Origin of the sequence: Streptomyces sp. NPDC050439, assembly GCF_040655335.1 — a bacterium.
GTDB lineage: Bacteria > Actinomycetota > Actinomycetes > Streptomycetales > Streptomycetaceae > Streptomyces.
Genome location: NZ_JBFAJT010000005.1, coordinates 639,827 through 754,030, shown reverse-complemented (window position 1 = coordinate 754,030; position 114,204 = coordinate 639,827). Strand labels below are relative to the sequence as shown.

88 protein-coding genes, 1 tRNA gene, 1 rRNA gene and 1 pseudogene (1 of these 91 running past the window's edge) are annotated in these 114,204 nt (G+C 70.1%); 60 read left to right on the top strand and 31 right to left on the bottom strand.

Translation table 11 applies throughout. The features are described 5' to 3' along the window. Nucleotides 1-164 precede the first annotated feature (164 nt). Together rrf and AB0I66_RS24365 are read left to right on the top strand one after the other, a co-directional pair. Nucleotides 165-281: ribosomal RNA gene (gene rrf, locus AB0I66_RS24370) — 5S ribosomal RNA — on the top strand. Nucleotides 282-396: 115 nt separating this feature from the next. Beyond that, a complete protein-coding gene (locus AB0I66_RS24365) occupies nt 397-1,059 on the top strand; it encodes a DegT/DnrJ/EryC1/StrS family aminotransferase (protein ID WP_363210030.1) in 663 nt (220 codons plus the stop codon). Between the two features lie 12 nt (nt 1,060-1,071). On the opposite strand, the gene AB0I66_RS24360 is transcribed toward AB0I66_RS24365, so the two are convergent. Next, nucleotides 1,072-1,965 carry a PHB depolymerase family esterase gene (locus AB0I66_RS24360; protein ID WP_363210029.1) on the bottom strand — a complete coding sequence of 298 codons (894 nt, stop codon included), beginning with the start codon at nt 1,963-1,965 and terminating at the stop codon, nt 1,072-1,074. Nucleotides 1,966-2,105: 140 nt separating this feature from the next. Between AB0I66_RS24360 and AB0I66_RS24355 the strand changes: the two genes are divergently transcribed. Next, nucleotides 2,106-2,178, top strand: a tRNA-Thr gene (locus tag AB0I66_RS24355). An 86-nt stretch (nt 2,179-2,264) separates the two neighbouring features. On the opposite strand, the gene AB0I66_RS24350 is transcribed toward AB0I66_RS24355, so the two are convergent. After that, on the bottom strand, nt 2,265-4,928 hold the full coding sequence (locus AB0I66_RS24350) for a SpoIIE family protein phosphatase (protein ID WP_363210028.1): 2,664 nt from the start codon (nt 4,926-4,928) through the stop codon (nt 2,265-2,267). 273 nt (nt 4,929-5,201) lie between these two features. Here AB0I66_RS24350 and AB0I66_RS24345 point away from each other — a divergent pair, with 273 nt between their 5' ends. The 10 genes and pseudogenes from AB0I66_RS24345 to AB0I66_RS24300 form a co-directional block, all read left to right on the top strand. Continuing rightward, nucleotides 5,202-10,718 carry a HAMP domain-containing protein gene (locus AB0I66_RS24345; RefSeq protein WP_363210027.1) on the top strand — a complete coding sequence of 1,839 codons (5,517 nt, stop codon included), beginning with the start codon at nt 5,202-5,204 and terminating at the stop codon, nt 10,716-10,718. A gap of 244 nt (nt 10,719-10,962) precedes the next feature. Continuing rightward, the gene (locus tag AB0I66_RS24340; RefSeq protein ID WP_160507566.1) at nt 10,963-11,646 is read left to right on the top strand and encodes a response regulator; all 684 of its coding nucleotides are present in this window, start codon (nt 10,963-10,965) and stop codon (nt 11,644-11,646) included. 114 nt (nt 11,647-11,760) lie between these two features. Beyond that, nucleotides 11,761-14,535: a DNA translocase FtsK gene (locus tag AB0I66_RS24335; RefSeq protein ID WP_363210026.1), complete on the top strand. Its 2,775-nt coding sequence runs from the start codon at nt 11,761-11,763 to the stop codon at nt 14,533-14,535. Nucleotides 14,536-14,723: 188 nt separating this feature from the next. Continuing rightward, nucleotides 14,724-15,611, top strand: coding sequence for a helix-turn-helix domain-containing protein (locus AB0I66_RS24330; protein ID WP_363210025.1), 888 nt, complete (start codon nt 14,724-14,726; stop codon nt 15,609-15,611). 76 nt (nt 15,612-15,687) lie between these two features. Beyond that, nucleotides 15,688-17,181 (top strand): 30S ribosomal protein S12 methylthiotransferase RimO, encoded by a 1,494-nt coding sequence (gene rimO, locus AB0I66_RS24325; protein WP_363210024.1) that lies wholly within the window; start codon nt 15,688-15,690, stop codon nt 17,179-17,181. Next, entirely contained in the window at nt 17,178-17,933 is a 756-nt protein-coding gene (pgsA, locus tag AB0I66_RS24320; RefSeq protein WP_363210023.1) for a CDP-diacylglycerol--glycerol-3-phosphate 3-phosphatidyltransferase, read from the top strand. Before rimO ends, pgsA begins: the two co-directional genes overlap by 4 nt. Continuing rightward, nucleotides 17,933-18,493, top strand: coding sequence for a CinA family protein (locus AB0I66_RS24315; RefSeq protein ID WP_363210022.1), 561 nt, complete (start codon nt 17,933-17,935; stop codon nt 18,491-18,493). Before pgsA ends, AB0I66_RS24315 begins: the two co-directional genes overlap by 1 nt. Before the next feature lie 109 nt (nt 18,494-18,602). Continuing rightward, entirely contained in the window at nt 18,603-18,977 is a 375-nt protein-coding gene (locus AB0I66_RS24310; RefSeq protein ID WP_160507571.1) for a helix-turn-helix transcriptional regulator, read from the top strand. Nucleotides 18,978-19,194: 217 nt separating this feature from the next. Continuing rightward, nucleotides 19,195-19,665, top strand: a complete 471-nt coding sequence (locus tag AB0I66_RS24305) for a DNA starvation/stationary phase protection protein (RefSeq protein WP_363210021.1) — start codon at nt 19,195-19,197, stop codon at nt 19,663-19,665. 162 nt (nt 19,666-19,827) lie between these two features. Further along, nucleotides 19,828-20,010: pseudogene (locus AB0I66_RS24300) on the top strand (hypothetical protein); the annotation flags it as partial. 259 nt (nt 20,011-20,269) lie between these two features. On the opposite strand, the gene AB0I66_RS24295 reads toward AB0I66_RS24300, so the two are convergent. From AB0I66_RS24295 to AB0I66_RS24285, 3 genes are all read right to left on the bottom strand, one after another. Then, complete coding sequence (locus AB0I66_RS24295) at nt 20,270-21,046, bottom strand: SDR family NAD(P)-dependent oxidoreductase (RefSeq protein WP_363210020.1); 777 nt, start codon at nt 21,044-21,046, stop codon at nt 20,270-20,272. A gap of 87 nt (nt 21,047-21,133) precedes the next feature. Further along, nucleotides 21,134-21,934 (bottom strand): DNA-formamidopyrimidine glycosylase family protein, encoded by an 801-nt coding sequence (locus AB0I66_RS24290; RefSeq protein WP_363210019.1) that lies wholly within the window; start codon nt 21,932-21,934, stop codon nt 21,134-21,136. A 438-nt stretch (nt 21,935-22,372) separates the two neighbouring features. Continuing rightward, nucleotides 22,373-27,067: an ATP-dependent helicase gene (locus tag AB0I66_RS24285; protein ID WP_363210018.1), complete on the bottom strand. Its 4,695-nt coding sequence runs from the start codon at nt 27,065-27,067 to the stop codon at nt 22,373-22,375. Nucleotides 27,068-27,147: 80 nt separating this feature from the next. On the opposite strand from AB0I66_RS24285, the gene AB0I66_RS24280 reads away from it, so the two are divergent. The 4 genes from AB0I66_RS24280 to AB0I66_RS24265 are packed head-to-tail and all read left to right on the top strand — an operon-like array spanning nt 27,148 to nt 30,407. Further along, entirely contained in the window at nt 27,148-28,089 is a 942-nt protein-coding gene (locus AB0I66_RS24280) for an AraC family transcriptional regulator (RefSeq protein WP_363210017.1), read from the top strand. A gap of 26 nt (nt 28,090-28,115) precedes the next feature. Then, the gene (locus tag AB0I66_RS24275) at nt 28,116-28,850 is read left to right on the top strand and encodes an AzlC family ABC transporter permease (RefSeq protein WP_363210016.1); all 735 of its coding nucleotides are present in this window, start codon (nt 28,116-28,118) and stop codon (nt 28,848-28,850) included. Next, nucleotides 28,847-29,155, top strand: a complete 309-nt coding sequence (locus AB0I66_RS24270) for an AzlD domain-containing protein (RefSeq protein WP_363210015.1) — start codon at nt 28,847-28,849, stop codon at nt 29,153-29,155. The genes AB0I66_RS24275 and AB0I66_RS24270 overlap by 4 nt, the downstream gene beginning before the upstream one ends. A gap of 52 nt (nt 29,156-29,207) precedes the next feature. Then, nucleotides 29,208-30,407 (top strand): helix-turn-helix domain-containing protein, encoded by a 1,200-nt coding sequence (locus AB0I66_RS24265; protein ID WP_363210014.1) that lies wholly within the window; start codon nt 29,208-29,210, stop codon nt 30,405-30,407. On the opposite strand, the gene AB0I66_RS24260 is transcribed toward AB0I66_RS24265, so the two are convergent. Continuing rightward, on the bottom strand, nt 30,378-31,334 hold the full coding sequence (locus AB0I66_RS24260; RefSeq protein ID WP_363210013.1) for a hypothetical protein: 957 nt from the start codon (nt 31,332-31,334) through the stop codon (nt 30,378-30,380). The genes AB0I66_RS24265 and AB0I66_RS24260 overlap by 30 nt on opposite strands. 79 nt (nt 31,335-31,413) lie before the next feature. Here AB0I66_RS24260 and AB0I66_RS24255 point away from each other — a divergent pair, with 79 nt between their 5' ends. The 6 genes from AB0I66_RS24255 to AB0I66_RS24230 all read left to right on the top strand — a co-directional run bounded on the left by AB0I66_RS24255 (nt 31,414) and on the right by AB0I66_RS24230 (nt 38,642). Beyond that, nucleotides 31,414-31,608 (top strand): DUF3046 domain-containing protein, encoded by a 195-nt coding sequence (locus AB0I66_RS24255; protein ID WP_363210012.1) that lies wholly within the window; start codon nt 31,414-31,416, stop codon nt 31,606-31,608. 213 nt (nt 31,609-31,821) lie between these two features. Further along, a complete protein-coding gene (locus AB0I66_RS24250; protein WP_363210066.1) occupies nt 31,822-33,042 on the top strand; it encodes an AI-2E family transporter in 1,221 nt (406 codons plus the stop codon). A gap of 292 nt (nt 33,043-33,334) precedes the next feature. Next, the gene (gene recA / locus AB0I66_RS24245; RefSeq protein ID WP_363210011.1) at nt 33,335-34,462 is read left to right on the top strand and encodes a recombinase RecA; all 1,128 of its coding nucleotides are present in this window, start codon (nt 33,335-33,337) and stop codon (nt 34,460-34,462) included. Between the two features lie 3 nt (nt 34,463-34,465). Next, nucleotides 34,466-35,215, top strand: a complete 750-nt coding sequence (gene recX / locus AB0I66_RS24240) for a recombination regulator RecX (protein WP_363210010.1) — start codon at nt 34,466-34,468, stop codon at nt 35,213-35,215. 239 nt (nt 35,216-35,454) lie between these two features. Beyond that, a complete protein-coding gene (locus AB0I66_RS24235) occupies nt 35,455-36,102 on the top strand; it encodes a helix-turn-helix domain-containing protein (RefSeq protein ID WP_363210009.1) in 648 nt (215 codons plus the stop codon). Next, on the top strand, nt 36,099-38,642 hold the full coding sequence (locus AB0I66_RS24230; protein ID WP_363210008.1) for an FtsX-like permease family protein: 2,544 nt from the start codon (nt 36,099-36,101) through the stop codon (nt 38,640-38,642). The genes AB0I66_RS24235 and AB0I66_RS24230 overlap by 4 nt, the downstream gene beginning before the upstream one ends. 6 nt (nt 38,643-38,648) lie before the next feature. Here AB0I66_RS24230 and AB0I66_RS24225 read toward each other — a convergent pair whose 3' ends face one another. From AB0I66_RS24225 to AB0I66_RS24190, 8 genes are all read right to left on the bottom strand, one after another. Beyond that, a complete protein-coding gene (locus AB0I66_RS24225) occupies nt 38,649-39,095 on the bottom strand; it encodes a rhodanese-like domain-containing protein (protein WP_363210065.1) in 447 nt (148 codons plus the stop codon). Between the two features lie 26 nt (nt 39,096-39,121). Continuing rightward, a complete protein-coding gene (locus AB0I66_RS24220) occupies nt 39,122-39,709 on the bottom strand; it encodes a cysteine dioxygenase (protein ID WP_363210007.1) in 588 nt (195 codons plus the stop codon). Between the two features lie 69 nt (nt 39,710-39,778). Further along, nucleotides 39,779-39,850, bottom strand: coding sequence for a putative leader peptide (locus tag AB0I66_RS24215; protein WP_309544753.1), 72 nt, complete (start codon nt 39,848-39,850; stop codon nt 39,779-39,781). A gap of 58 nt (nt 39,851-39,908) precedes the next feature. Next, complete coding sequence (locus AB0I66_RS24210) at nt 39,909-41,552, bottom strand: FAD-dependent monooxygenase (RefSeq protein ID WP_363210006.1); 1,644 nt, start codon at nt 41,550-41,552, stop codon at nt 39,909-39,911. A gap of 309 nt (nt 41,553-41,861) precedes the next feature. Then, nucleotides 41,862-42,812, bottom strand: a complete 951-nt coding sequence (locus AB0I66_RS24205; RefSeq protein WP_363210005.1) for an amino acid ABC transporter permease — start codon at nt 42,810-42,812, stop codon at nt 41,862-41,864. After that, nucleotides 42,809-43,477, bottom strand: a complete 669-nt coding sequence (locus AB0I66_RS24200; RefSeq protein ID WP_363210004.1) for an amino acid ABC transporter permease — start codon at nt 43,475-43,477, stop codon at nt 42,809-42,811. The genes AB0I66_RS24205 and AB0I66_RS24200 overlap by 4 nt, the downstream gene beginning before the upstream one ends. A gap of 113 nt (nt 43,478-43,590) precedes the next feature. Beyond that, nucleotides 43,591-44,424, bottom strand: a complete 834-nt coding sequence (locus tag AB0I66_RS24195; protein WP_363210002.1) for a glutamate ABC transporter substrate-binding protein — start codon at nt 44,422-44,424, stop codon at nt 43,591-43,593. Between the two features lie 56 nt (nt 44,425-44,480). After that, the gene (locus tag AB0I66_RS24190) at nt 44,481-45,260 is read right to left on the bottom strand and encodes an amino acid ABC transporter ATP-binding protein (RefSeq protein ID WP_361843160.1); all 780 of its coding nucleotides are present in this window, start codon (nt 45,258-45,260) and stop codon (nt 44,481-44,483) included. 288 nt (nt 45,261-45,548) lie between these two features. Between AB0I66_RS24190 and AB0I66_RS24185 the strand changes: the two genes are divergently transcribed. After that, nucleotides 45,549-46,238, top strand: a complete 690-nt coding sequence (locus AB0I66_RS24185) for a response regulator transcription factor (RefSeq protein ID WP_363210001.1) — start codon at nt 45,549-45,551, stop codon at nt 46,236-46,238. A gap of 16 nt (nt 46,239-46,254) precedes the next feature. Then, complete coding sequence (locus AB0I66_RS24180; protein ID WP_363210000.1) at nt 46,255-47,670, top strand: HAMP domain-containing sensor histidine kinase; 1,416 nt, start codon at nt 46,255-46,257, stop codon at nt 47,668-47,670. 27 nt (nt 47,671-47,697) lie between these two features. Here AB0I66_RS24180 and AB0I66_RS24175 read toward each other — a convergent pair whose 3' ends face one another. Continuing rightward, nucleotides 47,698-48,693 carry a TAXI family TRAP transporter solute-binding subunit gene (locus AB0I66_RS24175; protein WP_363209999.1) on the bottom strand — a complete coding sequence of 332 codons (996 nt, stop codon included), beginning with the start codon at nt 48,691-48,693 and terminating at the stop codon, nt 47,698-47,700. Nucleotides 48,694-48,779: 86 nt separating this feature from the next. Here AB0I66_RS24175 and miaB point away from each other — a divergent pair, with 86 nt between their 5' ends. Both miaB and AB0I66_RS24165 read left to right on the top strand, forming a co-directional pair. Further along, on the top strand, nt 48,780-50,300 hold the full coding sequence (gene miaB, locus AB0I66_RS24170; RefSeq protein ID WP_363209998.1) for a tRNA (N6-isopentenyl adenosine(37)-C2)-methylthiotransferase MiaB: 1,521 nt from the start codon (nt 48,780-48,782) through the stop codon (nt 50,298-50,300). A gap of 48 nt (nt 50,301-50,348) precedes the next feature. Continuing rightward, nucleotides 50,349-51,080 (top strand): class III extradiol dioxygenase subunit B-like domain-containing protein, encoded by a 732-nt coding sequence (locus AB0I66_RS24165; protein WP_363209997.1) that lies wholly within the window; start codon nt 50,349-50,351, stop codon nt 51,078-51,080. A 203-nt stretch (nt 51,081-51,283) separates the two neighbouring features. On the opposite strand, the gene AB0I66_RS24160 is transcribed toward AB0I66_RS24165, so the two are convergent. Together AB0I66_RS24160 and AB0I66_RS24155 are read right to left on the bottom strand one after the other, a co-directional pair. Continuing rightward, complete coding sequence (locus AB0I66_RS24160; RefSeq protein ID WP_363209996.1) at nt 51,284-51,553, bottom strand: antitoxin; 270 nt, start codon at nt 51,551-51,553, stop codon at nt 51,284-51,286. A 25-nt stretch (nt 51,554-51,578) separates the two neighbouring features. Continuing rightward, on the bottom strand, nt 51,579-52,010 hold the full coding sequence (locus AB0I66_RS24155; RefSeq protein WP_363209995.1) for a hypothetical protein: 432 nt from the start codon (nt 52,008-52,010) through the stop codon (nt 51,579-51,581). A 182-nt stretch (nt 52,011-52,192) separates the two neighbouring features. Here AB0I66_RS24155 and miaA point away from each other — a divergent pair, with 182 nt between their 5' ends. The 6 genes from miaA (at nt 52,193) to hflX (ending at nt 60,215) form a co-directional block, all read left to right on the top strand. Continuing rightward, complete coding sequence (miaA, locus tag AB0I66_RS24150) at nt 52,193-53,131, top strand: tRNA (adenosine(37)-N6)-dimethylallyltransferase MiaA (protein ID WP_363209994.1); 939 nt, start codon at nt 52,193-52,195, stop codon at nt 53,129-53,131. 101 nt (nt 53,132-53,232) lie between these two features. Continuing rightward, complete coding sequence (locus AB0I66_RS24145; protein ID WP_363209993.1) at nt 53,233-53,694, top strand: hypothetical protein; 462 nt, start codon at nt 53,233-53,235, stop codon at nt 53,692-53,694. A 75-nt stretch (nt 53,695-53,769) separates the two neighbouring features. Continuing rightward, the gene (dapF, locus tag AB0I66_RS24140; RefSeq protein WP_363209992.1) at nt 53,770-54,651 is read left to right on the top strand and encodes a diaminopimelate epimerase; all 882 of its coding nucleotides are present in this window, start codon (nt 53,770-53,772) and stop codon (nt 54,649-54,651) included. A 142-nt stretch (nt 54,652-54,793) separates the two neighbouring features. Continuing rightward, on the top strand, nt 54,794-56,947 hold the full coding sequence (locus AB0I66_RS24135) for an HD domain-containing protein (RefSeq protein WP_363209991.1): 2,154 nt from the start codon (nt 54,794-54,796) through the stop codon (nt 56,945-56,947). A gap of 110 nt (nt 56,948-57,057) precedes the next feature. Beyond that, a complete protein-coding gene (locus AB0I66_RS24130) occupies nt 57,058-58,545 on the top strand; it encodes a M1 family metallopeptidase (RefSeq protein WP_363209990.1) in 1,488 nt (495 codons plus the stop codon). Nucleotides 58,546-58,715: 170 nt separating this feature from the next. Continuing rightward, the gene (gene hflX / locus AB0I66_RS24125; RefSeq protein WP_363209989.1) at nt 58,716-60,215 is read left to right on the top strand and encodes a GTPase HflX; all 1,500 of its coding nucleotides are present in this window, start codon (nt 58,716-58,718) and stop codon (nt 60,213-60,215) included. A 120-nt stretch (nt 60,216-60,335) separates the two neighbouring features. Here hflX and AB0I66_RS24120 read toward each other — a convergent pair whose 3' ends face one another. Both AB0I66_RS24120 and AB0I66_RS24115 read right to left on the bottom strand, forming a co-directional pair. Next, complete coding sequence (locus AB0I66_RS24120; protein WP_363209988.1) at nt 60,336-61,556, bottom strand: hypothetical protein; 1,221 nt, start codon at nt 61,554-61,556, stop codon at nt 60,336-60,338. A gap of 209 nt (nt 61,557-61,765) precedes the next feature. Continuing rightward, a complete protein-coding gene (locus AB0I66_RS24115; RefSeq protein WP_363209987.1) occupies nt 61,766-63,001 on the bottom strand; it encodes a hypothetical protein in 1,236 nt (411 codons plus the stop codon). 392 nt (nt 63,002-63,393) lie between these two features. On the opposite strand from AB0I66_RS24115, the gene AB0I66_RS24110 reads away from it, so the two are divergent. The 5 genes from AB0I66_RS24110 (at nt 63,394) to AB0I66_RS24090 (ending at nt 71,875) form a co-directional block, all read left to right on the top strand. Next, nucleotides 63,394-64,800, top strand: a complete 1,407-nt coding sequence (locus tag AB0I66_RS24110; RefSeq protein WP_363209986.1) for a diaminobutyrate--2-oxoglutarate transaminase family protein — start codon at nt 63,394-63,396, stop codon at nt 64,798-64,800. A 212-nt stretch (nt 64,801-65,012) separates the two neighbouring features. Continuing rightward, entirely contained in the window at nt 65,013-66,941 is a 1,929-nt protein-coding gene (locus tag AB0I66_RS24105; RefSeq protein ID WP_363210064.1) for an IucA/IucC family protein, read from the top strand. Nucleotides 66,942-66,977: 36 nt separating this feature from the next. Next, nucleotides 66,978-67,817, top strand: coding sequence for a GNAT family N-acetyltransferase (locus AB0I66_RS24100; RefSeq protein WP_363209985.1), 840 nt, complete (start codon nt 66,978-66,980; stop codon nt 67,815-67,817). Nucleotides 67,818-67,875: 58 nt separating this feature from the next. Beyond that, nucleotides 67,876-69,792, top strand: a complete 1,917-nt coding sequence (locus tag AB0I66_RS24095) for an IucA/IucC family siderophore biosynthesis protein (protein ID WP_363209984.1) — start codon at nt 67,876-67,878, stop codon at nt 69,790-69,792. Nucleotides 69,793-69,832: 40 nt separating this feature from the next. Next, nucleotides 69,833-71,875 carry an ATP-dependent DNA helicase gene (locus tag AB0I66_RS24090; protein ID WP_363209983.1) on the top strand — a complete coding sequence of 681 codons (2,043 nt, stop codon included), beginning with the start codon at nt 69,833-69,835 and terminating at the stop codon, nt 71,873-71,875. A gap of 104 nt (nt 71,876-71,979) precedes the next feature. Here the strand turns inward: AB0I66_RS24090 and lexA are convergent, their stop codons facing one another. Continuing rightward, complete coding sequence (lexA, locus tag AB0I66_RS24085; RefSeq protein ID WP_363209982.1) at nt 71,980-72,762, bottom strand: transcriptional repressor LexA; 783 nt, start codon at nt 72,760-72,762, stop codon at nt 71,980-71,982. A 494-nt stretch (nt 72,763-73,256) separates the two neighbouring features. Here lexA and nrdR point away from each other — a divergent pair, with 494 nt between their 5' ends. Continuing rightward, nucleotides 73,257-73,811: a transcriptional regulator NrdR gene (nrdR, locus tag AB0I66_RS24080; protein WP_363209981.1), complete on the top strand. Its 555-nt coding sequence runs from the start codon at nt 73,257-73,259 to the stop codon at nt 73,809-73,811. Between the two features lie 134 nt (nt 73,812-73,945). After that, complete coding sequence (locus AB0I66_RS24075) at nt 73,946-76,846, top strand: vitamin B12-dependent ribonucleotide reductase (RefSeq protein WP_363209980.1); 2,901 nt, start codon at nt 73,946-73,948, stop codon at nt 76,844-76,846. 111 nt (nt 76,847-76,957) lie between these two features. Here the strand turns inward: AB0I66_RS24075 and AB0I66_RS24070 are convergent, their stop codons facing one another. After that, nucleotides 76,958-77,485 (bottom strand): TerD family protein, encoded by a 528-nt coding sequence (locus AB0I66_RS24070; RefSeq protein ID WP_363209979.1) that lies wholly within the window; start codon nt 77,483-77,485, stop codon nt 76,958-76,960. A 193-nt stretch (nt 77,486-77,678) separates the two neighbouring features. Between AB0I66_RS24070 and AB0I66_RS24065 the strand changes: the two genes are divergently transcribed. From AB0I66_RS24065 to AB0I66_RS24045, 5 genes are all read left to right on the top strand, one after another. Continuing rightward, nucleotides 77,679-78,512, top strand: a complete 834-nt coding sequence (locus tag AB0I66_RS24065) for an arylamine N-acetyltransferase (RefSeq protein WP_363209978.1) — start codon at nt 77,679-77,681, stop codon at nt 78,510-78,512. 33 nt (nt 78,513-78,545) lie between these two features. After that, nucleotides 78,546-79,151: a YdbC family protein gene (locus AB0I66_RS24060; protein WP_363209977.1), complete on the top strand. Its 606-nt coding sequence runs from the start codon at nt 78,546-78,548 to the stop codon at nt 79,149-79,151. A 130-nt stretch (nt 79,152-79,281) separates the two neighbouring features. Next, entirely contained in the window at nt 79,282-79,941 is a 660-nt protein-coding gene (locus AB0I66_RS24055; RefSeq protein ID WP_363209976.1) for a histidine phosphatase family protein, read from the top strand. Between the two features lie 12 nt (nt 79,942-79,953). Beyond that, a complete protein-coding gene (locus tag AB0I66_RS24050; RefSeq protein WP_363209975.1) occupies nt 79,954-80,862 on the top strand; it encodes an ADP-ribosylglycohydrolase family protein in 909 nt (302 codons plus the stop codon). Between the two features lie 469 nt (nt 80,863-81,331). Further along, nucleotides 81,332-82,792, top strand: coding sequence for a DUF4173 domain-containing protein (locus AB0I66_RS24045; protein ID WP_363210063.1), 1,461 nt, complete (start codon nt 81,332-81,334; stop codon nt 82,790-82,792). A gap of 163 nt (nt 82,793-82,955) precedes the next feature. Here the strand turns inward: AB0I66_RS24045 and AB0I66_RS24040 are convergent, their stop codons facing one another. After that, entirely contained in the window at nt 82,956-84,512 is a 1,557-nt protein-coding gene (locus tag AB0I66_RS24040; RefSeq protein WP_363209974.1) for an MFS transporter, read from the bottom strand. Between the two features lie 124 nt (nt 84,513-84,636). Between AB0I66_RS24040 and AB0I66_RS24035 the strand changes: the two genes are divergently transcribed. The 3 genes from AB0I66_RS24035 to AB0I66_RS24025 all read left to right on the top strand — a co-directional run bounded on the left by AB0I66_RS24035 (nt 84,637) and on the right by AB0I66_RS24025 (nt 86,753). After that, nucleotides 84,637-85,251, top strand: coding sequence for a TetR/AcrR family transcriptional regulator (locus AB0I66_RS24035; RefSeq protein WP_363209973.1), 615 nt, complete (start codon nt 84,637-84,639; stop codon nt 85,249-85,251). A gap of 47 nt (nt 85,252-85,298) precedes the next feature. Continuing rightward, a complete protein-coding gene (locus AB0I66_RS24030; protein WP_363209972.1) occupies nt 85,299-86,000 on the top strand; it encodes a ribonuclease HII in 702 nt (233 codons plus the stop codon). 78 nt (nt 86,001-86,078) lie between these two features. Next, the gene (locus AB0I66_RS24025; protein ID WP_363209971.1) at nt 86,079-86,753 is read left to right on the top strand and encodes a hypothetical protein; all 675 of its coding nucleotides are present in this window, start codon (nt 86,079-86,081) and stop codon (nt 86,751-86,753) included. A 205-nt stretch (nt 86,754-86,958) separates the two neighbouring features. Here the strand turns inward: AB0I66_RS24025 and AB0I66_RS24020 are convergent, their stop codons facing one another. Together AB0I66_RS24020 and AB0I66_RS24015 are read right to left on the bottom strand one after the other, a co-directional pair. Beyond that, complete coding sequence (locus tag AB0I66_RS24020) at nt 86,959-87,597, bottom strand: hypothetical protein (RefSeq protein ID WP_363209970.1); 639 nt, start codon at nt 87,595-87,597, stop codon at nt 86,959-86,961. Between the two features lie 214 nt (nt 87,598-87,811). Continuing rightward, nucleotides 87,812-90,001: a RecQ family ATP-dependent DNA helicase gene (locus AB0I66_RS24015; RefSeq protein WP_363209969.1), complete on the bottom strand. Its 2,190-nt coding sequence runs from the start codon at nt 89,999-90,001 to the stop codon at nt 87,812-87,814. 133 nt (nt 90,002-90,134) lie between these two features. Between AB0I66_RS24015 and AB0I66_RS24010 the strand changes: the two genes are divergently transcribed. The 7 genes from AB0I66_RS24010 (at nt 90,135) to AB0I66_RS23980 (ending at nt 100,974) form a co-directional block, all read left to right on the top strand. Further along, nucleotides 90,135-91,598: a DUF4192 domain-containing protein gene (locus tag AB0I66_RS24010; RefSeq protein ID WP_363209968.1), complete on the top strand. Its 1,464-nt coding sequence runs from the start codon at nt 90,135-90,137 to the stop codon at nt 91,596-91,598. A 216-nt stretch (nt 91,599-91,814) separates the two neighbouring features. Beyond that, nucleotides 91,815-93,875, top strand: a complete 2,061-nt coding sequence (locus tag AB0I66_RS24005) for a glycogen debranching N-terminal domain-containing protein (protein ID WP_363209967.1) — start codon at nt 91,815-91,817, stop codon at nt 93,873-93,875. Nucleotides 93,876-94,031: 156 nt separating this feature from the next. Next, nucleotides 94,032-94,793 carry an NUDIX hydrolase gene (locus AB0I66_RS24000; protein WP_363209966.1) on the top strand — a complete coding sequence of 254 codons (762 nt, stop codon included), beginning with the start codon at nt 94,032-94,034 and terminating at the stop codon, nt 94,791-94,793. 224 nt (nt 94,794-95,017) lie between these two features. Next, entirely contained in the window at nt 95,018-96,952 is a 1,935-nt protein-coding gene (locus AB0I66_RS23995; protein WP_363209965.1) for an ATP-binding cassette domain-containing protein, read from the top strand. A gap of 162 nt (nt 96,953-97,114) precedes the next feature. Further along, entirely contained in the window at nt 97,115-98,002 is an 888-nt protein-coding gene (locus AB0I66_RS23990; protein WP_363209964.1) for a FadR/GntR family transcriptional regulator, read from the top strand. Nucleotides 98,003-98,421: 419 nt separating this feature from the next. Continuing rightward, nucleotides 98,422-99,966 (top strand): RNA polymerase sigma factor, encoded by a 1,545-nt coding sequence (locus tag AB0I66_RS23985; protein ID WP_363209963.1) that lies wholly within the window; start codon nt 98,422-98,424, stop codon nt 99,964-99,966. Nucleotides 99,967-100,143: 177 nt separating this feature from the next. Then, entirely contained in the window at nt 100,144-100,974 is an 831-nt protein-coding gene (locus AB0I66_RS23980) for a serine protease (protein WP_363209962.1), read from the top strand. A gap of 169 nt (nt 100,975-101,143) precedes the next feature. Here the strand turns inward: AB0I66_RS23980 and AB0I66_RS23975 are convergent, their stop codons facing one another. Continuing rightward, nucleotides 101,144-101,371: a hypothetical protein gene (locus AB0I66_RS23975; protein WP_160507629.1), complete on the bottom strand. Its 228-nt coding sequence runs from the start codon at nt 101,369-101,371 to the stop codon at nt 101,144-101,146. Between the two features lie 440 nt (nt 101,372-101,811). On the opposite strand from AB0I66_RS23975, the gene AB0I66_RS23970 reads away from it, so the two are divergent. The 3 genes from AB0I66_RS23970 (at nt 101,812) to AB0I66_RS23960 (ending at nt 106,259) form a co-directional block, all read left to right on the top strand. Then, the gene (locus tag AB0I66_RS23970) at nt 101,812-103,935 is read left to right on the top strand and encodes a DNA topoisomerase IV subunit B (protein WP_363209961.1); all 2,124 of its coding nucleotides are present in this window, start codon (nt 101,812-101,814) and stop codon (nt 103,933-103,935) included. Between the two features lie 213 nt (nt 103,936-104,148). Further along, complete coding sequence (locus AB0I66_RS23965; protein ID WP_363209960.1) at nt 104,149-104,670, top strand: DUF485 domain-containing protein; 522 nt, start codon at nt 104,149-104,151, stop codon at nt 104,668-104,670. Then, on the top strand, nt 104,667-106,259 hold the full coding sequence (locus AB0I66_RS23960) for a cation acetate symporter (protein ID WP_363209959.1): 1,593 nt from the start codon (nt 104,667-104,669) through the stop codon (nt 106,257-106,259). Before AB0I66_RS23965 ends, AB0I66_RS23960 begins: the two co-directional genes overlap by 4 nt. Before the next feature lie 38 nt (nt 106,260-106,297). Here AB0I66_RS23960 and AB0I66_RS23955 read toward each other — a convergent pair whose 3' ends face one another. The 4 genes from AB0I66_RS23955 to AB0I66_RS23940 are packed head-to-tail and all read right to left on the bottom strand — an operon-like array spanning nt 106,298 to nt 110,908. Beyond that, nucleotides 106,298-106,978, bottom strand: coding sequence for a response regulator (locus AB0I66_RS23955; RefSeq protein WP_363209958.1), 681 nt, complete (start codon nt 106,976-106,978; stop codon nt 106,298-106,300). Further along, entirely contained in the window at nt 106,975-108,633 is a 1,659-nt protein-coding gene (locus tag AB0I66_RS23950) for a sensor histidine kinase (RefSeq protein ID WP_363209957.1), read from the bottom strand. The genes AB0I66_RS23955 and AB0I66_RS23950 overlap by 4 nt, the downstream gene beginning before the upstream one ends. 28 nt (nt 108,634-108,661) lie before the next feature. Then, the gene (locus AB0I66_RS23945) at nt 108,662-109,609 is read right to left on the bottom strand and encodes a sucrase ferredoxin (RefSeq protein WP_363209956.1); all 948 of its coding nucleotides are present in this window, start codon (nt 109,607-109,609) and stop codon (nt 108,662-108,664) included. Nucleotides 109,610-109,645: 36 nt separating this feature from the next. Beyond that, the gene (locus AB0I66_RS23940; RefSeq protein ID WP_363209955.1) at nt 109,646-110,908 is read right to left on the bottom strand and encodes a citrate synthase family protein; all 1,263 of its coding nucleotides are present in this window, start codon (nt 110,906-110,908) and stop codon (nt 109,646-109,648) included. Between the two features lie 109 nt (nt 110,909-111,017). Between AB0I66_RS23940 and AB0I66_RS23935 the strand changes: the two genes are divergently transcribed. Then, nucleotides 111,018-112,202 carry a citrate synthase/methylcitrate synthase gene (locus tag AB0I66_RS23935; protein ID WP_363209954.1) on the top strand — a complete coding sequence of 395 codons (1,185 nt, stop codon included), beginning with the start codon at nt 111,018-111,020 and terminating at the stop codon, nt 112,200-112,202. 239 nt (nt 112,203-112,441) lie between these two features. On the opposite strand, the gene AB0I66_RS23930 is transcribed toward AB0I66_RS23935, so the two are convergent. Together AB0I66_RS23930 and AB0I66_RS23925 are read right to left on the bottom strand one after the other, a co-directional pair. After that, entirely contained in the window at nt 112,442-112,678 is a 237-nt protein-coding gene (locus tag AB0I66_RS23930; RefSeq protein WP_363209953.1) for a hypothetical protein, read from the bottom strand. Between the two features lie 130 nt (nt 112,679-112,808). Then, nucleotides 112,809-113,291: a DUF6082 family protein gene (locus AB0I66_RS23925; RefSeq protein WP_363209952.1), complete on the bottom strand. Its 483-nt coding sequence runs from the start codon at nt 113,289-113,291 to the stop codon at nt 112,809-112,811. Nucleotides 113,292-113,647: 356 nt separating this feature from the next. Here AB0I66_RS23925 and AB0I66_RS23920 point away from each other — a divergent pair, with 356 nt between their 5' ends. Continuing rightward, nucleotides 113,648-114,204, top strand: the 5' portion of a protein-coding gene (locus AB0I66_RS23920; RefSeq protein WP_363209951.1) for a GTP-binding protein. It continues 529 nt past the right edge of the window; the window shows 557 of its 1,086 coding nt (coding positions 1-557); its start codon is at nt 113,648-113,650; the stop codon falls past the right edge of the window.

Genomic DNA, 114,204 nt, shown 5'->3' with positions numbered 1-114,204 from the left:
GTTGATAGGCCAGATCTGGAAGCCCGGCAACGGGTGGAGGTGACTGGTACTAATAGGCCGAGGGCTTGTCCTCAGTTGCTCGCGTCCACTGTGTTGGTTCTGAAACCACGAACAACCCCGTATGTCGGGCCACGACTACGGTGCGGTTGACAGTTTCATAGTGTTTCGGTGGTCATAGCGTGAGGGAAACGCCCGGTTACATTCCGAACCCGGAAGCTAAGCCTCACAGCGCCGATGGTACTGCAGGGGGGACCCTGTGGGAGAGTAGGACGCCGCCGAACTATTATTAATAGAGCTGGTCCCTGAACTTCGGTTCAGGGACCAGCTCTTTTTTGTTTTGCGTCACTTGCCGTTCACGTTCCGCAGCCAACATCCAGAGATATGGAGCCAGTTGGCATGTTGCGAGCCGCAGGTGTCGGTGCCGGTGACGAGGTCATCGTGCCGGCGTACGGAAACGTCGAGATCGCCGAGGCCGTGGTCCTGGCAGGGGCCGTGCCCGTGTTCGCGGACATAGATCGGGCGACGTACTGCCTCGATCCCGGAGCGGTGGCCGCCGCCGTGACCTCCCGTACGGCCGCGGTGGCCGTCGTGCACCGCTTCGGGCACCCGGCCGACGTGAGGCGCCTGCGGGACGTCGGGACGCGGCACGGCATTCTCGTGCTGGAACAGGGAGAGTCGGACGCACCGTTCGACGAGCGGGCGCAGCGGCGGGCCCACGCGGCCTACCTCAGCGGGCGGCTCGGCGGTGTGATCACCCCGGACGGCGTCGAGGGTCACAGTTATCAGCAGTACGTCGTGCGGGTGCCCGGAAATGGGCGGCCGGACCGCGACGCGTTCGCACGTGCCGTGCGGGCCAAGGGAATTGACTGCCGGGTGCCCGTGAAGACGCCCGTTCACCGCACGCCCAAGTTCTGGCGGGACGTCTATCTGCCGGAGACCGAGCGTGCCGCGGACGACACCTTGGCGCTGCCGGTCGACGCGTCCATGTCGCGGCGCGAGCTGCAGCGTGTGGTGTCCGCCTGCAATGCGCTCGGCGGGCTTCTCCAGCCGGCGTTCTGAGGGCCGCGTTCGCTAAGACGCCTCCTTGGTGTGGGACTTGAAGAACTCCCACATCAGGTCTGTCGCGTTGATTCCCGCGGTGGGGTCGGACATGCTGCCGCCCGCACCACCCGGCCAGGAGTGGCCCATGTCGGGCAGCCGGTAGACGATCACGTCCGAGCCGTCGCGGCACTTGGCTGTTGTTTTTTTGATCTTCTTCTTGAGCTTCTCGGGTTGGCTCGTCTTGCACGACAGGCGTTTCTGCCAGGCCGTGATGCCCTCGTCCATCCCGGCGTAGTGCTCGTCGAGGCCGCCGATGAAGGTGATCACGGAGACCGGGGTTTTCGGCATGTACGAGTCCTTCGCCGAGTCGGGGCCGAGATAGCCGCCGCTGACCGGGGCGATGGCCGCGAAGGTGTCGGGGAGTTCGACCGCCAGCTTGTAGGACATGTCGCCGCCGTTGGAGATGCCGGTCGCGTAGACGCGGTCCGGGTCGGCGTTCCAGGTGGTGGTCAGCCTCTTCGTGATCGTACGGATGAAGCCCACGTCGTCCTCGGTGCCGCAGCAGATCAACGCGTTGAAGGCTTGGTTGAGGCCGTCGGGATAGGCGACGAGGAAGTTCTCCTTGTCGGCTTTGGCGCTGAGGCCGCTGATCGTGGCCGCTGCCGCGCCGTCGGCCGGATAGGGGTGCATGGCGATGACCAGCGGGAGCTTTTCCGAGCGGTTGTAACCGGGTGGGGCGTGCACCGTGTAGACACGCTTCTTGCCTTTCCAGGTGAGCGTGACCTTTTGATCGCCCGGGCGCGGGGTCTCCGCTGCAGGCGGCCTCTTGGTGGGCTTCTGGTCCGCGGTCTTGTCGTCGTCTGACCCACAGGCTGCGAGCGGCAGGAGCAGGGCGGCCAGAGCCACGGGTAAGGAGTTCCGCATGGATGTACCACGTCGGGTCGGCATGGGCGCAGAGTGGCAGCGGCGGTGCGGGCGGTCCAGAGGAACGGTCGGTTCGAGGCACCTTCGATTTCAGGTATGATCTATTCCGTTGCCGAGCGGGAAACCGCGAAGCGCAACAGGCCCCTATAGCTCAGTCGGTAGAGCGTCTCCATGGTAAGGAGAAGGTCTGCGGTTCGATTCCGCATGGGGGCTCAGCGAGCAAGACGGGAAAGTCCCCGCCCAGTTGGGCGGGGACTTTTTTGTTTCCCGGGGGCCCAGGGCCCCCCGGTGCGAGATCGTCAGTCTTTCTGGATGTCGGGGACGCGCATCGCCAGGATGGCCATGTCGTCCGACGGGGCGTCCGTCGCGAAGCGCTCGACCGCGCGCATGATGCGGGCGGCTACCGCGCCCGCGGTGAGGCCCGTGCACGTGGTGAGGACGTCCGCGAGACCGTCGTCGCCGAGCATGCGGGTGCCTTCGCGGCGCTCGGTGACTCCGTCCGTCACGCAGAGCAGGACGTCGCCCGGGTCGAGCGTCATCGTCTGTTCGTAGAGCTCGAGGTCGTCCATGACGCCGAGGAGCGGCTGCGGCTCCGCGTACGGCTCGACCGTTCCGTCCTGGCGCAGGCGGAGGGGGAGCGGGTGGCCGGCGCAGACGATCTTCAGGACGGCCGATCCGTCCTCCTGCGGCCACAACTCCCCGTAGAGGAGGGTGAGGAAGCGGCTGCGGGCGCCTTCGTCGAGGATCGCGGCGTTCAGGCGTTCCAGGACGGCGGGGCCGCCGAAGCCCTCGCGGGCGAGGAGGCGCAGGGCGTGGCGGGCCAGGCCGGTGACCGCGGCTGCTTCCGGGCCCGTGCCGCAGACGTCGCCGATGGCGAAGCCGTACGCGCCGTCGCGGATGGGGAAGAGGTCGTAGAAGTCGCCGCCGACTTCGTTCCCCTCGCCGGCCGCGCGGTAGATGACGTCGACCTCGACGCCCGGGATCTGCGGGAGCCCCGGCGGCAGCAGGCTGCGCTGGAGGGACTGGCTGATGGCCATGCGCTCCGAGTACAGGCGGGCGTTGTCCAGGGCGAGGGCCGCTCGGCGGGAGAGGTCTTCGGCCAGTTCCAGGATCTCTTGGCGGAAGTGTTCGTCGGATGGCTTGCCCAGGGTCAACATGCCGATGACGCGGTTGCGGGCGACCAGGGGCAGGACGACCGTCTCGCCGCCCACCGCCGATGCCGTGGAGAGCGTCGTGCCGATGCCCGAGCCCAGGCTCAGGGGCTCGCCGAGGCCGAGGCTGCGCATGGAGGTGCGCAGGGCGGCCTGGTGGGCGGCCTCCGAGGGGGCGGCCCAGACACGGGCTCCCGGGGTCGGCACTGGGTCGGGAGGGGCGATCTTGGAGAGGAGTGCCTTCAGGCCGTCGATGCGCTCCTCGTCCTCGTGGAGGACGTACGAGAGATAGGGCTCGGACGACTGGTCGGCGATCGTGTAGACCGCGCACCAGGTGGCGAGCGTCGGGACCGTCATCTGGGCCATGAGCGCCAGGGTCTGGTCGCGGTCCAGGGTGCCCGCGAGGAGGTCCGATGCCTCGACCAGGAAGGAGAGCGAGCCACGGCGCAGGCGTTCGAGCTCGCCGAGGCGCGCGGACTCGACGGCGAGGGCGATGCGGTCGGCGGCGAACTGGAGGCGCAGGGCTTCTTCGTTGGAGTAGCGGTCGGGGGCCTCGGCGGCGACGCCCAGGGAGCCCGTGAGGCGTCCCTCGACCTTCAGCGGGACCGTGACGACGGAGCGCATGCCCGTGCCGCTGAGGAGCGGTACGGCACCGGGGACGACCGTGAGGTCCTCGTGTACGGCCGGCATGCGGGCGGAGCCGTAGCGACCGGGTCCTGCCTCCACGGGGACGCGGGCGAAGCGCTGGCGGGCCGAGGGGAGGCCTGTGGAGGCGCGTACCTCCAGCTCGGTCTCGTCGTCCGTGGCGAGGAGCAGGAAGGCGGCGTCGCCGTCGAGCATGTCGCGGGCGCGCTCGACCGTGCGCTGGAGCAGACCGTCGAGGTCGTCCGGCGCCGGGGAGCCGATGAAGACCTCGAAGGGGTCGGCGGTGTGCGACTCGGTGAGCGCCCCGGGCTCGGGGGCGGGGCCGCGCAGCGGGGTCTGCAGGACGGCGCGCTCGTCGTCGCGGACGAGCAGGCAGACCGTGGAGGGTTCGCCGTCGGCATCGCGCACGCGCAGATGTGAGGCGTAGACGGGGGTCACGCGGCCGTCGGAGCCGCGGATGCCGTAACTGCCCTCCCAGCGGGAGAGTTGGAGCGCTTCCACGATGCCCGTGCTGGTGCCCGGGGTGTGCGGCCAGGCGGCGAAGTCGGTGAGCGGTTTGCCGGTGACCTGTTCGGCGACGTACCCGAAGAGCTCTTCGGCGTCTTCGTTCCAGGCGGAGATCGCGCCCACGCGGTCGATCTGGACGACGGCCACGCGGACTCGGCCGTCGGTGAGGGGGAGCAGTTCGGCGGGGAGGGCGGGTCCTGCGGCCCGGGTGCCCACCGAGCGGTCGGGGAGGTCGAGTTGGAACCAGACCTGCTTCTGCGTGGGGGTGTAGTCGACGCCCCAGCGGGTGGCGAGCGCCGCGCACAGCTGGAGGCCGCGGCCGCCCTCGCGGTCAGGGTTGCCCATGTTCACGGCGGCTTGCTGGAGCGGGATCTCGCGTTCCGGATAATGGTCGGAGACCTCGATGCGTACGGCGTCCTCGCTGCGCAGGCACAGGACGTCGGCGGCGGTTCCGGCGTGCACCACGGCATTGGTGACGAGCTCGCTGGTGAGGACGACGGCGTCGTCGACGATGTCCGTGAACCCCCACCCCTGGAGGGTGTCGCGGACAAAGGAGCGGGCCGTCGCGACGGAACGCCCGACGGGGTCGAAAGTCGCAGCCGCGCGCGCGGTGATCACAGAACTCCTCGTACGAGCATCGACGCCCAAGTCTCCCACCATGGTGCGGCCGCCCCTCCGATGCCCGCTTGTACGTGTGCCACCGCCCAGGCCGGGCAGGACCGGGGTGGTTGGACAGCCGGATGCCAGGTTACTTACCTTCGCCGTCCATGCTGATGCCGGTCGTCAGTGTTTCCGCCCGGAGGGTGTGCGGACGGTGTGCGAAGCTGCCGAACTGTTATGGCCTGGTTCAGCCATGGTGAAACACTGGGCAAGCTTCTTGAAGAGAGCCCAGGTAACCCGAGCAGTACGGTCGACCCTTGCGGGAGGGACATAGTGGAGTCTGGCGCAGCGACGCGGGGCACTAAAACGCGTGCGAAAGACGGACAGTCCCAGAGCAAACAGCGCAAACCGCGCCACGGGACGACCACGTCGGTGGACGCAGCGGCCCTGAACAGGTTGCTCGCGGCGCTGGTGGCGATGCGGGACGGAAACTTCCGCAAGCGGCTCACGGTGTCCGGTGACGACGTCATGTCCGAGATCGCCGCCGTCTTCAATGAGGTCGCCGACCGCAATCTGCACCTGACCGGAGAGATCTCCCGGGTCCGGCGGATGGTCGGACGTGAGGGCAAACTCACGGAGCGCCTGGAGACCGGCGCGAGCGAGGGCTCGTGGGCGGCGGCGATCGACGCGTCGAACGCGCTGGTCGACGATCTCGTGCGCCCCGTCTCCGAGGTCGGGCGGGTGCTCTCCGCGGTCGCCGAGGGCGACCTGGAGCAGAGGATGGAGCTGCGGGCGCAGGCCGACGAGGGCAGCGGGCATCCGCTGCGGGGGGAGTTCCTGAAGGTCGGCCGTACGGTCAACAACCTCGTCGACCAGCTCTCGACGTTCACCGACGAGGTCACGCGGGTGGCCAGTGAGGTGGGCACCGAGGGCAAGCTGGGTGGCCAGGCGCGGGTACGCGGAATGTCCGGTTCGTGGAAGGATCTCACGGATTCGGTGAACACCATGGCGTACCGGCTCACCGCGCAGGTGCGTGACATTGCTCTCGTCACGACGGCGGTCGCCAAGGGTGACTTGTCCCGGAAGGTGACGGTTCACGTCGCCGGCGAGATGCTGGAGCTGAAGAACACCGTCAACACGATGGTCGACCAGCTCTCGTCCTTCTCCTCCGAGGTGACCCGCGTCGCGCGCGAGGTCGGCACGGAGGGCGAGCTCGGCGGCCAGGCGCAGGTGCCGGGTGTGGCGGGCGTGTGGAAGGACCTCACCGATTCGGTGAATCTTATGGCCGGCAATCTCACCGCCCAGGTGCGTGGGATCGCCCAGGTCACGACGGCTGTCGCGAACGGCGATCTGTCCCAGAAGGTGACGGTGAGCGCGCGCGGCGAGGTCGCCCAACTCGCCGAGACCATCAACCAGATGACCGAGACGCTGCGTACGTTCGCGGACGAGGTCACCCGTGTGGCGAACGAGGTCGGCGCCGAGGGGCAGCTCGGCGGTCAGGCGAACGTGCCGGGCGCGGCGGGGACGTGGAAGGACCTCACCGACTCGGTGAACACGGTCTTCCGCAACCTCACCACGCAGGTGCGCGACATCGCGACGGTGACGACGGCGGTCGCCAACGGCGACCTGTCGCAGAAGGTCACCGTCGATGTCGCGGGCGAGATGCTCGAACTGAAGAACACCGTGAACACGATGGTGGACCAGCTGTCCGCTTTCGGTGCCGAAGTGACGCGCGTGGCGCGGGAGATCGGTGTCGAGGGTGAGCTCGGCGGCCAGGCGCAGGTGCAGGGCGCGGCCGGCACGTGGAAGGACCTGACGGACTCGGTCAACACGGCCTTCCGTAACCTCACGGGCCAGGTCCGCAACATCGCGCAGGTCACGACGGCGGTCGCCAACGGTGACCTGTCGCAGAAGGTCACCGTCGACGTCTCCGGCGAGATGCTTCAACTGAAGAACACCGTCAACACGATGGTGGACCAGCTGTCGTCCTTCGCCGATCAGGTCACGCGGATGGCGCGCGACGTGGGTACGGAGGGCCGCCTCGGCGGCCAGGCGCGCGTGGACGGTGTCAGCGGCACCTGGAAGGAACTCACCGACTCCGTCAACTTCATGGCGGGGAACCTGACGTCGCAGGTGCGTCAGATCGCCCAGGTCACGACGGCAGTGGCCCGCGGTGACCTGTCGCAGAAGATCGACGTGGACGCGCGCGGCGAGATCCTGGAGCTGAAGAACACCATCAACACGATGGTCGACCAGCTCTCCGCCTTTGCCGACCAGGTGACCCGGGTGGCCCGCGAGGTGGGCACGGAGGGCCGCCTCGGCGGTCAGGCGCAGGTGCCCGGCGTGGCCGGTGTGTGGCGCGATCTGACCGACTCCGTGAACGGCATGGCCGGCAACCTCACCGCCCAGGTGCGCAACATCGCGCAGGTCGCTACCGCGGTGGCCCGCGGTGACCTGTCGCAGAAGATCGACGTGGACGCGCGCGGCGAGATTTTGGAGCTGAAGAACACCCTCAACACGATGGTGGACCAGCTCTCCGCGTTCGCCGAGCAGGTGACGCGGGTGGCCCGTGAGGTGGGCACCGACGGCATCCTGGGCGGTCAGGCCGAGGTGCAGGGTGTCTCCGGCACCTGGAAGGACCTCACGCAGTCCGTGAACGGCATGGCGAACAACCTGACGCTTCAGGTCCGCAACATCGCCGAGGTCACCACGGCCGTCGCCATGGGCGACCTCTCCAAGAAGATCACCGTCGACGCGAAGGGCGAGATCCTCGAGCTCGTCACCACCGTGAACACGATGGTCGACCAGCTCTCCAACTTCGCCGAGCAGGTGAACCGCGTGGCCCGCGAGGTGGGCACCGAGGGCAACCTGGGTGGTCAGGCGCGGGTTCCGGGCGTCACCGGTACCTGGAAGGACCTGAGCGACAACGTCAACCTGATGGCGAACAACCTGACCGGTCAGGTGCGCAACATCTCCCAGGTCGCGGCGGCGGTCGCCAACGGAGACCTGACCAAGAAGGTCACCGTCGAGGCGCGAGGCGAGGTCGCGCAGCTCGCCGACACCGTCAACACGATGGTGAAGACGCTGAGTTCGTTCGCGGACGAGGTGACCCGGGTGGCCCGCGAGGTGGGCACGGACGGCATCCTCGGCGGTCAGGCCCGGGTGCCCGGAGTCTCGGGCACGTGGAAGGACCTGACGGAGTCCGTGAACGGCATGGCCTCCAACCTCACCGGCCAGGTCCGCAACATCGCGATGGTCACCACCGCGATCGCCAAGGGCGACCTGACCAAGAAGATCGACATCGACGCCCGGGGCGAGATCCTCGAACTCAAGACCACCATCAACACGATGGTGGACCAGCTGTCGTCCTTCGCCGAGCAGGTCACGCGCGTGGCCCGCGAGGTGGGCACGGAAGGCCAGTTGGGCGGTCAGGCGCGGGTGCGGGACGTCGACGGCACGTGGCGTGACCTCACCGAGTCCGTGAACGAGATGGCCGGAAACCTGACGCGTCAGGTGCGTGCCATCGCCGAGGTCGCCACCGCGGTGACGCGCGGCGACCTGAACCTGAAGATCGACGTGGACGCCGCGGGCGAGATCCAGGTCCTTCAGGACAACATCAACTCGATGATCGCCAACCTCCGCGACACCACCCTCGCCAACAAGGAACAGGACTGGCTCAAGGGCAACCTCGCCCGTATCTCCGGCCTGATGCAGGGCCGCAGGGACCTGGCGGACGTCGCCTCGCTGATCATGAGCGAGCTGACGCCCGTGGTCTCCGCGCAGCACGGCGCGTTCTTCCTGGCGCTGCCCACGGAGGACGCCCCGGAGCCGGGCGCCGAGCAGGGTGACGCGTACGAGCTGCGCATGATGGGCAGTTACGGCTACTCCATGGGCTCCATGCCGACGTCCTTCAGGCCCGGCGAGACGCTGATCGGCACGGCGGCGCAGGAGCGGCGCACGATCCTCGTGGAGAACGCGCCGTCCGGCTACCTGCGGATCGCGTCCGGCCTCGGTGAGGCGCCGCCCGCGCAGGTGATCGTCCTTCCGGTGCTCTTCGAGGGAACCGTCCTCGGCGTGATCGAGCTGGCCGCTTTCCAGCCATTCACGCAGATCCAGAAGGACTTCCTCAGCCAGATCGCCGAGATGATCGCGACGAGCGTCAACACCATCAGCGTCAACACGAAGACCGAGGTACTGCTCAAGCAGTCGCAGGAGCTCACCGAGCAACTGCGCGAGCGCTCCGCGGAGTTGGAGAACCGGCAGAAGGCACTGCAGGACTCCAACGCCGAACTGGAGGAGAAGGCCGAGCTGCTCGCCCAGCAGAACCGCGACATCGAGGTCAAGAACACCGAGATCGAAGAGGCCAGGCAGGTCCTCGAGGAGCGCGCCGAGCAGCTCGCGGTCTCCATGCGGTACAAGTCCGAGTTCCTGGCGAACATGTCGCACGAGCTGCGTACGCCGCTCAACTCCCTGCTGATCCTGGCCAAGTTGCTCGCCGACAACGCCGACGCCAACCTCACCCCCAAGCAGGTGGAGTTCGCCGAGACGATCCACGGAGCGGGCTCGGACCTGCTGCAGCTCATCAACGACATCCTCGACCTGTCGAAGGTCGAGGCGGGCAAGATGGACGTCTCCCCGACACGCATCGCCCTGGTGCAACTGGTGGACTACGTAGAGGCCACTTTCCGGCCGCTGACCGCAGAGAAGGGACTCGACTTCTCCGTACGGGTGTCTCCGGAGCTGCCCGCCACGCTGCACACGGACGAGCAGCGGCTCCTCCAGGTGCTGCGCAACCTCCTGTCCAACGCGGTGAAGTTCACCGACTCCGGAGCGGTCGAGCTGGTGATCCGGCACGCGAACGCCGATGTGCCCAACGCCATCCGCGAACAGCTCCTGGAGGCCGGTTCGCTGCGTGACGCGGACGCGGATCTGATCGCGTTCTCGGTGAGCGACACCGGCATCGGCATCGCGGGCAGCAAGATGCGGGTCATCTTCGAGGCGTTCAAGCAGGCCGACGGAACGACGAGCAGGAAGTACGGCGGCACGGGTCTCGGGCTCTCCATCAGCCGGGAGATCGCGCGACTCCTCGGCGGCGAGATCCACGCGGCGAGCGAACCGGGCCGCGGCTCGACGTTCACGCTCTATTTGCCGCTGCACCCGAGCGAACTGCCGCCCCAGGGTTACTCGCAGCTGTCGCCCCTGCCGGGCACGGTCGCGAGGCCCGCCCTGGAGGAGGGCCCGTCCACGGCCGAGCAGCCCGCGCAGAGCGAGGGCGTCACACCGCCGCGGCCGGACGCGACGCCGGACTCCGGCACGCTCTTCAGGCGCCGGCGTCGTGCCGCTCACGCCTCTTCGGAGCAGCCGCCGGTGCTGCCCGGGCAGGGCGTCGCGGAGCCTCAGGAGGAGCGCTCGCGGGAGCAGTGGCCGACGGCGGGGCAGCAGGAGGCGGCTCAGGCGCGGCCGGGCTACCAGTTCGGCGGCGAGAAGGTCCTCATCGTCGACGACGACATCCGCAACGTGTTCGCGCTCACCAGTGTCCTGGAGCAGCACGGGCTCTCGGTGCTGTACGCGGAGAACGGCCGGGAGGGCATCGAAGTCCTGGAACAGCACGACGACGTGACGGTCGTCCTGATGGACATCATGATGCCGGAGATGGACGGGTACGCGACGACGACGGCGATCCGCAGGATGCCGCAGTTCGCCGGGCTGCCGATCATCGCGCTCACCGCGAAGGCCATGAAGGGTGATCGCGAGAAGGCCATCGACTCCGGGGCGTCCGATTACGTTACGAAGCCGGTCGACCCGGATCATCTGCTCTCGGTGATGGAGCAGTGGATGCGCGGGGAGTGACCGAGAAGAGGCTCCATCACGCGGAGTTGCTGACAGAGTGTGGCCGAGGCCGTGTAGAAGCGCGGTATTCGGGGAACCTTCTGGTCTCCCACTGCGTTTCTGCTACGTGCACAGTGACATCGCGGTGACAGGGTGTGGCGACAGGCGGGGTGCGGCTACCATGACCGGCACAAGGACGGACGGCGTAAGGGAGTCGTCCCCTGGGGCGGCGCCCGGTGTACCGCCGGGGCGAGGAGGGCGGGCCATGGTGCAGAAGGCCAAGATCCTCCTGGTCGATGACCGGCCGGAGAATCTGCTGGCGCTGGAGGCCATCCTCTCTGCGCTCGATCAGACCCTGGTACGGGCATCGTCCGGGGAGGAAGCGCTCAAAGCACTACTCACGGACGACTTCGCGGTCATTCTGCTGGACGTCCAGATGCCAGGCATGGACGGTTTCGAAACCGCCGCGCACATCAAGCGGCGAGAACGGACCCGGGACATCCCGATCATCTTCCTCACCGCCATCAACCACGGCCCGCATCACACGTTCCGCGGGTACGCGGCCGGTGCGGTGGACTACATCTCCAAGCCGTTCGATCCGTGGGTGCTGCGCGCGAAGGTCTCGGTGTTCGTAGAGCTGTACATGAAGAACTGCCAACTGCGGGAGCAGGCAGCGCTGCTGCGTCTCCAGCTGGAGGGCGGCGGCAAGTCCGCGGCGGGTGACGCGAAGGAGCCCGCGGGGCTGCTCGCCGAGCTTTCCGCGCGCCTGGCGGCCGTCGAGGAACAGGCCGAGGCGCTCTCGAAGCAGCTGGACGACGACTCGGCGGATGCCGCCGCGGTCGCCACCGCGGCCCATCTCGAACGCAAACTGACCGGCCTTCGGCGGGCTCTTGACGCCCTGGAGCCGGGCACCGGAAGCGGTGCGCCTTCGGTGTCCTCGCAGAGTTGACCGACGCGGAGGCGGTGAACATCCGTCAGTTCACCGCCCCCGCAAGGGCGACACAAACGGGTGAAGCAGTAGGCACACGTGTCCGCAGTGGCCTCCACCGGTAACCTCACACCCATGGCCTCACGTCCGTCCGCAGCCAAGAAGACGCCCGCGAAGAAGGCGGCCGCGCCCACAAAGGCTCCGGCGAAGAAGGCCGTCGCCAAGAAGCCGCCCGCCAAGAAGGCTCCGGCGAAGAAGGCGCCCGCCAGGAAAGCCGTGGCGAAGAAGCCCGTGCCCAAGCCGGCGCCCAGCCCCACGGGCGGCGTGTACCGCCTTGCGCGCGCCCTGTGGCTCGGTCTCGCGCACAGCGTCGGCGCGCTGTTCCGCGGCATAGGGCGCGGCGCCAAGGGACTCGACCCGGCCCATCGCAAGGACGGCGTCGCGCTGCTGCTGCTCGGCATCGCGCTGATCGTCGCCGCGGGCACCTGGTCGAATCTGCGCGGCCCCGTCGGGGATCTCGTCGAGATGCTGGTGACCGGCGCGTTCGGCCGCCTCGACCTGCTCCTTCCGATACTGCTCGCGGTCATCGGCGTACGCCTCATCCGGCACCCCGAGAAGCCCGAGGCGAACGGGCGCATCGTGATCGGCCTGTCCGCGCTCGTGATCGGCGTGCTCGGCCAGGTGCACATCGCCTGCGGCTCGCCCGCCCGCGCGGACGGCATGGCGGCCATAAGGGACGCCGGCGGGCTCATCGGCTGGGCCACGTCGACCCCGCTGATCTTCACCATGGGCGAGGTCCTCGCCGTACCGCTGCTCGTCCTGCTCACCGTCTTCGGGCTGCTCGTGGTCACGGCGACGCCGGTCAACGCCATTCCGCAGCGGCTGCGGCTGCTCGGCATCAAGCTCGGCATCGTCCAGCCGGCACCCGAAGAGGTGCAGGGTGACCACGAGGACGACGAGCGCTACGAGGAGCAGTGGCGCGAGGCGCTGCCCGCTCGCTCACGCAGGCGCGCCGAGGCCCCTGAGGCGTACTCACCGGACCAGGCGGAGGAAGAGGCGCTCACCCGGCGCCGCAGGCCCCGCAGGGCCGCACAGCCCTCTCTGGACCGCCCGATGGACGCGGTGGACGTGGCGGCCGCCGCGGCTGCCGCGCTGGACGGTGCCGTGCTGCACGGCATGCCGCCCTCGCCGCTGGTCGCCGACCTGACGCAGGGCGTCTCCGGGGAGCGCGACGAAAAGCCCGAACCGCTCGAGAAGCCCGCGGAGAGCTCCGCGCCGGTGCCGACCGCGCGCGCCACGGACAGTCCGCCGCCCGGCGTGCGGCGGAAGAAGCCCGGCGAGTCCGACGACTCCGGAGTGCCGGACCTGACCAAGTCCGCCCCGGAGAGGCAGCGGGACCTGCCGCCGCGGGCCGAGCAGCTGCAGCTGGCCGGCGACATCACGTACTCGCTGCCGGCGCTCGACCTGCTGGAGCGCGGTGGCCCCGGCAAGACCCGCAGCGCCGCGAACGACGCGGTCGTCGCCTCGCTCAGCAACGTCTTCAGCGAGTTCAAGGTCGACGCGGACGTCACCGGCTTCACGCGCGGCCCGACGGTCACGCGCTACGAGATCGAGCTCGGCCCGGCCGTGAAGGTCGAGAAGATCACGGCGCTGGCCAAGAACATCGCGTACGCCGTCGCCAGCCCCGACGTCCGCATCATCAGCCCCATCCCCGGCAAGTCCGCCGTCGGCATCGAGATCCCGAACAGCGACCGCGAGATGGTCAACGTCGGCGACGTGCTGCGGCTCGCGGACGCCGCCGAGGACGATCACCCGATGCTGGTGGCGCTCGGCAAGGACGTCGAGGGCGGCTTCGTCATGGCCAACATGGCGAAGATGCCGCACATCCTGGTCGCCGGAGCCACCGGCTCCGGAAAGTCGTCCTGCATCAACTGTCTGATCACCTCGATCATGATGCGGGCGACCCCCGAGGACGTACGGATGGTCCTCGTCGACCCCAAGCGCGTCGAGCTCACCGCGTACGAGGGCATCCCGCACCTGATCACGCCCATCATCACTAACCCCAAGCGGGCCGCCGAGGCCCTCCAGTGGGTCGTCCGCGAGATGGACCTGCGCTACGACGACCTGGCGGCGTTCGGCTACCGGCACATCGACGACTTCAATCAGGCCGTCCGCGAGGGCAAGCTCAAGACGCCCGAGGGCAGTGAGCGTGAGCTCACCCCCTACCCGTACCTCCTTGTGATCGTCGACGAGCTCGCCGACCTCATGATGGTCGCCCCGCGCGACGTCGAGGATTCGATCGTGCGCATCACGCAGCTCGCCCGGGCGGCGGGCATCCATCTGGTGCTCGCCACCCAGCGGCCGTCCGTGGACGTCGTGACCGGTCTGATCAAGGCGAACGTGCCCTCGCGGCTCGCCTTCGCCACCTCGTCGCTCGCCGACAGCCGCGTCATCCTCGACCAACCGGGTGCAGAGAAGCTGATCGGAAAGGGTGACGGGCTCTTCCTGCCGATGGGCGCCAACAAGCCCACCCGAATGCAGGGCGCTTTCGTCACCGAGGACGAGATCCACGCGGTCGTCCAGCACTGCAAGGACCAGATGGCGCCCGTCTTCCGGGAGGACGTCACCGTCTCGACCAAGCAGAAGAAGGAGATCGACGAGGACATCGGCGACGATCTCGATCTGCTCTGCCAGGCCGCTGAGCTGGTCGTTTCCACCCAGTTCGGCTCCACGTCGATGCTCCAGCGCAAGCTGCGCGTCGGCTTCGCGAAGGCCGGACGGCTCATGGACCTCATGGAGTCGCGCGGCATCGTGGGTCCCAGCGAAGGCTCAAAGGCTCGTGACGTTCTTGTGAAACCCGATGAGCTGGATGGCGTGCTGGCCGTGATCCGCGGGGAGGCTCACCCATAAGGGAGCGGCAGGCAACCGTTTCCCTTCGGCATACGTCAAGTTGAGCGGAGGGAAAGCACCATGCCCCACCATCAGGATGTCCCGCCATTCCGATGGCGTACAAAGTCCGTCGCCCAGTTGCCCCACCCTTCGGGAACCCCCCTAGACTGAACATCCGGCAGGTGGCTACACGCTCGAAAGGCGCCCCCGTGTCCATCGGCAACTCCCCTGAAGACGACCGCCCTTCAGACCACCGACCCACTGACGACCGGCCCGAGGCCGAGAGTCCGGCAGCCGAGAGTCCGGCTGACGACCGGCCCTCCATCGGGCGCACGCTGCAGCAGGCACGCATCGACGCGGGCCTGACCGTCGACGAGATCAGTACGTCCACTCGGGTGCGCATTCCGATCGTGCACGCGATCGAACAGGACGACTTCTCCCGATGTGGCGGAGATGTGTACGCCCGCGGGCACATCCGTACCCTCGCGCGTGCCGTGGGGGTCGACCCCGCCCTTCTGCTGGCTCAGTACGACGAGGCGCACGGCGGTCGCCCGCCCGCGCCCACCCCCGCGGCACCGCTCTTCGAGGCCGAGCGGATCAGGTCCGATCCGCGCCGCCCCAACTGGACCGCGGCCATGGTCGCCGCGATCGTCGCCGTCATCGGCTTCGTCGGCTTCACCGCGTTCAGCGGCGGCGGCGAGGAGGACGGATCGAAGTCGCAGGTCGCCGAGGGCGCCACGCCGGCCACCAGCAAGCCCGCCAGCAAGCCCGCGCCGAACAAGCCCGCCGACCCCAAGCCCGACCCGTCGGACAGCGCGATCGCCGGCGCACCCCAGGACAAGGTCACGGTCAAGGTCAACGCCGCGGACGGCCGCAGCTGGATCTCGGCCAAGGACCACAACGGCCGCACGCTCTTCGACGGCGTCCTGGAGCAGGGCAAGTCGAAGACCTTCCAGGACAAGCAGAAGATCGACCTGGTCCTCGGTGACGCGGGCGCGATCCACCTGTTCGTGAACGGCAAGACGGTCGACAACGAATTCGAGCCCGGCCAGGTCGAGCGGCTCACGTACACCAAGGGCGACCCCGAGGTCGGCTGACCCTTGTGACGGCGGGTGACGGCGGCCCGGACCCTCGCGGCGGGGGCCCGGGCAGGGACGAAGTAGTCTTGAGAGCATGCCCGAACGCCGTACCGTCGCCCTTGTCACTCTTGGCTGCGCCCGTAATGAGGTGGACTCGGAGGAGCTCGCAGGCCGCTTGGAGGCGGACGGCTGGCAGCTCGTCGAGGCCGCCGAAGACGCGGATGTAGCCGTCGTCAACACCTGTGGATTCGTCGAAGCCGCCAAGAAGGACTCCGTCGACGCCCTTCTGGAAGCCAATGACCTCAAGGGCCATGGCAAGACCCAGGCCGTCGTCGCGGTCGGCTGCATGGCCGAGCGGTACGGCAAGGAGCTCGCCGACGCCCTCCCCGAAGCCGATGGAGTCCTCGGCTTCGACGACTACTCCGACATCTCCACCCGCCTGAACACCATCCTCAGCGGCGGCAGTGTCGAGGCTCACACCCCGCGCGACCGGCGCAAGCTCCTCCCGATCAGCCCCGCGGAGCGGCAGGAGGCGGGCTCTGACGTCGCGCTGCCCGGTCACGCGCCCGTGGACCTGCCCGACGGCCTCGCGCCCGCCTCGGGGCCGCGTGCCCCGCTGCGGCGCCGCCTGGGCACCAACCCCGTCGCCTCGGTGAAGCTGGCCTCCGGCTGCGACCGGCGTTGCTCCTTCTGCGCCATCCCCTCCTTCCGCGGGTCCTTCATCTCGCGGCGCCCGTCGGACGTGCTCGGCGAGACGCGCTGGCTGGCCGAGCAGGGCGTCAAGGAGGTCATGCTCGTCTCCGAGAACAACACCTCGTACGGCAAGGACCTCGGTGACATCCGTCTCCTGGAGACGCTGCTGCCCGAGCTGGCCGCCGTCGACGGGATCGAGCGGGTGCGCGTCAGCTACCTCCAGCCCGCCGAGATGCGCCCCGGGCTCATCGACGTACTGACCTCCACGGAGAAGGTCGCCCCCTACTTCGACCTGTCGTTCCAGCACTCCGCCCCCGGTGTGCTGCGGGCGATGCGGCGCTTCGGGGACACCGACCGCTTCCTGGAGCTCCTCGACACCATCCGTACGAAGGCGCCGCAGGCCGGCGTGCGGTCCAACTTCATCGTGGGCTTCCCCGGCGAGACCGAGGCCGACGTGGACGAGCTCGAGCGGTTCCTCACGGGTGCGCGACTGGACGCCATCGGCGTCTTCGGGTACTCCGACGAGGAGGGCACCGAAGCGGCGACGTACGAGCACAAGCTGGACCAGGACGTCGTCGACGAGCGGCTCGCGCGCATCTCGCGGCTCGCCGAGGAGCTGACCTCACAGCGCGCCGACGACCGTCTCGGTGAGACCGTCGAGGTGCTCGTGGAGTCCGTGGACGAGGAGGACGGCGCGATCGGCCGGGCGGCTCACCAGGCGCCCGAGACGGACGGCCAGATCCGCTTCGCGGGGGCCACCGGTGGGGATGACCTGCAGGTCGGTCGTATGGTCGTGGCAAAGGTGGTAGGCACGGAAGGCGTGGACCTGGTGGCTGAGTACAGCGAAATTCTGGGGGTCACGCCCCGGATCCCGGCCGAGGAGGCACGCAGATGACCGGAGTCCCGGCATCCGCGGCGGGCGGCTCCGGCGCGCAGGGCGCCAAGCCGGTGCGCGGCGGAAAGTTGGGCGCTGCGGCCGTCAATCAGGCCAGCGTGTGGAACGTCGCCAACTTGTTGACGGTGATCCGGCTGCTGCTCGTGCCCGGCTTCGTGATGCTCCTGCTCGCCGACGGCGGGTACGACCCGGCCTGGCGCGCGTGGGCCTGGGCGGCGTTCGCCGTCGCCATGATCACGGACCTGTTCGACGGGCACCTCGCACGTACGTACAACCTGGTCACGGACTTCGGGAAGATCGCCGACCCCATCGCCGACAAGGCGATCATGGGCGCCGCGCTGATCTGTCTCTCGTACCTCGGCGATCTGCCGTGGTGGGTGACGGGCGTCATTCTCGGGCGCGAGCTCGGGATCACGCTGCTGCGCTTCTGGGTGATCCGCTTCGGTGTCATTCCGGCCAGCCGCGGCGGCAAGATGAAGACCCTCTGGCAGGGCACGGCCGCCGGGATGTACGTCCTCGCGCTGACCGGGCCGCTCGCCACGCTGCGGTTCTGGGTGATGGCGGTCGCCGTCGTCCTGACCGTCCTGACCGGCCTCGACTACGTGCGCCAGGCGATCCTGCTGCGGCGTACGGGCCTTGCGGAGGCACAGGCGGCGTCGCTGGCCTCCGCCGCCGCCGCGGAGGCTGCGGCGGCGGCCGCCGAGGCTTCGGCCTCCGCTTCCGGCGAAGGGACCCGGGAGTCGGCCCCGTGATGTCTCTGGGTCCGGCCGCGCAGGTGCTGCGGCTGCTTCAGGCGCGTGGCGAGACGCTCGCCGTCGCCGAATCGCTCACCGGGGGCCTGGTGGCCGCCGAGGTGACGGCGGTGCCCGGGGCCTCGCACGTCTTCCGGGGGTCCGTGACGGCGTACGCGACCGAGCTGAAGCGCGAGGTGCTCGGGGTCGACGGCACTCTGCTGGCCGAGCGCGGTGCCGTGGACGCCGAGGTGGCGCTGCAGATGGCGGCGGGTGTGCGCAAGGTCATGGGCGCCGACTGGGGGATCGCGACCACGGGCGTCGCGGGGCCGGAGCCGCAGGACGGGCAGGCGGTCGGGACGGTCTTCGTGGCGGTCGTGGGGCCTGAGGCCGCGGTCGGCGGCGTGGATTCCGCTCTTCGCTCTGAGGGGAAAGTCGCCGCTCTGCGGTTGAACGGTGAGCGTTCGGACATCCGTATGGAGAGTGTACGGAGCGTGCTCACGCTGCTGGTCGAGCGGCTGTCCGGCGAACGTGCCGGGAACGGGCGGGCACAGGATACGGAACAGAACGGGGGGACTTGATGTTTGCAGCCCTGAGTGAACACGACATCGCTCCCCGCACGGCCGCCGCGCAAGGCGGTACGGTGGGGCGTGAAGGATGCGGCTACGCGGTCCGAGGAGGGAGCCACCGATGATTCTGCTCCGTCGCCTGCTGGGTGACGTGCTGCGTCGGCAGCGCCAGCGCCAGGGCCGTACTCTGCGCGAAGTCTCCTCGTCCGCCCGAGTCTCGCTCGGCTATCTTTCCGAGGTGGAGCGGGGGCAGAAGGAGGCATCCTCCGAGCTGCTTTCCGCGATCTGCGACGCGCTTGACGTACGGATGTCCGAGCTCATGCGCGAGGTGAGCGATGAGCTCTCCCTCGCCGAACTGGCTGCGTCGGCAGCGGCTACGGAACCGGTGCGCGCACCGGTTCGCCCGATGCTCAATTCCGTCTCGGTGAGCGGTGTGCCGCCGGAACGGGTGACGATCAAGGCGCCTGCGGAGGCGGTGGACGTCGTCGCCGCGTGATGCTGCGTTGACTGCGCACGCTGTTTGAGCGCTCATATGTGTACGAAGCCCTGGCTGGGTTACCGGCTGGGGCTTTTGTGCGTTTCGGGGCTGGGGCTGGGGCTGGGGCTGGGGTGGGTGACGTTGTGCGCACTCTGCGCAATGTCCCTATTGGTGCATTTGTGCCATGGTTGGTGGGGGTTTTCGCTTACGCGTTCCCATGATCCTTGGAGGCTGGATGTACGTCGTGAAGAGCCCTCTGTCCGAAGCGGACCTGAAGACGGTCTCGGAGGCGCTGCAAGGGGCGCTCGTGGACCTGGTCGATCTCTCCCTGGTGGCCAAGCAGATCCACTGGAACGTGGTGGGCCCGCGCTTCCGGTCCGTCCATCTGCAGCTCGACGAGGTCGTGGACACGGCGCGCACGCACTCCGACACGGTGGCGGAGCGGGCGTCCACGCTCGGAGTCTCGCCCGACGGTCGCGCGTCGACCGTGGCGCAGAGCAGCGGCATCGGCGATGTCGCCGCCGGCTGGGTCAAGGACGCGGACGCGGTGGGAACGCTGGTGGACGCGCTCGGTGCGGTGATCACGCGGATGCGGGAGCGGGTCGAGGCGACCGGCGAGGCGGATCCGGTGAGCCAGGACATCTTCATCGGCATCACGGCCGACCTGGAGAAGCATCACTGGATGTTCCAGGCCGAGAACGGTTGATCGTTGATCGGGGAGGGGGCCGGGGCCTGGGGGTGGGGTGCGGTGATCGTGCCTCGTGTGCCCTGTGGTGCGCCCTCCCGTCCTGTGGGGCCGGGCATTTAGCGTCGGACGCCAGGTTCGGCTCAGGATTCGAGCGTCGGGCCTCGTGCGGAGGTGGTGGCCGTGGCATGGAGAGTCGTGCGGTGGGCGCCGGCTCTGGCGCTCGGTGCGCTCTGGTGGTGGGGCGTGCTGCGGCTGGCCCTGGTCCCTGAGGCGGGTGTCCTGGAGGGGGCCGTCGCCGCCGGGGGGTGGGGGCTGAGTCTGCTGCCGGTGCACTGTGTGCCGCAGTCCCGGGCTGTGGGGGCGTCGCGCGCTGCCGCACGGGCTGCTCGGGCTGCTGCGGCTGCTGAGGAGGCTGAGGCTGCTCGGAACGCCTCGCAGGCGGTCCCGTCCGGGGGGCGTGGCCGGGGCGTGGATGGCGCCGGGGATGGCGCCGGGGGTGGTGGTGTCGGGGGTGGTGGTGTGGCGGGGTGGTTCGGGAAGCGTGCGGGTGGGGGTGGTGCGCGGTCTGCCGAGGGTATTGGCCGGTCCGCTTCGGGTGTTGCCCGGTCTGCCGGTGAGGCTGTTACCAGGGCATGGCGACGCCGCCGTTCGGGCGGAGGATCTGACCCGTCGTGAAGGCGGACGCGTCGGACGCCAGGTGCAGGACGGCGTGCGCGATGTCCTCCGGCTCGCCCACGCGGCCCAACGGGGACATGCGGATCATGAGCCCCTCGGTGTGGGCCTGGGCGTCGGCGTCGTGGCGGTCGGTCATGGGGGTGCGGATCCAGCCGGGGGCCACCGCGTTGACGCGGATCCCGTGCTTGCCCACTTCGGTGGCGAGAGTCTTCGTGAGCTGGACGACGGCGGCCTTCGCCGCGCCGTAACAGAGGAGGCCGGGGCCGCCGGTGTCGACGGCGCCCGAGGCCATGGTGATGATGCTGCCGGGGTGGTTCGCCGCGATCATCGTCCGGGCCGCGGCCTGGCAGGCGTACAGGACGCCCTTGAAGTTGATGCTCAGAACGCGGTCGAGGTCCTCGTCGCGTGTCTCCAGGACTGGGCTGTTGTGCATGATCCCGGCGATGGCGGCCATCACGTCCAGGTGGCCGGTGGACGTCGCGGCGGCCGCTACGGCCTGGTCGACCTGGGCCCTGTCCGAGACGTCTACGGAGTAGGTGTGCGCGGTGCCGCCGGCGGCCTTGATGAGCGTGGCCGTTTCGTGGAGTCCCTGGGTGTCGCGGTCGGCGCAGTGGACGGTGGCGCCCGCTTCCGCGAGCAGTACGGCCGACGCGCGGCCGATGCCGCTTGCCGCGCCGGTGACGAATGCGGTGCGTCCGCTGAGGTCGTACGCCGTGAGGGGCATGACGGGACGGTACGGCGGGATCTGACGGGGCGTCAACTGGTGGGTGAGGGTGGGTTGGTGGCGCCGGGCCGGGGGTGGAGGTGGGGCTCAGGGCGTCGGGCCCTGTTGGCAGGACGGGCACCAGTACGTGGGGCGGCTGCGGGAGCCGTCGCCCTGCTCTCCCAGGCGGATGGGGGTGCCGCAGCGCAGGCAGGGGCGGGGTGCGCGGCCGTAGACGTAAAGGCGCTGGCCCGCGCGGTCGTGGCCGGTGGTGGTGCGCGACGGGCGGTTGCGATTGGCTTCCAGGAGCTTCTTGGCGAGGGCGGGGACGCGGGAGGCCGTCTCGGCGGGGAGCTCGCCCACGGGCAGCCAGGGCGTGACGCCCAGGAGGAAGCCCATCTCGCTCTTGTAGACGTTGCCGATGCCGGCGAGATTGCGCTGGTCGAGCAAGGCTTCGCCGAGGGCGCGTTCGGGTGTCGCGAGGAGGTTGGCGAGGGCCTTCTCCGGGTCCCAGTCGGGGCCAAGGAGGTCGGGACCGAGATGGCCCACGGCCTTGTCCTCGTCGGCGGTGCGGAGGAGTTCGAGCACGGGGAGGCGGTATCCGACGGCCGTGCGCTCGGCGTTGCCCAGGATCGCTCTGATCTGGTGGTTGGGTCCGCCCCGCCAGCGCTCACCGGGGGCGTACACCTTCCAGGAACCGTCCATGCGGAGGTGCGAGTGCAGGGTGAGCCCACCCTCGAAGCGGGTGAGGAGGTGCTTGCCGCGCGGCGTGACGTCCAGGACGGTGCGCCCCGTGAGGTCGACGGTCGCGAGCTTCGGGACGCGGAGGTCGGAGCGCGTGACGGTGTGCCCGGCGAGGGCGGTGTGCAGTCGCCGGGCTGCCTGGTGGACGGTGTCGCCTTCGGGCATGAGATCCAGGGTTGCATGTCGGGGGCGGGGTGGGGGTGCGGTGAGGGCCAGGCGGGGGGCGTGCGGGGTGAGGGGTTGAGGCGGAGGGGGCTTGGGCGTGCGGCGTGAGAGAGCGAGGCGGAGGGCTGGGGCGTGGTGGTGCGGTTGGCCTGGTGACGTGGTGTGGCGTGACGCGATGTGGTGTTACGCGACGTGGCGTGGCCTGAGTGGGCGGGAGGTGGCGGGTGGGTGGCTGTGTTGTGGGGTGGCGTTTCGGGTGACAGTGGGGGCTGAGTGCCGCGGTGGGGGCAGTGGCCGCCGTGAGTGGCTGGGTGGCTCGGTGAGGGCTGCGCCCGCCGCGGGTGGGCGGCGTTACGGTGGCGTTGAACCCGCGGCAGGTGGCCGTTGCTGCGGTGGGGGTGCGCCCTCGATGAACGGCCGTGGAGTTGACGCAGTGCCCTACGCGCGCAGTCGAAGGCCCCGTGGGGTGGCGTGGAAGCCTGCTCCCTCCAGGAGGGGGGCGAAGGGGGAGGTCAGGGAGGAGCCGCCGTTGATGCGCTCGACCGTGACGGTGCCGAGTGAGCCCGCGCGGGCCGCGGTGGCCAGTGCTTCGGCTGCCGCGTGCAGCCGGGCGTCCTCGGTGGCCGGGGCGTCGTCCTCCGTGGTCGCGGGCCAAGCCAGCAGGGTCTTGCCGCCGCGTTCCATGTAGAGGGTCAGTTCGCCGTCGACGAGCACGACCAGGGAGCCTGCCTTCCGGCCCGGTTTATGCCCTGCGTCGGTGGGTGGATCGGGCCAGGGGAGTGCGGCTCCGTAGGCGTTGGCCGGGTCGGCGGCCGCCAGGACGAGGGCCTGGGTACCCGAGGGGCGAGGGGAGTAGTTCATGGCGCCCGGGGAACTGTCCGTGCGCTCGAGGGCGTTCGCCGCCGCGCGCAGCCGGTCCACCGCGCCGTCCATGGCGAACTGGGCGGCGCCGAGCCCCTCGACCACATAGCCGCGCCGTGCCTGGCCGCTGTCCTCGAAGGCGGACAGGACGCGGTATGTCGCCGAGAAGCCGCCCTCGACACCCTCGGCCGCGACCGCCCCACGGGTGACCACGCCGTGCCGGTCCAGGAGGGTGCGGGCCAGGGCGTGAGCCCGCAGGGTGGGGTCGGGTTCGTGGGCGGGGAGCAGGGACCAGCGGCCCGCCACGGTCGGCGGGCCCGTACGCGACGACGTGGGGCGGGCGGCGCCTGTCAGCGAGCCGTAGCGTCCGCGCGGCATGGTGCGCTTGGCGCGGTGTGCCGTGGAGCCCGCGGTGCGGCCCGAGCCGAGGAGCGAGCGCATCGGGGTGAGTGTGTCGTTCGTGAGCCGTCCGGACCAGGCCAGATCCCAGATCACGTCGGCCAGTTGCAGCTCGGAGGCCTCGGGGTGGGTCGTGGCCCGGATCTGGTCGGCGATCTGCCGGAAGAAGAGGCCGTACCCCCCGGAGAGTGTGTCGAGCACCGACTGGTGCAGTGCGGTGAGCTCCAGCGGGTGGGCCGGCGGCAGGAGCAGAGGCGCGGTGTCGGCCAGGTAGAGGGAGACCCAGCCGTCCTTGCCGGGAAGGGATCCGGCCCCGGCCCACACGACCTCTCCGGCGGCGGTGAGTTCGTCGAGCATCGCCGGTGCGTACCCGGAGACGCGGGAGGGCAGGACGAGCTTCTCGAGCGCCGACGCGGGCACGGTCGCGCCCTGCAACTGCTCGATGGCGCGCACCAGTCCGTCCACGCCCCGCAGTCCGTGACCGCTCAGGTGCTGCCACTGGGGCAGGAACTGGGCGAGCGCGGTGGGCGGCACCGGCTCCAGCTCGTGCCGCAGGGCCGCGAGAGAGCGGCGGCGCAGGCGGCGCAGGACGGCCGCGTCGCACCACTCCTGGCCGATGCCGGCCGGGTGGAACTCTCCTTGTACGACACGTTGGTTGGCGGCAAGGCGCTGCAGCGCGCCCTCGGTCACGGCGACGCCGAGGCCGAAGCGGGACGCCGCCGTCGCCGAGGTGAACGGGCCGTGCGTGCGTGCGTACCGCGCGACGAGGTCGCCGAGGGGGTCCTTGACGGGTTCGGTGAACGCCTCCGGGACGCCGACCGGCAGCGCGGTGCCCAAGGCGTCGCGCAGCCGGCCCGCGTCCTCGATCGCCGCCCAGTGGTCGGCCCCGGCGATGCGGACGCTGATCGCCCGGCGGGCGGAGGCCAGCTCCTGCGCCCACTCCGGCTCGGCGCCGCGCTCGGCGAGCTCGGCGGTGGTGAGCGGCCCGAGGAGGCGCAGCAGGTCGGCGACGCCTTCGGCGTCCTTGACGCGGCGGTCCTCCGTGCGCCACTGGAGCTCCTGCTCCAGCTCCGCGAGGACGTCCGCGTCGAGCAGCTCGCGCAGCTCGGCCTGGCCCAGGAGCTCCGAGAGGAGCCGGGAGTCCAAGGAGAGGGCCGCCGCTCGCCGCTCGGCGAGCGGCGAGTCACCCTCGTACAGGAACTGCGCCACGTAGCCGAACAGGAGCGAGCGGGCGAATGGGGACGGTTCGGGGGTGGTGACCTCGACGAGCCGGACCTTGCGGGACTCGATGTCGCCCATCAGTTCCGTGAGACCGGGGACGTCGAAGACGTCCTGGAGGCACTCCCTGACCGCTTCCAGGACGATGGGGAACGAGCCGAACTCGCTGGCCACCTGGAGCAGTTGTGCCGCACGCTGGCGCTGCTGCCACAGAGGCGTGCGCTTTCCGGGGCTACGGCGCGGCAGCAGCAGCGCGCGGGCGGCGCACTCGCGGAAGCGCGAGGCGAACAGGGCCGAGCCGCCCACCTGGTCGGTGACGATCTGATTGACCTCGCCCTTGTCGAAGGCGACGTCCCCGGCCCCTACGGGGGGCTGCTCGCTGTCATACCCCAGGGGCTGGTCGGTTGGCTCCTGGTCGAGTAGGTCCAGGCTCATCAGGTCGGCGTCCGGGAGGCGCAGCACGATGCCGTCGTCGGCGTGCATGACCTGGGCGTCCATGCCGTACCGCTCGGTCAGCCGGGAGGCGAGGGCCAGGGCCCAGGGCGCGTGCACCTGAGCGCCGAACGGGGAGTGCACCACCACGCGCCAGTCGCCCAGCTCGTCGCGGAACCGCTCGACCACGATCGTGCGGTCGTCCGGGATGTGGCCGCAGGCCTCGCGCTGCTCGGTGAGGTACGTCAGGACGTTGTCGGCCGCCCAGTCGTCGAGGCCCGCGGCCTGCAGGCGCACGCGCGCGTCGTCGCGTGGCAGGGAGCCGACCTCCCGGAGGAAGGCGCCCAGCGCGCGGCCCAGTTCGAGCGGGCGGCCCAGTTGGTCGCCCTTCCAGAACGGGAGACGGCCCGGGACGCCGGGAGCGGGGGAGACGAGTACGCGGTCGCGGGTGATGTCCTCGATGCGCCAGGAGCTCGTGCCGAGCGTGAAGACGTCGCCCACCCGGGACTCGTAGACCATCTCCTCGTCGAGCTCTCCTACGCGGCCTCCGCCCTTCTTGGGGTCGGCGCCGGCCAGGAAGACCCCGAAGAGGCCGCGGTCGGGGATCGTGCCCCCGGAGGTGACCGCGAGGCGCTGCGCCCCGGGGCGGCCGGTGACGGTGCCGGCGACGCGGTCCCAGACCACGCGGGGACGCAACTCCGCGAAGGCGTCCGACGGATAGCGGCCCGCGAGCATGTCCAGGACGGCCGTGAACGCCGACTCCGGAAGTGAGGCGAAGGAGGCGGCCCGGCGAACCAGGGCAAGCAGGTCGTCGACCTGCCAGGTGTCGAGGGAGACCGTCGCGACGAGCTGCTGGGCGAGCACGTCCAGCGGGTTGGCCGGGATGCGCAGCGACTCGATGGAGCCGGTCCTCATCCGCTCGGTGACCACGGCGGCCTGCACCAGGTCCCCTCGGTACTTGGGGAAGACGACGCCGGTGGAGACCGCTCCCACCTGGTGTCCCGCCCGGCCGACGCGCTGCAGGCCGGAGGCCACGGAGGGCGGTGACTCGACCTGGATCACCAGGTCGACCGCTCCCATGTCGATGCCGAGCTCCAGGCTGGAGGTGGCGACGACGGCCGGCAGACGGCCGGCCTTGAGGTCCTCCTCGACGAGCGCGCGCTGCTCCTTGGAGACCGAGCCGTGGTGGGCGCGGGCGAGGAGCGGCGGTGCGCCCTTGGCCGCCCCCGACTCGGCCATCAGCTCCGCGGGGGAGTGGTCTTCGGGGAGGGGCTCTCCCGTCGCGCGTTCGTACGCGATCTCGTTCAGCCTGTTGCACAGGCGCTCAGCGAGGCGGCGGGAGTTGGCGAAGACGATGGTGGAGCGGTGCGCCTGGACGAGGTCGGTGATGCGCTCCTCGACATGCGGCCAGATGGAGGGACGCTCCGCACCCTTGTCGGAGTCGGCGACCGGGGAACCGCCCAGCTCCGCGAGGTCCTCGACCGGCACGACCACGGAAAGGTCGAACTCCTTGCCGGACGGCGGCTGGACGATCTCCACCCTGCGCTGCGGCGACAGATAGCGCGCCACCTCGTCCACCGGACGGACGGTCGCCGACAGGCCGATGCGCCGGGCGGGCCGGGGCAGCAACTCGTCGAGCCGCTCCAGGGAGAGGGCGAGATGGGCGCCGCGCTTGGTGCCCGCGACGGCGTGCACCTCGTCCAGGATCACCGTCTCGATGCCCGCCAGCGCGTCGCGCGCGGCGGAGGTGAGCATCAGGAAGAGCGACTCGGGGGTGGTGATCAGGATGTCCGGCGGGCGCGTGGCCAGCGAGCGGCGCTCGGCGGGCGGGGTGTCGCCCGAGCGGATGCCGACCCGGACCTCGGGCTCGGGGAGCCCGAGGCGCACGGACTCCTGGCGGATGCCGGTCAGGGGGCTGCGCAGGTTGCGCTCCACGTCGACCGCGAGCGCCTTCAGCGGAGACACGTACAACACGCGGCAGCGCTTCTTGGGGTCGGCGGGCGGCGGCGTCGAGGCCAATTGGTCCAGGGCGGCGAGGAACGCGGCCAGGGTCTTGCCCGAGCCGGTGGGCGCGACGACCAGCACGTCCGAACCCTCGCCGATGGCTTTCCACGCCCCGGCCTGCGCGGACGTGGGCGCGGAGAAGGCCCCCGTGAACCAACTGCGGGTCGCGGGGGAGAACCCATCGAGGGCGCCGGGGGCACTGGATGCGGACCTGACCATGACCCCATCGTGCACCCCGCCACTGACAACGGCGCCGACCTGCGGAAAAGGGTTTGCGTGGCTGTCGCAGAATTGGAGGTATGGCGGGTTCGGCGGAGCAGGCACGGCACTGGCGGTACGCGGAGCTGCCCGGGGTCGACCTGCTGCGTGCCCACTACATCGACAAGACGTTCGTGCGGCACACCCACGAGCACTACGTGATCGCCGCGATCGCCGAGGGCGTCGACGTCTTTCACCACGGTGGTGCCGACCAGTACGCGGGCCCGGGGACCCTGGCCCTGATCAACCCCGACACGACGCACACGGGCCGGGCCGGGGCGCCCGAGGGATGGCGGTACGCGGCGGTCTATCCGTCGCCGGACCTGGTCGCCGCCATTGCCGCGGAGACCACCGCCATTCGGGGGACCCCCGGCTTCATCCGCCCGGTGCTCGAGGACCCGTACGCCGTGACGCTCGTCCACCGGGTGCTGCGAGCCGCCGAGGAGGGCAATGCGCTCGCCGCCGACACGTTGCTGAGGGTGGCCGTGACCCGGCTGCTGCGGCACAACGGCGGGGCCGTGCCCCAGCGAGCCGCGCGCACGGCGGGAGCAAGGACCGCGGCACGCGCGCGTGCCGTCCTGGAAGAGCGGTTGGCCGACCCGCCGAGCCTGGAGCGGCTCGCCACCGACCTCGGAGTCGGCCCGTTCGCCCTGCTGCGTGCCTTCCGTGACGTGTACGGGATGCCTCCGCACACGTGGCTCACCGACGCGCGTGTGCGCGCCGCACGGCGTCTCCTGGACGGGGGAACGTCACCGGCCGAAGCGGCCGTCGCCGTGGGCTTCACCGACCAGCCGCACCTGAACCGGCACTTCACCCGCACGGTCGGGGTACCACCCGGGGCGTACCAGCGCGAGCGCAAGAACGCAGGCGAGCTCAAGAACGCAGGCGGGCGCAAGAACGTACAAGACGGGGGATCGGCCCTGCTCGTACCGTCCGGCGTGTGGCAGAACAGACGACACCCGCAGACACACCCGCGGACATAGGCGCAGGCCTTTCAGTTTCAGCAGACATGACAGCCGACCGGCCATCGGAGAAACCCGATTCCGCGGTGGTCCGCGACGCCCTCGGCGTCGGGGTCGCCGTCGGACTCTCCGGCTTCGCCTTCGGGGTGACCTCCGCGGGCGGCGGCCTCACCGTGCTGCAGACCTGCGTGCTCAGCCTGCTGGTCTTCACGGGTGCCTCGCAGTTCGCGCTGGTCGGGGCGCTCGCGGGCGGCGGGAACCCCTTCACCGCCGCGGCGGGCGCCTTCTTCCTCGGCGTACGCAACGCGTTCTACGGGCTGCGGCTCTCGCAGTTGCTCGCCCTCCCGCGCGCGGTGCGCCCGTTCGCTGCCCACTGGGTCATCGACGAGACCGCCGCCGTCTCGCTCGCGCAGCCGACCAGGCGCGCCGCCCGCATCGGCTTCACCGTCACCGGACTGAGCCTCTATGTGCTGTGGAACCTCACCACGCTCCTTGGAGCGCTCGGTGCCGAGGCCATCGGTGACACCGACGCGTGGGGGCTCGACGCCGCGGGACCGGCGGTCTTCCTGGCGTTGCTCGCGCCGATGCTGCGGACGACCACGGAGCGGGCGGTCGCGGCGGTCGCGGTCCTCCTGGGACTCGGCCTGCTGCCCGTTCTGCCCGCGGGGGTGCCGGTCCTGGTGGCCGCGCTCGCCGTGCCGGCGGTGCTCTACGTAGAGGGCCGAAGAGCCGTTTCCAAGAAAGACGCTCGCCCCGACGAATCCCAGAAGGAAGACCGTTGAACATCTGGATCGCGATCGGCGTGACCTTCGTCGGCTGCTACCTCGTGAAGCTCGCGGGCCTGCTGGTGCCCGCGGGCGCCCTGGAGCGCCCGCTCGTCAAGCGCATGGCCGCCCTGTTGCCCGTGGCGCTCCTGGCCGCGCTCACGGCCCAGCAGGCTTTCGCCGACGGGCGGGTCCTGGAGCTCGACGCCAAGGCCCTGGGGCTCGCGGCGGCGGCCCTGGCGCTGCTGTTGCGCGCGCCGTTCCTGGTCGTCATCGGGGCCGCCGTGGCCGTCACCGCGGGCGCGCGGGCGCTCATGGGCTGACCGCGTAATGTGACGCGTCACAACTGCGGCCCGCCCCCGGAGAGGAGACCCCGTGGCGCTGTCCCCCGAGGCGAAATCGCTCGCGGCGCGCTGCGAGCCCCGGGTCAATGAACTGGCCCGCAGGATGGCCCGTGAGTCGTTCGAGGAGCTCCCCGGGTACGCGGAGCTGCCCGACGACGTGAAGGACCTGGAGATAGCCGCGACCGCGCGCCACGGAGTGCGCCTCTTCCTGCGGCGCGTCACCGACCGGCCCGGCAGTCACAGGCTCTTCCGTGAGCGGGCCGCCCAGCGCGCGGAAGAGGGCATGCCGCTGCATCTCCTGCTGCGTACGCACGCTCTGGGGGTGTACGTCCTGTGGCAGGCGCTGCGCGACGAGGCCCGCCCCGGCGAGGAATCGGCCCTGGTCGAGCTCGTGGACGTCCTCCTGCAGTCGCACCCCTCCATCGTCGGGGCCGTGGCGGAGACCTACCTTGACGAGCGTTCCGCGCTGGAGGCCGAGCAGCGCGCCCAGCGCAGGTCCCTGGTCCGCGGTCTGCTGGACGGCATGGTGCCGCCCGGCCATGTGCTGCTCGACCAACTCAACCTCGCGGGGCCCGTGCTCGTCCTGGCGGTCGGTTTCGACGTGACGCCGGCCGAGGGCCCCGTAGCGGTACGACGGCGCCTGCGACGTGTGCAGACCGCCCTGGACCACGCCTTCGAGGTGGAGGTGCTCGCCCTTCTGGAGGCCGATGGCGGCCGCGTCGTCGTGCCCCAGGACTGCCGGCCTCCCGAGGACCTGCCGCGCCGGCTGAGCAAGGCCTGCGACCTCCCCGTACGCATCGCCGCCGTGAATGCCGCAGGGCCCGAAGCGGTGACTGATGCGGCGCGCACCGCGACCGAGATACTGCGCGTCACGCGCGCGTGCGGCTTGCCTCCGGGACTGCACCGCATGGAGGACGTACTCCTCGAGTACCACCTCTCCCGACGCAACGAGAGCAGCCACCTCATCTCCGCACTGCTCGACCCGGTGGCCGACCGGCCCGAGCTCCTGGAAACGCTGCGAACCCATCTGGGCCATCAGCAGGAGCGCAGGGCGACCGCCGCTGCCCTGGGCCTGCACCCCAACACCGTCGACAACCGCCTCGCGAAGATCGGCGAGCGCACCGGCCTCGACCTGTCGGCCCCGCGCGGCACGGCGCTCGCCATCGCTGCGCTGCTCCTGAGGGAGGCCGAGGAAGCCCCGTCAGACGATGGCCCGTCCGTACGCCCGTAGGGTGCGCAGCGCCTCGACTGTGACGATCGGGCGGGCTTCGAGGGCGCTGCCCGGCGCCCACTGCCGCCAGCGGACAGGCCAGCCGCCGTCTTCCTGCTGCTCCCGCGCGAGGTGGTCCAGGGAGCGCGTCATCTCCTCGTCGGTGAACCACGCGCGTGCGAGCGACTCGGGGGTCTTGGCGTAGTCGTGCGCGAAGTGGTGCTCACCTGGTGCGTAGCCCGGTGCCACGGGGTACGCCTCAAGCTTCTCGGGGTCGAGCGCCACGAGTCGCTGCTCCCGCGCGATCCTGCCGAGCCGGTCGGCTGCCGCCTGCGCGCGCGGGCGGTCGGGTGCCCCGTCGAGGAAGGCGACGGCCGCCTGGATCTCGTACGGATGGGACTTCTCCAGGGACTCCACCACGGCCCAGCAGAAGTCGGTGGCCCTGAACAGCCAGGCGTGCCACACCTCATTGCGGTGCAACAGGCCCACTACGGGGCCCGTGGCGAGTAGTTCGCTCGGCGGATCGTCCACCACGGGCACGAACGGAGCCGAGGGGTAGGCGCGTTGGCTGGGATGGATCGCCGGGAGGGCTCCGTCCGACGTCGACACCGACGTCAGATAGCGGCACACGCGCTCCATCCGCTGCCCGCCGCACCGTCCGATCGAGTCCAGGACGCGCAGCGCGTGCCCGACGTGCAGGGGCTGGCTGACGGGGCCGCGCAGGTCCGGTTCGAGCGCGTATCCGTACCCGCCGTCCTGGGTGCCGTACGCGGCAAGCGCGGCCTCGACCGCGTCGGCCGACGGACCGGCCCCGGTGCCGCCCGTGCCGCCCAAGAAGTGGTAAGCGAACCGCCGCTGCTCGAGGACGCGCGCGGTGAGCCAGACGAAGTGCTCGGCGCGTGCGACCGGCGAGGACGCGGCATGCGGGGATGCTCCGGTTTCGGCCATGCACAGACCGTAGGCCGGAAAGCGCCTTCAGTGATCCCCCTGCGTCCGGCTGCACTCTCAAGGGAGCGATACTGAGGGCATGCGGTTGACGATTTTCTGGGAGCGGATGGCGGACCACTTCGGACAGGGGTACGCCGACTCGTTCGCCCGCGATCACGTGATGGCCGAGCTCGGCGGACGCACGGTGCATCAGGCACTGGACGCGGGCTGGGACGCCAAGGACGTCTGGCGCGCCGTGTGCTCGGCCGTGGACGTACCGGCCGAAAAGCGCTGACGCAGGGATACTTCCGCGTTCTCCCGGGTCGCGTCGCGGGTGCCGAGGAGCGCGAAGATGCGGGGGCGGCGGCCGAATGTCGTCGACGTGGGCGAGACTGGCCCTGTGGCATCGACAGACGAGACCGCGCAGGTCACTCAGGACGTAGCTCCGCTCGGCACGACGCCGCCCGCACAGCCCCCGAACGGGGCGGAGACCGGGCGGACCGCCGGCATGCCGCGCTGGCTGCCGCGCGCCATGGTGCTCGCCCTCGCGCTCATCGCCTGTTTTCAGCTGGGCAGTTGGGCCTTCCATCAGCTGACCGGGCTGCTGATCAACATCCTGATCGCGTTCTTCCTCGCGCTCGCGGTGGAGCCGGCGGTGAGCTGGATGGCCGCGCGCGGGCTGCGCAGGGGCTTCGCCACCTTCCTGGTCTTCCTCGGTGTCCTGATCGCGAGCGCGGGCTTCATCACGCTCATGGGATCGATGCTCGCGGGCCAGATCGTGGACATGGTCGAGGACTTCCCCGAGTACCTCGACGACGTCATCAGCTGGATCAACCAGACGTTCCACACGGAGCTCTCCCGGGTCGAGATCCAGGACAGCCTGGTCCACTCGGACTGGCTGCAGAAGTACGTGCAGAACAGCGCCAGCGGCGTCCTGGACGTCTCCGCGCAGGTCCTCGGGGGTCTCTTCCAGCTCCTGACGGTCCTGCTGTTCTCGTTCTACTTCGCGGCCGACGGCCCGCGGCTTCGACGCGCCCTCTGCTCTGTGCTGCCGCCCGCCCGCCAGGCCGAGGTGCTGCGCGCATGGGAGATCGCGGTCGACAAGACCGGCGGCTATCTCTACTCCCGCGGTCTGATGGCGCTGATCTCCGGAGTCGCGCACTACGTCCTGCTGCAGGCCCTGGGTGTGCCGTACGCGCCCGTGCTCGCGGTGTGGGTCGGCCTGGTCTCGCAGTTCATCCCGACCATCGGCACGTATCTGGCGGGTGCGCTGCCGATGCTGATCGCCTTCACGGTCGATCCCTGGTACGCGCTGTGGGTGCTGATCTTCGTGGTGGTCTACCAGCAGTTCGAGAACTACGTCCTGCAGCCCAAGCTCACCGCCAAGAGCGTGGACATCCACCCGGCGGTCGCCTTCGGGTCGGTCATCGCGGGCACGGCACTCCTGGGCGCGGTCGGCGCCCTGATCTCCATTCCGGCGATCGCGACCCTGCAGGCCTTCCTGGGCGCGTACGTGAAGCGGTACGACGTCACGGACGACCCGCGCGTCCACGGACACCGGCGCAAGGGCGGGGTGTCCCTCCTCACGCGCATGAGGCGCGCGCTGCGTGGACCGAACCACCCGGGGGCGAGCTCGGAGGCCGAGGTCGCCGCCGAGGAGGCTTCGGGAGCGAGCCCCGCACCCGCTCCGGGGTCCGACCCGGAGCCGGGCCCGGGCGAGCGTCGGTAGCGCCAAGAACCGCCCGAGTGCCGGGGTCCGCCCGGCGGACGGTGCCCTTCCGTACTCTCGGTGGGACCCGCGTGGTGCGCTTGACACCAAAATCGAACATCCATTCTTATGGGTTGCCTGGCGGCGTTTTCCCGGGGTTTTCGCGGGGGGATCCCTGGGGCTCCGGCGGATTCCGGCGGGGCGATCGCCTCGAGTTATCCACAGGCCGGACGGGCGTCGAGGCGGATTGTCAGTGGCAGGCGCTAGCGTCATTGACGTGAAGCGATCGACACAAGCAAATCGGGTGGAACCCATGGCAGGAACCGACCGCGAGAAGGCGCTCGAAGCCGCCCTCGCACAGATTGAACGGCAATTCGGCAAGGGCGCAGTGATGCGCATGGGCGAGCGGCCGAACGACCCCATCGAGGTCATCCCCACCGGATCGACCGCCCTCGACGTCGCGCTCGGCGTCGGCGGCATCCCGCGCGGCCGTGTGGTGGAGGTGTACGGACCGGAATCCTCCGGTAAGACGACGCTGACGCTGCACGCCGTGGCGAACGCGCAGCGCGCGGGCGGCGCCGTCGCCTTCGTGGACGCCGAGCACGCACTCGACCCCGAGTACGCGAAGAAGCTGGGCGTCGACATCGACAACCTGATCCTGTCCCAGCCGGACAACGGCGAGCAGGCTCTGGAGATCGTCGACATGCTGGTCCGCTCCGGCGCGCTCGACCTGATCGTCATCGACTCCGTGGCGGCCCTGGTGCCGCGCGCGGAGATCGAGGGTGAGATGGGCGACTCGCACGTGGGTCTGCAGGCCCGTCTGATGAGCCAGGCGCTCCGGAAGATCACCAGCGCGCTCAACCAGTCCAAGACGACCGCCATCTTCATCAACCAGCTCCGCGAGAAGATCGGCGTGATGTTCGGCTCGCCGGAGACCACGACCGGTGGTCGCGCGCTGAAGTTCTACGCCTCGGTGCGACTCGACATCCGACGCATCGAGACCCTGAAGGACGGCACGGACGCGGTCGGCAACCGCACCCGCGTCAAGGTCGTCAAGAACAAGGTCGCGCCGCCCTTCAAGCAGGCCGAGTTCGACATCCTCTACGGCCAGGGCATCAGCCGCGAGGGCGGCCTGATCGACATGGGCGTGGAGAACGGCTTCGTCCGCAAGGCAGGCGCCTGGTACACGTACGAGGGCGACCAGCTCGGCCAGGGCAAGGAGAACGCCCGCAACTTCCTCAAGGACAACCCCGACCTCGCCAACGAGATCGAGAGGAAGATCAAGGAGAAGCTGGGCGTCGGTGTGAAGCCGAAGGACGAGGAGCCGGCCGCCGAGCCGGCCAAGGACGCGGCGGGTGCGGTGGTCGAGGACGCCGCCAAGACGGTGCCCGCGCCGGCGACCAAGGCCACCAAGCCCAAGGCCGCCGCGGCCAAGAGCTGATCCATGACGCGGCGCACGGACTGGGCGGACCAGATCACTCCCGAGCACCACACCGACCCCGCGGGCCGAGGCCTCGCGGACGGTGTGGATCAGGGTGGCGCCGACCAGGAGGGTGACGACACCGGCTTCCGCGGGGGCGGCGGCCGGCGAGGTCGCCGACGGCGTGGCGGCTTCGGCGAAGGCCGAGGCGGCGGTTCACAGGACAGCGGCCCCCCTTCCTCGTCGAGGGCCGAGAAGGGGGAGCCGCCGACGGCGGATCCGGCTGAGAAGGCGCGGGCGATCTGTCTGCGGCTGCTCACCGGGACTCCGCGCACGCGCAAACAGCTGGCGGACGCGCTGCGCAAGCGGGAGATCCCGGACGACGTGGCGGAGGAAGTGCTGACCCGCTTCGAAGAGGTCGGCCTGATCAACGACGGCGCCTTCGCGGGCGCGTGGGTGGAGTCCCGGCACCACGGCCGGGGCCTGGCCCGACGTGCGCTCACGCAGGAGCTGCGTACGAAGGGCGTGGACGCCGCGCTGATCGAGGAAGCTGTCGGACAGCTCGACTCGGAGCAGGAGGAGGCGACCGCTCGCGAGTTGGTCGCCCGCAAGCTCCGTGCCACACGGGGTCTCGACCGCGACAAGCGACTGCGCCGCCTCGCGGGCATGCTCGCCCGCAAGGGCTATTCGCAGGGCCTGGCGCTCCGGATCGTCCGGCAGGCCATCGAGGAAGAGGGCGAGGACGCGGGGGACTTGGGGTACGAGGGGGACTGAGCCGACCAGGGCCCTCGCGGGGGTGGGGCCCAGGTCAGGGCCGGGCAGCGCGGTGCGAACCGTGGCCCGGCCCTTTCGCGTTTCCGCGGAGGGCGGGACGAAGGCCCTCCCACTCTCTGCAGCTTCCATGGCGCCCACTTCAACTCCCGCTACGCACAAGCGGGGTGGGGTTAACCCCCCACCGAAGACGCCGGTCCACCGCACTGCAAAGGAACCTGTGCACAGGCGACTGTGTACGCATGGCAAAGGAACCCGGCACGACCGACGGCGCCCCGGAGGAGCTGAACGACCTCCGCGTCCTCAAGGCGCTCGCGCAGCCACGGCGCCAGCAGATGCTGCAGCACCTCACCGTGCACGGCCCGGCCACTTCGGCGACGCTCGCCAGGGCGCTCGGCCTCAACACCGGCGCCACCAGCTACCACCTGCGCGAGCTCGCCCGCTACGGCTTCGTCGAGGAGACCGCCGGGACGGGCCACGGCCGCGAACGCTGGTGGCGCGCGATCCCCGGGGACCGGCGCTTCCCGCCCCGCAGCAAGCAGAACGCCGAGACGCGGCTCGTCATGGACGAGCTGAACCATCTCTCCTACGCCGCCGACCTGGAGCTCTTCGAGCAGTTGCAGCGCGACGCCTGCGACACCGAGGGCGCCGGACTCGGTGAGTGGGCCGACGCGTTTCCGTACTCGCGCGGCACGATCCGGCTGACGCTTCCCGAGCTCCGCGAGTTCTTCGAGGAGTACATCGCCCTGCTCAACCGGTACAAGCGCCCCGACGCCGAGACCCCGGCCGACGCCCGCACCGTACTCACACGGCTCCTGGCCTTTCCGGCACCCGCACTCACCTCCGCCCCCTCCTCTCCCTCCCCCTCCGAGCCCGAGGCGACATCATGATGCTGCGCTACGCACTGCAGACAGTCCGAGACCGCAAGGGCGGATTTCTCGGCGCCTTCCTGGCACTGATGTGTGCGGCCGCGCTCATCACGGCCTGCGGCACCCTCTTGGAGACGGGCCTGCGCGGCACCATTCACACCGAGCGGTACGCCGCCACCCCCGTGATCGTCTCCGCGGACCAGAACGTGCACCAGACCACCGTCAAGCACAAGAAGGGCAAGACCAAGGTCAAGCACAAGGCCAAGCCGATCGCCGAGCGGGCCTGGCTGTCGGACGACATCGCGGACAAGCTCAAGGGGGTACGGGGAGTCGGCAAGGTCATCCCCGAACTCACCTTCCTCGCCACACCGTTGACCCCCGCGGCCGGTGACCTCACCGACAAGCCCGCGTACGGCCACGCCTGGGAATCAGCCGCGCTGACCCCCTTCCGTCTCATCGAGGGCAAGGCCCCGCGCGCCGCAGGGGACCTCGTCATTGACAGCGGCCTCGCCGGTCGTGCGCACCTCAAGACCGGCGACCGACTCACCGTCCAGTCGACACAAGCCCCGCGCTCCTACCGCGTCACAGGTGTAGCCGCCCCCTCCGAAGGCGCCCTTGCCCACCAGACGTCGCTCTTCTTCTCCTCCGGAGAGGCCGAGCGGCTCGCCGCGCACCCCGGAAAGATCACCACTCTCGGCGTCATGCCGGCTGACGGCACCGGAACGGGAGAGTTAAAGGAGGCGGTCGCAGACGCCCTCGCCGGTACGAAGTCGCAGGTCAGTTCCGGTGATGACCGTGGTCCCGTGGAATTCCTCGACGCGGCGGGCGCTCGCATCAAGCTGGTCAGCATGGGCGGCGCGATGGGCGGCACCTCCCTCCTCGTCGCCGTCCTCGTGGTCGTCGGCACCTTCGCCCTCTCCGTGCAGCAGCGCCACCGCGAACTCGCCCTGCTCCGCGCCATCGCCGCCACCCCGAAGCAGATCCGGGGACTCCTCGGCCGAGAGGCCCTGATCGTCGGTGCGGCCGCGGGCGTCATCGGCTCGCTTGCCGGGATTCCGCTCGGCGGCTGGCTGCACGGAAAGTTCGTGGACATGGGCGCCGTCCCCGCCACCCTGGAGCGGACCGTCAGCGTCTTCCCGCTCCTGGCCGCCGTGGCCGCGACGCTGCTCGGAGCGTGGGCCGCCGCCCGCCTCTCGGCCCGCCGCATCGCCCGTATCCGCCCGGCCGAGGCCCTCGCCGAAGCGCGCGTCGAGCGCGCCCGGCCGCCGTGGAGCCGCATCATCGCGGGCATTCTCATCCTTGCCGCGGGAGCCGTTCTGGTCGCCGTGCTCAGCGTGCTGCGCACGGAGCCCGCGTCGACCCCCGTGACGTTCCTGGCCGTGGTGGTCCTCTCCACCGCTGTCGCGCTGCTCGGCCCGCTCCTGGTCAGGGCGGCGGCTGCCGTGCTCCGCGGACCGCTGCGGCTCTCCGGCCCCGGCGGCCGCCTCGCGCACGCCAACCTTCGCGGCAACGCGGCCCGGATGGCGGCGGCCGTCACCCCGCTCGCCCTCCTCACCGGCATGACCTGCACCGTCCTGTTCGTCCAGCCCACCCTCGGCGACGCGGCCCGCGCTCAGGCCCGCGAGGGCATCCGCGCCGACTGGGTCCTGGCGGCGCAAGGGCCGGGCGTACCCGCCGAGGTCGCGCGGAAGCTGCGTACGACCGAGGGCGTCGAGGCCGCCACCGAGGTCGTACGCACCACCGTGCGCGTGGGGCTCGACAAGTACCCGGCGCAGGGCGTCAGCACGGCCGGCCTCACCCGCACCTGGGACCCGGACGTGACCGCCGGATCTCTGCGCGGCTTCGGCAAGGGCAGCGTCGCCGTCAGCGAACTGGCCGCCGACCAGCTCGGCCTGCGGCCCGGCAGCAGCCTGAAGCTCACGCTCGGCGACGGCACGAAGACCAGGCTCAAGGTCAGCGCCGTGTACGCGCGCGGGCTCGGTTTCGGGGATCTGACCATGGCCCACGACCTGGTCGCCCGTCACGTGGACAACCCGCTCGCCGCCACGGTCCTGATCAAGAGCGACCGTACACAGGAACAACTCGCGGCAGGCGTCGCGAAGTTCCCGGGCGTACGAGTTCTCGCTCCGGCCGCCGTCGACAACCTTCAGGCCGAGCGGCAGCAGGAGAACGCCGAGGTGAACTATCTGGCGATGGGTCTCATCCTGGCCTTCACCGCGATCGCCGTCGTCAACACCCTCGCCATGTCGGTCTCCGAGCGCATCCGTGAGTTCGCGATGCTGCGACTGGCGGGTGCTAGCCGCCGCCAGGTCCTGCGCATGCTGCGCACCGAGGCGCTTTCTGTCCTGCTCATCGGCACGGCCCTGGGCAGCGGCATCGCGCTCGCCGTTCTGACCGCCTTCAGCGTGGGCATGACCGGCAGCGCCGCGCCCTCGATCGCCCCCTTGGCGTACGTCTCCGTGGTGGCCGTCGCGGCTCTGCTCGCCCTCACCGCGACCGCGCTCCCGGGCCGCGCCGCCCTCCGACCCCGCCCCGTCACGGTGGCGACGGCCAAGGAGTGAGCGTGCTCAGCCCGCGGCAGGAAGTCCGTCCGCGGCAGGAAGGCTGGCCGCGACCGGAAGCCCTGCGGCCTTCCACGCCTGGAACCCGCCGATGAGGTCGGTCGCCTGGCGCAGCCCCAACTGCCGCAGGGAGACGGCCGCGAGGCTCGACGCGTACCCCTCGTTGCAGATCACGACGACCCGCAGGTCGTGGCCCGTGGCCTCCGCGGCACGGTGACTGCCCTGCGGGTCCAGGCGCCACTCCAGTTCGTTGCGCTCGACGACGAGGGCTCCGGGGATCAGGCCGTCGCGCTCGCGCAGGGCGGCGTACCGGATGTCGACCAGGAGTCCGCCCGCGGCCGCGGTGTCACGTGCCTCCTCCGGAGTGACCCGGTCGAGGTCGAGGCGCACGCGCTCCAGCAACTCGTCGATCCCGACGGGAGGTTCTTCGGGAGCGGGGTGCTCGTCGCTGATGGGACGTTCACCGGTGGGGTGTTCACTCACTGCCAGTCCTCCGGGCGCTCCACGGACTCCAGGCGCAGGACCGCGCCCGTGCGGCTGTAGCGGCGGATGCGCGGCAGCGGCGGGTAATAGGCGTGCACGGAGATGGCGTGCTCATCCGGGGACTCGTTCAGCACCTCGTGCACGTGGTTCTGGCCGAACGCCCTGCCCTTGCCGACCGTCAACTCCCTCTCACGGTCGACCCCTTCGGACAGTTCCAGGGTCTTCCAGCCGTCGGTGGGCAGCCGGGCGGCGAGCGAGTTCTCCTTGAGCGCGCCGGCAGCGGTGTAGAAGGCACCCACCGACTCCGCGTGGTCATGCCATCCGGTGCCGGTGCCGGGCGGCCAGCCGATCAGCCAGGCCTCGCTGCCGCCGGGACCTTCCAGACGTACCCAGGTACGCCCCTCAGGGTCCAGCGGGAGCGACGCGATGAGCTCGGCATCGGCAGCGCTCCGGCGTACGAATTCGAGGAGCTCGGCGGCGGTGGGCGCGGACCCGGCTGCGGAGGCATGGGTGGCGGAAGCGCGAGGGGTGGAGACAGAAGTGGTGACAGAAGTGGAGACAGGAGTGGTGACAGAAGCAGACACGGGGACCGTCCTGGAGGTTCGCGGAAGCGCGCGCCAAGAAGAGGGCGCGCAGAGGAGAAGGCGGCGAATTCAGCAGGACGGACGACACACGCAGCCCGCATAGCGGACGAGGTCCATATGGACCCTCCGCCACAGGCGCACATCGGTGTCGGTCACGTTTCGGAGTAGACCATGACGCTGCGTGCCGGTCAACTCCTTCTCACTGTGTGGTCGGGCGGCCCGCGGGGGCCCCGCTATCGGCCTTCTCCGCGGCGTCCGCGCTGTCCGCACGCCGCTTCGGGGACGCTCCGCCAAGAGCTGTCTCGGCCGCCGTATACAGCTCGGCGGGGCGCACCCCGCTGAGCGCCGTGACCAAGTGGCCGTCGGGGCGGATGAGCAGCACCGAGTGCGCGGGGGCCCCGGGGTAACTCTCCGCGACCAGCAGTTCTGCCGGGTGCGGCAGCGCCGTGACGGCGGCCGCGAGCCGGGGCATGATCCCGGCCGACACCCAGTGCCGTCGCTCCCACACCACCGTGCCGGGCGCGACAAGGACGACGAGCAGCTGGTTCGCGCCGAGCCGGTTGCGCAACTGTACGAAGGATCCGTCGGGAGCCGTCACCGGCACATCGGCCACGGGTGACCCCGGCTCCGTGCCCACGGCCACCTCGGACTCGGAAGGCGGAGGTGCCAGGGGCGAGTCCGCGTAGGACGCGGGCGCGCCGAGAGGCCCGCGTCCCACGTGACCGTCGGTGAGGAGAGTGTCGTGCCCGCGCGCGGACCCGGGAACGTAGGAGCGCAGGCCCTTGCCGCCCCGCAGTATCGGCAGGGACTGGTCGGCGGCGCGCAGACGCGCGGCGACACCGGCCCGCCGCTCGGCCTGGTAGCTGTCGAGCAGGGCGTCGTGCGCGCCGTGGTGCCAGGCGAGCGCCAGCTTCCAGGCGAGGTTGTCCGCGTCCCGCAGCCCCTCGTCGAGCCCTTGCGTACCGAGCGCGCCGAGGAGGTGCGCGGCATCGCCCGCGAGGAAGGCACGGCCGACCCGCCACCGGCGGGCCAGTCGGTGGTGGACGGTGTGCACACCGGTGTCGAGCAGTTCGTACGGCGGGGTGGAGCCGCCGCACCAGCCCGCGAGGGTCTCGCGGATACGCACCACGAGCGCGTCCGGCGTCACGAGCTCGCCGCGCGGCGGCAGCAGCCAGTCGAGCCGCCACACCCCGCCGGCGAGCGGACGGCCCGTCACCTCGGCGCCCCCGTGGCGCCACGGGGGCATCCGATGCAACAACGCCTGACCGGGCCCGGGAAGTTCCGTGCGCAGTGCGGCCACGGCGTGTCGCTCGACGGCCGTACGCCCCGGGAAGCGGACGTCGAGGAGCTTGCGCACGGTGGACCGTGGCCCGTCGCAGCCCACCAGATAACTGCCGCGCCACCAGGTGTCCTTGGGGCCGCGGGTGTGGGCGGTCAGCCCGTCCGCGTCCTGTTCGAGGGAGTCGAGCTTGCTCTCCACCGCGACCTTGACGAGGCGTTCCTCGGCGATGGCCGCGCGCAGGGCGCCGGTCAGTGCGTGCTGGGGCACATGAAGGGGGGCCGGTACCTCATCACTGAAAGTGAGCTCCCGCATCAGCTGCTTGCGCCGCAGGGAACGCCAGCCGTCCCACCGCGCGCCCGACTCCTGGTCACCGAACGAGTGACCGGTGAGCCGCTCCATGAGGGCCGCGGTGTCATCCCGCAGGATGACGGTCCGCGCGGGCCGCTGCTCGTCCTTGCCGGGCCCTTCGTCGAGTACGACGGTGGGTACGGAGTGACGCGCGAGAGCCAGGGCAAGCGTGAGCCCCACGGGGCCCGCGCCGACGACGATCACCGGGTCCACGGGGCGTACCCTCCTGCCGCAAGGGCCCGGGAGCGCTGGACGTACGTACAGGAACTGGCAGTTGGAGCCCGGTGCACGATCACAGAACGTATGCAACCCACCGCTGGTGCCCGCGTCAAGTTGCCGCCCGACTGCTGTGGCGCTTGGGCGAACGCGTGACAAGGCGGTCGACAGATCACACCGGGAGTGGTCGCAACATGACGAGGGCTGCCGTCCCGTATGGGACGACAGCCCTTCATCGCAAAACGACGGAGGCAGCGGCCGTATGCCACTGCCTCCGTCGTTCAGCCGACCGTTCGGGAGATGCCGCTAGCCGGGGCCGCCGTCGCCACCCCCGCCACCCGCGCCGAACCCTCCGCCCCCGCCGTGGTCCGCACGCATCGTCTTGGGGCCGATCGTCTCCAGGTTCTCGAGCGCTTCGGGGCCCACCACAGCGCCCGTGCTCTTCTTGGACTGCCGCATACGGCGCTCCAGCCAGGAGGCGAGGCTGGTGAGGATCAGGTTCAGCACGATGTAGATCACCGCGACGACGATGAAGCTGGGGATGACGCTCGCGTAGTACGAGGCGGCTGTCTTCCGCGCGCTGAGCAGCTCGGCGAAGCTGAGCATCGCGCCGCCGAGCGCGGTGTCCTTGACGATCACGACAAGCTGACTGACGAGCGCCGGGAGCATCGCGGTGACGGACTGCGGAAGCAGCACGCTCCTCATCGTCTGGCCCTTGCGCAGGCCGATCGCCTTGGCGGCTTCCGTCTGCCCCTTGGGCAGCGACAGGATGCCTGCCCGCACGATCTCGGCGAGCACCGAGGCGTTGTAGAGCACCAGGCCCGTCACCACGGCGTACATCGGACGGTCGTCGACGCTGATGTCGGTGGACACCGAGAAGAACTGGTTGGCGAAGACCATCAGGATCAGCACCGGGATCGCGCGGAAGAACTCGACGACCACAGCGGCGGGAACCCTGACCCACCGGTGGTCGGAGAGCCGTGCGATACCGAAGAGGGCTCCCAGCGGAAGGGCGATCACCATGGCGAGGCCGGCGGCCTTCAGCGTGTTCGCGAGTCCCGGCAGGAGGTATGTGGTCCATGACTCGGAGTCGGCGAGCCAGGGCTCCCACTTGGCCCATTCCAGCTGCCCCTTGTCGGACATGGCGGACCAGGCCCACCAAAGTCCCAGAAGCATGAGCGCGAGGAAGAGCAGCGAGAGAAGCACATTGCGCCGTTTGGCGCGGGGCCCGGGTGCGTCGTAAAGGACGGAAGTCATCGCTTCACCGCCATACGCTTGCCGAGCCAGCCGAGTATGAGGCCCGTCGGCAAGGTCAGCACCACGAAGCCGAAGGCGAATATCCCGGTGATGAGGAACAACTGCGCCTCATTTTCGATCATTTCCTTCATCAGCAGAGCCGCTTCCGCCACACCGATGGCCGCTGCGACCGTGGTGTTCTTGGTCAGGGCGATCAATACGTTGGTGAGCGGGCCGATCACGGAACGGAAGGCCTGCGGCAGCACGATGAGACCGAGGACCTGATTGAAGCCCAGCCCGAGGGCGCGTGCGGCCTCCGCCTGACCCAACGGCACCGTGTTGATGCCGGACCGCACTGCCTCGCACACGAACGCCGCCGTATAGGCGCCGAGGCCGAGCACCGCGAGACGGAAGCTCATCACGTCGACGTCGTCGGCCGCGCCCAGGGTGATGCCAAATACGTCGGCGAGCCCGAGCGAGCTGAACACGATGATGACGGTCAGCGGGATGTTCCGCACGATGTTGACGTAGGCGGTACCGAACCAACGCATGACCGGAACCGGGCTGACGCGCATCGCGGCCAGCAGAGTGCCCCAGACCAGGGAACCGATGCCTGCGAAGACGGTGAGCTTCACCGTCATCCAGAAGGCCTCGAGCAAGTCGTAGTCTTCAAGAAAGTCGAACACGATCTCCCGCGCTCTCGCATGTGGTGATGGCGAGGTACGCCGCCGCGTCCGAGCGGCGGCGTACCGGCGTGTGCCCTGTCAGTGGAGCGGCTTCAGGAGCCGCTCCCACGAGGTCACTTGACGATGTCGCCGATCTTCGGGGCGGGCTCGTTCTTGTAGTTGGCAGGGCCGAAGTTCTTCTTGACTGCCTTGTCCCAGGACTTGTCCGAAACCATCTTCTCGAGGGCCTTGTTGATCTGGTCCTTGAGCTTGGTGTCGCCCTTCTTGACGCCGATGCCGTAGTTCTCGTTGGTCAGCTTCAGGCCGGCGAGCTTGTACTTGCCCTTGTACTGCTCCTGCGCCGCGTAGCCCGCGAGGATCGAGTCGTCCGTGGTCAGCGCGTCGACGGCGCTGCTGCCAAGGCCGTCGATGCACTCGGAGTACGTGCTGTACTCGCGCAGCTGGGCCTTCGGAGCGATCTCCTTCTTGACGTTCTGCGCCGAGGTGGAACCGGTCACCGAGCAGAGCTTCTTGCCGTTGAGGTCCGTGCCCTTGGTGATCTTGTCGTCGGACCGCACGAGCAGGTCCTGGTGGGCGAGGAGGTACGGCCCCGCGAAGTCGACCTTCTCCTCGCGCTCCTCGTTGATGGAGTACGACGCCGCGATGAACTTGACGTCACCGCGCTGCAGGGCGGTCTCGCGGTCCGCGCTGGGCGTTTCCTTCCACTCGATGTCCCCGGCCTCGTAACCGAGCTCCTTGGCGACGTAGGTCGCGACATCGACGTCGAAGCCGGTGTATCCGTCCGGCGTCTTCAGGCCGATACCGGGCTGGTCGAACTTGATGCCGATGGTGATCTTCTTGCCACCACCGGAACCCTTGTCGTCCTTGTCGTCCGAGCCACAGGCCGTGGCGGTGACGGAGAGCGCGAGTACGGCGGCGGCTGCCGCGGTGACCTTGCGAGCCTTCATGGTGAACATCCTTTGTTTCGGCAGAAGAGGGTTGAGACGCAGGGGAGAGCCACGCGTCAGTGGTGAAGGATCTTCGACAGGAAGTCCTTGGCCCGGTCGCTGCGCGGGTTGCTGAAGAACTGGTCCGGCACGGCCTCTTCGACGATCCGGCCGTCCGCCATGAAGACGACGCGGTTGGCCGCGGAGCGTGCGAAGCCCATCTCGTGGGTGACCACGACCATGGTCATGCCGTCACGCGCGAGCTGCTGCATGACCTCGAGGACCTCGTTGATCATCTCCGGGTCGAGCGCCGACGTGGGCTCGTCGAAGAGCATCACCTTGGGGTCCATGGCCAACGCGCGGGCGATCGCGACACGTTGCTGCTGGCCACCGGAGAGCTGCGCGGGGTACTTGTCGGCCTGCGTGGCGACACCCACACGGTCCAGGAGGCCGCGTGCCTTTGTCTCTGCTTCCGCCTTGGACGTCTTGCGCACCTTGATCTGGCCCAGCATCACGTTCTCGAGCACGGTCTTGTGCGCGAAAAGGTTGAAGGACTGGAAGACCATGCCCACGTCCGCACGGAGACGTGCGAGCTCCTTGCCCTCCTGGGGCAGAGGCTTGCCGTCGATCGAGATGTCTCCCGACTCGACGGTCTCCAGGCGGTTGATGGCGCGGCACAGTGTCGACTTGCCCGACCCGGAGGGGCCGATCACGACGACGACCTCACCGCGGGTGATGGTCAGGTCGATGTCCTGGAGGACGTGCAGAGCGCCGAAGTGCTTGTTGACGTTCTTCAGCACGACCAGGTCGTCCGCCCCGGGCGGTATGGCGTCCTTGGTCACCGATACTTCGGTCACGGCTTGTTGCTCCATCCTCCTCGGTTGGGAGGACAGTAATAACCCGGTGCGACCAGCGTCATTACATCTGAGGGGAAATTGAGCATAACGATCCGGCCGCAACCGGACACACCGTGTGAACGGGGACGCCCGGGCGCGTACCGGCTCCATAACGGAACGTGCCCGTGACCCGAACCCTCTTGACGCGGTCCTTATCCATCGGCGTGGATGCCATGGTGCGTGTGCACGCGCGCGTACCGGCCATCGGCGAGCGCGAACCGAACGACCGATGAACCGGAGGGGGCCCGTATGAGACTGCTCCTCGTCGAAGACGACGATCATGTGGCCGCCGCCCTGTCCGCGGTCCTGGCCAGGCACGGCTTCGACGTCGTGCACGCCCGCAGCGGAGAGGAAGCGCTGCAGGCCCTGCTGCCCGGCGCGACGGCACCCTTCGGAGTCGTGCTCCTCGACCTGGGGCTGCCCGACCAGGACGGCTACGAAGTGTGCGGAAAGATCCGGAAGCGCGGATCGATCCCCGTGATCATGGTGACGGCGCGGGCCGACGTACGCTCGCGGATCCATGGCCTGAACCTCGGGGCCGATGACTACGTGGTGAAGCCGTACGACACCGGGGAGCTCATCGCCCGCATCCACGCGGTCATCCGCCGGCCCCCGTCCGGCGCCGCCGCGGGCCCCGCCGACAGCGAACTGCGCCTCGGCTCCGTACGCATCGAACTGCCCACCCGCCAGGTCAGTGTGGACGGTTCGACGGTCCAGCTGACCCGCAAGGAGTTCGACCTGCTCGCGCTCCTCGCGCAGCGGCCCGGCGTGGTGTTCCGCCGGGAGCAGATCATCAGCGAGGTGTGGCGCACCAGCTGGGAGGGAACGGGACGCACCCTTGAGGTGCATGTCGCTTCCCTGCGCTCCAAGTTGCACATGCCGGCCCTGATCGAGACCGTCCGGGGCGTGGGCTATCGGCTCGTGGCCCCGGCCGCGTAGCGAGTAGCGAGGTCAGGTGCGCTCTCGCCTCCTCCCGCTGCTCATCGTCCTCATGGCGGGTGTGCTGCTCGCGCTCGGCTTCCCGCTCGCGGTGAGCGTGGCGGCGGCGCAGCAGCAGAAGGTGGTCATCGACCGGATCGACGACACGGCACGGTTCGCGTCGCTCGCGCAGTTCGTCACGAAACGCCCCACGGGCTCGCGGCTGCAGGACAAGGACGAACGGCGCGAGACCCTTCAGACCGAACTCGACTACTACCACGAGGTCTACGGGATCAAGGCGGGCGTCTTCTTCCGGGACGGTGAGCCCATGGCTCACGCCCCCGGAGACTGGTTCCTGCCTCCCCGGGGCGCCGAGGTGCGCGAGGCCTTCGAAGAGGCCCTCAGGTCCCGTGGCAGCCACAATCCGCGCCAGGTCTGGCCCTGGCAGCGCGGCCGGCTCGTCGTCGCGTCCCCGGTGATCAGGGACGGGGACGTCATCGCCGTCGTCGTCACCGATTCACCCACGGGACGCATGCGTTCGCAGACACTGCAGGGATGGCTGCTCATCGGTGCCGGCGAGTTGGCGGCGATGCTTCTCGCGGTCGGTGCCGCACTGCGCCTCACCGGCTGGGTGCTGCGCCCGGTACGGGTCCTGGACGCCACCACGCACGACATCGCGACCGGGCGGCTGAAGTCGCGGGTGGCGGCCGCGGGCGGACCGCCGGAACTGAGACGTCTCGCCCGCTCGTTCAACGAGATGGCCGACAACGTCGAGGACGTGCTGGAGCAGCAGCGGGCCTTCGTCGCCGACGCCTCGCACCAACTGCGCAACCCGCTCTCCGCCCTGCTGCTCCGCATCGAGCTGCTCGCCCTCGAACTGCCCGAGGGGAACGAGGAGATCGCCTCCGTGCGCACCGAGGGCAAACGCCTCGCCCAAGTGCTCGACGACCTCCTGGGCCTCGCCCTGGCCGAGCACGCCGCGGCCGATCTGCAGCTCACCGACATCGGGGAGCTCGCGGCCGAGCGGGTGGGCGCCTGGCGGCCGCTCGCCGAGGAGCGCGGGGTCCGGCTGACGGGCACCTGCCCGGCGACCACCGGCTGGGCCGACCCGGTCGCGCTGTCCAGCGCCCTGGACGCGGTCATCGACAACGCCCTCAAGTTCACGCCCGAGGGCGAGGAGGTGCGGGTGGAGGTCTCCTGGAGCGGTGAGCGGACGACCATAGTGATCACGGACGGCGGCCCCGGCCTCACGGAGGACGAACTCGCCCGCATCGGTGACCGCTTCTGGCGCAGCAACCGCCATCAGAACGTCAAGGGATCCGGCCTCGGGCTGTCTATCTCGCGCGCCCTGCTCACCGCGGGCGGCGGCTCCCTCACGTACGAGCAGCACGAGCCGCACGGACTGCGGGTGACCGTCGCAGTGCCACGCAGTGAACCCGCGACCCGCGCCTGACGGCTGGGGCAACGGCCACGGTCATGACTACGGCTTGACCGACTGGTAGTAGCGGCGCGCACCCTCATGCAGGGGCAGCGGGTCCGTGTAGAGCGCCGTCCGCAGGTCCACCAGCTGGGCCGCGTGCACCTTGCCGCCGATGTGGTCGCGGCTGTCGATCACCGTGCGGGTCAGCCCCTCGGTGAGTTTCGGGTCCGCCCGGTCCGTGGTCACCAGGAGGTTCGCCACGGCCAGGGTCGGTACGGCGTCGTTCTGCTGGGCGGCGGGGTAGGCGTCGGCGGGCATCACCGCGGCCCGGTAGTAGCGGGAGGCCCCGCTCTGCTTGTGCAGGGCGTCCACGAGGGTGCCGAGCTCGACGAGGCGGATGTCGAACTCCTCGGAGAGCACTCGCACGGTGGTGGTCGGCAGCCCGCCCGACCAGAAGAAGGCGTCGATGTCGCCCTTCTTAAGGAGGTCGGGTGCTTTGTCGATCCCGGCGTGCACAGCCGTGAGGTCCTTCTCGGGATCGAGGCCGGCGGCCTTGAGCACCTGGTCCGCTATCAGCCGCACGCCCGAGCGCGGCTGTCCCACGGCCACCTTCTTGCCCCGCAGGTCCTGCGCCTTGTCGATGTCGGACGAGCGCCGGACGACGAGCTGCACGTAGTCGTCGTACAGCCGCGCACAACCCCGGAGCGAGTCCGCGCCCGCCCGCCCTTCCCGGCGATATTTCGCCACGGCGTCGGCGGCCGCGATGGTGAAGTCGGCCTTCCCCGTGGCCACCCGCTCGACGTTCTGCTGCGACCCCTCGCTGTTGAGGAGCTCCACGTCCACCTTGGGCATGTCGTGGGAGACCGCGGTCCTCAGGAGCTTGCCGTACCGCTCGTACACCGCGTTCTTCACGCCTGTGCTGAACGTCATCCGGCCCGACGGAGAGTCGTCGCCCACCGGGACGAGCCACCACATCAAGAGTCCGAAGACCACAAGGGCGGCCGCGGCACCCTGGAGTGCGCGCCGCCTGCTGATGTGGGGGAGTGCCGTGAGCATGCGCGCGATCCTGCCAGGCCACTCGCAGTAATGGCCAGGGCCGAGCTCCCGGCAGGGGTACTCCCGCGACCGCCTACCCTTGTCACATGAGCAGCGGAGACCGGGGACAGGCAGTGGGCGTCAAAGGAACGTACGAGGTACGCACCTACGGGTGCCAGATGAACGTCCACGATTCGGAGCGCCTCTCCGGTCTCCTCGAGGGCGCCGGATACGAACGCGCGCCCGAGGGCTCGGACGGGGACGCCGACGTGGTCGTCTTCAACACGTGCGCCGTGCGGGAGAACGCCGACAACCGTCTGTACGGGAACCTCGGCCGCCTGGCGCCGATGAAGACCAAGCGGCCCGGCATGCAGATCGCCGTCGGCGGATGCCTGGCCCAGAAGGACCGCGACACGATCGTCAAGAAGGCCCCCTGGGTCGACGTCGTCTTCGGCACGCACAACATCGGCAAGCTGCCGGTCCTCCTGGAGCGGGCCCGCGTCCAGGAAGAGGCGCAGGTCGAGATCGCCGAATCCCTGGAGGCGTTCCCCTCGACGCTGCCCACGCGCCGCGAGAGCGCGTACGCGGCCTGGGTCTCCATCTCCGTGGGCTGCAACAACACCTGCACGTTCTGCATCGTGCCCGCGCTGCGCGGCAAGGAGAAGGACCGCAGGACCGGCGACATCCTCGCCGAGATCGAGGCGCTCGTCGCCGAGGGCGTCTCCGAGATCACCCTGCTCGGCCAGAACGTTAACGCGTACGGCTCGGACATCGGTGACCGCGAGGCCTTCAGCAAGCTCCTGCGGGCCTGCGGGAAGATCGAGGGCCTGGAGCGCGTGCGCTTCACGTCCCCGCACCCGCGCGACTTCACCGACGACGTGATCGCCGCCATGGCCGAGACCCCGAACGTGATGCCGCAGCTGCACATGCCGCTCCAGTCCGGCTCGGACCCGATCCTGAAGGCCATGCGCCGCTCGTACCGCCAGGACCGCTTCCTCGGCATCATCGAGAAGGTCCGCGCCGCCATGCCCGAGGCCGCGATCACCACCGACATCATCGTCGGCTTCCCCGGGGAGACCGAGGAGGACTTCGAGCAGACGATGCACGTGGTCCGCGAGGCCCGCTTCGCCAACGCCTTCACCTTCCAGTACTCCAAGCGCCCCGGTACGCCCGCGGCGACCATGGAGGGGCAGATCCCCAAGGAGGTCGTGCAGGAGCGCTACATGCGTCTGTCCGCCCTCCAGGAGCAGATCGCCTGGGACGAGAACAAGAAGCAGGTCGGCAGGACCCTCGACCTGATGGTGGCCGAGGGCGAGGGCCGCAAGGACGGCTCCACCCACCGCCTCTCCGGCCGCGCCCCGGACAACCGCCTGGTCCACTTCACCAAGCCCGACACCGAGGTCCGTCCCGGTGACGTCGTGACGGTCGAGATCACGTACGCGGCGCCGCACCACCTGCTCGCCGAGGGCCCCGTCCTGAACGTGCGCCCCACGCGCGCGGGGGACGCCTGGGAGAAGCGCAACACCGAGGCGGCGGCCAAGCCCGCGGGCGTGCTGCTCGGCCTGCCGAAGGTGGGCGTCCCCGAGCCGCTTCCGGTGGCCTCCGGCGGCGGCTGCTCCATCGACTGACTCGGGACCGATCTCCTACTGGCGCCGACGGGCGTTACGCTGCGGATCATGCTTGTCGCCGCAGCCGTCTGCCCCTGCCCGCCCCTGCTCGTCCCCGAGGTGGCCGCGGGTGCCGCCCCCGAACTGGACGCCGCGCGTGCCGCGTGCACGGACGCCATCGGGGTGCTCGCGGCCGCACGCGCCGACCGTCTCGTCGTGGTCGGTCCCGCCGGGGAGGGTGGGCGTGGCCCGCATCCGCAGGGCGCGCGAGGGTCCTTCCGCGGCTTCGGGGTGGACCTGGACGTACGCCTCGGGATCTCCGACCGCCATGGGCTCTCAGATCATGAGGCGACGGAGCGCGTCCTTCCGCCTTCGCTCGCCGTGGCGGCCTGGCTGCTCGACCGTACGGAATGGTCGGCGGCCCCGCTGGAAGGTCTCGGGGTGGGGGAACCTCTGGAGGCCGAGCGGTGTATCCAAGTCGGAAGGGACATCGCGGCGGGAGCCGACCGCGTGGCACTGCTGGTGATGGGCGACGCCAGCGCGTGCCGCACGCTGAAGGCACCGGGGTATCTCGACGAGCGGGCGGCCGGGTTCGACGCGGAGGTCGCCCGTGCGCTGGGAGCCGCGGACGTCGAGGCGCTCAAGGCACTGGACGAGGAGCTGGCGTATGAACTGAAAGCGGCGGGGCGGGCGCCGTGGCAGGTGCTCGCGGGCGCGGCCGAGGGCGCGGGCCTGAGCGGCGAGCTGCTCTACGAGGACGCTCCGTACGGCGTCGGGTATCTGGTGTCCACCTGGTCCTAGCGGTAGCGCGGTTCGCGCCGCACGCGCCGTACGCGTGGCCTGGGCGGCCGCCCCGCGGCCGACGCACGGCGACGGCCGCGGAGCTGGTGGCGCTCCACGGCCGTCCGCCGGAGTCGCTCAGCGGGAGACCTGGCCGGCGTACTCAGTCGGCGCTCCGGCGCCGTGACGCGACCGGTGAGCCGACGAGTGATGCAGCCGGTGGTTCAGGAAGCCGGAGGAGGCGTCGGAGGGGTGGGCCCGCCACCCGCGTCCTTGCCCTCGTCGGGCGTCCCGGCGAGGCGGTCCACGGCGTCCTTCGCCTTGCCCGTCCCCGTCTGGATCTTGTCGCTGTACTTGCCCTTGGTCTTGGCGTCGACCACCTTCGCGGCCTTGTCGAGACCTTGGTCGATCTTGTCCCCGTGCTGCTGCGCGAGGCCCGCGACCTTGTCCTTCGCCGGGGCGAGCTTGTTCTTCAGGTTCTGCAGGAAGCCCATGGGTCACCTTCCCTCGCCGGGGGAGTCACTTGCGGGCGCCCTCGTCGGCTTCGTCGTTGTCGGCAGCCTTCTCGGCGGACTGCTGCTTCGGGATGTCCACGTTCTCCCCCGAAGCCGCCTCGGCGTCGTCCGGCTCGTCCCCGGCCTTGCCGTCGGAGCCGGACCCGGACTCGGACTTGGCCTCGGCCGCCACCTCCGCCTTCGGCTCTGCCGTCGCCTCGGCCTTCTCGGCCGCCTTCGTCTCGGCCTTGTCATCAGACTTGGTGTCCGCTTCGGCCGCGGCCTTGGATGCGTCCCCGCCGGCGGCTTCGGCCTTGGCCTTGTCCTTTTCGGCCTCGGGCTCGGTGGACTCCCCGGCCGCTTCCGTCTCGGCCGTGAGGGTGCTCGCGGCCGCCTCGGGTGTGGACGCCTCTTCCGTGTCCTTGGACTTCCTACGGAACCGTGCAAAAACGCCCATATCTACTCCATACGGTACTCGTGTGGGCGAAATCCCGCGCCGCCCGGTGCGCCCTGTTGCGCCTCCCGGGTCGCCGATCCTCAAAACCGGCGGCCGGAACCTCGCAACAGGCAACGACCCCGGACGTGTGGCGTCACGTAGCTCGTTCGGGAAGTCGCCGCGGGGTTTGCGAGACTGGGGCGGTGAGTAGAGCAGCTCCCGCACCGCGGGTCATCGCCGTCGTCGGGCCGACCGCGGCAGGAAAGTCCGATCTGGGCGTTTTTCTTGCCCAGCGTCTCGGCGGCGAAGTCGTCAACGCCGACTCCATGCAGCTCTACAGAGGGATGGACATCGGAACCGCCAAGCTGACGCTCGAAGAGCGCGACGGAGTGCCGCACCACCTCCTCGACATCTGGGACGTCACGGAGGCCGCGAGCGTCGCCGAGTACCAGAAGCTGGCGCGCGCCGAGATCGACCGCCTCCTCGCCGACGGACGCTGGCCGATCCTGGTCGGCGGCTCCGGGCTCTACGTCAGGGGCGCCGTCGACCACCTGGAGTTCCCCGGCACCGACCCCGAGGTCCGCGCCCGCCTGGAGGACGAGCTCGCCCTCCACGGCTCCGGAGCGCTCCACGCCCGCCTCGCCGCCGCCGACCCGGGAGCGGGCCAGGCCATCCTTCCCAGCAACGGCCGCCGGATCGTCCGTGCCCTCGAGGTCATCGAGATCACCGGCAAGCCCTTCACCGCCAACCTCCCCGGCCACGACTCCGTCTACGACACCGTCCAGATCGGCGTCGACGTGGGCCGCCCCGAACTCGACGAACGCATCGCCACGCGCGTGGACCGCATGTGGGACGCGGGTCTCGTCGACGAGGTGCGGTCCCTGGAGGCCATGGGCCTGCGCGAGGGGCGTACGGCGTCGCGTGCGCTCGGGTACCAGCAGGTGCTCGCGGCGCTCGCCGGGGAGTGCACCGACGACGCGGCGCGCGCGGAGACCGTGCGCGCGACCAAGCGTTTCGCGCGCCGCCAGGACTCGTGGTTCCGCCGCGATCCCCGGGTGCAGTGGCTCAGTGGTGCCATGGCCGACCGAGGGGAACTCCCAGGACGGGCAATGGCGTTGGTCGAACGAGCGGTCACAGCCTGATCACGTGATGGCATCGGGACGCTCCGGCGGTCATCCCGGCCCCTGGCGCCGTGCCATCATCGACCATCGATCGACCAGTGGAGTCCGAAGTGGGAGGGCGGATGGCGATGGAGGCCGGCCCTCGCGACACCGCGCATGACGGCGGCGAGCTGACCCCGGACGGTCCCGATGAGGTGCCGGGCGGCGTGACCGACGACGGTCCCGTCGCGGACGCGATGGCCGCGGCGGAAGTCGAGGTCGAACTGCGGCCGCAGCGCCGACTGCGTATCTGGCAGCTCGCGCCGATCGTCGTCCTCGCCGCCGCCGGATCGCTGATGTTCGCCTTCCCGCTGGCCTTCGAGTTCGGGGACGGCGGCGCCGTCGTCGCCATGCTCGGGCTCCTGATCAGCAGCTGTGCCGCGGGCTGGGGCATGATGGCCGCCCGCCGCGTGGGTCACACCTGGCCGGGGCTGCCGGAGCGCGGTTCCGGACGCCGCCCGGACTGGCGGATCGTCTCCGCGTACGCCCTGGTCTTCCTCGCCGTCGCCGTCCTCGCCGTGTGGCGGGTCGCGCGCCTTCGCTGACGGCGTCGCACCAGGTCAGAGCCCTGACGGCCACCTTGACGACGGACTGTCCTCGCCACCCCGTACGATCGAGGAATGAGCACGCGGATCGCCTTCCTCAAGGGGCACGGGACCGAGAACGACTTCGTGATCATCCCGGACCCCGACAACGCCGTCGCGCTGTCCCCGGCCGCTGTCGCCGCCCTGTGCGACCGCCGTGCGGGCATCGGGGGCGACGGTCTGCTGCACGTCGTGCGTTCCGCGGCACACCCCGAGGCGCGCCACCTGGCCGCCGAGGCCGAGTGGTTCATGGACTACCGCAACGGCGACGGTTCGATCGCCGAGATGTGCGGCAACGGCGTGCGCGTCTTCGCCCGCTATCTGCAGCACGCCGGACTGGTGGGCGAGGGCGATCTGGCCGTCGCGACCCGGGGCGGCGTGAAGACCGTGCACATCGCCAAGGCCGCGGCCGGCGGGGACGTCACCGTGGGGATGGGCAAGGCATCCTTCCCCGAAGGGGACGACGTCACCGTCTCCGTGGCCGACCGCCACTGGCCCGCGCGCAACGTGAACATGGGCAACCCGCACGCGGTCGCCTTCGTCGACGACCTGGCCCACGCGGGCAATCTGTACGACGCGCCACCATTCAGCCCCGCGTCGGCGTACCCGGAGGGCGTGAACGTCGAGTTCGTCGTCGACCGCGGTCCGCGTCACGTCGCCATGCGCGTGCACGAGCGCGGCGCGGGCGAGACCCGCTCGTGCGGCACGGGCGCGTGCGCCGTGGCCGTCGCGGCGGCGCGCAGGGACGGGGCTGACCCCGTGACGACCGGTTCGCCGGTCACGTACACCGTCGATCTGCCCGGTGGGAGCCTGGTGATCACCGAGCGGCCCGACGGCGAGATCGAGATGACGGGCCCCGCGGTGATCGTCGCCGAAGGCATGATCGACGCGGAATGGCTCGAAACTGTAAACCCGTGAACTGTCGCTCGAATGGGTGATCCGTTTCACGCTCGGCGAGAGGCGGTCAGCGGCGCGTGATGGGCTCGGTAGCATCAAGCACCGGCCCGGACGGAGCACGCCGTCGTCCGCTCACCGCCGGTCGGAGCAGCCGGAGGTGCCCATGAGTGCGGAGGCTACAAACCCTGCGATGTCTGGCCCCGTGACGCCCGGAGCCCAGCGCAGGCGCGGTCGTCCGCGGCTTGACCTGCGAAGGCTCGGCCGGGCGGCCCTCCTGGGGCCCGCCACGCGGGACCGGTTGCCGGACGCGATCGGCCATGTGGCGGAAGCCCACCGCGCCCACTACCCGGACGCGGATCTGGAGCCCCTGCGGCGCGCGTGGGTCCTCGCGGAGTCCTCCCACCGCGGTCAGATGCGCAAGAGCGGTGAGCCGTACATCACACACCCGCTCGCGGTGACCCTGATCCTCGCCCAACTGGGCGCCGAGACAACCACCTTGACCGCGTCCCTGCTCCACGACACCGTCGAGGACACCGATGTGACGCTCGATCAGGTGCGCACGGAATTCGGCGACGACGTCTGCTATCTGGTCGACGGCGTCACGAAGCTGGAAAAGGTCGACTACGGAGCGGCCGCCGAGCCCGAGACCTTCCGAAAGATGCTCGTGGCCACCGGCAACGACGTACGCGTCATGTCGATCAAGCTGGCCGACCGTCTGCACAACATGCGCACGCTCGGCGTCATGCGCCCCGAGAAACAGGCACGGATCGCCAAGGTGACGCGGGACGTCCTCATCCCGCTCGCCGAGCGCCTCGGCGTACAGGCGCTCAAGACCGAGCTGGAGGACCTCGTGTTCGCGATCCTCCACCCCGAGGAGTACGCCGAGGTCGAGAGGCTGATCGCGGCCAACGCGGCCGACGGCGGTGACCCGCTGGAAGGGACCGCGGACGACGTCCGCGCGGTGCTGCGCGAGGCGGGCATCGCGGCCGAAGTCCTCATCAGGCCACGGCACTACGTCTCGGTCCACCGGGTGCACCGCAAACGCGGCGAGATGCGCGCGGCCGACTTCGGACGGCTCCTGGTCCTGGTGAACGAGGACGCGGACTGCTACGGAGTGCTCGGCGAGCTGCACACGTGCTTCACGCCGGTCGTCTCGGAGTTCAAGGACTTCATCGCCGTACCGAAGTTCAACCTCTACCAGTCGCTGCACACGGCCGTGGCCCGCCCGGACGGAGAGGTCGCCGAAGTCCTCATCCGTACGCACCAGATGCACAAGGTCGCCGAGGCAGGCGTCGTCGCGCTGCGCAATCCGTACGCTCCTCCTTCGGAGGAGCAGTCCGACGCCGCCACCGAGGCCCCTTCCGACCCCGAGGACGCCGTGGAGGGCGAGCGCGCCGACCCGACAAGGCCCGGCTGGCTCTCCCGCCTGCTCGACTGGCAGGAGGCGGCCCCCGACCCGGACACGTTCTGGTCCACCCTGCGCGAAGACCTCGCCCAGGACCGCGAGATCGCCGTCTTCCGCCCCGACGGCGGCACCCTCGGACTGCCCGCGGGCGCGAGCTGCGTGGACGCCGCCTACGCCCAGTACGGCGAGGACGCCCACGCCTGCATCGGCGCACGCGTCAACGGACGCCTCGCGACGCTGAGCACGGTCCTGCGGGACGGTGACACGGTCCAACTGCTCATGGGGCAGGACGCGGCGTCCGGGCCCTCCCGCGAGTGGCTCGACCACGCCCGCACGCCCGGCGCGCGTATCGCGATCCGCCGCTGGCTCACCACCCACCCCACGCCCGCCGCACCGGCCCCGGCCCCCGAGAAGACGACGCCCCCGCCGCAGGCCGCCGAGTTCCCCCGTCCCGCGGAGGCGAACGCCGTGGTGGACAGGGAAGGCGCGACCGTACGCCTCGCGGGCTGCTGTACGCCGGTGCCGCCCGACGAGGTGACCGCCTTCGCCGTGCGCGGCGGGGTCGTCACCGTGCATCGCGTCGAGTGTCCGGCAGTCGCGCGCATGAAGGAAGTGGGGCGTGCGGAGGTCGGCGTGCGCTGGGGAGACAGCGCGGAGTGCCGGGTCACCTTGATCGCCGAGTCGTTCGGGCGGGCGCATCTGCTGGCCGACCTCACCGAAGCGATCGCTCTGGAGGGCGTCGAGGTCATGTCGGCGACCGTCGAGCCGCCGAGCCAGCAGCGCGTGCGCCACACGTACACGCTGCAACTGCCGGACGCGGCGCACCTTCCGGGACTGATGCGCGCGATGCGTGCGGTGCCCGGGGTGTACGACGTCAGTCGCGCCCAGCACCCGGCGGCAGCCACTCCGTAGGAGTCGACTCGGGCCGCCGACGTCGCATCGGCCGCCTACTGGCGACCCGTTCGAGTGGCATGACGCGCGCCGACACCGGTGGGGAAGGTTCGCGCTGATAGCGGTAGTTCATGCTGCTCACCCCCCGGGTCAAGGCCTCGCGGCCGAGGACTCTCCGCATCGCGACCGCGCTCCTGGCCGCGGCCACCTCCGCCACCCTGCTCGCCGCGAGCGCGCCGTCACCGGCCAAACCGCTCGGCATCGGCGACCGCCTCTTCCCGCACCTGGGCAACCCCGGGTACGACGTCCTGGCGTACGACATCGCCTTCACCTACCGCGGCGACAACAAGAAGCCGCTCGACGCCGTCACGGTGATCGACGCCCGTGTGAGCGAGCCGCTGGAGCGGGTCAACCTCGACTTCGCCCACGGCAAGGTCCGCTCCGCCGAGGTCAACGGCGCCCCCGCCCGTTTCGAGACCACCGGCGAGGACCTGGTCGTCACGCCGGCACGGCCGCTGAACCAGGGCGAGCGGATGCGGGTCACGATCCGGCACACCAGCGACCCCGCGCCCACGAAGAACCAGGACGGTGGCTGGGTGCCCACCGCCGACGGGCTCGCCATGGCCAATCAGGCCGACGCCGGGCACCGCGTGTTCCCGTGCAACGACCACCCCGCCGACAAGGCACGCTTCACCTTCCGCGTGACCACTCCGAAGGGGCTCACCGCCGTCGCCAACGGCCTGCCCGTCGCCACGGCGCACCTGGGGTCCACCACGACCCGGGTCTTCCGCACCCACCACCCCATGGCGACGGAGCTGGCGCAGGTGTCCATCGGCCGCTCCACCGTGGTCCACCGCTCCGGGCCGCACGGCCTCCTCGTACGCGATGTGGTGCCCACCAAGGACCGCAAGGCGATGGAGCGCTGGCTGAAGAAGACCCCGGACCAGATCCGCTGGATGGAGGAGAAGGTCGGCCGCTACCCCTTCGAGGCGTACGGCGTGCTGATGGCACAGGCACGGACCGGCTTCGAACTCGAGACGCAGACCCTCTCCCTCTTCGAGAGCGACCTCTTCAAGCGGCCCGAGTTCCCCGAGTGGTACGTCGACTCGATCATGGTGCACGAGCTTGCGCACCAGTGGTTCGGCGACAGCGTGAGCCCGCGGTCCTGGTCCGATCTCTGGCTCAACGAAGGGCACGCCACCTGGTACGAGGCCCTCTTCGCCGAGGAGAAGTCGAAGAAGCCCCTCCAGAAGCGCATGCGTGAGGCCTACCGCCGGTCGGACAGCTGGCGCGCTGCGGGCGGACCGCCCGCAGCGCCGAAGGGACCCGCGCCGGGCCAGAAGATCAGCATCTTCCGGCCGGTGGTGTACGACGGCAGCGCGCTGGTGCTCTACGCCCTGCGGCAGGAGATCGGGCAGGACGATTTCGACCGTCTGGAGCGCGATTTCGTGCGCTCCTACCGGGACGGGAACGCCACGACCGCGGACTTCGTGCGGCTCGCCTCGTCGACCGCGGGCCGCGATCTGAGCGGCTTCTTCGACGCCTGGCTGTACGGCGCGAAGACGCCCCCGATGCCGGGCCACCCGGACTGGCGTAAGGCGGCTCCGGCAGGGAAATAACCGGGGTGACGAGACGGGCCGTCCCGTGCAACCATCTTCAGGTCGGCGCCGCTGCGGCTCCGGGAAAACCCCTCGGGGGGATCTCAGGGCCCGCACCGGCCGGCCCGGGGAATCTCGGGGCGGCCCCGAGCGTTGACCCCTATGAAGAATCCCATCGACGTAAGGATCCAATGACCTCCTCTTCTTCCCCTTCCCAGGACGCGCAGAGCCTCGCGCAGAACTACCCCGAAGGTCTTCGGGCCGATGCCCTGATGGAAGAGGACGTCGCCTGGAGCCACGAGATCGACGGAGAGCGGGACGGCGAACAGTTCGACCGCTCCGAGCGCGCGGCCCTGCGCCGCGTCGCCGGACTCTCCACCGAGCTCGAGGACGTCACCGAGGTCGAGTACCGCCAGCTCCGTCTGGAGCGAGTCGTGCTCGTCGGAGTGTGGACCTCGGGCACAGTGCAGGACGCGGAGAACTCGGTCGCCGAGCTGGCCGCACTCGCCGAGACGGCGGGCGCGCTCGTGCTCGACGGAGTCATCCAGCGCCGCGACAAGCCCGACCCGGCGACGTACATCGGATCCGGCAAGGCCCAGGAGCTGCGCGACATCGTCCTCGAGACCGGGGCGGACACCGTCGTGTGTGACGGTGAGCTGAGCCCCGGCCAGCTGATTCACCTGGAAGACGTCGTCAAGGTGAAGGTGGTCGACAGGACCGCCCTGATCCTCGACATCTTCGCCCAGCACGCCAAGTCCCGAGAGGGCAAGGCGCAGGTCGCCCTTGCCCAGATGCAGTACATGCTCCCGCGCCTGCGTGGCTGGGGTCAGTCGCTCTCCCGTCAGATGGGCGGCGGCGGGTCCAGCGGTGGCGGCGGCATGGCGACCCGTGGTCCCGGTGAGACCAAGATCGAGACGGACCGCCGTCGGATCCGCGAGAAGATGGCGAAGATGCGCCGGGAGATCGCGGACATGAAGACGGGCCGCGAGATCAAGCGCCAGGAGCGCAAGCGCAACAAGGTGCCCTCGGTCGCGATCGCCGGTTACACGAACGCGGGCAAGTCCTCCCTGCTCAACCGACTCACGGGCGCGGGCGTCCTGGTGGAGAACTCTCTGTTCGCCACCCTCGACCCGACCGTGCGCCGGGCCGAGACGCCGAGCGGCCGGATCTACACCCTGGCCGACACCGTCGGGTTCGTGCGGCATCTGCCGCACCACCTCGTCGAGGCGTTCCGCTCCACGATGGAGGAGGTCGGCGAGTCCGACCTGATCCTGCACGTGGTGGACGGTTCGCACCCGGTGCCGGAGGAGCAGCTGGCCGCCGTGCGCGAGGTGATCCGTGATGTGGGCGCGACGGACGTGCCCGAGATCGTGATCGTCAACAAGGCGGACGCGGCCGATCCGCTGGTCCTCCAGCGGCTCCTGCGCAACGAGAAGCACGCGATCGCGGTCTCCGCGCGCACGGGCGCGGGCATCGAGGAGCTGCTCGCGCTGATCGACACCGAACTGCCCCGGCCCGAGGTCGAGATCGAGGCCCTCGTGCCTTACACGCAGGGTCAGCTCATCTCGCGGGCGCACGCCGAGGGCGAGGTGCTCTCCGAGGAGCACACCGCCGAAGGCACGCTGCTCAAGGCGCGGGTACACGAGGAACTGGCGGCGGATCTCACGCCGTACGTGCCGGTCGCGGGCTGAACGCAGGCCCGTAAAGGCGCCGTTCACGCGGCACGCATGACGAAGGCCCGCCCCCTCCTGCAGGGGGCGGGCCTTCGCCGTGTCAGATGCGAGGTGCGGCGGTCGTCGTCCGCCGCGCGGCTACTTGGAGCCGTACTTCTCGCTCATCATGTCGTAGACCTGCTCGGCACCCTTGCCGAGCTGCGGTCCGGCCAGCCAGGTGTTCTCGGCCGGGCCGATCGAGGTGTTCGAGACCAGCTGCGTCTTGCCGCCCACCATCCGGAACCAGCCGCCACCGGACGAACCGCCGGTCATGGTGCAGCCGATGCGGTACATCGTGGGCTGGGCGGAGGTCAGCGAGAGACGGCCCGGCTTGTCGATGCACTTGTGCATGATCTGGCCGTTGTACGGGGGAGCGGCGGGGTAGCCCCAGGCGCCCATCGAGCTCACGCTCTGCGTCGACGGCACCGAGAAGTCCACCGCGAGCGCGTTGCCGACCGTCTCCTCGAGGGACTTCGAGCCCTGCTCAGGCTTCACGTGCATCACGGCGTAGTCGTACGGCGCACCGGCGCCGCCCGAGGAGGCGCCCTGGTCGATCCACTCGGCGGAGGTCGAGACCCAGTCGGCCCAGTACTGGCCGTAGGGGGCGACTTCCTGCGGGGCCGCGTTGCTCAGCTCGGCCTCGGACTTGCCGAGGTCGTTGTAGGCCGGCACGAAGGTGATGTTGCGGTACCAGCCGCCGGCGGAACCGGCGTGCACGCAGTGGCCCGCGGTCCACACGAGGTTGGACTTGCCGGGGTTGCGCGGGTCCTTCACGACCGTGCCGGAGCAGACCATCGAGCCCTCGGGGGAGTCGAAGAAGATCTTCCCGACCGGGGCGGCGTTATCGGTGTACGGGGTCTTCTCGCGCTTGGCCTGGACCGGAGCCGGCTCGGGGTCGGTCGCACCCTGGTCGGAAGGTGCGTCCTTCGCGGCGATCGTCTTGTTCGGGTCCTTGGCCTTCGTCATCCGCTCGGGCTTCCAGAGGCCCTCGATGACGGGATTGACGAAGTCCTTGGACTCGCGGAGCCAGTCGTCCTTGTCCCAGTTCTTCCAGGCCCCGTCCTTCCACTTGTCCGGGTCGATGCCGTGGTCCTTCAGCTTGTCGGCGATGTCGCCGGGCAGCTTGGCATCGGAGCCCGTGTCGGTGTCGGAACCCTTGTCGGCGCCCTGCGCGGTGTCGGAACCCGCCTTGTCGCCGGCTTTGTCGTCGCTGGGACCGCAGGCCGTGGCGGTGAGTGCCAGAGTCGCGGCGAGCCCGGTCGCGGCGAGTGCGAGACGTCGCCCGCGACTGCGCGCGAAGGGCGCACGAATGGAACGCATGCTGTTGTAACCCCCGAATTGAACGCGTGATTGCTGCAATTGCCATGTACTTGTCATGTGCGGCCTGGGGGGCTCCGGGAGCCCCTGGCCGACGCAACACCTCACTATGCCTGTGAGATTGAGGACGAATGACGGCGGGGTCGTGAAGGTTTGCGGCGACCCCGCCGTCGTACATCAAGCGCCGTTACGTCCCGGCCACTACGTGGTGGTCACTTGTCGGCGTACTTCTTGCTCACCGCGTCGTAGATGCCCTTGGCGCCCTTGCCGAGCCGCGGACCCGCCAGCCAGCCGGCCGTCACCGGGCCGATGGAGGTGTTGGACACCAGGGCGGGCTTGCCGTCCGAGCCCTTGGCGACCCAGCCACCGCCGGACGAACCACCGGTCATCGTGCAGCCGATGCGGTACATCGTGGGGTCGGGCTTGCTGATCGAGAGCCGGCCCGGCTTGTCGGCGCACTGGAACGCCTTCTGGCCGTCGAACGGCGGAGCCGCCGGATAGCCGGTCGCCGTCATGTCGGCGATCTGCGGCACGGCCGGTGCGTTGAAGTCCACCGGGAGCGACGAACCGACCTGCTCCTCGAGGGACTGGCCCTCGCTGCCCTTCTCAGGCGTGACGTGGATGACCGCGTAGTCGTACGGCGCGCCCGTGCCGCCCGTCGGGCCGCCCTTCTCGATCCACTGGTCGGAGGTCTGTGCCCAGTCACCCCACCAGACGCCGTGCGGAGCCACCTCTTCCTTGGGGGCGTTCTCCAGCTCGGCGGCCGACTTGCCGCTGTTGTTGTACGAGGGCACGAAGGCGATGTTGCGGTACCAGCCGCCCTTGGCGCCGGCGTGCACGCAGTGTCCCGCGGTCCACACCATGTTGGACTTGCCCGGGTTCGCCGGGTCCTCGACGACGGTGGCCGAGCAGACCATCGAGCCTTCGGGGCCGTCGAAGAACAGCTTGCCCGAGGCCGGAGCGCTGGCGTCGTACGGCGTCTTCAGGGCCGCCGCCTCCACCGGCTCGGGCGTCGGGTCGGTCACGCCCTGGTCACCGGAGATGTCGTTCTCCTCGACACCGCGGTCGGGGTTCTTGTCCGCGTCCCGCATGCGGTCCGAGTCCCAGAGACCCTCGATGATCGGGTTGACGTAGTCACCGGCCTCGCGGAGCCAGTCGTCCTTGTCCCAGTTCTTCCAGGCCCCGTCCCGCCACTTGTCCAGGTCGATGCCGTGCTCCTTGAGCCGGTCCTGGAGGTCCTGCGGGAGCTTGACCTTGCCGTCGTCGTTGCCGCCGTCGGCGGGCTGGGAGGCGGCCGGATCGTCGCCCGCGTTGTCCTCGCTCGGGCCACAGGCCGTCGCGGTCAGAACGAGTGCCGCGCCGATGGCGACAGCGGCCGCCACGGGGGAGGTCCTGCCGCGCGCGCTCTTCCCACGACGAGCGGTATTGAGCGGGCGTATGGGTCGCATAGTAGAGATTCCCCCTGGGCTTCGAGATCGTTCACATGCCGGACACCGCGTGCGACACGGGCGTTGAGCACCGTAATCGCGTGGCGCTGCGCACCCCTGCCGCGGATGAACGGCACCCCACACTATGCCGGTGCCATAGGGGACAGCCGACGGAACGGCAACGGTTCCGTCACGGCAAGGATCTTCCGATTACCCGTGTTCCTCCGCAGCCCCCGTCGTTGGTACGTACGGGGGAGTGGCTGCCTGTGTTCATCTCCCCTGCCAACTCGTCGGCGCGCTCGCCCAGTTCGCGTGGGAAGCGCCCATTCCCAGCGGGAGGACCAACAGTCGTGGCCGTGACCGAGCCGGCGCCCGCGGCGGTTTCCGCGGGACCCTCCGCTTCCGTCGCTTCCGTGGGGCACTCCGCAACACATGAGGGGATCCTGCGACGCCAGTCGGCGCGCGAGTCGGCGGCGCGCACCTATGCGCGCGCCCTGCCGATCGTTCCGGTACGCGCGCGCGGGCTGACCATCGAGGGCGCCGACGGACAGCGCTACCTCGACTGTCTCTCGGGCGCGGGGACCCTGGCCCTCGGGCACAACCACCCCGTCGTGCTCGAAGCGATCAGAAAGGTCCTCGACTCGGGGGCGCCGCTGCACGTCCTCGACCTGGCTACGCCCGTCAAGGACGCCTTCACCACCGAGCTCTTCCACACGCTGCCCCGCGAACTCGCCGACCGCGCGCGGATCCAGTTCTGCGGCCCCGCGGGCACGGACGCGGTGGAAGCCGCGCTCAAACTCGTGCGTACGGCGACCGGGCGCGACGGCATGCTCGCCTTCACCGGCGCCTACCACGGCATGACGGCAGGAGCGCTCTCCGCATCCGGCGGCGCACCGGACGTACGCGTGGCCCGCCTGCCCTACCCGCAGGACTACCGCTGCCCGTTCGGCATCGGCGGTGCGGACGGCGCCGAGATCGCGGCCCGCTGGACCGAGAACCTCCTCGACGACACCAAGTCGGGTGTGCCCCGACCGGCCGGGATGATCCTCGAACCGGTGCAGGGCGAGGGCGGTGTGAACCCCGCCCCCGACGGCTGGATGCGCCGGATGCGCGAGATCACCGCCGCACGCTCCATCCCGCTCATCGCGGACGAGGTCCAGACCGGCGTCGGGCGCACCGGCACCTTCTGGGCCGTCGAGCACAGCGGTGTGATCCCGGACGTGATGGTGCTGTCCAAGGCCATCGGCGGCAGCCTGCCACTGGCCGTCGTGATCTACCGCGACGACCTCGACGTCTGGCAGCCCGGCGCCCACGCGGGAACCTTCCGCGGCAACCAGCTCGCCATGGCGGCGGGCGCGGCCACCCTCGCGTACGTCCGTGAGAACGGCCTCGCGGAACGCGCGGGAGTCCTGGGCACCCGCATGCTCTCCCAGTTGCGGTCGCTCGCCACCGAACACCCCTGCATCGGCGACGTACGCGGCCGAGGCCTGATGATCGGCGTCGAACTCGTGGATCCCGCTGCCGCGAGTGTGGTCGACCCCGCCGCTCCCGGTGAAGTGCCACCGGCTGGTCCGAGTGGCACAGGCACCCCGCACGGTGTCCTGAGCCGCGCTCAGCGACCACATCCTCCCGCGCCCGAACTCGCCGCGGCGGTGCAACGCGAATGCCTGCGCCGCGGCCTCATCGTCGAGCTGGGCGGACGGCACTCCAGCGTCGTACGCCTCCTTCCTCCTCTCACCATCACGGACGAGCAGGCGGCCGCGATCCTCGACCGCCTCTCCGACGCGATCTCCGCGGCGGCGCGTCCGCACCACGGATAGCCACACCGGACCCGGGCCGTCCCGCGGACGGCCAAGAGACAACAGCACAGCTCCAGCCCGTCGCCCCGGAGCCCGAACGACTTCACAAGGAAGCTCTCTTGAACGCCACCCCCGCATCCGACGGTCCACCCCACCCCCACGTGCCAGGCACGTGCGGCAAGCAATCCTCGCTGGTGGCGGAGCCCGGTACGGTCCCCAGGCAGCAGGGAGGCCTGCAGACCGAGCAGCTGCGAGGCGCGACCGCCGATCTCCTGGAACACCCCGATCCGCACACCGCCGCGCAGGTGGCGGCCATCGAGAACCTCCTGCGCTGCTGGGTACGCGAGAACGACTTCCCCGCCCCCGAGCACGGCGTCCTGCGTATCCCGCTCAAGGCCAGCGGCACCGCCCTCCTTGTCCCCGTCTACTACTGGTCGGCCACCGGCTGGCACCGCTTCGGCCTCCCCTATCTGGAAGACGGCCCCCAGAGCGCACCCCCGGCCGACGCCGTCACCGTGGCCGCCTTGTTGGGCCGCGAGACGGGTCAGCGCAGTGGGGCCCGGGATTCGGAGGATGAGCCGGTTCAGGAGGGTGCGCCCGGCGCGGACGGTGAGTCCGGCCGCACCAACTCCGGCAGCGACGCGGGCGCACTCACAGGCACAGCCACCGGCCCCGCCGGTGACGGCGCGGATGACGGTGAGCGGGTCGAGGGCGGGGACCTCGTCGGCCGCGTCGCGGATTCGGTGCGCCGCACCGCCACCTTCATCGCCGACCGCCGGAACAACCCCGGCGACGAGCCCGACCTCTTCCTCGCAGCAGAACAGTCCCTGCTCCTCGGCCACCCCCTTCATCCCACCCCGAAGAGCCGCGAGGGGCTCTCCGACACCGAATCCCGGCTCTACTCACCGGAGTTGCGCGGAGCCTTCGCGCTGCACTGGCTCGCCGTCGACCCGTCGGTGCTCGCTGCCGACTCGGCCTGGACCGAGCGTGGCCGCACCCTCCCGGCCGAGCAGCTCACCGCCCGCCTCGCGGGCCCGGACCTCCCGCTGCCGGAAGGCCACGCCGCCCTGCCCCTGCACCCGTGGCAGATGCGTGAACTCAGGCACCGCCCCACGACCGCCGCTCTCCTGGAAGCCGGCCTCCTCCGGGACCTCGGCCCGCACGGCGCACCGTGGTACCCCACCTCCTCCGTGCGCACCCTCTACCGCTCGGGCGCCCCGGCCATGCTGAAGCTTTCGCTCGGCCTGCGCATCACCAACTCCCGTCGTGAGAATCTCCGCAAGGAACTCCATCGAGGCGTCGAGGTCCACCGACTGCTGCGCAGCGGCCTCGCCGAGCAGTGGCAGGCGGCCCACCCGGGCTTCGACGTGATCCGCGACCCGGCCTGGCTCGCCGTGACCGGCCCCGGCGGCGAGCCCGTGACCGGGCTCGACGTGATGATCCGGCACAACCCCTTCGGCCCCGGCGACGACGCCACCTGCATCGCCGGACTCGTCTCGCCCAGGCCTTCGCCGCACGCCACGGGGCATGACCGCCCACCGATGCGCTCCCGGCTCGGCGAAATCGTCACCCGTCTCGCCGGACGGACGGGCCGCCCCCGAGGAGCCGTCGCCACGGAGTGGTTCCTGCGCTACCTGCGGAACGTCGTGCGCCCCGTGCTCTGGCTGGACAGTGAGGCAGGCGTCGCCCTGGAAGCCCACCAGCAGAACACCCTGCTGCTGCTCGACTCCGACGGCTGGCCCGTGGGCGGTCGCTACCGTGACAACCAGGGCTACTACTACCGCGAGTCCCGACGCGCCGAACTCGACCGCAGGCTCCCCGGCATCGGCGAGCACAGCGACACCTTCGTCTCCGACGAGGTGGCGGACGAGCGCTTTGCCTACTACCTCGGCATCAACAACGTCCTCGGGCTCATCGGAGCCCTTGGCGCCCAACGACTGGCCGACGAGCGACTGTTGCTCGCCGCTTTCCGCCGCTTCCTCGGCGACATGGTCTCCGGTCCGGCCGCGCTGAGTACTCCGCTGCCTGCCCTGCTGCTCGACTCACCCGTCCTGCGGTGCAAGGCCAACCTGCTGACCCGCCTCCGTGGTCTCGACGAGCTCGTGGGCCCCGTCGACACCCAGTCCGTCTACGTCTCCATCGCCAACCCCCTTCATTCCTGAGGAACATGACCCGCCTTTCCTGAGAGGAGCGACGCCGTGCCTCCGCCTCCCCCCGATGCGAGCACCGACGCCGGTACCGAATCCGTCGCCGAACCCGCCGCTGAGTCCTGTTCGGCCGACAGGGCAGACATCCAAGACACCTTGGACCTGCGCCTCCCGGACGAACTCATCGCACTGTTCGGCGCGAGCGCCGTGGACGGCGCGAGCGGCGCGGCCGCAGCGCCGGGTGCGTACGCCGGACGCATCGGGGGCGACGCGCGCACGGCAGTCCGTGCCCCGGCCCCGACGGCCGCCTCGTCGGCCGACGACCTGCTCGACAACGTCGCCGACTGGGGCCCCGCGACCACCTCAGCCGGTGTCTTCCAACTCGTCCCCGTGTGTGTCGAACGCGACCTCCCCCTCATCAGCCGGTGGATGAACGACCCTGCCGTGGCGGCATTCTGGGAGCTGGCCGGCCCCGATTCCGTCACGGAGGCGCATCTGCGCGACCAGATTGAGGGTGACGGCCGCAGCGTCCCCTGTCTCGGTGTTCTCGACGGCACACCGATGAGCTACTGGGAGGTCTACCGCGCGGACCTCGACGCCTTGGCCCGGCACTATCCGGCCCGCCCGCACGACACCGGTCTTCACCTCCTCATCGGCGGTGTCGCCGACCGTGGCCGAGGACTCGGCACCTCTCTGCTGAGAGCCGTCGCCGACCTTGTGCTCGACTGCCGCGCTTCGTGCGCACGCGTCATCGCAGAACCCGACCTTCGCAACACCCCCTCCGTCTCCGCATTCCTGAGCGCCGGTTTCCGCTACGCCGCCGAAGTAGATCTCGCCGACAAGCGGGCGGCGCTCATGGTCCGTGACCGGGCCCTGCGCGCCGTGCTCTGACCCGCTCACTCTTGGTACACCGCTCGACCTGATCCGGTTCCCTCCCTGAGGAGTCCCCGTGCCGAATCCGTCCGTCCCCCCGGCACCCCGAGAGCCGTCCGCTCTCTATGACCCGCCCGAGCTGACCTCGGAGAGGTGGGCGGCGGCCGGGCGCCGCCTCCTCGCCAAAATGGTCGGTGAGTTCGCTTATGAGGAGATCATCGAGCCGGTCCCCGCCGTCCCCGCCGCACCGGACAGCTACAGCCTCGGGCTCGACAACGACGCCGCCGCCGACAACGGCAACAGCGACGGCAACGAGCACAACGCATCCGCCGCAGGCGAGCCCGGCCAACCCCGCCGACAGACAGCCCCCCGCCTCCTCTTCCGCGCCCGCCGAGGCTCGTACGGCAGTTGGCACGTCGACCCGGCCAGCCTCGCCCTGGCCGAGGGCGACGGAGAACCGCTCCCCTTCAGCGACCCCCTCCGCTTCCTCACGCGGGCCCGCCGCACCCTGGGAATCGACGGCGCCACGCTCGGCCACCTCATCCGCGAGCTGACCGTCACCCTCACCGCCGACGTCCGGCTCGATCAGACCGCCCTCACCGCGGCGCAGCTCGCCGACCTCGGCTACGCCGAACTCGAAGGGCATCAGACCGGACACCCCTGGCTGGTCCTGAACAAGGGCCGCATCGGCTTCTCCGCCAGTGACGCCGCCCGCTGGGCTCCCGAGGCCCGCCTCACCGCACAGCTCCCATGGATCGCGGTCCATGCCGGCCTCGCGGCCTATCGAGGCGTCGCCGGCCTGGACACGGCGGAGAAGCTCTACGCACGCGAACTCGCTCCTGCTACCCGGGAGTTCTTCGCGGAGGTGCTCACAGCACGTGGTCTCGACCCGCACGCCTATCTCTACTTGCCCGTGCATCCGTGGCAGTGGGACGACGTCGTGCTGCCCCTCTTCGCCCCCTCCGTGGCCGAGGACGCGATCGTCCCGCTGCCCACCGACGGAGATCTGCGGCTGCCCCAGCAGTCCATCCGCACGTTCCTGAATCTGTCCCGTCCCGATCGGCACACCGTCAAGCTGCCGCTTTCGGTCCTGAACACCCTGGTGTGGCGCGGGCTCCCGACCGAGCGCACTCTCGCCGCCCCCGCCGTCACCGCATGGATGCACGCACTGCGCGACTCGGACCCGTTCTTGCGCGACGAGTGCCGCGTCATCCTGCTCGGCGAGGTCGCTTCGGTGACCGTCGAGCATCCTTTGTACGACGGCCTTCCTGAGGTCCCCTACCAATACAAGGAACTATTGGGGGCGATCTGGCGCGAACCGATCACCCGGTACCTCGCCCCCGACGAGCGCGCCCGTACGCTCGCCTCCTTGTTGCACACCGATCCGGACGGCAAAGCCTTCGTAGCCGAGCTGGTAGAGCGCTCCGGGCTCGCCCCCGAGGTCTGGCTGCGACACCTCTTCGGTGCTCTGCTTCCTCCGCTGCTGCAATTCCTCTACCGGTACGGCACCGTGTTCTCCCCTCACGGGGAGAACGCCATCGTCGTCTTCGACGACAAGGACGTCCCCGTCCGGCTCGCGGTGAAGGACTTCGTCGACGACATAAATGTCAGCGCCGAGGCCCTTCCCGAACACGCGTCGATGCCGGACGACGTCCGCGAGGTGCTGCTCACCGAACGCCCCGACTTCCTCACGCAGTTCATCCATTCAGGGCTCTTCGTGGGTGTCTTCCGCTACCTCGCCCCGCTCTGCCACGACCAGCTGGGCATCCCGGAGGCGGCCTTCTGGTCCCTCGTGCGCGCCGAGATCCTCCGGCATCAGGCGCGGGCCCCACAGCTCAAGGAGCGGTACGAGATGTTCGACCTGCTCACTCCACGCATCGAGCGACTGTGCCTCAACCGCAACCGACTGCACCTCGACGGGTACCGCGACCGTCCCGAGCGACCACACGCCGCCGTGCACGGAAGCGTCCCGAACCCTCTGTATCAGCCTTGATCGAGGGATTGTCAGTGGAGACCCGTAGGGTGGTCGCGCTATGACAAAGCCCTCCCTTCCCGAGCTCCTGCACGCCGCCGTCACCGCCGTCGGCGGCACAGAGCGCCCTGGCCAGGTGACGATGGCCGAGACCGTCGCCGAGGCGATCGACGACGGTTCCCATCTGCTGATCCAGGCCGGCACCGGCACGGGTAAGTCCCTCGGCTACCTGGTGCCCGCGCTCGCGCACGGTGAGCGCGTGGTGGTCGCGACGGCCACCCTCGCGCTGCAGCGCCAGCTCGTGGAGCGTGATCTGCCGCGGACGGTCGACGCCTTGCACCCGCTGCTGCGCCGCCGCCCCCAGTTCGCCATGCTCAAGGGCCGCTCGAACTACTTGTGTCTGCACCGCCTCCACGAAGGCGTGCCGCAAGAAGAGGAGGACGGGCCGGCCCTCTTCGACCAGTTCGAGGCCGCTGCCCCCACCAGCAAGCTCGGCCAGGACCTGCTGCGGATGCGCGACTGGGCGGACGAGACCGAGACCGGCGACCGGGACGACCTGACCCCAGGTGTCTCCGACCGTGCCTGGTCCCAGGTCTCGGTCTCCTCGAGGGAATGCCTGGGCGCCACGAAGTGTGCGTACGGGGCGGAATGCTTCGCCGAGGCGGCGCGGGAGCGGGCCAAGCTCGCCGAGGTCGTCGTCACCAACCACGCGCTCCTCGCGATCGACGCCATCGAGGGCGCCCCCGTCCTTCCTCAGCACGAAGTGCTGATCGTGGACGAGGCGCACGAACTGGTCTCCCGGGTGACCGGTGTCGCCACCGGCGAGCTCACCCCCGGCCAGGTCAACCGAGCCGTACGCCGAGCCGCCAAGCTCGTCAACGAAAAAGCGGCGGATCAGCTCCAGACCGCGTCCGAGGGCTTCGAGCGGGTGATGGAGCTGGCCCTCCCCGGCCGCCTCGAGGAGGTCCCGGAGGATCTCGGGTACGCGCTGATGGCTCTGCGTGACGCGGCCCGTACGGTCATCTCGGCCCTCGGCTCCACCCGCGACAAATCGGTCCAGGACGAGGACGCCGTACGCAAGCAGGCGCTCGCCTCCGTCGAGACGATCCACGATGTGGCGGAGCGCATCACGAACGGCTCCGAGTGGGATGTCGTCTGGTACGAACGGCACGACCGTTTCGGGGCCTCGCTGCGGGTGGCCCCCATGTCCGTGTCGGGACTGCTCCGCGAGAAGCTCTTCAGCGATCGCTCGGTCGTTCTCACGTCCGCCACCCTCAAGCTCGGCGGCGACTTCAACGGCGTGGGCGCTTCCCTGGGGCTCGCTCCCGAGGGCATCGAGTCCGAGGACGCCCCGGCCTGGAAGGGCCTGGACGTCGGTTCGCCCTTCGACTACCGCAAGCAGGGAATCCTGTACGTCGCCCAGCACCTGGCCCGGCCGGGCCGCGAAGGCCCGCGCAGCGACATGATCGAAGAGCTGGCCGAACTGATCGAGGCGGCAGGCGGCCGTACGCTCGGCCTGTTCTCCTCCATGCGCGCCGCTCAGAACGCCGCCGAGGAGCTCCGCGGCCGTCTCGACATGCCCATCCTGCTGCAGGGCGAGGAGACGCTGGGCGAGCTGATCAAGAACTTCGCGGCGGACACGCGGACCTGCCTGTTCGGGACGCTGTCCTTGTGGCAGGGCGTCGATGTTCCCGGCGCGAGCTGCCAGTTGGTGGTCATGGACAAGATTCCCTTCCCGCGCCCCGACGACCCGCTGATGAGCGCTCGCCAGAAGGCGGTGGACGACGGCGGGGGCAACGGCTTCATGGCCATCGCCGCAACCCACGCGGCGCTCCTGATGGCGCAGGGCGCGGGCCGGCTGGTGCGGGCCTCCGCGGACCGTGGAGTGGTCGCCGTCCTGGACCCCCGGCTCGCGACCGCGCGCTACGGCAGCTATCTGAGGGCTTCGCTCCCCGATTTCTGGTACACGACGGACCGCAATCAGGCCCGCCGCTCCTTGGCCGCCATCGACGCGGCAGCCAAGGCAGATCCCAAGCCGAATCCCAAGCCTGACCCCAAGACCAATCCTCAGACGGAAGACGAGGACGAGGCTGCCGAGGCATGAGAATCGGCCCGGGCTGATGCCCGAGCCGGGTGAAGCGACTGTGGGACGCAGCAGGGCCCCGGAACCGGCGCAGTTGGTTCCGGGGCCCGGTCAGGGGCGGAGGCTCACACGCGCCGCAGCACCGCCACCACCTTGCCGAGGATCGTGGCCTCGTCACCGGGGATGGGCTGGTACGCGGAGTTATGAGGCAACAGCCACACGTGACCGTCCTCGCGCTTGAACCGCTTCACCGTGGCTTCGCCGTCGAGCATGGCGGCGACGATGTCGCCGTTCTCGGCGACCGGCTGGCGGCGGACCGTCACCCAGTCCCCGTCACAGATGGCGGCCTCGATCATCGAGTCACCGACGACCTTGAGGACGAAGAGCTCACCGTCGCCGACGAGCTGCCGGGGGAGCGGGAAGACGTCCTCCACCGACTCCTCGGCCAGGATCGGGCCACCGGCCGCGATGCGGCCGACCAGCGGGACATACGAAGCGGCGGGCTTGCCTGCTGTGTCCGTGGGCTGGCTGCTCGGCTGGTCCGAGCCACGCACCTCGTACGCCCGCGGGCGGTGCGGGTCGCGGCGCAGGAAGCCCTTGCGCTCCAGGGCCATCAGCTGGTGAGCGACCGATGAGGTGCTGGAGAGGCCTACCGCCTGCCCGATCTCCCGCATGGACGGCGGGTACCCCCGCCGCTGCACCGAGTCCCTGATGACCTCGATGACGCGGCGCTGCCGGTCGGTGAGCCCTGAACTGTCGGCGCGGATGCCAGGAGGTCGGCCCGGTAGGGAGCGTGTGGGCTTGGGGCCCTCCTGGTTCGTGGCTGCATCATTCATGGCATGCACCGGCTCGAGTCGGCTCTGGCGGTCCTGGGCAGTGATGGTGGCGCTGTCTGCGGTGGTGGTCACGTCGGTCGGCCCCTCTCGAGATGTTCTCCCTAGTTAGCCAACGGTAGTTGCTTTCGAAAGGTTGCGCCAAACACACGTTCGAGTGAAAAATCGCAGATCGCCTGTTCTGATCATGCGTCTGGGTGTATGGCTAACGTTCGAGCCGACTGGCATTTCGGTTCATTACGGTACGCTTCACCGCCAGGGCCGCAGCCCCCTCAGTGGGGCTCCCATACTGCCACTCGGTACCCGGTCAACCCCGCACCACCCCCTTCCCGTGCGGCGCGCGGGACGGGCTCGTACTCTTCACGTCGGGCCAGGGGAGCGCGACACGCGATGGGGCCGGATTTACGGTCAAACCCCAGATCTAGTGGTTGGATTGCAACCACGGCCCAGAAGTTGTGGTCCCGGGTCTTTTCAGGCCTTGGGCATCGCCTATGCTTGGGGCTGCTTCGAGGGCCTCACGGGCCTGTTGAGGCCAATGAGTCGTGTCGTGAAGGAGGGTTGGGAGTTCCATGCACTGCCCCTTCTGCAGGCACCCCGACAGTCGCGTGGTCGACAGTCGCACCACCGATGACGGCACGTCGATCCGCAGGCGCCGTCAGTGCCCCGACTGCTCCCGTCGTTTCACGACCGTGGAGACGTGTTCGCTGATGGTGGTCAAGCGCAGCGGCGTGACCGAACCGTTCAGCCGTACGAAGGTGATCAACGGCGTACGCAAGGCGTGCCAGGGGCGCCCGGTGACCGAGGATGCGCTCGCCCAGCTCGGCCAGCGGGTCGAAGAGGCGGTGCGGGCCACCGGGAGTGCCGAACTGACCACGCACGACGTCGGTCTGGCCATACTCGGTCCGCTGCAGGAGCTGGACCTCGTGGCCTACCTGCGCTTCGCGTCCGTGTACCGGGCGTTCGACTCGCTCGACGACTTCGAGGCTGCCGTCGGGGAGCTGAGGGACCAGCGGGACAAGCGGCTCGACGAAGAGCCGCAGGGCGCCGGCGGGGAGCCCGGCGCGAACGACTGCGGGCCCGGAGGGACTGTCGAAGTCCCGGTGCCCGCCACTGCCGCCGACTGACCGGCTGAACGGCCGACGGCGGCACACACAGACCTGTTGCGGGAGCCTTCGCGGCTTTCGCGGCACCAGACAACACCGTGTCACGGGAACATCGTGGCACTTCAGGGCGTTTTAGCCTGATACAGGGAGGCGGCATGACCGAGACGACGAGCGGCCCGGCACGAGGTTCCCGAGCCAAGGGATCCAAGGCCAGCAAGGGTCTGCGTATCGAGCGCATCCATACGACGCCCGGCGTGCACCCGTACGACGAGGTGGTCTGGGAGCGCCGAGACGTCGTCATGACCAACTGGCGCGACGGCTCGATCAACTTCGAGCAGCGTGGCGTCGAGTTCCCCGACTTCTGGTCGGTGAACGCGGTCAACATCGTCACCAGCAAGTACTTCCGCGGGGCCGTTGGCACCCCGCAGCGCGAGACCGGCCTCAAGCAGCTGATCGACCGCATCGTGAAGACGTACCGGAAGGCCGGCGAGGACTACAGCTACTTCGCCTCGCCCGCCGACGCCGAGATCTTCGAGCACGAGCTGGCGTACGCCCTCCTGCACCAGATCTTCAGCTTCAACTCGCCGGTCTGGTTCAACGTCGGAACGCCCCAGCCGCAGCAGGTCTCCGCCTGCTTCATCCTGGCCGTCGACGACTCCATGGACTCGATCCTCGACTGGTACAAGGAAGAGGGGATGATCTTCAAGGGCGGCTCCGGCGCCGGCCTGAACCTCTCCCGCATCCGCTCCTCCAAGGAACTGCTGTCCTCCGGTGGCAACGCCTCGGGACCGGTCTCCTTCATGCGCGGTGCCGACGCCTCCGCAGGAACGATCAAGTCGGGTGGCGCCACGCGCCGCGCGGCCAAGATGGTCATCCTCGACGTCGACCACCCCGACATCGAGGGCTTCATCGAGACCAAGGTGAAGGAAGAGGAGAAGATCCGCGCCCTGCGTGACGCGGGCTTCGACATGGACCTGGGCGGCGACGACATCACGTCCGTCCAGTACCAGAACGCCAACAACTCGGTCCGCGTGAACGACACGTTCATGAAGGCGGTCGAGGAGGGCGGCAAGTTCGGCCTGACCTCCCGTATGACGGGCGACGTCATCGAGGAGGTCGACGCCAAGTCGCTCTTCCGCAAGATGGCCGAGGCCGCCTGGGCCTGCGCCGACCCCGGCATTCAGTACGACGACACCATCAACGCCTGGCACACCTGCCCGGAGTCCGGCCGGATCAACGGCTCGAACCCGTGCAGCGAGTACATGCACCTGGACAACACGTCCTGCAACCTCGCCTCGCTGAACCTGATGAAGTTCCTCAAGGACGACGGCAAGGGCAACCAGTCCTTCGACTCCGAGCGCTTCTCCAAGGTCGTCGAGCTGGTCATCACCGCGATGGACATCTCCATCTGCTTCGCGGACTTCCCCACGCAGAAGATCGGCGAGAACACCCGCGCCTTCCGCCAGCTGGGCATCGGCTACGCCAACCTCGGCGCCCTGCTGATGGCCACCGGTCACGCGTACGACTCCGACGGCGGCCGCTCCCTGGCCGGCGCCATCACCTCCCTGATGACGGGCACGTCGTACAAGCGTTCCGCCGAGCTCGCCGCGGTCGTCGGCCCCTACGACGGCTACGCCAAGAACGCCACGCCGCACAAGCGCGTCATGAAGCAGCACGCCGACGCCAACGCCACGGCGCCCCGCGTGGACGACCTGGACTCGCCGATCTGGGCCGCCGCCACGGAGGCCTGGCAGGACGTGCTCCGCCTCGGCGAGAAGAACGGTTTCCGTAACTCCCAGGCGTCCGTCATCGCCCCGACCGGCACCATCGGTCTCGCGATGTCCTGCGACACCACGGGCCTGGAGCCCGACCTCGCCCTGGTGAAGTTCAAGAAGCTCGTCGGCGGCGGCTCGATGCAGATCGTCAACGGCACCGTGCCGCAGGCCCTGCGTCGCCTGGGGTACCAGGAGGAGCAGATCGAGGCGATCGTCGCCCACATCGCCGACCACGGCAATGTGATCGACGCCCCCGGCCTGAAGCCCGAGCACTACGAGGTCTTCGACTGCGCGATGGGCGAGCGTTCCATCTCCGCGATGGGCCACGTCCGGATGATGGCGGCCATCCAGCCGTGGATCTCCGGTGCGCTCTCCAAGACGGTCAACCTGCCGGAGACGGCGACCGTCGAGGACGTCGAAGAGGTCTACTACGAGGCGTGGAAGATGGGCGTCAAGGCGCTCGCCATCTACCGCGACAACTGCAAGGTCGGCCAGCCCCTCTCCGCGAAGAAGAAGGAGCAGGAGAAGGCCGAGGTCACCGAGAAGGCCGAGGACACGATCCGTGCCGCGGTCGAGAAGGTGGTCGAGTACCGCCCCGTCCGCAAGCGCCTTCCCAAGGGCCGCCCGGGGATCACCACCTCCTTCACCGTGGGTGGCGCCGAGGGCTACATGACCGCCAACTCCTACCCGGACGACGGTCTCGGCGAGGTCTTCCTGAAGATGTCCAAGCAGGGCTCGACCCTCGCGGGCATGATGGACGCCTTCTCGATCGCCGTCTCCGTGGGCCTGCAGTACGGCGTCCCGCTGGAGACGTACGTCTCGAAGTTCACGAACATGCGCTTCGAGCCGGCCGGCATGACGGACGACCCGGACGTGCGGATGGCGCAGTCGATCGTCGACTACATCTTCCGCCGCCTGGCGCTGGACTTCCTGCCCTTCGAGACGCGCTCCGCGCTCGGCATCCACTCGGCCGAGGAGCGCCAGCGTCACCTGGAGACGGGTTCGTACGAGCCGTCCATGGACGACGAGTCGGACGTCGACGTCGAGGGCCTGGCCCAGTCCGCCCCGCGGCAGCCCGAGGTCCTGAAGGCCGTCGCGGAACCGAAGGCCGAGGCCGAGAAGCCCGCTCCGCAGCAGGCGCACACCAGCGCCGAGCTCGTCGAGATGCAGCTCGGCATCCAGGCCGACGCGCCGCTGTGCTTCTCCTGCGGCACGAAGATGCAGCGGGCCGGCTCCTGCTACATCTGCGAGGGCTGCGGCTCGACCAGCGGTTGCAGCTGATCCGGCCAGGAGCTCCCGGCGCCGACCGGGAGTGAAGCCTGATCGTCCGGGGCGGTGATGCCGAGAAATCGACGTCACCGCCCTTGGCGTTTCCCGCTCCGGGCGCCGTGCTCAGATCTCGGTGCCCATCACCGCGGCGAAGGACGTCGGGTCGGCCTCGAACCCGCGGATCATCTCGCGGAAGGACCACGCGCCCGTCTCGTCGCGGTTGAACTCGGCGATCGTCGCCGCGGTGTGCCCGGAGACCGCGGAAAGATCGCTCTGCGCGAGGTCGGTGTGCCCCTCGCGGATGCGCACCCCGGTGTTCGGGATGTCGCCGAAGACCTTCCGCGCCTCGTTGGGCTGTATGGCGACACCGACCACCACGCGCGTGTAGGCGGCCGCGAGCCGGTCCAGCTCCAGGGTCATGACCTCGTCGAAGCCGAAGCCCTGGCCCGTCTTGCTGTCCCTGTTGAGGGTGATCGTCCCGTCGGGGGCGCGGCTGTCGAAGTGCACCAGGTACACCGGGCTGTCGTACGGAGCGTGCGCGGCGTAGGTCGCGGCGATGATGTCGAGATCATGGGGAGGCGCACCGACCGGGCTCGGGTCCCACTTGAGCCCCACCTCGACCTTCTTGATCCCCTTGCTGACACTGCTCACGGAGCTCCCCCTCTTCGCACTCTTCGAAATCCCGGCTGACGCTGCCGCATCAGACATGTCCGGACGGCATGTCCTACAGACACGCTACGGCGTATGACTGACATCACTGAAGTCGGCTGATCAGTACGGCTGTTGGGGCTGACGCGGACATTCCAGGTGGCGTGCCCTTGTGCGCGCGTAGATCATTGCCCTCATGACATGGAACGGGGAAGAACTGGACATCGAGGCCTACTTGGCCAGGGTCGGCCACGAGGGAGAGGCGAAGCCCGACTTCGACACCCTCCGTGCGCTGCACCGTGCGCATGTGGCGTCGATCCCCTTCGAGAACCTGGAGATGATGCTCGGGCGGCCCGTGCCGCTGGATCTGGGCGCTCTGCAGGACAAGTTGGTGCGGCAGCGCAGAGGCGGTTACTGCTACGAGCAGAATCTGCTGTTCGCCGCGGCTCTGGAGCGGATCGGTTTCGCCGTCACGGGACTCGGGGCCCGGGTCCGGGCGGGTGCCTCGTCGCGGCGCGCGGTGACGCACATGCTTCTGCGGGTCGAGGCGGACGGTCGGCAGTGGCACTGTGATGTCGGTTTCGGCGCCGAGGGCCTGCTCGAACCGATTCCCATGGGGGACGAGGGCGACGTACGGCAAGACGTGCGACAAGGAGAGTGGCGGTTCGGGATCGTCCAAGAGGCGAACGGTGCGCGGGTGTTGCGGACCGAGCACGCGGACGGCTGGTTCGACCTCTATGAATACACGCTGGAAGAGCGCCTTGTCGTCGACTACGTAGTGATGAACCACTACACGTCGACCCACCCCTTGTCGTCGTTCATCCGCCGCCCGGTGATCCAAAGGGCCGCTCCGGAGGTGCGGCGCACTTTGGTCGGCGAGCGCCTGACGGTGACGCGACCGGGCGGCACATCGGACGAACGCGACGTATCCGCCCAGGAGTTGGGGGATGTCCTCGACCGTGAGTTCGGTATTGAACTGACCGCCGATGATCGCGCCGGGCTGATCCGGGCGCACTACGCCGGAGCGTGACCCGGGCCACGTTCCGCGCCGTACGATGGCGCGGTGCTGGTCAAGTGGATTCGCTGCACCGTGGTGGACCGACGGGGGTTCGAGCGGGGACAGCGGAAGTGGGCGGGGCTTCTGGGGGAGCCGGGGTTCCGGGGACAGGGCGGGGGGTGGAGTCGGGAGCGGCCGGGCGTGGCGCACGTCTTCGGCTTCTGGGAGAGCCGGGCCTTCTACGACTCCTTCATGGCGCGTTCCCACGACCGGCTCGCCGCCACGCAGTCAGGCACCTTCAAGGACATCCAGAGCAAGCTCTTCGATCACCGTTTCGACGTGAAGACCGGCTTCGAACCGCGCTTCACGGACGCGGACGTGGTGCGGGTGGCGCACTGCCGGGTCCGCGAGGCGCGGGTGGAGCATTTCGCGCTCATGCAGGAGAAGGTCTGGAACCCTGCGATGGCCGGCTCTCCGGGGATGGTGCGCGGGCTCTTCGGGGAGGCGCCCGGGCATGAGTTCCTCGTGCTCTCCATGTGGCTTTCGGCCGCCGAGCACGGCAAGTACCGCAGGGAACGCGTGGAGCGCCTCTCGCTGCGGGCCCAGACGGAGGCCGATGTCGCGGCGCTGGCCGGTGACATCGTGGAACTGGAGCCGTCGTGGACGGTGTGACGTCCCACCTGCGGTGACCTGCGATGTTGCCGCCGTGAGCGGCGGCGCCGACGGCGACCGCGTACGCCGGATGGAGCCCCGACGGCCGACCGGTTGAGCCGCGGGGGAGGGGCCGATCTAGGGTTTCCGTATGGCACGTCCGCAGCGCATCTTCCTTGTCCGGCACGGCGAGTCGGCCGGAAACGCCGACGACACCGTGTACGAACGCGAACCCGATCACGCGCTGGCGCTCACCGAGAAGGGCTGGCGCCAGGCGGACGAGACGGGCGAGCAGCTACGGGAGGCCGTCGGCCGCGAGAGAGTGAGCGTGTACGTCTCGCCCTATCGCCGTACCCACGAGACCTTCCGCGCGATGCGACTCGACCCCGAACTGGTGAGAATCCGCGAGGAGCCGCGGCTGCGGGAGCAGGACTGGGGAAACTGGCAGGACAGGGACGACGTCAGGCTGCAGAAGGCCTACCGCGACGCGTACGGCCACTTCTTCTACCGCTTCGCCCAGGGTGAGTCAGGTGCCGACGTGTACGACAGGGTGGGCGCATTCCTGGAGAGCCTCTACCGGAGCTTCGAGGCCCCGGACCATCCGCCGAACGTCCTGCTCGTCACTCATGGCCTGACCATGCGGCTCTTCTGCATGCGCTGGTTCCACTGGTCGGTGGCGGAGTTCGAGTCGCTGTCCAACCCCGGGAACGGCGAGATGAGGACGCTGGTGCTCGGCGACGACGGCAAGTACACACTGGACCGGCCGTTCGAACGCTGGCGCGAACCCGAACCCTACGGCGTCACCGGATAGAGTGGCAGGGCGATGACCGCTGACTCCTCTCCCGACCGGCGCCTGGCCCGCGCTCTGGCCAGCCTGCGCGGACTGGCGGTGGGGGACGCGCTGGGCTCTCAGTTCTTCGTGCCCGCGAACTACCCCCTGCTGAAGCGCCGCGAAGCGCCCCCAGGCCCCTGGCAGTGGACCGACGACACCGAGATGGCCTGTTCCGTGCTCGCGGTCCTGATCCGGCACGACCGGATCGACCAGGACGCCCTGGCCCTGTCCTTCGCCGAGCACCACGACTTCGACCGCGGCTACGGCCCTGCCGTGAACCGGCTGCTCAGGCAGGTCCGGGAGGGCGGGGACTGGCGGGAGCTGGCCTCCGCGCTGTTCAAGGGGCAGGGCTCCTGGGGCAACGGCGCGGCCATGCGGATCGCCCCGCTCGGCGCCTGGTACGCGGACGACCCGGAGCAGGCGACCCACCAGGCGGAGATCTCCGCCTACCCCACGCACCAGCACCGCGAGGCGGTCGTGGGAGCCATGGCGGTGGCTGCCGCCACGGCGCTCGCGGCCGACCCCGCAGGGCCGCCCGCGCCGAAGACGTTGCTCGACGGCGTGATCGACCTCGTGCCCCGCAGCGCCGTGGGAGCGGGGCTCCGCCGCGCGCGGGACATGCTCGACTACGGGGACGCGGCGACGGTCGCCGCGGTGCTCGGCTGCGGCCGCCGCACGACGGCTCATGACACGGTGCCGTTCGCGCTGTGGTCGGCCGCCCGTGGCTTGGGTGACTACGAGCGGGCCATCTGGTCCACCGCCCAGGTGGGCGGCGACATGGACACGACCTGCGCCATCGTGGGCGGAGTGGTCGCTGCCGGTGAGGGTGGAGCGCCCTCCGAGGCGTGGCTGGAGCGGACCGAGGCGCTGCCCGGCTGGGTGCCGGTCACGGCGGGGTGACCTCTGCGGTCACCGCGTGACGCTCAGAGGTTCCGGGGTGACTGTCACGGTCATGCCACAGCTCGGCCGATGCGGGGGCCTTCGTCGGTGGCCCGGCTACTCTTTCCGGCAGGCCGCGAGTTGATCATGACTGGCGCCTTACGAGATGCCGGTCGCCCGGCGGCCCCGCCACGCGTGCGTGCCGTCCGCTGCACGTGCGGGCCGGCCGGGAGGGGGTCCCGTGTCCGATTCACCGTCCACGCCTGAGCCATCAGATGTGGAGGATTCACCAGCGCGTTCAGTGGCAGATCCACCAGCAGGGAATCCGGCCAAAGAGCCGACGGAAGTGCGGCGGCCTGACGGCGGCAGCAGCGGCGAGGCGCCTGAGGAGCCCCAGGACGCCGTGCCCGGGCCGCGCGCCGCGGACGGTGGCCCAAGGCCTCATCCCGACTGGGCGTATCCGGAGGGCGCGTACAAGCACGAGCCCTTGCTGGCCGACCTGCGCTCCGAGCCGCCCGCACCGGTCCGTACGGGCACGCTCGGCGCGGTGCTCGCGACCGGCCTGCTGAGCATGCTGCTGCTCGGCGACGGGCTCGCGATCAACCTGCTGATCGTCGCCGTGCCCGCCGCGCTCGCCGCGTACTTCGCCGCCGAGCAGGCCGGTCGAAGACCGCGCCCATGGACGCTGGCCTGGGCGATCGGCGGCCTCGCGCTGCTTGCCGTGCCCGCGCTGCGGGACGCGGGATGGCCCTCATTCCTCGCCGTCGTCGGCGCCGTGGGCCTCGGCTCGCTCGCGCTGCACGGCTGCCGTACCTGGCCCGGCGTGCTGCTCGGGCCGATCGGTCTCTTCGAAGCGGTGCTGTCCGGTCTCGGCTGGGGCTGGCGCGGGGTGCAGGGCCGTGCGAGCGGGTCCAGGAGCGGTCCCGTGCTGCGGGCGGCCGTGGTGACCGCCGTGCTGCTGCTGGTCTTCGGCGCGCTGTTCGCCGGGGCCGACGCCGCCTTCGCGGGGCTGCTCGGCGATCTGATGCCCGACGCCTCCGTTGCCGACGGGCCATGGCGTCTGCTGCTCTTCGCGGCCGGCATCGTAGGGGCGCTCGCCGCGGCACACACCGCTGCCGCGCCCGTGCGGTGGGACCAGCTCGTCGTGGGGCCGGGACGGGAGCGGGGCCGCGTCGAGTGGGCGCTGCCGCTGATCGTCCTGAACCTGCTGTTCGCGGCGTTCAACGTGGTGCAGCTCGCCGTCCTCTTCGGCGGCTACGACGCGGTCCTGGAGAAGACCGACCTCTCGTACGCCGCGTACGCACGCCAGGGCTTCTGGCAGCTGCTGCTCGCCACGCTGCTCACTCTCGTCGTCATCGTCCTCGCCCTGCGCTGGGCGCCGCGGGACGGGGCGCGCGACCGAGGTCTGGTGCGCGCCGTGCTCGGCACGCTCTGCGCCCTCACACTCGTCGTCGTCGCGTCGGCGGTGCGGCGCATGGACATGTACGTCGAGGCGTACGGCCTGACCAGGCTGAGGGTGTCGGTCGTGGCCGTCGAGCTCTGGCTGGGCCTGGTCATCGTGCTGATCATGGCGGCCGGGGTGTGGGGGGCGCGTTGGTTGCCGCGCGCCGTTGCCGCGAGCGCGGCCGCCGGTGTACTGGCCTTGGGGCTCCTCTCGCCCGACGGACTCATCGCCGAGCGCAATGTGCAGCGCTACGAAGACACCGGTAAGTTCGACCTGGAGTACGCGCAGGGGCTGTCCGCCGATGCGGCTCCGGCCCTCGACGGGCTGCCGGAACCGCTGCGTTCCTGCGTCCTTGAGGGCATCGAGACGAGCCTCGGCTCCGAGCGCGGTCCTTGGTACGCCACCAGCCTGGGGGAGGCGCGGGCCAGGGAGATCCTGGAGGACCGGCCTCCCAAGGCTTCTTCATCGGACTGCATGGGCCTTGACGAGGGGACCTCGTACCGCTGAGGCGCGGCTGGGCGGCGGGCGGGTTGCGGGTCTGCTCGGTGATGAGAGGCGGGGTCGCGGGTCCGCCGGGTGACGAGAGGGCGGTTGTGGCCCTCCGCGGCGGCGTGTGCCGGGCCGCTCTCCCGTCCCCATGGGCGACCCGGCACGTGCGCGTGCGCGTCTGTCAGCCGCCCGCCGGGCCCGCCGGGCTTGCCGTCCCGGACAACGCGTCCATGTCGCTCTTGCGTACCCGGACCACCACCAGCGCGGTGACCAGGGCGAGCAGGGCCATGGCGACGGCCGGTATGAAGGCGGTCGAAATCCCCTCGGACAGCACCTCGTGCCCCCAGGGTGCGGGCAGTTCGCCGGTCTTGGCGAAGGCGGCCTTCTGTTCCGGCGAGGCGTTCGCCATGAAGTCCGCCATCTGTTCCTTGCCCTCGTCGCGGCTCGCCGTGCCGAACACCGTGGTCAGGATGGAGAGGCCGAGCGAGCCGCCCACCTGCTGCGTCGCGTTGAGCAGCCCTGATGCTGCGCCTGCCTCGTGCGGGGCCACTCCGGAGACAGCCGTCAATGTAAGGGTCACGAAGTTCAGACCCATGCCGAAGCCGAACAGGAGCATCGGGCCGAGCACTCCGCTCACGTACGAACTGTCCGGGCTGATGAGGGTCTGCCAGCCGAGCCCGATGGCGACGAGGGCCGAACCGATCACCATGAACGGTTTGGGACCCAGGGTCGGAAGCAGCCGTTGGGAGATGCCCGCACCCGCCACGATCGCCACCGTGACCGGCAGGAAGGCGAGGCCCGCCTCGATCGGGGTGTAGCCCAGGACGTTCTGCACGAAGAGAACGATGAAGAAGAACATCCCGAACATCGCCGCGGCCAGGCTCAGCATGATCACGTACGAGCCGGAGCGGTTGCGGTCGGCGAACATCTTCAGCGGAGTGATCGGCTCCTTCGCCCGGCTCTCGATCAGGGCGAACGCGAGGAGCAGCACGATCGCCGCGCCGAACGACGCCATGGTGAGGCTGTCGCTCCAGCCGTCCTCGGCCGCCCGGATGAACCCGTAGACCAGGGAGGCCATGCCGAGGGTCGACGTGAGGGCGCCCGCGATGTCGAAACGGCCCGGATGGCGCTCGGACTCGCTGATGTAGAGCGGGGTGAGGAAGGCGATCAGGATGCCGATCGGCACGTTCACGAACAGCACCCAGCGCCAGTCGAGCCACTCGGTGAGCATGCCGCCGGCCAGCAGGCCGATGGCGCCGCCGCCCGCGGAGACGGCCGCGAACACCCCGAACGCGCGGTTGCGCTCGGGGCCTTCGGGAAACGTCGTGGTGATGAGGGCCAGGGAAGTGGGCGACGCGATCGCGCCACCCACACCCTGCAGGGCACGCGCGGCCAGCAACTGCCAGGGCTCCTGCGCGAATCCGCCCAGGAGCGAGGCGAGGGTGAAGACCAGGATGCCGGTCATGAAGACGCGGCGGCGGCCGAGGATGTCACCGGCCCGGCCGCCGAGGAGCAGCAGGCCGCCGAACGTGAGGGTGTACGCGCTGACGACCCAAGTGAGGTCGGTGGTGGAGAATTTGAGCGCGTCCTGAATGTGCGGGAGCGCGATGTTCACAATCGTCGCGTCGAGGACCACCATGAGTTGGCAGGCCGCGATGACGGTCAGGGCGATACCGGGTCGGCCTTCTCGGCGGGCGGCACCTGGCTTCTGATCTTTGGCTAATTGAGAGGTTGTCACTATGGGTCCCCCACAGGTGCGTTAGTGAACGCTCCCGTTCACTGTCCCGTCCACGGTAGTGACTCCCCATCAGTGAACGCAACCGTTCACTGACACTGCCTCGTACTCCAACGGAGAGATATCGATGGTTACTTCGCGCTGGAGCGCCGCAGCCGCTCAGACGGCCTCCCTGCGCCGCCGGGGCCCCGTGCTCGAACGGGCGATCCTCGAGGCCACGCTCGAACAGCTCAGCACCGTCGGCTGGGCCGGCCTGACGATGGAAGGCGTGGCCGCGGGCGCGCAGACCGGCAAGGCCGCCGTCTACCGCCGCTGGCCCTCCAAGGAGGACCTCGTCGTCGACGCGCTGCAGGCCGGCCTTCCGAAACTCGACTCCGCACCGGACTGCGGAGGGGTCAGGGAGGACCTGCTCCAGCTGTGCAGGCAGATGCGTGAGGCGATGTTCTCGCGGCCCGGATTCGCACTCCGCGCCGTCCTTCACGAGTGCGACACGGTGACGGCCGAGCGGTTCCATGGCGTGATCTTCGACGGGGTCATCGGGCCGAGCGTGGGACTGATCCAAGAGGTCGTACGCCGCGGGGTCGAGCGCGGAGAGGTCCGTGACGATGCCACGAATTCCTACGTATGCGATGTCATTCCGGCGATGATGATGTACCGGTCCAAGGTGTGCGGGAGCGAATGGGGGGACGAGGAGTTCACCGAGCTGATCGATCAGGTCATGGTTCCGCTGCTTCGTCGGTAGACCTGGGTGTCGCGGGTGGCATGCGGCGGCGTACGCTGTCAGGCGCCATGCCGTACGAACCACCCACCCACACCGTCGAGCGCTCCCTTCGCGCTACCACCGGAGCGAAGATCGTTGCCGGAGTCGACGAAGTCGGGCGCGGCGCGTGGGCGGGACCGGTCACCGTATGTGCGGCGATCACGGGACTGCGCAGGCCGCCCGAAGGGCTCACCGACTCCAAGCTGATCACTCCCAAGCGGCGCACCACGCTCGCGGGGGAGCTGGAGAGCTGGGTCACGGCCTATGCCCTGGGGCACTCCTCGCCCGAGGAGATCGACGACATGGGGATGACCGCCGCGCTGCGGCTCGCCGCGGTGCGCGCCCTGGAGGCGCTTCCGGTGCGTCCGGAAGCGGTGATCCTCGACGGGAAGCACGACTATCTCGGGATTCCCTGGCAGGTTCGTACGGTGATCAAGGGCGATCAATCCTGTGTGGCCGTCGCCGCGGCGTCGGTGATCGCGAAGGTTCGGCGCGACAAAATGATGGCCGAACTGGGTATCGAACATGCAGACTTCGGTTTTGCGGCCAACGCCGGCTATCCGTCGCCGGTGCACAAGGCCGCGCTGGCGGAGCGGGGGCCCACCCCGTACCACCGGATGACGTGGGCGTATCTTGATGCGCTGCCCCAGTGGCGGCACCTCAAGAAGGCCCGCAGCTGGGCGGATGGAAGCGTTCCGGAGATCGAGGGCCAGCTCGGCTTCGATTTCTGACGCTTCCGGCAGTTCCACATCGCACTCCAGTGCCACCCGCCGATGCCACCCGCACCGGCGTTTGATAAATAACAACGCATGCCTCTCAGTCCCGAGGAGCCTCAGATTCACGAGAGTGCCCAGGGTCCCCGCGTGACCCCGGCCAGTGGCCGCATCACGCCGACCCCCCGCCCCGTACCCGGCCCGCGTCCCGCGGCCGCGCCGCGTCCCGGCCGACCGGGCCCCGCCCGGCCGACGCCGCCGGCGCAGCGCACGTCGCGTGAGCCGGCCGCCAAGCCCGGGCCGTCCGCCCCGGCTGTTTCCGTACCTTCCGTCGCTCCCGCCGGTGTCCCCGCCGGCCCCGCGCCGGACGCCGGTACTTCGGTTCCGCAGATCCAGCTGATCCCGGCTCCCGTAGAGGGGGCGCTCGACGCCGCCGAGGAAGCCGTTGACCTGCTGCTCGACTCGGGCCGCGCTCCGGGTGAGGTGCTGGTGATCACCACCGGCGACCCGCACCCGTGGGCCACGCACGAGCTGTCGTTCGGCGAGGTCTCCTACTGGGCTCAGCACGACGCGGGTGACGACGTCTTCTACGCGGACGCCGCCGCCCTGGACCGTGCCGTGTCCCGCCCCGTGGTCGTCGTCGCCGTCAACGGCGGCAGCGAGGAGATCGCGGTCGGCGCGCTGCCGACGGCGCTCGCCCGGGCCGGAACCCTGCTGATCGTCTGCGGTGACCCGCAGCGGATCAACGCGATGCTGGGCGCGGGCGTCTGACGCTCGCTGTCGACATCCGCGCCTCGGCTTCGCCTGCCTGACGTTCGTCGTCAGGTGGACGAAGTCGCGGCGTGGGGCGACCGGTTCCGGTGGCATGGCGGAGTCAGCCCGAGCTGTGCGTGTCGCCCTTCGCGCGACGCTGCCGGTGGGCGCGCGCCGGTCCATGCCTGTGGCCCGCCTCGCGGCGGGTGGTACGGCGGACGCCTCAGCGTGCCGCCGCTCGGCGCAGGACGTCGGAGGCGGCGCCGCCGGTACGTGGTGGCGGCGGATCGGTGTCGGCGAAAGTCTCGGGCTGTGAGCCTGTGCTCGGCCGACGGCCGCCGCGCCCCTCGCCGAGCACCTGCCAGCCGTCACGGGTCAACGTGATGTAGGCGCCGCACCGCAGCCCGTGCAGCGTGCAGGCGTCCCGCAGCCCCCACATCCACGCCCCGTCCTCCTGTGTCCAACGCGCGTCACCGTCACGGCAGTAGAGCAGGACGGCCGTGCGTACCGGTGTGCGGCGGCGCAGATCGTGCGGGATGATCCGGCGCAACTGCGCGAGCAGGGCGTTACGGAAGACCCAGCCGTCCGCCGCGCTCGGCCGACGGGGGAACGAGGCGCTCGCCCGCAGCCGTTCCTCCGGATCGAGGACGGCGACGACGGCTGTCGCGGGCGTCGGACGATGCCGGGCGTGCAGGCCGCTGACGACCTCACGTGGGTTGCGCAGCAGGGGAATCCCCGCGGCTGACCACTCCGCGGGCTCCAGCATCCGGGCCAGTCGGTTGGCGGGGTCGGCGGACATCTCAGCAGTCGTCGAAGACTCCGACATCGATGCCGCAGCGGACGGAGCGAATCCGAAGGTCACGGTCCTCCCTTCGGCTACGCGCCCAGAGGGCGGGGTCGGACTGGGGGAGCGCACCGCGGCACAGTGCTGCCGGGCCACGGAGAGCCGCGCGGGGAGCGATACCAATTCTTCCCGCCGGACTGCCTTGCGGCAACGAGCAATTGGGGCCGCCGACCGGTATCTGGTGATGCGCCTTCTATATCCCTGCCCAAGGCGCCCCCCATTGACGCTTTCGTCAGCCCTGTACAGCCAGGACCAGCGGCAACACCCCCTTGGCTCCGGCACGGCGGAGCATGCGCGCGGCCACCGCCAGGGTCCAGCCGCTGTCCGTCAGATCGTCGACGAGCAGCACGGGGCCGCCCGCTTCCTGGAGCGCCGCGGCGAGCTCGGGAGGCACGGTCAGCGTCCCGTCGAGGGCGCGCAGACGCTGGGCGCTGTTGCTCCTCGGAACGTGCGTCGAATCGGCTCCGGCGGCGTACTCGATGGAGCCGAGGAGGGGCAGGCGGCCGATCTCCGCGATCCGCGCGCCCAGCGACTGGATCAGCTGGGGCCTGGTGTGCGAGGACATGGTCACGACGCCGGCCGGTCGCGCTTGCGCGTCGGTGCCGCCCGATGCCCAGCCGCCGGGGCCCTTCGCCCAGTCGGCGAGGACACCGACCACGGCGTTCGCCACATCGTCGGGCACCGGCCCGTCAGGGGCCTGCGGCGAGAGCATCGGCCGGAGCCTGTTGCCCCACCCGATGTCCGAGAGCCGCCCCAACGCGCGTCCCTGCGACGCCTGCTCCCCGGCGGGGATGCGTCCCTTCAGGTCGACGCCGATCGCGGCGAGCCCGGTGGGCCACATCCTGCGGGGCTCCACGTCGACGCCCGCGCGGACCAGTTCGCCCTTCGCCGTGTCGAGCGCCCCGGACGACACGGCGTCGGTGAAGCGGGCCCCCGCGCAGTTGTCGCAGCGGCCGCAGGGTGCGGCTGCCTCGTCGTCCAGCTGCCGACGCAGGAACTCCATCCGGCAGCCGGGAGTCGTGGCGTAGTCACGCATCGCCTGCTGTTCCGTCTGTCGCTGCTTGGCGACCCAGGCATAGCGCTCGGCGTCGTACGCCCAGGGCATCCCCGTGGAGGTCCAACCGCCCTTGACGCGCCGGACCGCTCCGTCCACGTCGAGGACCTTGAGCATCGTCTCCAGGCGTGAGCGGCGCAGCTCGACCAGCGGCTCCAGGGCGGGCAGCGACAGGGGCCTGCCCGCCTGCGCCAGCACGTCCAGCGTGCGCCGGACCTGCTCCTCGGGCGGGAAGGCGAGCGAGGCGAAGTAGTTCCAGATCGCCTCGTCCTCCTTGCCCGGAAGGAGCAGCACCTCCGCGTGATCGACACCTCGGCCCGCGCGACCGACCTGCTGGTAGTACGCGATCGGGGAGGAGGGGGAGCCGAGGTGCACCACGAAACCGAGGTCGGGCTTGTCGAATCCCATCCCCAGGGCGGAGGTGGCGACCAGGGCCTTCACGCGGTTGGCGAGCAGATCCTCCTCGGCCTGCTGGCGGTCCGAGTTCTCCGTCTTTCCGGTGTACGAGGTGACGGTGTGCCCGCACTGCCGCAGGAAGGCGGTGATCTCCTCGGCTGCGGCGACGGTGAGCGTATAGATGATCCCTGAGCCCGGCAGATCGTCCAGATGGTCGGCGAGCCAGGCCAACCGGTGTGCCGCATTGGGGAGTTGCAGGACGCTCAGGCTCAGGCTCTCGCGGTCGAGGGGGCCGCGCAGCACGAGCGCGTCCGAAGTGCCGCCCGTGCCCAGCTGTTCGGCCACGTCGGCCGTCACGCGCGCGTTGGCCGTCGCGGTGGTCGCCAGGACGGGGACGCCCGGGGGGAGATCGGCGAGCATCGTGCGCAGCCGTCGGTAGTCGGGCCGGAAGTCGTGGCCCCAGTCCGAGATGCAGTGCGCCTCGTCGACCACGAGCAGGCCGGTCGCGGCGGCGAGCTTGGGCAGGACCTGGTCGCGGAAGTCCGGGTTGTTCAGCCGCTCCGGGCTGACGAGGAGCACGTCCACGTCGCCGGAGGCGACCTCGGCCTGGATCGTTTCCCACTCCTCGGTGTTGGAGGAGTTGATCGTGCGGGCGCGGATCCCGGCTCGTGCCGCCGACTCCACCTGGTTGCGCATGAGCGCGAGCAGCGGGGAGACGATCACGGTGGGGCCACTGCCCCGCTCCCGCAGCAGCGCGGTCGCGACGAAGTACACGGCGGATTTCCCCCAGCCCGTGCGCTGCACGACCAGGGCCCGCCGCTTGTCGGCGACGAGCGCTTCGATCGCGCGCCACTGGTCCTCACGCAGCCGTGGGCCGTCTGACGGGGACGCCTCACCGCTTGTGGGCGCGGGGCCGCCGACGAGGCGGGCGAGTACGGCATCGGCCGCCGTGCGCAGATCTTCGTTGCTCATGCCCCCATGCAACCCGATGGGTCTGACATTAGGCGAACGGGTCCGCCGAGCTGTGGATAACTCTTGGCGTGCCCCTGACCGCACTTATCCACAGGGCAAACCGGAACCTGGCCATTCGCGGGAGAGTCGGCGCATGACGAACCACAGCGAGCAAAACGATCCGATCGACTCGACGAACTCCATCAACTCCTCCGGGCGGGCCGCGTCCATCGACGACGCGTCGGTCACCCTGCGCACCCCGGCCGAACTCGCGGATGCCCTGCCGTACTTGCTCGGATTCAAGCCCGAGGAGAGTGTCGTCCTCATCGCCCTGCACGGCGAGCGGGGGCGGTTCGGCGGCCGGGTGCGCCTCGGTATTCCCGGGCGTCCGGAGGACTGGCCGCCCATCGCGGAGCAGCTCGCCCAGTGCCTGGTGGGCGGCTGTGAGCGGCGCGACGCCCGGCCTGACGGCATCGTGGCCTTCCTGTGCGCGGAACCGGTCGGCACGGAGACCGGCCGGCAGGTCATGGAGCGCCTGCGACCACTGGCGCAGGTGCTCCGCACCGCCTGCGGAAGGCTCGACGTCCCCGTGTTCGAGGTCGTGTGCATCTCGGCGGGCACCTTCTGGACCTACTGCTGCCCGAACAAGCAGTGCTGCCCGCCGGAGGGCGTGCCGCTGCTGCGTCCCGGCACCTCGGTTCTGGCCGCCGCCACGGCTTACGCCGGTGTCCAAGTAGGCGTCACCACAAGGGAGATGCGGGCGCGGTTGTCTCCCTGGGAATCAGTCGCCGCAGTCGACCAGGAAGCCGCGCTCGACGCTGCGGGCATGGAGCTCGTGCACCGGATGCTGGCGGAGGACGGGCACGCCGACGTCGCCGCCGACACGCTTGACCTGGCCCGACGGATCATGGCGCGCATGGTGGCCGCACCCGCGGTCGTCGACAGGCTTGAGGCGGACCTCCAGGACGACGAGCTTCTCGCGCATGACGAGGCCGCCGCGCTGATCCTCGGGCTGCAGGACCGTACGACGCGAGACCGGGCCGCGGAGTGGATGGAAGGCGATGTCGCGGCGTCCGCGCTTCGTCTCTGGCGGGTCCTGGCCCGCCGCTGCGTCGGGGCCTACGGGGAGCACGCGGCGGCACCGCTGTCGCTGGCGGGCTGGGTCGCGTGGTCCCTGGGCGACACCACAGAAGGCCAGGAAGCCCTGGCCATGGCGCTGGGCGCCGATCCGAACTACACCTTCGCGCAACTCCTGCACCATGCCTGCACCGGGGATCTGGACCCCGAGCCGATCCGCCGCTGCTTGCGCACGGAGGGACGCGACCGCAGCGTCAAGGGAGTGCAGACCGAACTGCCACTCTTCTCGGAGCCTTCGGGGACGTCGAGCCCCTCGGCCCCTTCAGACCCTTCGGACTCTTCAAGCCCTTCGGAGCCGTCGAGGTCGTCGGGCCCCGCGGGTGAGCCGGTGGGTGTAGCAGCCGCTCGACGTCGCCGACCCGACCGTCCGAAGGCAGGCCCCGGCGCACGCGTCACCGACAGGCCGACCACCGACAGGCCGAGCACGGGGCCGCAGAACCGCCGCCGCACCATCCGTCGCACGGCGAGGAACGACACGTGAACGCGGGTGTGCGGCACCGGAGGGCAGGGGCGGGACGGGTGCCGGTCGTGCTGCCGTACGAGGGAGGCCAGGGCCGGGCGAGTGGCTTCCCGCCCGGTGGGCGTGACTTGGTGCGGGGCAGGTCCGTTCACCTGAGTGGCGGTACCTGTGCCTGGGCCGATCCGCCGTACGACCCCCGACTTCCCGTAGCGCGGACAGCGCAGAAGAGGCCATCTCATGCCCCTGCCCGCCCCGTCCCCCGTCTCCGGCAGAGGGGGTCCCCAGAGGCCTGTGCCGGGCTCCCCGCTCCCTCCCGGCCAAGCCGCGCAGACTCCCGCGCCCCGTCGCCTCGCTCAGCTTCCGCCCGCACACGCCACGCTGATCTGTGTCGCCCTGCCCGCACTCGCGATCTCCACGGACCAGGGGCAGTTGACCGGCCGCGGACTCGAAGGGTTCTACCGCGCAGGGCGCAGGCTGCTGTCCCGCTGTCAGCTACGAGTGGCGGGGCGCGAGCCGATCGCCGTGCAGGCACGGATGCTCGCGGCCGACCGCGCCCGCTTCATGGCGACGCTGCGACCCGCCGCGGACGGCGGCCCGGATCCAGACGTGATCGTCGAGCGGAACCGGTACGCGGACGGCACCGAGCGGATCATCCTGCGCAGCGCCGCCGGCCGGCCCCTGCGACTGCCGGTGGAGGTCTCGCTCGGCACGGACCTGGCGGAGCTCGGAGCGGTGGCCTCCGGCAACACCGGTCCGGAACTTCCCCCCACGGTCCACGACTCCGGAATGCGCTGGTCCTCGCCGGCAGGCACCTGTGTGGTCACCGCGCACCCGGCGCCCGCGGACGCGCTGGCCTCGGCCGGACTGTTGCGCTGGGAGGTGGAGCTGGCGCCGGGCGGCACCTGGAGCCTGGAGCTGCGCGTCCGGCCGGAGGGCGCGGGCCCGGTGAGGGCGGTCGGGCACGGGATGTCGCGCTCCCTCGCCACGGCGCGGGCCGCGGGCGACGACCCCAGGGCCCGCGCGCTCCTGGACCGGTCCGTGGAGGATCTCCAGGCGTTGCTGCTGCGGGACCCCAAGCACCCGACCGACGTCCACCTGGCCGCGGGGGCGCCATGGCGCTGCGGGCTCGCGCCGGCCGAGGCGCTCGCTGCCGCGCGGATGGCCCTGCCGCTCGGCACCGGGATCGCCGTGGGGACGCTGCGTACGCTGGCCCGCCGTCAACTGGCGGGCAAGGGGCCACGAGTGGGCATGATCCCCGGGCCGTTGCGGAACGCGGGGCCGCATCTGCCTCCCGGGTGCACGGGGGTCGAGGCGACGCTGCTCTTTCCGGTGCTGTTGGCGGAGGCGTGGCGTTGGGGGTTGCCGGCTCAGGAGACGGAGGAGCTGCTGCCGGCGGCCGAGCGCTGTCTGCGGTGGCTGCTTGCCGCAGTGGGCGACCGGGGGCTCCTGCCGGACCCGTACCCGAGTGGGCCCGCGCGCTGCGAGACCCAGGCCCATGCCCACAGGGCCGCGCTGCTCGGCGCCGACCTGCTGGATGCCCACGGCCGCCCGGGCGGTGCCGGCCTGCGGCAGTGGGCGGAGCGGCTGCGAGGCACCTTCCGCGAGGACTTCTGGGTGGAGGACCGGGCGGGTGGCCGGCCCGCCGCGGCCTGCCTGGCCGACGGTCGCCCTGTGCCGCTGCTCACCGGCGGGGCCGCGCACCTCCTCGACACCGGGCTGCTCGGAGCGGGCGTGCTCGCGCCAGGGCTGCTGGACAAGGTGCGGACGGAGCAGCTCGCCAGGCTCCTCGGCGGGCCCGCCATGGATTCGGGGTGGGGACTGCGGAGCCTGGGCGTCAAGGAAGCGGCGTACAACCCTTTCGGACATCGTGGCGGGGCGGTCCGCGTCCATGAGACGGCGGTCGCCGTCGCGGGACTGGCCGCCGCGGGCTACGAGAAGGAGGCCAGCACGCTGCTGCGAGGGGTGATGGCCGCGGCCGAGACATTCGGCTACCGGCTGCCTGAGATGTACGCGGGGGAGCAGCGCACGGAGGGCGGTGCTCCACTGCCGCACCCCGCGGCATGCCGCCCGGCGGCCACCGCCGCGGCCGCCGGGGTGCAGCTCCTCACCGCGCTCGCCGGGATCCGGCCCGACGCCCCGTCGGGCACGGTGACGCTGAGCCCCGTCCGCAGCGCACCCCTGGGTGAGCTGGGGCTGACGGCGCTGCGCGTCGCGGGCGCCCCGTTCTCCGTTCGCGTCAGCCGACTCGGCCTCGCCATGGTCGAGGAAGCGGCCGACGGTTTGCAGCTGGGGGTGTGACTCACGGACCAAGGGGGCGATGCCGCGGAGGTGTGGCCAAGGAGAGGAGGGCCTGCGATGGGCGTGGCCTAAACCCGACGTGAGGGCCGGTGAATCCGACCGGGTCCGGATGCCGGAGGAGCTGTTTATCGTCAGGCAGACGACTATGATCGCGGCATGTCGCCCTACGACCCGTCGGCCTTCCCGCCGTTTGCTGTCACCGTCGATCTGGTCGTGCTGACCGTACGTCGTCACGCGCTCTGCGCGCTCGCCGTGCGGCGGGGCGAGTCGCCGTTCCAGGGGCGTTGGGCGCTGCCCGGCGGATTCGTGCGTGACGACGAGGACTTGTCGGCGGCCGCCGCGCGCGAGTTGGTCGAGGAGACGGGGCTGTGCGCGCACGATCCGGACTCTCCGGCCCAGGCGAACGGCGCGCACCTGGAGCAGTTGGCCACGTACGGCGATCCCAAGCGTGATCCGCGGATGCGGGTCGTCAGTGTCGCCCACCTCGCCCTCGCTCCCGACCTCCCCGCTCCGAGAGCCGGCGGCGACGCGAACAGCGCGCGCTGGGCGCCCGTCGAGGCACTGCTCAACCAGGGCGGATACGGACGTGAGGACGAGCAGGCGGCGCCGCTCGCCTTCGACCATGCGCAGATCCTGGCGGACGGCGTGGAGCGCGCCCGTTCGAAGATCGAGTACTCCTCGTTGGCGACGGCCTTCTGCCCGCCCGAGTTCACCGTCGGCGAGCTGCGCCGCGTGTACGAGGCCGTATGGGGCGTGGTGCTCGACCCGCGCAACTTCCACCGCAAGGTGACCGGCACGCCGGGCTTCCTCGTCCCCACCGGTGGCACGACCACGCGCCAGGGCGGTCGCCCCGCTCAGCTCTTCCGTGCGGGCGGCGCGACGCTGCTCAACCCGCCGATGCTGCGCCCCGAAGTCTGAGGCTCGCCGCAAGGTCCGGCCACGGCTCGCTCCGCTGGTCGTCCCGCCGTCACCTGTCCCTCACCCGTCGGTCTGGCGGCGTGCTGGACACCCGCGGCCCACACCCTGACCGAAATGCCAGAAATATCGCGTTATCTTGCTGAAGTACCCACGGGGTTCGTCCGTCCCCGACCCGGCGGACGAATTCTGGCCGTCGAGCGGTCGCACATCCCGCGAGAGAAGCGATGATCCAGGCCATCGGACTGACAAGCAATCCCCGCCAGGAGCTGCCGCCTGCCGTCGACGACGTGTCCTTCGAGGCGCGAACAGGCCGCGTGACGGCACTGCTCGGCGCGCAGGGCGCCGGTAAGACGACGGCGCTGAGGCTCATGCTCGAACTCCAACAGGGCCGAGGTGTCACCTACTTCAGAGGGCGTCCGCTGCACCGCATCACCTACCCGTCACGCGAGGTGGGCGTCCTTCTGGGCGAGGTGCCCGGCCACCCCGGCCGTACGGTCCGAGGCCAGCTGCGCATGCTGTGCGCGGCCGCAGGCGTGCCCGTCCAGCGCGCTGACGACGTACTCGAAGTGGTCGGTCTGGTGAGCCTTCGCGATCAGCGCCTCGGGACGCTCTCGCGCGGCATGGACCGCCGTCTCGGACTCGCCTGCGCGCTGCTCGCCGACCCGCACACACTCGTCCTGGACGACCCCGCCGAGGGGCTTTCGGCCCGTGAGGGCGGCTGGCTGCACGCGGTCCTGCGCGCGCACGCCGCCCAGGGCGGGACCGTCCTGTTCGCCACGGCCGACCCCAAGGAAGCCGCGCGGACCGCCGATCGTGTCGTGACGCTGGACGCCGGCCGCCTCGTGGCAGACCAGGAAGCCAGGGACTTCGCCCGCACCCGGCTGCGCCCCAGGGTCGCGGTGCGCAGCCCGCACGCGGCACGGCTCGGCGCGCTGCTGTCCAAGGAAGCCCGCGCCCGGCAGCGTTCCATCGAGGTGGTGAAGGAGGACGGCAACCGCCTCTCGGTGTACGGCAGCAACTGTGCCGACATCGGAGAGGCAGCCTTCCGTCACGGAATCCTCGTCCACCAACTCGCCGACGAGATCGGGGATGCGGGGCCTGCGGCGGCCGAGACCATCGCGCCTTCTCCCGGATCTGAATCCCGCCCCACGCCGACGCCGGTGCCCGCACCCGCCCCTGGGGTCGCCAACACAGTTGAAGCCGAAGCCGAAGCCGAAGCCGAAGCCGAAGCCGAAGCCGAAGCCAAGCCTTCACCCCAGGCTGAGACCGTGCCCGCGGAGGAGGCCGTCTCCGTCACCACGGAAACGGTCACCACCACTGCCGCCGTCACCCCCCAGCAGGCCCCCGCGGCGCCAGCTCACTTGCCGCCCCCCATCTCCGTCCGCCCTGCCCGTAGCCCCCTGCGTCCCTTGCGCTACGAACTGCGCCGCGCCGCAGGTGTAGGCACCGGCTACCTCACCACGGCCGCTGTGCTCGCCGTCTCCGCCGTGATCTGTGTGTTCCTCGCCAGGAGCGGTCACACCCCGCAGCCCTACCTGCTGGCCGCCTGGCCCCAGGAACTTCCCCTGCCGCCCGCGGCGCTTGGCGCCGGACTGCTCGGCGCCCTCGCCTTCGGTGAGGAATTCCGTCACCCCGCCCTGGCCGCCGACCGGGGCACCGTCCCCCGCCGCTTGGGGCTGCTCAGCGCCAAGTTGGCGGTCGCGGCCGCCACCGCGCTCCTGCTGAGCCTGCTCGTCCTGGTCTCCGACGCCGCTCTCCTGCACCTCGTATACGGAGAAGAGGTCGCGAAAGTTCCCGCCGACTGGCTGTCGCTGAGCGTGAGTTGGATCGCCCTGGTCGGTGGATGTGCCTGGGCGGGGGTCCTCGCCGGAGGAGTCTTCCGGTCCACCACCGCAGGACTCGCCGCGGTTCTCGCGGTTCCGATCGTCGTCGTACCGCTCGTACAGAAGGCCTTGGAGGGGCCGTCTGTGCGATCGGCGGCGGGACTTCCCGGGAGGCTGCGCGACCTCGCACTGGTGCAGTGGCCCTTCGGTGTCGAGCGATATCTGGCCGGTGGAGTACGGATGGTCGCTCAACCTGTGGGCAGCGCCCTGACGTTGTCGTTGACCGCTCTGCTCTGCGCATATCTGCTCACCGGGATGCGCGGCAGGGCGCGATGACAACCGTCCGTCGGTTCCGTTCCCGTGCTGCGCACAACTCCCCCGCAGAACGCCCATTTCTTTCCGATAAGTCGTCAATTGCGGTGGGGTAAGCGATCACCCTTTCGTGTGCTTTTCACCAAAGACCTCAAGGGACTTGGGAGCCACGCCGACAAAGGTTCCGTGAGTACCCTTGCGCACACCATGATGACCGCCGCCCGCTCCGCAGACTCCGGCCTCGCCGGGCCGGGCGATCTCGACCGCTACCCCTATGCCGAGGCCCCGGGTGCCGACCGCGTCGTCGCGCCCTCCTGGGACAGCGCCGACCACGACCTCGGCCGCGTGGGACGACGCACCGCCGGCAGTCGCGGCCGTGGACTGCACGGCCAACTCGTCCAGCAGCTCGGCCAGATGATCGTCTCCGGAGACCTCGGAGCCGACCGCCCGCTGGTCCCCGAGGAGATCGGCCAGCGGTTCGAGGTCTCCCGCACCGTCGTCCGGGAGTCGCTGCGCGTACTCGAGGCGAAGGGCCTGGTCAGCGCCAGGCCCAACGTCGGCACGCGCGTGCGTCCCGTCAGCGACTGGAACCTCCTGGACCCGGACATCATCGAATGGCGCGCGTTCGGGCCGCAGCGCGACGACCAGCGCCGCGAACTCAGCGAGCTGCGCTGGACGATCGAGCCCCTCGCCGCGCGGCTCGCCGCGGGCCACGGCCGCGAGGAGGTGCAGCAGCGGCTCGCCGACATGGTCGAGATCATGGGCCACGCCCTGAGTCAGGGCGACGGGATCACCTTCTCCCGTGCCGACGCGGAGTTCCACTCGCTGCTCATCCAGCTCGCGAGCAACCGCATGCTGGAGCACCTGTCGGGCATCGTCTCGGCCGCGCTCCAGGTCTCGGGCGGCCCGATCACCGGCTGCGACCGCCCCACCGAGGCGTCCCTGGTGCACCACTCGCGCATCGCCGACGCCCTCGGCGCGGGCGACGGCCCCGGCGCCGAGGCTGCCATGCGCCAGCTGCTCACCGTCCACCCGGAGGTGGAGCGCGTCGTGCCCGCCCCCCGCGAGCACTGACGGCCGGGTCCGCGTTCGTCCGGCCGGCTGATGCGCCTCGCGGCCCGACCTCATCACTCCGTTGGCGCGGTGGCGTCGCCGGGCTTCTGCGGGTTCCTCGGGGATCCGGCAGGGACCCGGCGACGCGGTCGTTGCGGGTCGGAGGGCCGTCAGGACTCAGGTCTGCACACCTCTGACCGTATCTGGCCGCTTTTGAGCGCTTACGGGGTGTGACTCGGGCCACGTAGATTGGGCGTAACGCTCGTCGGGGCAGCGCGATGACCTAAGAGGTGATAGCCGAGGAAGGAATACAGCAGTCGTTCACGACGCTGTGTAGCTCCCCGGCCCCGCCTGCGCCGTCGGCCCATCCCTAGTCGTCGGTCGTCGGTCCTGGTCCACAATGGACGGGGCCGGAAGCCGTTTTCCAACGTTCCGAGAGGTTGTTCGTGTCGGCCAGCACATCCCGTACGCTCCCGCCGGAGATCGCCGAATCCGTCTCTGTCATGGCGCTCATCGAGCGGGGAAAGGCTGATGGGCAGATCGCCGGCGATGACGTGCGTCGTGCCTTCGAAGCTGACCAGATTCCGGCCACTCAGTGGAAGAACGTTCTGCGCAGCCTCAACCAGATCCTCGAGGAAGAGGGTGTGACGCTGATGGTCAGTGCCGCGGAGCCGAAACGCCCCCGCAAGAGCGTCGCAGCGAAGAGCCCGGCCAAGCGCACCGCGACCAAGACCGTCGCGGCCAAGACGGCCACGGCGAAGCCGGCCACCGCGTCCGCCGCCCCCGAGGCGTCGGCCGTGGATGTCGCCGCTGAGGACGCGCCCGCGAAGAAGGTCGCCGCCAAGAAGACGACGGCGAAGAAGGCCGTCGCCAAGAAGACCGTCGCCAAGAAGGCGACGGCCAAGAAGACGTCCAAGCAGGACGACGAGATGGTGGACGACGAGGCCACTGAGGAGACGACCGCCAAGGGCAAGCCCGGTGAGGGCGAGACCACGGAGGAAGGTCCCCAGGCAGGCTTCGTGCTGTCCGACGAGGACGAGGACGACGCTCCGGCCCAGCAGGTCGCCGCGGCCGGTGCCACCGCCGACCCCGTCAAGGACTACCTGAAGCAGATCGGCAAGGTCCCGCTGCTCAACGCCGAGCAGGAGGTCGAGCTCGCCAAGCGCATCGAGGCCGGCCTGTTCGCCGAGGACAAGCTGGCGAACGCCGACAAGCTCGCGCCCAAGCTGAAGCGCGAGCTGGAGATCATCGCCGAGGACGGGCGCCGCGCCAAGAACCACCTCCTGGAGGCCAACCTCCGTCTGGTGGTCTCCCTGGCCAAGCGCTACACCGGCCGCGGCATGCTGTTCCTGGACCTCATCCAGGAGGGCAACCTCGGTCTGATCCGCGCGGTCGAGAAGTTCGACTACACCAAGGGCTACAAGTTCTCCACGTACGCCACCTGGTGGATCCGTCAGGCGATCACCCGCGCGATGGCCGACCAGGCCCGCACCATCCGTATCCCGGTGCACATGGTCGAGGTCATCAACAAGCTCGCGCGCGTGCAGCGCCAGATGCTCCAGGACCTGGGCCGTGAGCCCACCCCGGAGGAGCTGGCCAAGGAACTCGACATGACCCCGGAGAAGGTCATCGAGGTCCAGAAGTACGGCCGTGAGCCGATCTCCCTCCACACCCCCCTGGGTGAGGACGGCGACAGCGAGTTCGGTGACCTCATCGAGGACTCCGAAGCGGTCGTTCCGGCCGACGCGGTCAGCTTCACGCTCCTTCAGGAGCAGCTGCACTCCGTGCTCGACACGCTGTCCGAGCGTGAGGCGGGCGTGGTCTCCATGCGCTTCGGTCTCACGGACGGCCAGCCGAAGACCCTCGACGAGATCGGCAAGGTCTACGGAGTGACGCGTGAGCGCATCCGTCAGATCGAGTCGAAGACGATGTCGAAGCTGCGTCACCCGTCGCGTTCGCAGGTCCTGCGCGACTACCTCGACTAGTCACCGGCGCTCCACGAAGAAGACCCGAGGCCTCACGCGAGCGCCTCGGGTCTTCTGTTTGCCGACGCACCCTCCGTGACGCGTTCGCCGTGGCGCGGACGCGCGTGGCGCGGGTGCGGGGCGTGACGCACTGGATCACTGTGGGTGTTTCACGAGAACCCAGAGTGAGGAGATCGCATGCCTCGTCCTTTCGCCCGAACATTCACGGCGACGCTGGCCCTTGTGGCCCCGGTGGTGGCGCTGCCGTTGGCCTCCACGGCCCCCGCGGCCGCCGACAGCGTCGTCGTCGGGGGCGGCCCCGTACGGGTGGCCGACAGTCCCTGGGTGGTGGCGCTGTCCAGCCGTGACCGGTTCGGGGGTACGCGCTCGGGACAGTTCTGCGGAGGCGTGGTGGTCGGGCGCTCCACGGTCCTCACCGCGGCCCACTGCCTGGGGGAGGAAGTCCTCGGAGTGCGGCTGGGCGAGATGAGTGACCTGAAGGTGATCGCCGGCCGGGACGACCTGGGGAGAGCGCAGGGCCGCGAGATCGCGGTGCGCGAGGCGAAGATCAATCCGGAGTACGACAGTTCCTCGAACTCCGGCGACTTCGCGGTGCTGTCGCTGGCCAGCCCGCTTCCGCAGGGCTACGTCATCGGCATGGCGGCCACGGGGGACCAGGCGTACCAACCCGGTACGCGCGCGACGGTCTACGGGTGGGGTGACACCACGGGATCGGGTGACTACGCGCGAACGTTGCACTCCGCGCAGGTACGCGTACTGCCTGATGACACCTGCCGGGAGGCCTATCCGGGCAATTCTGACGGAAAGTACTCGGCCGCATCCATGCTGTGCGCGGGGGAACTTGAGGGCGGGCGGGACGCCTGCCAGGGGGACAGCGGCGGCCCGCTGGTCGCACGCGGGCGGCTGATCGGCCTGGTGTCGTGGGGGAGCGGCTGTGGACGGGCCGGGAGCCCCGGGGTCTACACGCGGGTCTCGAGCGCCGCGCGGGCGATGCCACTGCGCGGCTGAAAGTACGGGAGTTGTCCGCGTGGGGGGTGTGGGGCGCCGCCAGGGACCGCCGAGAAGGCGCCTGGGCGCCCCTCTGACGCGAGCGGGCGGCCGACCCTGGGGTTGGCAGGGTCGGCCGCCCGGTCACCGGCCTGGCGTGCGCCGGATCGCTCGTCGTGGGTGCGAGGTGTCAGCGATCCTCGTCGTTGGTCTCCGGGACGGCCGTCAGCCGCTCCGTCTCGTCCTGTATCTCAGCGGCGATCTTCTTGAGTTCCGGCTCGAACTTGCGGCCGTGGTGGGCGCAGAAGAGCAGTTCACCGCCGCTCAACAGGACGACGCGCAGGTATGCCTGGGCGCCGCAGCGGTCGCAGCGATCAGCGGCCGTCAGGGGGCTCGCGGGGGTCAGAACAGTAGTCACGTCGCCTCTTCTCTAGCTCGACGAGCTGTCGTACCAGGGTCAACATCCAACCAGGCCGAAAACGTTCCCGCTCGTGGCTTTTCCTCGAAGTTTTTTCCGAGGCGGCTGTCTGCTGCCGGTTGGCGGCGAATGTGCCGTATTACGTCTCTAACGTGTCGTACGGTTTCGCGCTGTCTGTCAGGTCGGTCGTCCACCGGCTGGGTTGCCGGTTGTTCATGAGGACGTGCCCGGAGCCTAAATGGTTCATGCCTGGAAGGGAACGTGACGTGCGCTTCACTCAATCGAGGGATCGAACAAGCGTGCGGCACTGGACTAGTGTGAGGAGTGACGAGGGTGGCGTTACAACGGCTCTACCAGGCCTCGGTACCCTCTGAGCGGCAACCGAAGCCGGGGCCTTACCCCAAGAGGCCCCTTTTGAAATTCAGCGAGGAGCGAACCGCGTGACCGCCGAGACGTCCGTGCCGTCCACAGCTTTGCTGACCGGAGCAGACCGGGACGGTTCCAACTACACCGCGCGGCACCTGCTCGTCCTGGAGGGGCTCGAAGCCGTTCGCAAGCGTCCTGGCATGTACATCGGGTCGACGGACAGCCGTGGCCTGCTGCACTGCCTCTGGGAGATCATCGACAACTCCGTCGATGAAGCCCTGGGCGGTTACTGCGACCACATCGAAGTCATCCTCCACGACGACGCCTCCGTAGAGGTCCGGGACAACGGCCGAGGCATCCCGGTGGATGTCGAGCCCAAGACCGGCCTCTCCGGAGTCGAGGTCGTCATGACCAAGCTCCACGCGGGCGGCAAGTTCGGCGGTGGCGCCTACGCCGCCTCCGGCGGCCTGCACGGTGTGGGTGCCTCCGTGGTGAATGCCCTGTCAGCGCGCCTGGACGTGGAGGTGGACCTCCATGGGCACACCCACTCGATCAGCTTCCGTCGCGGCGTCCCCGGGGCTTTCGCCAAGCCCGGCCCGGACGCCGACTTCGATTCGTCGGCCAAGCTGCGCAAGACCAAGAAGATCCCCAAGACGCGCACCGGCACGCGCGTGCGCTATTGGGCTGACCGCCAGATCTTCCTCAAGGACGCCAAGCTCAACCTCGAGACGCTGCACCAGCGTGCCCGGCAGACGGCCTTCCTGGTGCCGGGCCTGACCATCGTCGTACGCGACGAGTACGGTCTCGGCGAGGGCGGCACCAAGGGGGAGGAGTCATTCCGCTTCGACGGCGGAATCAGCGAGTTCTGTGAGTACCTGGCCCAGGACAAGGCTGTCTGTGACGTCCTTCGCTTCACCGGGCAGGGCACCTTCAAGGAGACCGTCCCGGTCCTGGACGACCACGGCCAGATGTCCCCCACCGAGGTCACTCGTGAGCTCGCCGTGGACATTGCCCTGCGCTGGGGCACCGGTTATGACACGACGATGCGCTCCTTCGTCAACATCATCGCCACCCCCAAGGGCGGCACCCATATGACGGGCTTCGAGCGTTCCCTCACGAAGACGATGAACGAGGTTCTGCGCTCCCAGAAGGTGCTGCGCGTCGCCGAGGACGACATCGTCAAGGACGACGCCCTGGAGGGGCTGACGGCGGTCGTCACGGTCCGTCTCGCCGAGCCGCAGTTCGAGGGCCAGACCAAGGAGGTGCTCGGCACCTCGGCGGCCAACCGCATCGTCGCCAACGTCGTCGCCAAGGAGCTCAAGGCGTTCCTGACGTCCACCAAGCGCGACGCCAAGGCGCAGGCGCGTGCCGTGATGGAGAAGGCCGTCGCCGCGGCCCGTACGCGCATCGCGGCCCGCCAGCACAAAGATGCCCAGCGTCGTAAGACGGCCCTCGAGTCGTCCTCGCTGCCCGCCAAGCTCGCCGACTGCCGCAGCGACGACGTGGAGCGCAGCGAGCTCTTCATCGTCGAGGGCGACTCGGCGCTCGGCACCGCCAAGCTGGCGCGGAACTCCGAGTTCCAGGCCCTCCTGCCGATCCGCGGCAAGATCCTCAACGTTCAGAAGGCGTCCGTCACGGACATGCTGAAGAACGCCGAGTGCGGCGCGATCATCCAGGTCATAGGGGCGGGGTCGGGCCGGACCTTCGACATCGACGCGGCGCGCTACGGGAAGATCATTCTGCTCGTCGACGCCGACGTCGACGGCGCGCACATCCGGATCCTGCTGCTCACCCTGTTCCAGCGCTACATGCGGCCGATGGTGGAGGCGGGCCGGGTCTTCGCCGCCGTGCCGCCCCTGCACCGGATCGAGCTGGTGCAGCCGAAGAAGGGCCAGGACAAGTACGTCTACACGTACTCGGACAACGAGCTGCGCGAGACGCTCCTGGAGTACCAGCGCAAGGGCATCCGCTTCAAGGACTCCATCCAGCGCTACAAGGGCCTCGGCGAGATGGACGCCGATCAGCTGGCGGAGACCACCATGGACCCCCGCTACCGCACCCTGCGGCGGGTCAACATCGGCGACCTGGACGCCGCCGAGCAGGTCTTCGACCTGCTGATGGGCAACGACGTGGCGCCCCGCAAGGAGTTCATCACGAGCTCGGCGGCGACGCTGGACCGTTCGCGCATCGACGCGTAGCGCTCGCGCGACGCAATGGTGTGTGCCGCTCGCGCGGGACGCACCCCACCGTGGGTGGAGCCCCTTGGCTCCACCCACGTTCCATTTCTGGGGGCCATTGATGCGGTCCTTCACCTGATGGGGTGAAGAGCAGGGAGAGAAGAGTCAGGGATCTTCCCGTTCTGTCCATCCTTGGGCACGCAGCCGAACAAGGCTGCGGACAAGGAGAGTTCGGTGGAGAAGCACGACGGGCGCGATGCGGGGCAGGCGCGGACCGGCGATCCGAGGGATCCCTGGTACGACGCGCTTGCGTCCGGCTGGGGTGAGTTGGACGGCACGGGTGCGCCGGCCCCCGTGGTGGCGCCCCGGGCCGCGCCGGAGCGGATCGCGAGCGCGGCCGACATCTATCTGGAGGTCCAGCGCAGTGCTGCCTTCCAGGAGGTGCGCGGCCGGTATCGGAGGTTCGTCTTCCCCGGGGTGGCCGTCTTCTTCACCTGGTACGTCGCGTACGTCGTGACCGCGACGACGGCTCCGGGGCTGATGGCGCGCCCCGTCGCCGGATCAGTGAACGTCGCGATGCTCGCCGGCCTCGGCCAGTTCCTCAGCACCTTCCTGCTGACCTGGGCATACGCCCGCCACGCCCGGCTGCGCAGGGACCACGCGGCGCTCGATCTGCGCTGGGCCGTGTTCGAGCAGAAGCGGGAACAGGAGCTGGCCCGAGGGAGCGCGCGACCGGCCCGGGGGAGCGAGCGATGACCGGGGACCACCAGACACTCGCCCTGCTGCTGTTCGGCGTGTTCGTGGCCGTCACGCTCGCCATCACGACGTGGGTGAGCCGCAACCGGCACGGCTCGGCGGAGGAGTTCTATGCGGGCGGGCGGCTCTTCTCGCCCATGGAGAATGGATTCGCCATCGCGGGCGACTACATGTCGGCCGCCTCCTTCCTCGGCATCTCCGGACTGATCGCGCTCTTCGGGTACGACGGGCTGCTCTACTCCGTGGGCTTTCTCGTCGCCTGGCTCGTCGTGCTGTTCCTGGTGGCCGAACTGGTGCGCAACTGCGGCCGGTTCACGCTCGCCGACGTCGTCGCCGCGCGGATGAAGGAGCGGCCCGTGCGCATCGCGGCGGGAACTTCCTCGGTGACCGTGTCCGTTCTCTATCTGGTGGCGCAGATGGTGGGGGCCGGCTCACTGGTCGCGCTGCTGCTCGGTGGGACGAGCGGGGCGGCGCAGGCCTGGACGGTGATCGGCGTCGGTGCGCTCATGGTCATCTATGTGTCGTTGGGAGGGATGCGGGCCACCACCTGGATCCAGATCGTCAAGGCGGTCCTGCTGATGTGCGGCGCGATCGCGCTGACCGTGCTCGTGCTCGTGCGATTCCACGGCGACTTCGACCAGTTGCTGCGGACCGCCGCCGATCGCAGCGGACACGGCAGTCAGTTCCTCGCGCCCGGGTTGAGGTACGGCGGCGACTGGACCTCGCGCCTGGACTTCATCAGCCTCGGACTCGCGCTCGTCCTCGGCACGGCCGGTCTGCCGCACATCCTCTCCCGCTTCTACACGGTGCCGACCGCGCGGGCCGCCCGTCGCTCCGTCGTCTGGTCCATCGGCCTCATCGGCAGCTTCTACCTGATGACGATCGTGCTGGGCTTCGGCGCCGCCGCGATCGTGGGCTCCGATGCGGTGCGGGGATCGAACGCCGCGGGGAACACGGCGGTTCCGCTGCTCGCGCTCGATCTGGGGGGCGGCGCGGACTCCACAGGAGGAACGGTTCTTTTTGCGATCGTCGCCGCGATCGCCTTCGCCACGATCCTCGCCGTCGTCGCCGGGATCACGCTCGCCTCCTCGGCATCGGTGGCGCACGACCTGTACGCGTCGCTGCGGCGCAAGCACGCGAAGCCGCGCAGCGAGGTGGCGGTGGCGCGCCTCGCGGCCGCCGGCATCGGGGTGGTCGCGATCGGACTGGGGCTGCTCGCCCGGGATCTGAACGTGGCGTTCCTGGTGGGCCTGGCCTTCGCGGTCGCCGCCTCCGCGAATCTGCCCGTGCTGCTCTTCTCGCTCTTCTGGCGGAACTTCACCACACGGGGAGCGGTCTGGTCGGTCTACGGCGGCCTGGTGCCCTCCCTGGTGCTCGTCCTGCTGTCACCTGTGGTCTCCGGAGGGCCGAGCTCGCTCTTCCCGGGGATGGACTTCCAGTACTTCCCGCTGGAGAACCCGGGGCTCGTCTCCATCCCGCTGGGCTTCCTGGCCGGATGGCTGGGCACCGTCACCTCCTCGGAGCCCGCGGACGAGGCCAAGCACGCGGAGACCGAGGTGCGCTCGCTCACCGGGGCGGGAGCGGCGTAACTGCCCTCCACGGGCCGCTAGGGCGCTTCTGGCGGACCCTAGGAGACGCTGGACGCCCACTCGTAGCGGTGCTCCGGGCGGCCAGTGTCGCCGTACTTGAGGCTGAGCCGGACGCGACCCGAACGCTCCAGGAGCTTCAGATAGCGCTGGGCCGTCTGGCGGCTCAGCCGGGTGCGGTCGGCCAACTCCTGGGCAGACAGGGGCCCTTCCGCGCCCATCAGGGCCCTGCGGACCAGCTCGGCCGTGGTGGGGGAGTGCCCTTTGGGCAGCTCCGGCGCCGGAGTAGCCGAGAGGGCGCCGAAGATGCGGTCGACCTCGGCCTGCTCAGCCTCGCCCCCGCCGTCCAGCGTGCGGCGCAGGGTCGCGTACGCCTCCAGCTTCGCGCGAAGTCCCGCGTAGGAGAACGGCTTGACCAGGTACTGCAGGGCTCCGTGGCGCATCGCGGCCTGCACGGTGGCGACGTCGCGCGCGGCGGTCACCATGATCACGTCGGTCTGGTGGCCGCGCTCACGCAGCGTGCGGGCCACCGCGAGGCCCGTCTCGTCCGGCAGGTAGTGGTCGAGGAGCACCAGGTCGACGGGGAGCTCCTCGATGAGCCGCAGTGCCTCGGCCGCGGTGTGGGCCTTGGCGGCTACCCGGAAGCCGGGGACCTTCTCCACGTAGGCGGCGTTGACGTCCGCGACCCGGACGTCGTCGTCCACGACGAGCACCTCGATCATCGTGTCTCCTCCGTGGGGGCCAGGCCGGACGTCGGGGCCAGTTCGGACTGGGCGAGCGCTTCGGGCAGGACGACGGTGAACTCGGCGCCCCCTTCGGGGGAGGCGTCGGCCCGCGCGCTGCCGCCCTGCCGCTCGGCGAGCCTGCGGACCAGGGCGAGCCCGATGCCGCGCTTGCCGTGCGCCGGAGGCTCCTTGGTGGACCAGCCCTCCGTGAAGATCGTCTCGCGTTGTTCGGGCGGTACGCCAGGGCCCGTGTCGCTCACCCGCAGCACTACGGAGCGCCCTTCGGTGCGCACATCGACCTCCACGCGCGCGTGCGGGGTGCCCGCCGCGGCATCGAGCGCGTTGTCGACCAGATTGCCGACGATGGTGACCAGGCCGCCGGGATCGATCAGCCGGTCGGGCAGAGCGGTCTCGCGCGGAACGGCGAGGGTGACGCCGCGCTCCGCGGCGACCGTGGCCTTGCCCACCAGGAGGGCGGCGAGCAGCGGGTCGCCGATCTTCTCCGTGATCTGCTCGGCGGTCACCCGGTGCGCGCCCGCCACCTCGCCGACGAACTCCGCCGCCTCCTCGTACATCTCGAGCTCCAGGAGGCCGAGCAGGGTGTGCATACGGTTGGCGTGTTCGTGGTCCTGCGCCCGTAGCGCGTCGATGAGGCCGCGGGTGGAGTCCAGTTCGCGGCCCAGCTGCTCCAGTTCGGTGCGGTCACGCAGGGTGGCGACGGCGCCTCCGTCGTCCGTGGGCATGCGGTTGGCGACCAGGACACGCTGGCCGCGGACGGTCAGGAGGTCGGTGCCGGTGACCCGTCCGGCGAGCACGTCGGTCGTACGGCCCGGGCCGAGCGCGGTGTCGAGCGGTTGCCCGATGGCTTCCGTCCCGAGGCCGAGGAGACGCTGGGCCTCGTCGTTGAGGAGGCGTACGCGGCCCGCGCGGTCCAGGGCCACCACGCCCTCGCGAATGCTGTGCAGCATGGCCTCGCGTTCCGCAAGGAGTGCCGAGATATCGGAGAAGGCCAGGTCACGGGTCTGCCGCTGCACCCTGCGGGAGATCAGATAGGCGGCCAGGGCGCCGACGGCGAGCGCCCCGCCCGCGTAGGCGAAGAGCCCGGGGATGGCGTGGATGAGGCGCGCGCGGACACTGTCGTACTCGATGCCCACGGAGACGGCTCCCACGATGTCTCCGTCGATGTCCCGCAGCGGCACCTTGCCGCGGGCCGAGCGGCCCAGGGTGCCGTCGTCGATCTCCATGACCTCGTCCCCGGCGAGCGCGTCGCTGGGGTCGGTGGAGACTACGCGGCCGATCTGGCCATGGTCGGTGTGGGACCAGCGCACGCCGTCCTTGTTCATGATCACGACGTACTCGGCGCCACTGGCACGCCGGATGCGTTCCGCTTCCGTCTGCACGGGCCCGTCGACGGCCGGCTCGGAGGAGCGCAGGTCCTGGGCGATCTGCGGCTGGGCGGCCGTGGTCTGGGCGATGGCGAGCGCGCGGCGCATCGCCTGGTCGTCCAGTTGATCGCTGAGCGGCGCGAGGAAGAGCCCCGTGGCGAGCACGGCGACCCCGGCGGCGATGGCCAGCTGCATGAGCAGCACCTGCGAGAACACGCGCCGCGGCAGGCCGAGGCGGAGTCGTCGGGCAGGGGAGGTCGGGCTCATGTGTACGAACGGTACGGCGAGCGGAGGGCTACTCCGAAGTCACTGTGGCGGGGATCTCCTGTGCGGCTCCGTCCCCGATCAGCCGCACCGCCACGACATCCATGCGCGCCGGGGTCGCAAGGGCCGCGCCGCAGCTCTCCGGCCTGGCCGGCTGGGAGGTCCCCTGGGCGATCGTCACGCGCCAGCGCCGTCCGTCGGTGTGGGCGACCGTCACGTCCCAGCGCGGGGCCGTGCCGGCCGTGTGGACGACGCTCAGGGCGCCCGCGGCATCCTCGCCCGTCTCGGTGCGCACCGCGAGCTCGGCGGCCTGTCCGGGGCGCTCCCAGGCGGAACTGCCCCGGCAGCCGTCGGTGACGACGCGGCCCGTACGCACCCCTTCGAGGATCTCCTTGACGGCGGCCTGGTCGGAGCGGCCGTACGCATAGCCGTAGGGCAGGACCAGCAGCGTGGGGGAGAAGCGGTGACCACCCAGATGAGTGACTTCCCAGGCGCCTTGTTCACCTGACGTGGCGAGTTCGGCGGCGAGCGGCCTGCCCAGGACCGCGCAGCAGCGGTCACGCTTGCCGTTCGTGCAGACCAGGGCGAGCGGGTCGCCGGTGTGCGGGGCCCCGAATCCGCCGTGCTCGCCCGCGCCGAGAGCCGCGAAGTCGAGGCCGAGCAGCTCCTCCGGCCTGTCCGTGACGTGTCCGCGCAGCCAGGTGTTGCCGGGCGCGGTGTGGGCCACGTACACCCGTCGGCGTGCCGAGGGGTGGCTGTCGGCATGGCGGCCGGGGCGGCGGATGAGCGCGACACGTACGCCGGTTCCCTCCGCGGCGGCCTCCAGGGCGCGGCCCACCTCCGGATCCAGGTGGCTCGAAGTGAGCGCTCTGGCGCCCCACGGGCCCGGCTGTTCAAGGAGCAGCCAGGTCCTGGCGGTGGCCGCGGTCCCCGCGAGAGGCTCGTCCAGGTCGCGCGAAGCGGTGGTGCACGTACTCACAGAGGTGAGCCTAACCTGCGCCGGGTCTGGGCTGATTCATCCCTCGTCGGGCGCGGGCATGGCCTGGGGCGGACGCAGCCCGACGTACTGCCCGCTGGGGCGCATGCGCAGCGGGCGTTCCTCGTACTCCTCCAGGGCGTGTGCGATCCAGCCGGCCGTGCGCGCCACGGCGAAGATCGTCTCGCCCGCCTCGGCGGGCATCCCGGAGGAGGCGGTCAGGACGGCGAGGGCCAGGTCGACGTTGGCGTGCAGGTTCGTATGACGGGCGGTGGTGGCCACCACGTCGCGGGCCGCCGCGAGGGCGGGGCCTGCCTCGGGGATGGTCTCCAGGAGCGCGAACAGGGCCTGTGCGCGCGGGTCGTCGCCGGGGTAGAGCCGGTGGCCGAGGCCTGGGACGCGGCGGCCCGCGCGAAGCTCGTCGGCCACTACGGGGGCCGCGCTGCCGCGGTCGAGGACGTCCAGGAGCATGCGGTGCGCGAGGCCGCTCGCCGCGCCGTGCAGGGGGCCCTCCAGGACGCCGAGGCCCGCCGACACCGCCGCGTACGGGTGGGCGCGGGCGGAGGCGGCGACGCGGACGGCGAGCGTCGATGCGGCGAGGTCGTGGTCGACGAGCAGCGCGAGCGCGGTGTCCAGGGCGTGCAGCGAGGCTTCCTGGGGCTGCCGGCCGCTCAGCCGTGCCCATAGGCGGCGGACCAGGGGGCCCTCGTCCCGGTGGGCGCGGCTCACCGGGGGCAGTGCCGCGACCAGGGTGGGGATGAGGGTGCGTGCGGTGCCGATGACGGCTTCTTCGGAGAGGTCGAAGCGGAGGGGGTCGGCCGCGGCGGCCGCGATGGCGGCCACGCGGAGTCGGTCGGTCGGGCCGCTGTGCTCGGGGAGCGCGTCCACGGCACGGCGTGCGGCGTCGGTGGTCTCCTCGGGGGCGGTGAAGCGGATTCCGGGGCGCATGACGCCTGTCCACAGCCACTCGGCGACCTCTTCGTAGGAGTGCGCCAGGGAGAGTTCCGTCGCGTCGACGCCGCGGTAGTAGTAGCGGTCCTTGTCGATGAGGGTGATGCGGGTGCGGACGGAGAGTTCGCTGCTCGCGGAGGTGGCGGCGGGTTCGCGGCGGTTCTTGCGGGCGAGCGACTCGACTTCTTTGGCGTCGAAGGTGCTGCCTCGGGAGCCGGGGCCACGGCGGCTGCTGAGCTGGCCCCGGCTCACGTAGGCGTACACGGTCTCCGGCTTCACGCCGAGCAGTTCCGCGGCCTCGCGGGTGCTCAGGCGTCGGCCTTCCTTCGGGTTGGCCTCTTGATCCGTCATGGGCAATACCGTATCCACTCTGGCTGTATGTTGATTGAATCAATATTGACAGTGACTCAGTCAAGCATGGACAGTCGAATCAAGTCCAGGGAGGAAGTCGAGGAAGAACATGCCGATCAATTACTCCACCACCACCCCTACGGGCCCCACCGGTTCCGTGGAGGTTCCCCGCGGGCTCGCGGGCGTCGTCGTGACCGAGACCCGGCTCGGGGACGTCAGGGGATACGAGGGCTTCTACCACTACCGCCAGTACTCGGCCGTCGAGCTCGCGCAGAGCCGCGGCTTCGAGGACGTCTGGCACCTGATGTTCCAGGGCGAGCTGCCGGATGCGGGGCAGCGGGCCGCCTTCGCGGCGGAGACCGCGGGGCTTCGCCACCTGCCGGATGAGGTGCGTGCCGCGCTGCCCGCCATAGCCCGCGCCAGCGCTCTGTCGGGGCCGCTCTCCGGGCTGCGTACGGCGCTGTCGCTCTTCGGTGCGGCGAAAGGATTCCGCCCGGTGTACGACATCGACGCCGAACGGCGCCGTGCCGACGCGCTCGCCGCGTCCGCTGTCGTGCCGACCCTGCTCACGGCGCTGTACCGGCTCGGTCAGGGGCTCGATCCCGTGGAGCCGCGCGAGGACCTCTCGTACGCGGCCAACTACCTCTACATGCTGACGGGTTCGGAACCGGACCCGGATCGGGCGAGGGCGATCGAGCAGTACTTGATCTCAACCATTGATCACGGCTTCAACGCGTCCACCTTCACGGCGAGGGTGATCACTTCGACCGGTGCGGATGTGGCTGCCTGCCTGGTGGGGGCCGTGGGTGCGCTGTCAGGTCCGCTGCACGGTGGGGCGCCGAGCCGCGCGCTGGACACGCTGGATGCCATCGGCACGCCCGATCGCATCGACGGCTGGATACGCGAGCGGGTGCTCGCGGGGGACCGGATCATGGGCTTCGGCCACCCCGTGTACCGCACGGAGGACCCGCGGTCACGCATGCTGCGGGGGATCGCGCAGCACTTCGGTGGCCCGATGGTGGACTTCGCGGTCGAGGTCGAACGCCAGGTGGAGGCGATCCTCGCCGAACTGAAGCCGGGCCGCGAGCTGCACACGAACGTGGAGTTCTACGCGGGGGTCGTCATGGAACTGTGCGGGCTGCCGCGGGAGATGTTCACTCCCACGTTCGCGGCGGCGCGGGTGGTGGGCTGGGGCGCCAATGTGCTTGAGCAGGCGGAGGACTCGAAGATTATTCGGCCGGCGGCTCGGTATGTGGGGGTGGGGGCGCCGGTTCCGGTTCCGCCGAGGTCGTGAAATAAGGAGAGGTCCGGCACCGGGGTGGTGCCGGACCTTTCATTCAGTCGGCCTGCGGCCTCACTCCGTCTGGTTCTGCGGAGGCGGATCGGAGGAGGCAGGGGGTGCGGAGGCCGGGGGCGGAGGCGCATTCTTGCGGCTGATGAGAACGCCGATCACGGTTGCGGCCGCCGTCACTGACGCGGCTACGGCCACGATCACGTCGGTCACGGTTATATCCAGGAGACTCATGTCGCTGCTCACACATCCGGGATGTCGACTTTGGCGCGGATGAGTGTTTCGCGGCTGACCACCACGATCCGCTCGTAGTCGGCGCGTCCGGCGTCGGGTGGCAGCTCACCGTCGAGCTTGTCCGTCGCCTCTGTGCCGATCACGGCGAAGTTGCCGTCGGCCAGCTCGAAGATGTCGGGGCATGTCTCCCCGGAGAGACTGCCTCTGGCGCGTGGGGGCACACCGATGCGACGCACGATCTTCAAGAAAATCCCGGTCCTTGTTGGAGCAGTAGGGGTGAGAACGGGGTCACCGTAGTCGTTCATAGCCCCTAAGTAATGCGCTCCTTGCTCCAACTGGACCCACCCGTAGGGATGTTCGCCCGGCTGTCGGGCTCTACTCGGGCGGAGGTTCGCCCACCACCCACCACTCTTCGGTGTCGGGGTCCTCCAAGTCGTGGATGAGACCGTCCATCATGAAGCCCACTTTGGCCTCGTCAGAAGCGTCTCCCAGGCTCGCCCGATGGTGACGGGTCGCCTCCCAGTACTCACGGAACAAGGGGTTCCGGCAGATCACCCGGAGATGCCCGTGGAGCTCTTCCCAATTGACGATTCCGATGCGATAGGCGAGGAGGGCGTTCGTGTACATGGCGTTGGCGAAGAGGTACTGGCGCCGTGTCGTGGGCGGCGCCTCCACGGTGCTGAGTACTGCGGCCAGATCCGGATCGTCCATTGCCTTGCTGAGCAGGTAGAACTGCAGCCGCTGCTGCTGGGCCAGCTCGGTGGGGCGGTCCTGAGGCTGCTCCATGCGGTCGATTCGCGAGCGCAGTTCCTCGTACCTCCGCTGCTGTGCGACCAGCAGCGCACAGGTGGCGGTCACGCAGGCGAGCCCAGCCACCGTGGCCGAGCCCACTCCCCGCCGTATCCAAATATTTTGTGTGGCCATGTCAACCCCCGAATCAGGCGACCGTCCGCCGGTCGTCGTGTGCGGGTCGACAGAAAGCGGACCGGCGAGCGATGGGCGGCGCGCTTGCCGTCTCCCAGGGTGCCGAGCGGCTCTGATCGGCGGGGAGGCGGAGAGGAGGCGCACGAGGGCATCGGTGGTCGCACGTCCCGGCGCCGTGCCAGATGTGTGCCCCGCCTGCGCCGCTAACAATCGTTCACTTCGCAGTGCTTCTACGCGCACATATCCTGGGGCGGTCTTCATTCGCCGTGTCGGATCCGGAGAGGCCGTACGTGAGCAAGCCGCAGATCCCGGTCATCGTCCTCGCCGGCTTTCTCGGTTCGGGGAAGACGACCCTGCTCAATCATCTGCTTCATCGCAGCGGTGGCAGTCGTATCGGGGCGATCGTCAATGACTTCGGGTCCATCGAGATCGACGCCATGGCCGTTGCCGGGCAGCTCGGGGACTCCACCGTTTCGCTCGGCAACGGGTGTCTGTGCTGTGCCGTGGACGCCAGTGAGCTCGACGAGTATCTGGAGCGGCTTGCCCGGCCCTCCGCCTCGATCGATGTCATCGTCGTCGAGGCCAGTGGGCTTGCCGAGCCGCAGGAGCTCGTGAAGATGGTGCTCGCCAGCGAGAATCCGCACATCGTGTACGGGGGGCTGGTTGAGGTTGTCGATGCCGTTGAGTTCGACTCGACCCGGCAGCGGCATCCCGAAGTCGACCGGCACATCGGGATCGCGGATCTCGTTGTCGTCAACAAGGTCGACCGGGTGGTGGAGAGCGAGCGGGAGCGGGTGCTGGGGCTGGTCCGTGAGCTCGGCGGTCGTGCCGCTGTCGTTCCCGCCTC

What these genes read in the sequence shown, in the direction of transcription:
- AB0I66_RS24065 (WP_363209978.1), top strand. Translation starts at nt 77,679, where the DNA reads ATGACATGGAACGGGGAAGAACTGGACATCGAGGCCTACTTGGCCAGG.
- AB0I66_RS24275 (WP_363210016.1), top strand. Translation starts at nt 28,116, where the DNA reads ATGACAGCCGACCGGCCATCGGAGAAACCCGATTCCGCGGTGGTCCGC.
- AB0I66_RS24335 (WP_363210026.1), top strand. Translation starts at nt 11,761, where the DNA reads ATGGCCTCACGTCCGTCCGCAGCCAAGAAGACGCCCGCGAAGAAGGCG.
- AB0I66_RS24230 (WP_363210008.1), top strand. Translation starts at nt 36,099, where the DNA reads ATGATGCTGCGCTACGCACTGCAGACAGTCCGAGACCGCAAGGGCGGA.
- AB0I66_RS23960 (WP_363209959.1), top strand. Translation starts at nt 104,667, where the DNA reads ATGACCGGGGACCACCAGACACTCGCCCTGCTGCTGTTCGGCGTGTTC.
- AB0I66_RS24155 (WP_363209995.1), bottom strand. Translation starts at nt 52,010, where the DNA reads ATGGGCGTTTTTGCACGGTTCCGTAGGAAGTCCAAGGACACGGAAGAG.
- AB0I66_RS24235 (WP_363210009.1), top strand. Translation starts at nt 35,455, where the DNA reads ATGGCAAAGGAACCCGGCACGACCGACGGCGCCCCGGAGGAGCTGAAC.
- AB0I66_RS24195 (WP_363210002.1), bottom strand. Translation starts at nt 44,424, where the DNA reads ATGAAGGCTCGCAAGGTCACCGCGGCAGCCGCCGCCGTACTCGCGCTC.
- AB0I66_RS23995 (WP_363209965.1), top strand. Translation starts at nt 95,018, where the DNA reads ATGATCCAGGCCATCGGACTGACAAGCAATCCCCGCCAGGAGCTGCCG.
- AB0I66_RS23955 (WP_363209958.1), bottom strand. Translation starts at nt 106,978, where the DNA reads ATGATCGAGGTGCTCGTCGTGGACGACGACGTCCGGGTCGCGGACGTC.
- AB0I66_RS24185 (WP_363210001.1), top strand. Translation starts at nt 45,549, where the DNA reads ATGAGACTGCTCCTCGTCGAAGACGACGATCATGTGGCCGCCGCCCTG.
- AB0I66_RS24055 (WP_363209976.1), top strand. Translation starts at nt 79,282, where the DNA reads ATGGCACGTCCGCAGCGCATCTTCCTTGTCCGGCACGGCGAGTCGGCC.
- AB0I66_RS24260 (WP_363210013.1), bottom strand. Translation starts at nt 31,334, where the DNA reads ATGGCCGAAACCGGAGCATCCCCGCATGCCGCGTCCTCGCCGGTCGCA.
- AB0I66_RS24000 (WP_363209966.1), top strand. Translation starts at nt 94,032, where the DNA reads ATGTCGCCCTACGACCCGTCGGCCTTCCCGCCGTTTGCTGTCACCGTC.
- AB0I66_RS24160 (WP_363209996.1), bottom strand. Translation starts at nt 51,553, where the DNA reads ATGGGCTTCCTGCAGAACCTGAAGAACAAGCTCGCCCCGGCGAAGGAC.
- AB0I66_RS24115 (WP_363209987.1), bottom strand. Translation starts at nt 63,001, where the DNA reads ATGCGACCCATACGCCCGCTCAATACCGCTCGTCGTGGGAAGAGCGCG.
- AB0I66_RS24350 (WP_363210028.1), bottom strand. Translation starts at nt 4,928, where the DNA reads ATGGTGGGAGACTTGGGCGTCGATGCTCGTACGAGGAGTTCTGTGATC.
- AB0I66_RS24340 (WP_160507566.1), top strand. Translation starts at nt 10,963, where the DNA reads ATGGTGCAGAAGGCCAAGATCCTCCTGGTCGATGACCGGCCGGAGAAT.
- AB0I66_RS24035 (WP_363209973.1), top strand. Translation starts at nt 84,637, where the DNA reads ATGGTTACTTCGCGCTGGAGCGCCGCAGCCGCTCAGACGGCCTCCCTG.
- pgsA (WP_363210023.1), top strand. Translation starts at nt 17,178, where the DNA reads ATGACCGGAGTCCCGGCATCCGCGGCGGGCGGCTCCGGCGCGCAGGGC.
- AB0I66_RS24360 (WP_363210029.1), bottom strand. Translation starts at nt 1,965, where the DNA reads ATGCGGAACTCCTTACCCGTGGCTCTGGCCGCCCTGCTCCTGCCGCTC.
- AB0I66_RS24305 (WP_363210021.1), top strand. Translation starts at nt 19,195, where the DNA reads ATGTACGTCGTGAAGAGCCCTCTGTCCGAAGCGGACCTGAAGACGGTC.
- AB0I66_RS23935 (WP_363209954.1), top strand. Translation starts at nt 111,018, where the DNA reads ATGCCGATCAATTACTCCACCACCACCCCTACGGGCCCCACCGGTTCC.
- AB0I66_RS24090 (WP_363209983.1), top strand. Translation starts at nt 69,833, where the DNA reads ATGACAAAGCCCTCCCTTCCCGAGCTCCTGCACGCCGCCGTCACCGCC.
- AB0I66_RS24030 (WP_363209972.1), top strand. Translation starts at nt 85,299, where the DNA reads ATGCCGTACGAACCACCCACCCACACCGTCGAGCGCTCCCTTCGCGCT.
- recX (WP_363210010.1), top strand. Translation starts at nt 34,466, where the DNA reads ATGACGCGGCGCACGGACTGGGCGGACCAGATCACTCCCGAGCACCAC.
- AB0I66_RS24175 (WP_363209999.1), bottom strand. Translation starts at nt 48,693, where the DNA reads ATGCTCACGGCACTCCCCCACATCAGCAGGCGGCGCGCACTCCAGGGT.
- AB0I66_RS23980 (WP_363209962.1), top strand. Translation starts at nt 100,144, where the DNA reads ATGCCTCGTCCTTTCGCCCGAACATTCACGGCGACGCTGGCCCTTGTG.
- AB0I66_RS24290 (WP_363210019.1), bottom strand. Translation starts at nt 21,934, where the DNA reads ATGCCCGAAGGCGACACCGTCCACCAGGCAGCCCGGCGACTGCACACC.
- AB0I66_RS24295 (WP_363210020.1), bottom strand. Translation starts at nt 21,046, where the DNA reads ATGCCCCTCACGGCGTACGACCTCAGCGGACGCACCGCATTCGTCACC.
- recA (WP_363210011.1), top strand. Translation starts at nt 33,335, where the DNA reads ATGGCAGGAACCGACCGCGAGAAGGCGCTCGAAGCCGCCCTCGCACAG.
- AB0I66_RS24310 (WP_160507571.1), top strand. Translation starts at nt 18,603, where the DNA reads ATGATTCTGCTCCGTCGCCTGCTGGGTGACGTGCTGCGTCGGCAGCGC.
- AB0I66_RS24120 (WP_363209988.1), bottom strand. Translation starts at nt 61,556, where the DNA reads ATGCGTTCCATTCGTGCGCCCTTCGCGCGCAGTCGCGGGCGACGTCTC.
- AB0I66_RS24205 (WP_363210005.1), bottom strand. Translation starts at nt 42,812, where the DNA reads ATGACTTCCGTCCTTTACGACGCACCCGGGCCCCGCGCCAAACGGCGC.
- AB0I66_RS24130 (WP_363209990.1), top strand. Translation starts at nt 57,058, where the DNA reads ATGCTGCTCACCCCCCGGGTCAAGGCCTCGCGGCCGAGGACTCTCCGC.
- AB0I66_RS24250 (WP_363210066.1), top strand. Translation starts at nt 31,822, where the DNA reads ATGCCGCGCTGGCTGCCGCGCGCCATGGTGCTCGCCCTCGCGCTCATC.
- AB0I66_RS23950 (WP_363209957.1), bottom strand. Translation starts at nt 108,633, where the DNA reads ATGAGCCCGACCTCCCCTGCCCGACGACTCCGCCTCGGCCTGCCGCGG.
- AB0I66_RS24365 (WP_363210030.1), top strand. Translation starts at nt 397, where the DNA reads ATGTTGCGAGCCGCAGGTGTCGGTGCCGGTGACGAGGTCATCGTGCCG.
- AB0I66_RS24010 (WP_363209968.1), top strand. Translation starts at nt 90,135, where the DNA reads ATGACGAACCACAGCGAGCAAAACGATCCGATCGACTCGACGAACTCC.
- AB0I66_RS24255 (WP_363210012.1), top strand. Translation starts at nt 31,414, where the DNA reads ATGCGGTTGACGATTTTCTGGGAGCGGATGGCGGACCACTTCGGACAG.
- AB0I66_RS24280 (WP_363210017.1), top strand. Translation starts at nt 27,148, where the DNA reads ATGGCGGGTTCGGCGGAGCAGGCACGGCACTGGCGGTACGCGGAGCTG.
- AB0I66_RS24315 (WP_363210022.1), top strand. Translation starts at nt 17,933, where the DNA reads ATGTCTCTGGGTCCGGCCGCGCAGGTGCTGCGGCTGCTTCAGGCGCGT.
- AB0I66_RS24050 (WP_363209975.1), top strand. Translation starts at nt 79,954, where the DNA reads ATGACCGCTGACTCCTCTCCCGACCGGCGCCTGGCCCGCGCTCTGGCC.
- nrdR (WP_363209981.1), top strand. Translation starts at nt 73,257, where the DNA reads ATGCACTGCCCCTTCTGCAGGCACCCCGACAGTCGCGTGGTCGACAGT.
- dapF (WP_363209992.1), top strand. Translation starts at nt 53,770, where the DNA reads ATGAGCACGCGGATCGCCTTCCTCAAGGGGCACGGGACCGAGAACGAC.
- AB0I66_RS24165 (WP_363209997.1), top strand. Translation starts at nt 50,349, where the DNA reads ATGCTTGTCGCCGCAGCCGTCTGCCCCTGCCCGCCCCTGCTCGTCCCC.
- rimO (WP_363210024.1), top strand. Translation starts at nt 15,688, where the DNA reads ATGCCCGAACGCCGTACCGTCGCCCTTGTCACTCTTGGCTGCGCCCGT.
- AB0I66_RS24285 (WP_363210018.1), bottom strand. Translation starts at nt 27,067, where the DNA reads ATGGTCAGGTCCGCATCCAGTGCCCCCGGCGCCCTCGATGGGTTCTCC.
- hflX (WP_363209989.1), top strand. Translation starts at nt 58,716, where the DNA reads ATGACCTCCTCTTCTTCCCCTTCCCAGGACGCGCAGAGCCTCGCGCAG.
- AB0I66_RS23940 (WP_363209955.1), bottom strand. Translation starts at nt 110,908, where the DNA reads ATGACGGATCAAGAGGCCAACCCGAAGGAAGGCCGACGCCTGAGCACC.
- AB0I66_RS24025 (WP_363209971.1), top strand. Translation starts at nt 86,079, where the DNA reads ATGCCTCTCAGTCCCGAGGAGCCTCAGATTCACGAGAGTGCCCAGGGT.
- AB0I66_RS24075 (WP_363209980.1), top strand. Translation starts at nt 73,946, where the DNA reads ATGACCGAGACGACGAGCGGCCCGGCACGAGGTTCCCGAGCCAAGGGA.
- miaB (WP_363209998.1), top strand. Translation starts at nt 48,780, where the DNA reads ATGAGCAGCGGAGACCGGGGACAGGCAGTGGGCGTCAAAGGAACGTAC.
- AB0I66_RS24135 (WP_363209991.1), top strand. Translation starts at nt 54,794, where the DNA reads ATGAGTGCGGAGGCTACAAACCCTGCGATGTCTGGCCCCGTGACGCCC.
- AB0I66_RS24015 (WP_363209969.1), bottom strand. Translation starts at nt 90,001, where the DNA reads ATGAGCAACGAAGATCTGCGCACGGCGGCCGATGCCGTACTCGCCCGC.
- AB0I66_RS24145 (WP_363209993.1), top strand. Translation starts at nt 53,233, where the DNA reads ATGGCGATGGAGGCCGGCCCTCGCGACACCGCGCATGACGGCGGCGAG.
- AB0I66_RS24005 (WP_363209967.1), top strand. Translation starts at nt 91,815, where the DNA reads ATGCCCCTGCCCGCCCCGTCCCCCGTCTCCGGCAGAGGGGGTCCCCAG.